The organism is Alteromonas abrolhosensis, from assembly GCF_001953635.1.
In the GTDB taxonomy this organism is placed as follows: domain Bacteria; phylum Pseudomonadota; class Gammaproteobacteria; order Enterobacterales; family Alteromonadaceae; genus Alteromonas; species Alteromonas abrolhosensis.
The window spans coordinates 980,413-1,095,755 of sequence record NZ_MEJH01000003.1 but is presented as its reverse complement, the minus strand read 5'-3'; the positions used below and the strand labels follow the sequence as shown (position 1 = coordinate 1,095,755).

Annotated in this window: 92 protein-coding genes and 2 pseudogenes (2 of these 94 only partly in view); 49 read left to right on the top strand and 45 right to left on the bottom strand. The window is 44.7% G+C overall.

Annotation, left to right across the window (positions count from 1 at the left end; genetic code table 11):
- Positions 1-1,099, bottom strand: the 5' portion of a protein-coding gene (gene glgB / locus BGK61_RS06865; RefSeq protein WP_014998711.1) for a 1,4-alpha-glucan branching protein GlgB. Its footprint begins 1,085 nt before the window's first position; 1,099 of the gene's 2,184 nt are visible here — the first part of the coding sequence; its start codon is at positions 1,097-1,099; its stop codon lies off the left edge, out of view.
- A gap of 158 nt (positions 1,100-1,257) precedes the next feature.
- Complete coding sequence (malQ, locus tag BGK61_RS06860; RefSeq protein ID WP_076011696.1) at positions 1,258-3,456, bottom strand: 4-alpha-glucanotransferase; 2,199 nt, start codon at positions 3,454-3,456, stop codon at positions 1,258-1,260.
- A 236-nt stretch (positions 3,457-3,692) separates the two neighbouring features.
- Here malQ and gap point away from each other — a divergent pair, with 236 nt between their 5' ends.
- From gap to BGK61_RS06845, 3 genes are all read left to right on the top strand, one after another.
- Positions 3,693-4,688 (top strand): type I glyceraldehyde-3-phosphate dehydrogenase, encoded by a 996-nt coding sequence (gap, locus tag BGK61_RS06855; protein ID WP_014998713.1) that lies wholly within the window; start codon positions 3,693-3,695, stop codon positions 4,686-4,688.
- Positions 4,689-4,875: 187 nt separating this feature from the next.
- Positions 4,876-5,727, top strand: a complete 852-nt coding sequence (locus tag BGK61_RS06850; RefSeq protein ID WP_014998714.1) for a D-hexose-6-phosphate mutarotase — start codon at positions 4,876-4,878, stop codon at positions 5,725-5,727.
- Positions 5,728-5,836: 109 nt separating this feature from the next.
- Positions 5,837-6,838, top strand: coding sequence for a hypothetical protein (locus BGK61_RS06845; protein WP_157888784.1), 1,002 nt, complete (start codon positions 5,837-5,839; stop codon positions 6,836-6,838).
- A 196-nt stretch (positions 6,839-7,034) separates the two neighbouring features.
- Here the strand turns inward: BGK61_RS06845 and BGK61_RS06840 are convergent, their stop codons facing one another.
- Genes BGK61_RS06840 through zwf form a run of 5 tightly spaced genes read right to left on the bottom strand, consistent with a single transcriptional unit; the run spans position 7,035 to position 12,659 of the window.
- Entirely contained in the window at positions 7,035-7,679 is a 645-nt protein-coding gene (locus BGK61_RS06840) for a bifunctional 4-hydroxy-2-oxoglutarate aldolase/2-dehydro-3-deoxy-phosphogluconate aldolase (RefSeq protein ID WP_076011694.1), read from the bottom strand.
- A gap of 3 nt (positions 7,680-7,682) precedes the next feature.
- Positions 7,683-8,636, bottom strand: a complete 954-nt coding sequence (locus BGK61_RS06835; RefSeq protein ID WP_076011693.1) for a glucokinase — start codon at positions 8,634-8,636, stop codon at positions 7,683-7,685.
- Positions 8,636-10,462 carry a phosphogluconate dehydratase gene (gene edd, locus BGK61_RS06830; protein WP_014998717.1) on the bottom strand — a complete coding sequence of 609 codons (1,827 nt, stop codon included), beginning with the start codon at positions 10,460-10,462 and terminating at the stop codon, positions 8,636-8,638. The genes BGK61_RS06835 and edd overlap by 1 nt, the downstream gene beginning before the upstream one ends.
- Before the next feature lie 9 nt (positions 10,463-10,471).
- Positions 10,472-11,164, bottom strand: coding sequence for a 6-phosphogluconolactonase (gene pgl / locus BGK61_RS06825; protein WP_014949852.1), 693 nt, complete (start codon positions 11,162-11,164; stop codon positions 10,472-10,474).
- A 1-nt stretch (position 11,165) separates the two neighbouring features.
- Positions 11,166-12,659, bottom strand: coding sequence for a glucose-6-phosphate dehydrogenase (zwf, locus tag BGK61_RS06820; protein WP_014998718.1), 1,494 nt, complete (start codon positions 12,657-12,659; stop codon positions 11,166-11,168).
- Positions 12,660-12,943: 284 nt separating this feature from the next.
- Here zwf and BGK61_RS06815 point away from each other — a divergent pair, with 284 nt between their 5' ends.
- The 3 genes from BGK61_RS06815 to BGK61_RS06805 all read left to right on the top strand — a co-directional run bounded on the left by BGK61_RS06815 (position 12,944) and on the right by BGK61_RS06805 (position 16,573).
- The gene (locus BGK61_RS06815; protein ID WP_014949854.1) at positions 12,944-13,795 is read left to right on the top strand and encodes a MurR/RpiR family transcriptional regulator; all 852 of its coding nucleotides are present in this window, start codon (positions 12,944-12,946) and stop codon (positions 13,793-13,795) included.
- A gap of 238 nt (positions 13,796-14,033) precedes the next feature.
- Complete coding sequence (gene pyk / locus BGK61_RS06810; protein ID WP_014998720.1) at positions 14,034-15,470, top strand: pyruvate kinase; 1,437 nt, start codon at positions 14,034-14,036, stop codon at positions 15,468-15,470.
- 197 nt (positions 15,471-15,667) lie between these two features.
- Positions 15,668-16,573 carry a 5'-methylthioadenosine/S-adenosylhomocysteine nucleosidase gene (locus BGK61_RS06805; protein WP_076011692.1) on the top strand — a complete coding sequence of 302 codons (906 nt, stop codon included), beginning with the start codon at positions 15,668-15,670 and terminating at the stop codon, positions 16,571-16,573.
- Positions 16,574-16,641: 68 nt separating this feature from the next.
- Here the strand turns inward: BGK61_RS06805 and BGK61_RS06800 are convergent, their stop codons facing one another.
- Positions 16,642-17,019 (bottom strand): hypothetical protein, encoded by a 378-nt coding sequence (locus tag BGK61_RS06800; RefSeq protein ID WP_014998722.1) that lies wholly within the window; start codon positions 17,017-17,019, stop codon positions 16,642-16,644.
- A gap of 462 nt (positions 17,020-17,481) precedes the next feature.
- On the opposite strand from BGK61_RS06800, the gene BGK61_RS06795 reads away from it, so the two are divergent.
- Positions 17,482-18,723, top strand: a complete 1,242-nt coding sequence (locus BGK61_RS06795; RefSeq protein WP_076011691.1) for a putative DNA modification/repair radical SAM protein — start codon at positions 17,482-17,484, stop codon at positions 18,721-18,723.
- A gap of 16 nt (positions 18,724-18,739) precedes the next feature.
- On the top strand, positions 18,740-19,546 hold the full coding sequence (locus tag BGK61_RS06790; RefSeq protein WP_076011690.1) for a TIGR03915 family putative DNA repair protein: 807 nt from the start codon (positions 18,740-18,742) through the stop codon (positions 19,544-19,546).
- A gap of 128 nt (positions 19,547-19,674) precedes the next feature.
- On the opposite strand, the gene BGK61_RS06785 is transcribed toward BGK61_RS06790, so the two are convergent.
- Entirely contained in the window at positions 19,675-20,274 is a 600-nt protein-coding gene (locus BGK61_RS06785) for a BON domain-containing protein (protein ID WP_076011689.1), read from the bottom strand.
- Between the two features lie 414 nt (positions 20,275-20,688).
- Between BGK61_RS06785 and BGK61_RS06780 the strand changes: the two genes are divergently transcribed.
- Positions 20,689-21,672, top strand: a complete 984-nt coding sequence (locus BGK61_RS06780) for an endonuclease/exonuclease/phosphatase family protein (RefSeq protein WP_014998726.1) — start codon at positions 20,689-20,691, stop codon at positions 21,670-21,672.
- A 32-nt stretch (positions 21,673-21,704) separates the two neighbouring features.
- Here the strand turns inward: BGK61_RS06780 and BGK61_RS06775 are convergent, their stop codons facing one another.
- Positions 21,705-22,247, bottom strand: a complete 543-nt coding sequence (locus BGK61_RS06775; RefSeq protein WP_076011688.1) for a hypothetical protein — start codon at positions 22,245-22,247, stop codon at positions 21,705-21,707.
- Positions 22,248-22,870: 623 nt separating this feature from the next.
- Between BGK61_RS06775 and BGK61_RS06770 the strand changes: the two genes are divergently transcribed.
- Genes BGK61_RS06770 through BGK61_RS06760 form a run of 3 tightly spaced genes read left to right on the top strand, consistent with a single transcriptional unit; the run spans position 22,871 to position 25,165 of the window.
- The gene (locus BGK61_RS06770) at positions 22,871-23,854 is read left to right on the top strand and encodes a glycosyltransferase family 2 protein (protein ID WP_076011687.1); all 984 of its coding nucleotides are present in this window, start codon (positions 22,871-22,873) and stop codon (positions 23,852-23,854) included.
- A 22-nt stretch (positions 23,855-23,876) separates the two neighbouring features.
- A complete protein-coding gene (gntA, locus tag BGK61_RS06765; RefSeq protein WP_076011686.1) occupies positions 23,877-24,542 on the top strand; it encodes a guanitoxin biosynthesis heme-dependent pre-guanitoxin N-hydroxylase GntA in 666 nt (221 codons plus the stop codon).
- A 29-nt stretch (positions 24,543-24,571) separates the two neighbouring features.
- Positions 24,572-25,165, top strand: coding sequence for a DUF1989 domain-containing protein (locus tag BGK61_RS06760; protein ID WP_014998730.1), 594 nt, complete (start codon positions 24,572-24,574; stop codon positions 25,163-25,165).
- Positions 25,166-25,196: 31 nt separating this feature from the next.
- Here BGK61_RS06760 and BGK61_RS06755 read toward each other — a convergent pair whose 3' ends face one another.
- The 3 genes from BGK61_RS06755 to BGK61_RS06745 form a co-directional block, all read right to left on the bottom strand.
- Complete coding sequence (locus BGK61_RS06755) at positions 25,197-26,939, bottom strand: hypothetical protein (RefSeq protein ID WP_076011685.1); 1,743 nt, start codon at positions 26,937-26,939, stop codon at positions 25,197-25,199.
- 64 nt (positions 26,940-27,003) lie between these two features.
- Positions 27,004-28,860 (bottom strand): alkaline phosphatase PhoX, encoded by a 1,857-nt coding sequence (locus BGK61_RS06750; RefSeq protein ID WP_076011684.1) that lies wholly within the window; start codon positions 28,858-28,860, stop codon positions 27,004-27,006.
- A gap of 437 nt (positions 28,861-29,297) precedes the next feature.
- Positions 29,298-30,527, bottom strand: coding sequence for a DUF4861 family protein (locus BGK61_RS06745; RefSeq protein ID WP_076011683.1), 1,230 nt, complete (start codon positions 30,525-30,527; stop codon positions 29,298-29,300).
- 178 nt (positions 30,528-30,705) lie between these two features.
- Between BGK61_RS06745 and kduD the strand changes: the two genes are divergently transcribed.
- The 11 genes from kduD (at position 30,706) to BGK61_RS06690 (ending at position 42,559) form a co-directional block, all read left to right on the top strand.
- Entirely contained in the window at positions 30,706-31,464 is a 759-nt protein-coding gene (gene kduD / locus BGK61_RS06740) for a 2-dehydro-3-deoxy-D-gluconate 5-dehydrogenase KduD (RefSeq protein ID WP_014998734.1), read from the top strand.
- Positions 31,465-31,540: 76 nt separating this feature from the next.
- Complete coding sequence (gene kduI / locus BGK61_RS06735; protein ID WP_014998735.1) at positions 31,541-32,386, top strand: 5-dehydro-4-deoxy-D-glucuronate isomerase; 846 nt, start codon at positions 31,541-31,543, stop codon at positions 32,384-32,386.
- Positions 32,387-32,416: 30 nt separating this feature from the next.
- A complete protein-coding gene (locus BGK61_RS06730) occupies positions 32,417-33,400 on the top strand; it encodes a TRAP transporter substrate-binding protein (RefSeq protein ID WP_039216576.1) in 984 nt (327 codons plus the stop codon).
- Between the two features lie 2 nt (positions 33,401-33,402).
- Positions 33,403-33,888 carry a TRAP transporter small permease gene (locus tag BGK61_RS06725; RefSeq protein WP_014998737.1) on the top strand — a complete coding sequence of 162 codons (486 nt, stop codon included), beginning with the start codon at positions 33,403-33,405 and terminating at the stop codon, positions 33,886-33,888.
- The gene (locus BGK61_RS06720; RefSeq protein ID WP_076011779.1) at positions 33,888-35,183 is read left to right on the top strand and encodes a TRAP transporter large permease; all 1,296 of its coding nucleotides are present in this window, start codon (positions 33,888-33,890) and stop codon (positions 35,181-35,183) included. The genes BGK61_RS06725 and BGK61_RS06720 overlap by 1 nt, the downstream gene beginning before the upstream one ends.
- A gap of 145 nt (positions 35,184-35,328) precedes the next feature.
- The gene (locus tag BGK61_RS06715; protein ID WP_014949874.1) at positions 35,329-36,345 is read left to right on the top strand and encodes a LacI family DNA-binding transcriptional regulator; all 1,017 of its coding nucleotides are present in this window, start codon (positions 35,329-35,331) and stop codon (positions 36,343-36,345) included.
- A 209-nt stretch (positions 36,346-36,554) separates the two neighbouring features.
- Positions 36,555-38,045: a UxaA family hydrolase gene (locus tag BGK61_RS06710; protein ID WP_076011778.1), complete on the top strand. Its 1,491-nt coding sequence runs from the start codon at positions 36,555-36,557 to the stop codon at positions 38,043-38,045.
- A gap of 11 nt (positions 38,046-38,056) precedes the next feature.
- A complete protein-coding gene (uxaC, locus tag BGK61_RS06705) occupies positions 38,057-39,472 on the top strand; it encodes a glucuronate isomerase (protein WP_076011777.1) in 1,416 nt (471 codons plus the stop codon).
- A 2-nt stretch (positions 39,473-39,474) separates the two neighbouring features.
- On the top strand, positions 39,475-41,016 hold the full coding sequence (locus BGK61_RS06700; protein ID WP_076011776.1) for a mannitol dehydrogenase family protein: 1,542 nt from the start codon (positions 39,475-39,477) through the stop codon (positions 41,014-41,016).
- Complete coding sequence (locus tag BGK61_RS06695; protein ID WP_076011775.1) at positions 41,016-41,591, top strand: beta/alpha barrel domain-containing protein; 576 nt, start codon at positions 41,016-41,018, stop codon at positions 41,589-41,591. The genes BGK61_RS06700 and BGK61_RS06695 overlap by 1 nt, the downstream gene beginning before the upstream one ends.
- Positions 41,588-42,559, top strand: coding sequence for a sugar kinase (locus tag BGK61_RS06690; protein WP_039225319.1), 972 nt, complete (start codon positions 41,588-41,590; stop codon positions 42,557-42,559). Before BGK61_RS06695 ends, BGK61_RS06690 begins: the two co-directional genes overlap by 4 nt.
- A 167-nt stretch (positions 42,560-42,726) precedes the next feature.
- Here the strand turns inward: BGK61_RS06690 and BGK61_RS06685 are convergent, their stop codons facing one another.
- Both BGK61_RS06685 and BGK61_RS06680 read right to left on the bottom strand, forming a co-directional pair.
- Entirely contained in the window at positions 42,727-43,662 is a 936-nt protein-coding gene (locus BGK61_RS06685; protein ID WP_076011774.1) for a rhamnogalacturonan acetylesterase, read from the bottom strand.
- Positions 43,663-43,865: 203 nt separating this feature from the next.
- Positions 43,866-46,565 (bottom strand): TonB-dependent receptor, encoded by a 2,700-nt coding sequence (locus BGK61_RS06680; protein WP_076011773.1) that lies wholly within the window; start codon positions 46,563-46,565, stop codon positions 43,866-43,868.
- Between the two features lie 680 nt (positions 46,566-47,245).
- Between BGK61_RS06680 and BGK61_RS06670 the strand changes: the two genes are divergently transcribed.
- From BGK61_RS06670 to BGK61_RS06655, 4 genes are all read left to right on the top strand, one after another.
- Positions 47,246-48,451, top strand: a complete 1,206-nt coding sequence (locus tag BGK61_RS06670; protein ID WP_014998747.1) for a glycoside hydrolase family 88/105 protein — start codon at positions 47,246-47,248, stop codon at positions 48,449-48,451.
- 34 nt (positions 48,452-48,485) lie between these two features.
- A complete protein-coding gene (locus tag BGK61_RS06665; protein ID WP_014998748.1) occupies positions 48,486-49,952 on the top strand; it encodes a glycoside hydrolase family 28 protein in 1,467 nt (488 codons plus the stop codon).
- Positions 49,953-49,961: 9 nt separating this feature from the next.
- Entirely contained in the window at positions 49,962-51,164 is a 1,203-nt protein-coding gene (locus tag BGK61_RS06660) for a pectinesterase family protein (RefSeq protein WP_076011771.1), read from the top strand.
- Positions 51,165-51,255: 91 nt separating this feature from the next.
- A complete protein-coding gene (locus BGK61_RS06655) occupies positions 51,256-53,379 on the top strand; it encodes a response regulator (RefSeq protein WP_076011770.1) in 2,124 nt (707 codons plus the stop codon).
- A 55-nt stretch (positions 53,380-53,434) separates the two neighbouring features.
- Here the strand turns inward: BGK61_RS06655 and BGK61_RS06650 are convergent, their stop codons facing one another.
- The 6 genes from BGK61_RS06650 to BGK61_RS19720 form a co-directional block, all read right to left on the bottom strand.
- Positions 53,435-54,322, bottom strand: coding sequence for a WYL domain-containing protein (locus tag BGK61_RS06650; RefSeq protein WP_076011769.1), 888 nt, complete (start codon positions 54,320-54,322; stop codon positions 53,435-53,437).
- Between the two features lie 114 nt (positions 54,323-54,436).
- Positions 54,437-55,048: a PEP-CTERM sorting domain-containing protein gene (locus tag BGK61_RS06645; RefSeq protein ID WP_076011768.1), complete on the bottom strand. Its 612-nt coding sequence runs from the start codon at positions 55,046-55,048 to the stop codon at positions 54,437-54,439.
- Between the two features lie 11 nt (positions 55,049-55,059).
- Entirely contained in the window at positions 55,060-59,043 is a 3,984-nt protein-coding gene (locus BGK61_RS06640; RefSeq protein ID WP_076011767.1) for an ExeM/NucH family extracellular endonuclease, read from the bottom strand.
- Positions 59,044-59,382: 339 nt separating this feature from the next.
- A complete protein-coding gene (locus BGK61_RS06635; protein WP_076011766.1) occupies positions 59,383-62,028 on the bottom strand; it encodes a M1 family metallopeptidase in 2,646 nt (881 codons plus the stop codon).
- Between the two features lie 244 nt (positions 62,029-62,272).
- Positions 62,273-64,192, bottom strand: a complete 1,920-nt coding sequence (locus tag BGK61_RS06630) for a methyl-accepting chemotaxis protein (protein ID WP_076011765.1) — start codon at positions 64,190-64,192, stop codon at positions 62,273-62,275.
- Between the two features lie 202 nt (positions 64,193-64,394).
- On the bottom strand, positions 64,395-64,646 hold the full coding sequence (locus tag BGK61_RS19720) for a hypothetical protein (RefSeq protein ID WP_014998756.1): 252 nt from the start codon (positions 64,644-64,646) through the stop codon (positions 64,395-64,397).
- Between the two features lie 161 nt (positions 64,647-64,807).
- Between BGK61_RS19720 and BGK61_RS06620 the strand changes: the two genes are divergently transcribed.
- Complete coding sequence (locus BGK61_RS06620; protein ID WP_014998757.1) at positions 64,808-65,212, top strand: type 2 periplasmic-binding domain-containing protein; 405 nt, start codon at positions 64,808-64,810, stop codon at positions 65,210-65,212.
- Positions 65,213-65,287: 75 nt separating this feature from the next.
- Here BGK61_RS06620 and BGK61_RS06615 read toward each other — a convergent pair whose 3' ends face one another.
- Positions 65,288-66,196 (bottom strand): LysR family transcriptional regulator, encoded by a 909-nt coding sequence (locus BGK61_RS06615; protein WP_076011780.1) that lies wholly within the window; start codon positions 66,194-66,196, stop codon positions 65,288-65,290.
- 110 nt (positions 66,197-66,306) lie between these two features.
- Here BGK61_RS06615 and BGK61_RS06610 point away from each other — a divergent pair, with 110 nt between their 5' ends.
- From BGK61_RS06610 to BGK61_RS06600, 3 genes are all read left to right on the top strand, one after another.
- On the top strand, positions 66,307-67,173 hold the full coding sequence (locus BGK61_RS06610; RefSeq protein WP_083648685.1) for a type 1 glutamine amidotransferase domain-containing protein: 867 nt from the start codon (positions 66,307-66,309) through the stop codon (positions 67,171-67,173).
- A gap of 15 nt (positions 67,174-67,188) precedes the next feature.
- Positions 67,189-68,343 carry an iron-containing alcohol dehydrogenase gene (locus tag BGK61_RS06605; protein WP_076011763.1) on the top strand — a complete coding sequence of 385 codons (1,155 nt, stop codon included), beginning with the start codon at positions 67,189-67,191 and terminating at the stop codon, positions 68,341-68,343.
- A 101-nt stretch (positions 68,344-68,444) separates the two neighbouring features.
- The gene (locus BGK61_RS06600; RefSeq protein ID WP_076026035.1) at positions 68,445-69,551 is read left to right on the top strand and encodes an NADH:flavin oxidoreductase/NADH oxidase; all 1,107 of its coding nucleotides are present in this window, start codon (positions 68,445-68,447) and stop codon (positions 69,549-69,551) included.
- Between the two features lie 108 nt (positions 69,552-69,659).
- Here BGK61_RS06600 and BGK61_RS06595 read toward each other — a convergent pair whose 3' ends face one another.
- Positions 69,660-70,331, bottom strand: a complete 672-nt coding sequence (locus BGK61_RS06595; protein ID WP_076010859.1) for a nitroreductase — start codon at positions 70,329-70,331, stop codon at positions 69,660-69,662.
- 275 nt (positions 70,332-70,606) lie between these two features.
- On the opposite strand from BGK61_RS06595, the gene BGK61_RS06590 reads away from it, so the two are divergent.
- The 8 genes and pseudogenes from BGK61_RS06590 to BGK61_RS06555 all read left to right on the top strand — a co-directional run.
- On the top strand, positions 70,607-72,136 hold the full coding sequence (locus BGK61_RS06590) for a DUF3369 domain-containing protein (protein ID WP_076010860.1): 1,530 nt from the start codon (positions 70,607-70,609) through the stop codon (positions 72,134-72,136).
- Positions 72,133-73,485: a sensor histidine kinase gene (locus tag BGK61_RS06585; protein ID WP_076010861.1), complete on the top strand. Its 1,353-nt coding sequence runs from the start codon at positions 72,133-72,135 to the stop codon at positions 73,483-73,485. The genes BGK61_RS06590 and BGK61_RS06585 overlap by 4 nt, the downstream gene beginning before the upstream one ends.
- Positions 73,486-73,634: 149 nt before the next feature.
- A complete protein-coding gene (locus BGK61_RS06580) occupies positions 73,635-74,516 on the top strand; it encodes an alpha/beta fold hydrolase (RefSeq protein ID WP_076010862.1) in 882 nt (293 codons plus the stop codon).
- 65 nt (positions 74,517-74,581) lie between these two features.
- Entirely contained in the window at positions 74,582-75,394 is an 813-nt protein-coding gene (locus BGK61_RS06575; RefSeq protein WP_076010863.1) for a helix-turn-helix domain-containing protein, read from the top strand.
- Between the two features lie 48 nt (positions 75,395-75,442).
- Entirely contained in the window at positions 75,443-75,898 is a 456-nt protein-coding gene (locus tag BGK61_RS06570) for a carboxymuconolactone decarboxylase family protein (protein WP_076010864.1), read from the top strand.
- Between the two features lie 13 nt (positions 75,899-75,911).
- Positions 75,912-76,091, top strand: a complete 180-nt coding sequence (locus BGK61_RS06565; protein WP_076010865.1) for a YrhK family protein — start codon at positions 75,912-75,914, stop codon at positions 76,089-76,091.
- A 457-nt stretch (positions 76,092-76,548) separates the two neighbouring features.
- Positions 76,549-77,073 (top strand): annotated as a pseudogene (locus tag BGK61_RS06560) (transposase); the annotation flags it as partial.
- A gap of 13 nt (positions 77,074-77,086) precedes the next feature.
- Positions 77,087-77,992 (top strand): annotated as a pseudogene (locus tag BGK61_RS06555) (ISL3 family transposase); the annotation flags it as partial.
- Between the two features lie 85 nt (positions 77,993-78,077).
- On the opposite strand, the gene BGK61_RS06550 reads toward BGK61_RS06555, so the two are convergent.
- From BGK61_RS06550 to BGK61_RS06520, 7 genes are all read right to left on the bottom strand, one after another.
- Entirely contained in the window at positions 78,078-79,211 is a 1,134-nt protein-coding gene (locus tag BGK61_RS06550; RefSeq protein WP_076012662.1) for a HupE/UreJ family protein, read from the bottom strand.
- Positions 79,204-80,274, bottom strand: coding sequence for a tetratricopeptide repeat protein (locus tag BGK61_RS06545; protein WP_076012661.1), 1,071 nt, complete (start codon positions 80,272-80,274; stop codon positions 79,204-79,206). The genes BGK61_RS06550 and BGK61_RS06545 overlap by 8 nt, the downstream gene beginning before the upstream one ends.
- Positions 80,275-80,336: 62 nt before the next feature.
- Positions 80,337-80,915, bottom strand: coding sequence for an Ig-like domain-containing protein (locus tag BGK61_RS06540; RefSeq protein WP_076012660.1), 579 nt, complete (start codon positions 80,913-80,915; stop codon positions 80,337-80,339).
- Positions 80,916-80,926: 11 nt separating this feature from the next.
- A complete protein-coding gene (locus tag BGK61_RS06535; protein ID WP_076012659.1) occupies positions 80,927-82,519 on the bottom strand; it encodes a DUF4331 domain-containing protein in 1,593 nt (530 codons plus the stop codon).
- A 217-nt stretch (positions 82,520-82,736) separates the two neighbouring features.
- Positions 82,737-83,474: an anti-sigma factor gene (locus BGK61_RS06530; protein ID WP_076012658.1), complete on the bottom strand. Its 738-nt coding sequence runs from the start codon at positions 83,472-83,474 to the stop codon at positions 82,737-82,739.
- The gene (locus BGK61_RS06525; RefSeq protein ID WP_014977297.1) at positions 83,471-84,004 is read right to left on the bottom strand and encodes a sigma-70 family RNA polymerase sigma factor; all 534 of its coding nucleotides are present in this window, start codon (positions 84,002-84,004) and stop codon (positions 83,471-83,473) included. Before BGK61_RS06525 ends, BGK61_RS06530 begins: the two co-directional genes overlap by 4 nt.
- 151 nt (positions 84,005-84,155) lie before the next feature.
- Positions 84,156-86,231: a TonB-dependent receptor gene (locus BGK61_RS06520; RefSeq protein WP_076012657.1), complete on the bottom strand. Its 2,076-nt coding sequence runs from the start codon at positions 86,229-86,231 to the stop codon at positions 84,156-84,158.
- A 175-nt stretch (positions 86,232-86,406) separates the two neighbouring features.
- Here BGK61_RS06520 and BGK61_RS06515 point away from each other — a divergent pair, with 175 nt between their 5' ends.
- On the top strand, positions 86,407-86,991 hold the full coding sequence (locus tag BGK61_RS06515; protein WP_076012656.1) for an RDD family protein: 585 nt from the start codon (positions 86,407-86,409) through the stop codon (positions 86,989-86,991).
- A gap of 100 nt (positions 86,992-87,091) precedes the next feature.
- On the opposite strand, the gene lptG is transcribed toward BGK61_RS06515, so the two are convergent.
- Both lptG and lptF read right to left on the bottom strand, forming a co-directional pair.
- On the bottom strand, positions 87,092-88,153 hold the full coding sequence (gene lptG, locus BGK61_RS06510; protein ID WP_076012655.1) for an LPS export ABC transporter permease LptG: 1,062 nt from the start codon (positions 88,151-88,153) through the stop codon (positions 87,092-87,094).
- Positions 88,154-89,254, bottom strand: a complete 1,101-nt coding sequence (gene lptF / locus BGK61_RS06505) for an LPS export ABC transporter permease LptF (protein ID WP_076012654.1) — start codon at positions 89,252-89,254, stop codon at positions 88,154-88,156. It lies immediately after the preceding gene.
- 263 nt (positions 89,255-89,517) lie between these two features.
- Between lptF and pepA the strand changes: the two genes are divergently transcribed.
- From pepA to BGK61_RS06490, 3 genes are read left to right on the top strand one after another with little or no spacing between them, the layout of a single operon-like run.
- Entirely contained in the window at positions 89,518-91,023 is a 1,506-nt protein-coding gene (gene pepA / locus BGK61_RS06500) for a leucyl aminopeptidase (RefSeq protein ID WP_076026042.1), read from the top strand.
- Positions 91,024-91,029: 6 nt separating this feature from the next.
- The gene (locus BGK61_RS06495) at positions 91,030-91,452 is read left to right on the top strand and encodes a DNA polymerase III subunit chi (RefSeq protein ID WP_076026034.1); all 423 of its coding nucleotides are present in this window, start codon (positions 91,030-91,032) and stop codon (positions 91,450-91,452) included.
- A gap of 35 nt (positions 91,453-91,487) precedes the next feature.
- Entirely contained in the window at positions 91,488-94,262 is a 2,775-nt protein-coding gene (locus BGK61_RS06490; protein WP_076026033.1) for a valine--tRNA ligase, read from the top strand.
- 174 nt (positions 94,263-94,436) lie between these two features.
- Here BGK61_RS06490 and BGK61_RS06485 read toward each other — a convergent pair whose 3' ends face one another.
- The gene (locus BGK61_RS06485) at positions 94,437-97,103 is read right to left on the bottom strand and encodes a response regulator (RefSeq protein ID WP_076012630.1); all 2,667 of its coding nucleotides are present in this window, start codon (positions 97,101-97,103) and stop codon (positions 94,437-94,439) included.
- Between the two features lie 54 nt (positions 97,104-97,157).
- Positions 97,158-98,441: an ABC transporter substrate-binding protein gene (locus BGK61_RS06480; protein WP_076012629.1), complete on the bottom strand. Its 1,284-nt coding sequence runs from the start codon at positions 98,439-98,441 to the stop codon at positions 97,158-97,160.
- A gap of 187 nt (positions 98,442-98,628) precedes the next feature.
- On the opposite strand from BGK61_RS06480, the gene BGK61_RS06475 reads away from it, so the two are divergent.
- Both BGK61_RS06475 and BGK61_RS06470 read left to right on the top strand, forming a co-directional pair.
- On the top strand, positions 98,629-99,477 hold the full coding sequence (locus BGK61_RS06475) for an SPFH domain-containing protein (protein ID WP_076012631.1): 849 nt from the start codon (positions 98,629-98,631) through the stop codon (positions 99,475-99,477).
- Positions 99,478-99,546: 69 nt separating this feature from the next.
- On the top strand, positions 99,547-99,756 hold the full coding sequence (locus tag BGK61_RS06470) for a type II toxin-antitoxin system antitoxin (RefSeq protein WP_014999431.1): 210 nt from the start codon (positions 99,547-99,549) through the stop codon (positions 99,754-99,756).
- A gap of 138 nt (positions 99,757-99,894) precedes the next feature.
- Here the strand turns inward: BGK61_RS06470 and BGK61_RS19800 are convergent, their stop codons facing one another.
- From BGK61_RS19800 to BGK61_RS06450, 6 genes are all read right to left on the bottom strand, one after another.
- Positions 99,895-100,245 carry a diguanylate cyclase gene (locus BGK61_RS19800; protein WP_267889397.1) on the bottom strand — a complete coding sequence of 117 codons (351 nt, stop codon included), beginning with the start codon at positions 100,243-100,245 and terminating at the stop codon, positions 99,895-99,897.
- Complete coding sequence (locus BGK61_RS19795; protein WP_267889396.1) at positions 100,145-101,191, bottom strand: sensor domain-containing diguanylate cyclase; 1,047 nt, start codon at positions 101,189-101,191, stop codon at positions 100,145-100,147. Before BGK61_RS19795 ends, BGK61_RS19800 begins: the two co-directional genes overlap by 101 nt.
- 27 nt (positions 101,192-101,218) lie before the next feature.
- Complete coding sequence (locus tag BGK61_RS19715) at positions 101,219-101,371, bottom strand: PAS domain-containing protein (RefSeq protein ID WP_234349528.1); 153 nt, start codon at positions 101,369-101,371, stop codon at positions 101,219-101,221.
- A 167-nt stretch (positions 101,372-101,538) separates the two neighbouring features.
- Positions 101,539-102,354: a choice-of-anchor H family protein gene (locus BGK61_RS06460; RefSeq protein WP_014999428.1), complete on the bottom strand. Its 816-nt coding sequence runs from the start codon at positions 102,352-102,354 to the stop codon at positions 101,539-101,541.
- 116 nt (positions 102,355-102,470) lie between these two features.
- The gene (gene rraB, locus BGK61_RS06455; protein ID WP_076012628.1) at positions 102,471-102,869 is read right to left on the bottom strand and encodes a ribonuclease E inhibitor RraB; all 399 of its coding nucleotides are present in this window, start codon (positions 102,867-102,869) and stop codon (positions 102,471-102,473) included.
- Positions 102,870-102,901: 32 nt separating this feature from the next.
- Positions 102,902-103,627 (bottom strand): 1-acylglycerol-3-phosphate O-acyltransferase, encoded by a 726-nt coding sequence (locus tag BGK61_RS06450; RefSeq protein ID WP_076012627.1) that lies wholly within the window; start codon positions 103,625-103,627, stop codon positions 102,902-102,904.
- A 205-nt stretch (positions 103,628-103,832) separates the two neighbouring features.
- Between BGK61_RS06450 and BGK61_RS06445 the strand changes: the two genes are divergently transcribed.
- Complete coding sequence (locus BGK61_RS06445) at positions 103,833-104,972, top strand: HD-GYP domain-containing protein (RefSeq protein WP_014999425.1); 1,140 nt, start codon at positions 103,833-103,835, stop codon at positions 104,970-104,972.
- A 60-nt stretch (positions 104,973-105,032) separates the two neighbouring features.
- On the opposite strand, the gene glnG is transcribed toward BGK61_RS06445, so the two are convergent.
- The 4 genes from glnG to glnA all read right to left on the bottom strand — a co-directional run bounded on the left by glnG (position 105,033) and on the right by glnA (position 109,923).
- On the bottom strand, positions 105,033-106,442 hold the full coding sequence (gene glnG / locus BGK61_RS06440; protein WP_014999424.1) for a nitrogen regulation protein NR(I): 1,410 nt from the start codon (positions 106,440-106,442) through the stop codon (positions 105,033-105,035).
- Entirely contained in the window at positions 106,432-107,517 is a 1,086-nt protein-coding gene (gene glnL / locus BGK61_RS06435; RefSeq protein WP_014999423.1) for a nitrogen regulation protein NR(II), read from the bottom strand. Before glnL ends, glnG begins: the two co-directional genes overlap by 11 nt.
- 130 nt (positions 107,518-107,647) lie before the next feature.
- Entirely contained in the window at positions 107,648-108,274 is a 627-nt protein-coding gene (locus tag BGK61_RS06430) for a hypothetical protein (protein ID WP_014999422.1), read from the bottom strand.
- Positions 108,275-108,513: 239 nt separating this feature from the next.
- Positions 108,514-109,923, bottom strand: a complete 1,410-nt coding sequence (glnA, locus tag BGK61_RS06425; RefSeq protein ID WP_014999421.1) for a glutamate--ammonia ligase — start codon at positions 109,921-109,923, stop codon at positions 108,514-108,516.
- A 457-nt stretch (positions 109,924-110,380) separates the two neighbouring features.
- Between glnA and typA the strand changes: the two genes are divergently transcribed.
- From typA to BGK61_RS06410, 3 genes are all read left to right on the top strand, one after another.
- Positions 110,381-112,213, top strand: coding sequence for a translational GTPase TypA (gene typA, locus BGK61_RS06420; protein WP_014999419.1), 1,833 nt, complete (start codon positions 110,381-110,383; stop codon positions 112,211-112,213).
- A 583-nt stretch (positions 112,214-112,796) separates the two neighbouring features.
- Positions 112,797-113,174: a response regulator gene (locus BGK61_RS06415; protein ID WP_014999418.1), complete on the top strand. Its 378-nt coding sequence runs from the start codon at positions 112,797-112,799 to the stop codon at positions 113,172-113,174.
- A gap of 257 nt (positions 113,175-113,431) precedes the next feature.
- Positions 113,432-114,607: a MalY/PatB family protein gene (locus BGK61_RS06410; protein WP_076012502.1), complete on the top strand. Its 1,176-nt coding sequence runs from the start codon at positions 113,432-113,434 to the stop codon at positions 114,605-114,607.
- A 205-nt stretch (positions 114,608-114,812) separates the two neighbouring features.
- On the opposite strand, the gene BGK61_RS06405 is transcribed toward BGK61_RS06410, so the two are convergent.
- A protein-coding gene (locus BGK61_RS06405; RefSeq protein ID WP_076012503.1) for an Nramp family divalent metal transporter crosses the window boundary here: on the bottom strand, positions 114,813-115,343 show its 3' portion. Its footprint extends 666 nt past the window's final position; only the last 531 of its 1,197 coding nucleotides appear in the window; the start codon falls outside the window, past its right edge; its stop codon occupies positions 114,813-114,815.

The following is a 115,343-nucleotide window of genomic DNA, read 5'->3' as shown; positions in this document are numbered from 1 at the left end:
GCCAGCCCTTTCTCGGGTCTTCATATTCATAAACACATGAACCATCAAACCTAGCTAGCCCATGTCCATCTTCAGGGAAATGCGCAGGTACCCAGTCGATAATTACGCCTATACCGGCTTGGTGAGCTTTATCAACAAAGTATTTAAATTCATCTGGGTTTCCAAATCTGCTGGTTGGTGCGAACATTCCCACGGGCTGATAGCCCCATGAACCGTCGAAAGGAAACTCGGAAATAGGCAGCAATTCAACGTGAGTGTAACCCATTTCGCTGACGTAGCTTATTAAGTCATCGGCCAGCGCTTTATAAGTAAGATAGCGCGCATCAGTTTCAATGCCTGGGCGCTTCCAAGAGCCAAGGTGCACTTCATAAATGCTCATTGGGCTGTTGTATTTGTTACCCTTTCGCTTTTCCATCCATGCACTATCATTCCACTCATAGTTATTGTGGTTGTAAATTTTAGATGCATGAGAAGGATACTGCTCGGCACTGAAGCCCAGCGGGTCAGCCTTGTGTGGTAAGTCGTGACCGTGTGCATCTTTAATGTGATACTTGTAGCGCTCACCTTCGCCTAATTCTGGTACAAACAGTACCCAGTAACCCATGGAAGTTTTTTCCATGGGATGCATACGCCCATCCCACTGATTGAAATCGCCAATGAGCGAGACTGTACTTGCATTAGGCGCGAAAACACAAAATCTCACACCGTTTACCGATTCACCTTGGGAAGAGGTAAGTGTTAATAGTTGAGCACCTGCCTGCTGATACAAATTTTCTGGCTTGCTATCAATATAATGAACAGCGTGGTAGGCCTGCTCTGTGAATTGATAAGGGTCAATTGCACCTTTATCGTCGTTGCCCCCTTTAACGGCAACGCGATAAATTTCGCCCTGATAGTTTTTAGGCAATGGCGTTTCGAAAAGACCATTTTTGGAGGTAACGGTTAAATTTTTTAGCGCTGCACTCTCCCATTTAATCGTTATTTCACTGGCATCAGGGCGCCACACGCGAAGTATCGACCTTTGTTTATTGGTAACTAAACCTAAATGGGAAAACGGCTGAGAACATAGTACCTGTTCAAACTGCTGCGCTAATTGCATTCGCTACTCCTAGTAAAAACCCGCATGGCAGCGGGTTGAATTGAGAGCTTAAATGCGTTGTTCACACTTAAGCTCTATCAAGTACCGTCTTGGTACTTTATCTTACTCGTTTAAGTTACCCAGGCAACCGCCTATTATCATTTCTTTGATAATGGCAATTAACCCTGACTTGCTTGCTTTCTGGCATGAGTAAGTTTAGACGCTAACTCATTTATATCATGTCTATCGAACATCGACTCGATATTCTCGGTGAGTTTTCTTCGCCAGTTCGGATACTCGTCAAATGTGCCCGGAATATTTACCGGCTTATCCATTTCTAACCAATCTTCTAACTGAAGGCTTAACAGAGCACTTGAACCACCAGCCATGTGTACCTGCATACCGTTATTCAGTTCGCGGTTCATGCCTGTGTAGTTCACATCGTGACCCACGTTGTCGCCAATTGAGCCGTGGCCGTGCAAAGTATCTAAAATCGCCTGTTTGTTTTCGTGACGATCCGCATAAAGCGTTTGTAGAATTTCTTCTGTTGGATATAGCCCTATCTCTTTGCCTAACTCTAAATCTAGACAGTGCCAGTAACCAATTAGCGTCGGCATATCGTGAGTAGTCAATGTTGACATAGACTGAACAGGATAATGGCTAGGTGAGAAGAAACCACCGTCTTCGGCTTGTTCGAAGAAAAATACGCGGTATGAGTACACGCCATTATCGGCAAGCTTACTGCGAATTTCTTCTGGTACAGTACCCAAGTCTTCACCAATAACCAGGCTTTGATTACGGTGACTTTCTAGCGCTAAAATACCAAGCAAATCATCTACTGGGTAATAAACGTAACCACCATCTTTAGCATTATCACCTTTCACTACCCACCATAAACGCAGCAACGCCATAACGTGATCGATGCGCAGTGAACCAGACGACGCCATGTTAGACGCAAACAAGTCAATAATAGGTTGATAACCCTGTTCATACAGCTTACGAGGGTCCATAGGCGGCAACCCCCAGTTCTGGCCTAGTGGGCCTAAGATATCCGGTGGAGCACCTACGCTTGCGCCTGTGCAATATAGGTCTTTGTTACCCCAAATTTCCGCACTGCCTTCGCTCACCCCTACCGCCAAGTCGCGATAAAGCCCAATAGTCATACCCGCATCTGTAGCTTTACTACTTGCAAGTTCAAGCTGCTGTGCAGCAATCCACTGAAGGAAAAGGTAGAATTTGACATCTTGCTCGTTAGCGCTCTTAAACTTAGCTACAGCAGGGTTGTGATAATCTTTGTATTCTTGTGGAAATACCGGCCAGCCCCAGCTGTCTTTGCCTTCAGCTTTCAAGTGCGATTGCAATGCATCGTACACCGCTAACATATCTAAGCTTTCACCGCCCGCTTCTACGAAGGCTTTAAACGCTTTATTCTGCTTTGTGCTTTTACGAAGGTATTTGGCATCGTAAACATCAAATACTGCTTTAAGCGCAGCCAACTTCAAATGAGCTACCGCTTCATAGTCTACATGTTCGACATTACGCGCATGGTCAAGTGTAGCTTTAAATTCATCACTATTAACTACGGCTTGTACTGATGCGTCGTCGTAACCGTCAATGGCAGTCACATCGATATACAAATAATTAAGCCAACGACGCGAGCTTGGTCCATAAGGCGAGCACGCATTAGGGTTTGCAGGGTAAAGCGCGTGAATAGGATTAAGCCCGATAAAGTCTGCGCCAACACCAGCGGCTTTTTCAATAAGCAGAGCTAAATCAGAAAAGTCACCAATTCCCCAGTTCTTTTCACTGCGTACACAGTAAAGTTGAACGCTTAAACCCCAAATCTTTTTCCCTTCTTTAATCTCGTTTGGCGTGTAGCAGGCTTCAGGTGCCACAATTAAACGAGAACGCGCAAACTCATCGTTATCTGCACTTAAGGCAACGTCGTGATACCCAAGGGGCAAATCCAAAGGCAGCGTCACAACATATTCATGGAACTCCACATCATCGATATGCGCCATAGTTGTCATTTCTTGGTCAACTGGCGTAAATTGATGAGTAAGAACATCACCATTTTCACAAGTGATGGTAAGCACGTGGTCATCGTTCACCAATTCAATAGGCAAACGAACCGCTACGTTAATTTCTTGAGTGTTACGCACCACTTGAACAGGATTTAATGGCGACAACCATACCGACTTAATATCTTGTGTAATTTGTGACTGAATTTTTTCGTCACTACTGGTGTCATAGCCAAGTGTGTTAAGCAGTTTTGCTTTACTTGATTCTGCGATGGTTGCTGGCTTTCCCCATGCGTCGACGTATTGGGTTTCTATTCCCCGCATTTCAACCAGTTGTTGCAGAAGTTGTTGTGTCATGGTGTGTCATTCCTGTTATTCGGTGAAAGACGCAAAGCCAAAATAAGCAAAGTGCGTCTACAAACAAATTTTTAACATTATTCTAGAAACAAGGGCTTGGCGATATCTGAATACGATTGCAATAGCACTTATTCGTAATTTTGCAACACTTTGGCTTTTTATTTTGCTAATTATGGCATTTTGATCCATACTTTACGTAATTTATTTTCATTTTATTTAAATAATCGGGGTACGTTATGACAATTCGCATCGGTATCAATGGTTTTGGCCGTATTGGACGTCTAGTAATGCGCGCTGCTGCAGAGCGCAACGACATCGAAGTTGTTGCAATAAACGACTTGCTAGACACGGACTACATTGCTTATCTATTGAAATACGACTCGACTCACGGTTTGTTCGACGGTGAAGTTACAGTAGATAACAATAGCCTAGTTGTAAACGGCAAAACTATCCGTATTACTTCTGAAAGAGATCCAGCAGCACTTAAGTGGGATGAAGTAGGCGTTGACGTAGTAGTTGAATCAACAGGCCTATTCCTTACTAAAGAGACGGCGGCTAAGCATATCGAAGCAGGTGCGAAAAAAGTTGTGATGTCTGCGCCTTCTAAAGATGACACACCAATGTTTGTAATGGGTGTTAACCAGGACAGTTACGCTGGTGAAAACATTGTTTCAAACGCATCTTGTACAACTAACTGTCTTGCTCCACTTGCAAAAGTTCTTAACGACAAGTTCGGTATTGTAGATGGACTAATGACGACTGTTCACGCGACGACTGCTACTCAGAAAACAGTTGACGGCCCTTCTATGAAAGATTGGCGTGGTGGTCGCGGTGCTGGTCAGAACATCATTCCATCATCAACAGGTGCAGCTAAAGCGGTAGGTAAAGTTATTCCTGAGCTTAACGGCAAACTTACCGGTATGGCTTTCCGTGTACCTACGCCAAACGTTTCGGTAGTAGACCTTACTGTAAACCTAGCGAAGCCTGCTAGCTACGCAGAAATCTGTGCAGCAATGAAAGAAGCGTCAGAAGGCGAACTTAAAGGTATCATGGGTTATACAGAAGACGCTGTTGTGTCTAACGACTTTGTAGGCGACGCTCGCACGTCAGTATTTGATGCAACTGCTGGTATCGCACTTACAGATACATTCGTTAAGCTAGTATCTTGGTACGACAATGAATGGGGTTACTCAAACAAGGTTCTTGACCTTGTGGCTCACATTTCTAAATAATTAACCCTATCAGGCAAAAATAGTTAAACTATTCACGCTAAAGTTGAGTTAATCTCAAGGTGTAAACGCTGCGTTTGCACCTTTTTTGTTTTATATGGTCTTATATCCATAATGACGATACTCCAGCGACACACGTTTTCCCGTCGCTTACCCAAAGTTTGTTTTCATATTAGTCCAAGGAGGGCTTATGCCACCTGTTAGTTCAGTAACCGTTAGCGAGTCTAATGGACTTACCTTTTTAGACGTAGATAACGCATTTGCCTCTGCGCGTATTAGCTTATTTGGCGGTCATATCTTGTCATATGTGCCTAAAAGCGATGGTAGAGAGCGTCTTTGGGTAAGCCCCCATGCTTACTTAAATGGAGAGCGACCAATTCGCGGTGGTATTCCGGTATGCTGGCCTTGGTTTAGCGACGATCACGGTCGAGAAAAAGGCGCCCTACCCGCACATGGTTTTTTAAGAACACAGGTATGGAAGCTGGTCAATTCAGAAGATACAGACACCGGAACAACAATTACCCTTTCGCCAAGCTTTACTCGAGCGGAAGGCTTTGAGAATGATTGTAATGTGACCATGGTAATCTCTGTTGGTAAAACAATGGACGTGTCTTTAATCACTGAAAATATCGGCGTTGCCCCCTTTGAATTTAATTGTGCGCTTCATACGTACTTTCATGTTGATCACATTCAACATACACAAATAAATGGCATAGAAGGTCAGTATAAAGACAAACTTGACGACTGGGGATTAAAGACAACACCAAGTCCATACACGATTACAGGTGAAACAGACCGCATTCACATTGCGCCGATTAAAACTGCTGAGATTGAAGTTGAAGGCAGCGTGTTTACAGAAGTAATATCTGACGGTAATGACTCTTTGGTTGTATGGAACCCATGGTTAGGCGCAGCGTCTATTTCAGACATGGACCCGTTTGGCTATAAGCACATGTTGTGCGTAGAAACATCGCTAACTCAGGGAAAGACACTGTCCCCCGGTGCTAGCCACACGCTTAAACAAACTATCGCTCCGCGATAAGTCACCTTTACCAATTTTTGCAGTGGGGCTAATGGAGCCTCACTACAAATGCAAATTTAATCAAATATTCGCATCGAATAACTTAATCGAAAATATGGTGTTCAACGGAATGAAGCCTAAAATAGCTAAACTCTTTTTTCTCACTTTGCTGGCGTTTTCCTTAACGGGCTGTGCCCACTTTATCGCCTATCAAATCGCCTCTCAGCATCAGATTCCCGTCAGCGGAAACATCTCTGAAACGTTCAAAACATCACGTTTATGCGCAACAAGTACCCACTGCATTAATGTACAAAGGACATCTGATATAGAAATAAGCCAGTTAGAATTTTCTCTCTCCATTAACAATGAAACTAAGGTGTGGAGTTTTGAAGACAATGGAAGTACTGCTATTAAGAATAAGCGCCATTTGATATTTATATTTCCGGGTTTCGGCACACCCACCTCTATCGTCTCTATACACCAACAGTGGCTGAGTACGATGACAGGCGCGGACGTAATAGTTATTGAAAGCGCAGATAGCGCCACCCATTTTTCTTTTGGACTCAACGCCGTTGACCCAGTTATTTCAGAAATTGAGAGAAAGGCCCCTCTTAAGGTTGATTTAGTGGGCATTTCAATGGGAGCAGTCGCTGCACACCAAGTTGCAACCAAGGTTAAAGCAGTACAACTGCACCTCGTTGCCCCAATGACAAATTTTCGCCACTCAACCATGGCACTGTGGAATATTTTGCACAGAGATAATATCTACTCATCATTCATATCTACACATGACATCGAGGACGCCATAGCTATCGTTTATCAAAACGCAAAAACAAGAGCCAGCGACATAGACATTATAAAGAATATCAAGGAAAAGCCTCTCCGAACTTATGTTTACACATCACCACAGGACAGAGTAGTGCTAGAGAGCGATTGGGATGAAGTGGATAGTACTGATATAGCGCGGTACTCATTTTCAGACCTCAATCACTTGGAAATGTCTTCGTTAATGGATGAAAGGTTGTTGGCACGCTTTCTCTCTAATTTACTGGATACAGACGTTGAGACAAACCTGCATACAACGGGCTTGATATGCCGCTCACATCAAGGAGAGTGTGAAAAAGAATTATGAGCTTATCAAAAGCCACTTGCTGTTTTGCTCCATCGTTAAGTACCCATCGAGAACAGGCTGGCTTTTTCCTTATAAATACAAAGATGTTTAAAAAAACCAAAGAAAAAGGAGACGCTTGGAGCGTCTCCTTTTTTCTATTCTATTTCCGTTTCTCAATGACTATTTATTTTGTCAAAAGAAACGAGAGCATCGCATTTTACTGCTTAGCACCCGCAACAGCTTCTTTTGCTAGCTGCGTAATACGCGCCCAGTCACCTGATTCGATTGCGTCGTCTGGGGCAAGCCACGAACCACCCACACATTTAACGTTGTTAAGCGCTAAATATTCGTTGTAGTTGTTTGGACCAATGCCACCCGTTGGGCAAAACGTCACATCTGGAAAAGGACCACTGATAGACTTAATAGCTTTAACGCCACCTGAAGCCTCTGCTGGGAAGAATTTCATGTGGGTATAACCCGCATCTTTACCCTTCATCAAATCAGAAGTTGAAGAGATACCAGGGATAAGTGGAATTTCTGAATCCATACCCGCTTTTAACAAATCAGCCGTCATACCTGGGCTAATTGCGAACTTAGCGCCAGCTTCAACTACCGCTTTAAGCTGCTGAGCGTTAGTCACTGTTCCAGCACCAATTAGAGAATCAGGCACTTCTTGTGCAATTCGCTTAATCACGTCAATAGCCGCTGGGGTACGTAGCGTTACTTCTAGTACTTTAATACCACCTTCCATCAGCGCTTTTGCCAGAGGAACCGCTTTTTCTACGTCATTGATTACCAAAACAGGTACAACTGGACCGGCCGCAAAAATTTCCTCTGGAGAGTATTTCCATTTCGTTGTCATAATTTAGCTCGCTGTATTTTGATTCAGATATGCAGCCGCACCCAATAGACCATGATCAGGTTCTGCAATTAAATAGGTGGGAATGTCTTTCACGTAGTGCTTCATTTGCCCTTTCGCTTCAAAACGCGCTCTAAAATCGCTGTTTTGAATAAATTCAGGGAAACGGTTAGCAATGCCACCACCAATGAAGATGCCGCCCGTGGTTGCCATGTTAAGTGCTAAATTACCCGCAAAACTTCCCATAATTCGACAGAATTGGGTAAGCGTTGCTTCAGCAATTTTGCAGGTACCGTTTAGCGCAGCGTCAGTGATTTGAGCGGGCTCGGTAAATACGACTGGCGCTGAAGCCTGATTGGCTAGCGCAGTATAGATATTGTGTAGACCGCGACCAGACATCACTTCTTCTGCAGAAGCACGCCCTAAGGTAGATTGAAGGTGACGCCATACGACAACATCGGTTTCATCTACCGGTGCAAAGTCTACGTGACCACCTTCTCCGTCTAGCGTCTGCCAACCGGATGAGGTCATCGTGATATGTTCAACACCTAATCCCGTACCTGGCCCAAAAACAGCGATATTGCCATTTTCTTTCGCTGTGCCTTCACCAATTTGCACCACTTGCTCTTCGCCTAATACAGGCAATGAGTGCGCTACGGCAGTGAAGTCGTTAATAACGAACAACGCATCTAGTTTAAGCTGCGAGCGAAGCGCATTTTGCGAAAATGCCCAGCTGTGATTCGTCATCTCGACTTGATCGCCCAATACTGGACATGCAATAGCAATACAGCCCTGCGAAAAGCTGTATTCCGGCATGTCGCTAAAGTATTGTGCAATAGCAAGGTCAATGCTGGCAAAATCATTACACATGTATTTCTTGATGTCGGCCACACCTGATTCGGTTACTCTTGCAACGCGAATATTCGTACCGCCAACATCAGCCACAAACTTCTGGCTCATTATGCTTGCTCCTGCGTGTAAAACAGTGAACATGCACCCTCTTCTGCACCTGTCAGAATAGCGCGCATACCCGCAAACATTTCACGTCCCATTCCAACGTGATGCTTAGCTAAGTTCGCTGGCGCTGCTTCTCGTGCAGCCAGTGTTTCATCATCCACATGCAGTGTTAGTGCACCAGTTTGTGTGTTTAGCTCGATAATGTCGCCCTCTTGCACTTTAGCAAGTAGACCGCCTTTATAAGCTTCTGGAGTCACGTGGATAGCTGCAGGAACTTTACCTGATGCACCAGACATACGACCGTCAGTAACTAGCGCCACTTTAAAGCCGCGATCTTGAAGCACACCAAGAGGTGGCGTTAAGCGGTGAAGTTCTGGCATACCAATCGCAGAAGGACCTTGGAAGCGAACAACTACAATGCAGTCTTTGTCTAGCTTGCCAGACTTAAACGCGTCATCCAGTTCAAACTGGTCTTCAAACACAACCGCTGGAGCTTTGATATTACAGTGAGGCGTGCGAAGCGCTGAGGTTTTGATAACGCCACGACCAAGGTTGCCGTCAAGTACACTCAAACCACCATCTGGCTTAAACGGTGCATCAACAGTTGCTAACACTTCTTTATCAAGAGATTCAGTTGGGCCGTCTCGCCATTCTAATTCGCCGTCTTTAAGCACAGGCTCTTTAGTGTAGAAGTCTAAGCCTTCACCGCAAATGGTCTTAACGTCGTTATGTAATAGACCCGCATCAAGCAACTGTCTAATTAGCAATGACATACCACCTGCTGCAACAAAGTGGTTAATGTCAGCTGAGCCATTCGGGTAAATGCGAGTAAGAAGAGGCACAGCATTAGAGATATCTGAGAAGTCGTCCCAGTTTACGATGTAACCTGCAGCGCGAGCTACCGCAATAAGGTGCATGGTGTGGTTAGTAGAACCACCCGTAGCAAGAAGACCTACAAGGCCGTTCACGATGGCTTTTGCATCTACAATGTGACCAATTGGCGTATAGTTGTCGCCAAGGTCAGTTAGGCGTGTCGCTTGAACCGCAGCCGCTTTAGTTAACGCGTCGCGCAAAGGTGTGCCTGGATTAACAAACGACGAACCAGGAAGGTGCAAGCCCATCATTTCAACCACTAACTGATTCGAGTTTGCCGTTCCATAGAACGTACAGGTACCCGCAGAGTGGTAAGATTGAGATTCAGCTTCAAGCAACGCGTCACGCCCTACTTTACCTTCGGCAAACTCTTGACGAACGCGGGCTTTTTCTTTGTTTGGAAGACCCGATGGCATTGGACCTGCTGGTACAAAAACGGTTGGCAAATGACCGAACGTTAGTGCGCCCATTAGTAGCCCAGGTACGATTTTGTCGCAGATACCTAGCATCAGTGCGCTATCGAACATATTGTGAGAAAGCGCAATGGCAGCCCCCTGAGCAATGTTATCACGGCTCATTAGGCTTAAGTCCATGCCAGACTGGCCTTGTGTAACACCATCACACATAGCAGGTACGCCACCTGCGAACTGGGCTACACTGCCTACTTCTTTCACTGCTTCTTTAATTAGCGCAGGATAAGTCTCGTAAGGCTGATGCGCTGAAAGCATATCGTTATACGCAGACACAATAGCCACGTTGGCTTTAGTCATTGAACGAAGGTCAGATTTTTCGCTTGTTCCACATGCTGCAAAGCCGTGAGCAAGGTTACCGCATGACAACACACCACGGTGTGGTCCTTGACGTCGTGCACTCTCAATTTTTTCTAGATACGCCTTACGCGTTTCTTTACTACGCTCGATAATTCGTTGCGTAACTTCAGCAATTTTTGGATTCATGTTTGTCTCCTATGGCGCCCACATCAAAGTAACCGGCGCACGGTTAACTACGGCGGTGATGGGCTTTTGCGCTTCGGTGGCATTTTCAATAGCGTCAAGTAAGACTTGTTTTTTCTTCTCGCCTGTTAAATGCAAAAAGATATTACGGCTATTGAGTAACGCAGGTAGCGTTAATGAAATACGTTGATGAGGTGCTGTTGTAGGTTGAACAGCGATACAGGTTCTGCCGCTGCTCATATCTAAGCCGTCAAGTACTTGCTCAGAGCAAGGGAAAAGCGATGCAGTGTGACCGTCTTCCCCCATGCCAAGAATCAATGCATCAAAAGGTTGCGACATGCTAGCCAAATTTGACTCTGCAGCATTTACGCCTTCGTTTGCATCATCAGCATCGCTTTTCAATTCGATAAAACGAGCTGCTGCGGCTTTATTTTGAATTAGATTATTTTTGACTAGGCTGGTGTTGCTGGCCTCGTGGCCCTCTTCAACCCAGCGCTCGTCAGCAAGGGTGATATCAACCTTATCCCACTCAAGATCGGTTTCGCTTAGCTGTTTGAAAAGCGCCAGAGGCGTGCGACCACCACTCACTACAAGCGATGCGCGACCACGAGTTTTAATACCTGTTTTTAAGATACTGACTAAGTCTTGCGCAAATGCGTCAGTCAATGCATCAGGTGTTTCGAATGATAGAGTTGTTAACGCCATATTACTTTTTCTTCCCTGTTTTGCTTTCGTACCAGCTGCGATTTTCGCGAGCAAGAAGACCTATAGAGTCTACCGGCCCCCACGTACCTGCTTGATACGGTTCTGGTGGCTCACTCGATTGCTTCCACGCTTCAAGAATTGAGTCTACCCATGTCCAGGCTTGTTCAATTTCGTCACGACGAACGAATAGCGCCTGATTACCCAGCATAACTTCAAGGAGTAGCTTTTCGTATGCATCAGGAATACGCTCGTCGGCAAACGCTTCAGAGAAACTTAAGTTAAGCTTCGATTTTTGTAGATCCATAGAACCAGAGCTAGTTAAGCCAGGCACTTTGTTCATTACAGTGATTTCTACACCTTCGTCTGGCTGCAGACGAATAACCAGCTTGTTAGGCGGAAGATTCTTGAAGCTGTCACCGAATAAGTTGTGCGGCTGACGCTTGAAGTAGATAACAACTTCACTCACCTTAGTTGGCATGCGCTTACCTGTGCGTAGGTAGAACGGCACACCAGCCCAACGCCAGTTATCAATTTCCGCTTTAATCGCAACAAAGGTTTCAGTTTTACTTTGCGTATTGGCACCTTCTTCTTCAAGGTATCCAGGCACTTCCTCGCCCTTTACAAAGCCAGACGTATACTGACCGCGAACTGTGCTTTCGTTAATATTAAACGAGTTGATAGGACGAAGCGCTTTAAGCACTTTGAGCTTTTCATCTCGAATGCTGTCGGCATCAAGTGTTGTTGGAGGCTCCATCGCCACCAAGCTCAGAATTTGTAGCAAGTGGTTTTGCACCATGTCTCGCATTTGACCTGCGTCGTCAAAGTAACCCCAACGCCCTTCTATACCCACTGACTCCGCAACTGAAATTTGAACATGGTCAATGCAGTTGTGATCCCAGTTAGTGGCGAAAATCGAGTTGGCAAAACGCAGTGATACAAGGTTAAGAACGGTTTCTTTACCTAAGTAATGGTCAATACGGTAAATTTGCTTTTCGTCAAAGTACTCAGCAACCTGTTCGTTAATAACCTTAGACGATGCCAGGTCGTGACCGATTGGCTTTTCAAGCACAACGCGAACACTTGAGTCGATAATTTTGCAGCTGTGCAGACCGCGACAAATGTCACCGTATATAGCTGGCGGAGTTGCTAGGTAACAAACCATGGTACGACTTGGGTCAACGTGATCATCAAGTACGCAGTAGCTTTCAACGTCCTTCATGTCTACGCATGCATAGTGCAAACGCGCTTTCATTTTTTCCCAAGTGGCTTCACACAAGTTCTTTTCACCAAACTTGATAAGATTGGCGTGAACTTCTTCAATATAGGCATCCAGCTCCATTTCTTGACGCGCAACACCTACAATAGTGGTGTCTGGGTGCATCAAGTTTGCTTTTTCAAGCTGATATAAAGAAGGCAACAACTTGCGTCGTGAAAGATCTCCCAGTGTACCGAAAAGTACAAAATCACAGGGTTCGTAGGAATTATCCAATACCATATTCGTCGACCTTTTAAATGTATGTGTCCGCGGCGTATTGTACAGTTATTTACAACACTAACGACTATTTTTACCGTATAGTTAACACCAAATGTAGTAAAATTACAACTTGTACCAACTATAGGATCTGAATCTTTACTGTTTCCCTCAGTTTACCCTCATTTAACCCGATTGAAATAACAAAAATTGTCAAAAAATTACATTTTTCTTGTCACAGACGTCACATTGGGTACTATTACAGGTGTACCTTACAATAAATTGTGCTAACTAATTGCTATATCTGTATGAACATTTTAGAAAAAATCACACAAAACCAAGCGGCATTCAGTAAATCTGAGAAAAAGGTAGCTGAAGTCATTCTAGCTAACCCACAAACGGCCATTCATTCGAGTATAGCAACGCTGGCTAAGATGTCGGATGTTAGTGAGCCTACCGTAAACCGTTTCTGCCGAAGACTTGATACTAAAGGCTTCCCAGACTTTAAACTGCATTTAGCGCAGAGCCTGGCTAACGGCACGCCCTATGTAAACCGTCACGTAGATGAAAATGATAGTCCGGACGAATACACAAATAAAATATTCGAATCGACTATGGCGTCACTTGAAGTTGCGCGCCAGTCAGTAGATGTGAACGTGGTAAATCGCGTTGTTGACTTACTTACGCAGGCACAGAAAATTTCATTTTTCGGACTAGGCGCATCGGCTTCGGTAGCACACGATGCATTAAACAAATTCTTCCGTTTCAATGTACCGGTGGTGTACTTTGAAGATATTCTGATGCAACGCATGAGCTGCATGAACTGTTCAGATGGTGATGTAGTTGTACTAATTAGCCACACAGGCCGAACTAAAAGCTTAGTAGAAATAGCACAAATTGCCCGTATGAATGATGCAACCGTAGTAGGAATTACCTCAGCAGATAGCCCGCTGGCACAGGAATGCAGTTACGTGTTATCGCTGGAAGTGCCGGAAGACACTGACATGTATATGCCTATGGCTTCTCGCATAGCGCAGCTGACACTGATTGATGTACTTGCCACTGGCTTTACCCTACGCCGTGGAAATAAGTTTAGAGAGAACTTGAAACGAGTGAAAGATACCCTGCGCGGCTCGCGCTACGAAAAGCGTGGTGAGTAATTTTCTTCCCACATGATCATTTAGCCAACATTAGTCGTATTTATATTGGCTTAATAAATCAGCAAAAACGCCCAACTGGTCGAGCCAGTTGGGCGTTTTTGTTTATTTCATTCACATTTTTGTCAAATTCAACTATTATTCTGTAATAAAATTACGTAAAGCGATTACAGGTATACCGTTCAAACGCGTAGCCAATCACTCTTTGTCTTTTCTAACTTAGAAACAGCGACGGAATCACATGACCAGAAGAACGAAAATTCTTGCCACCCTAGGACCTGCAACCGACTCTCTTGAAAAAATTCAGGCACTCATAGCCGCAGGCGCAAACACTGTGCGCATGAACTTTTCACACGGACAAGCTGAAGATCATATTGAACGTGCGAAGCGCGTTCGTCAGGCAGCAAAGAACTTGGGTAAATATGTAGCCATTTTAGGCGACCTTCAGGGTCCTAAAATTCGTGTTGCTCGTTTTGCCGAAGGCGCAGTTCGTTTAGAGGTTGGTGCAACATTCGTTCTGGATGCTGAACTAGGCCGTGACGAAGGTGATGTTAATCAAGTAGGTATTGATTACAAAGCGCTTCCTGACGATGTATCAGCAGGCGATATTCTACTTCTTGATGATGGTCGAATTCAGCTAAGAGTAACTGGCGTTGAAGGCCGCAAAGTGATCACTGAAGTAACAGTAGGTGGCAAGCTCTCAAACAACAAGGGCATTAACCGTCAAGGCGGTGGTCTTTCTGCAGATGCGCTTACCGAAAAAGACAAAGAAGATATTAAAACAGCGGCAAAAATTGGTGTTGATTACCTTGCTGTGTCGTTTCCTCGCAGTGGCGCAGACTTGAACTATGCACGAGAACTTGCCGAAGCAGCAGGCTGCTACGCTAAAATTTGTGCCAAAGTAGAGCGTGCTGAAACCGTTGCGTCTGACGAAGCGATGACTGACATTATCAGCGCATCTGACGCGGTAATGGTTGCTCGTGGTGACCTAGGTGTTGAAATAGGCGACGCAGAATTAGTTGGTGTTCAGAAGAAGTTAATTGCCCGTTCTCGCCAGCTAAACAAAGTTGTAATCACAGCCACTCAAATGATGGAGTCGATGATTGACAGCCCTATGCCAACGCGCGCAGAAGTTATGGACGTGGCAAACGCCGTGCTAGACGGCACTGACGCGGTAATGCTTTCTGCTGAAACAGCTGCGGGTAACTATCCAATTGAAACGGTTGCAGCTATGGCTCGTGTTTGTGAAGGCGCAGAAACACACCCTAGTGTTAAAATTTCAAAGCACCGTATGGACCAGCAATTCTCGTCAACTAGCGAATCTATTGCACTATCTGCAGTATACGCCGCGAACCACTTGCCAAGTGTCAAAGCAATTGTAGGTTTAACTGAAAGCGGAACAACGCCAACCTTGATGTCTCGCATCACAACCTCATTGCCAATTATTGCGATGTCTCGTCACGAATCAACGCTTAACACCATGGCACTTTGCCGCGGCGTCAAGCCGGTATTTTTTGACTCATCAAAAAGTGAGCCAGGCAAATTGAAGTATGATGTTATTGCATCGCTTAAAGAAAAAGGCTTAGTGAAAAGTGGTGACAGTATCATCCTGACTTACGGCGATGAAATGGAAAAAGTGGGCGCAACCAACACGTTAAAAATTGTAGAAGTTGAATAACCACAACATTTATCAAAAGGCGAAGCTAATGCTTCGCTTTTTTTTGCCTGTCATTTACTCAGGTAATGATAAGCTAACACTTATGATAAGAATGCCTTATCGACGTCGGTAACAGATATACTCAAAACTATAATTTCCAAATCAGCGATAATTCTTCTAAACGCCTCAGGACAATAACGATAAAATTAAGGATAGATATGCAGCTTAGTTCCAAGCGCTCAATACTTTTTTCCACCACTATAGCTTTGTTCGCGTTTTTCACTTTTAGTGTATGGGCAACTACCCAACACGCTCCTCCTATGAAACATGTAGAAGTAGCGCCTCACAACGCCCCCTTGCAACCAATAATGATTCAAGGGCCCATGCCCATCGAAGCAGAGTATTTTGCTTCTTTGTTGGATAACGTTACAACAGAAAACTCAGGGAATGCCATATTCTATAAAGGGACACTAGACGGGTATCCCATTGTGGTCGCTAAAACTGGCAAAGGTTTAGAGAACACCGCTGCCGCAACAGCAATTGGCATAGAGAGATACCGTCCTCGCCTTATCATCAATCAAGGAACATCAGGTGGACACGATCCATCCTTGAAAGTTGGTGATATCGTTCTGGGCGAACGCAGTGTTAGTGCATCCAATTTTAAGACACCTAAATTAGCTGAGGGACAAGGCTCGCATCCGCTCAATTGGCTGCCGATGGACCTCATGGCATCAGAAGGCAGTGCGGGCGAAGGAAGTAGCGCAAAGGACGCAGAAAAATTGCGATTTTATCAAGGCGACAAGCAACTTATCGCTCTCGCCTTATCGCTATCCAAACAATACAAACGCGGAAGTGTTGTTACAGGAACCATTGGCAGCGGTAACTTCTGGAACAACGAGTTAGACAGAATAGCTTGGCTTCATAAAAATATGGGAACGAGCGTGGAAGAAATGGAAACCGCTTCTGCTGCGCAAATTGCGCATGCCTACCACGTACCCTTTTTAGGTATTCGCGTATTATCGAACAACATTACTAACCATGGCGAATATGACCCAACCACTGCCACAGATTGCCAGGCATTCGTTGCAACCGTAGTGAGAGCCTACATATCATCATTAAATTAATTGAATACTATCTCACCAGATAAAGAAAAAGGCCCCTTAAATAAGGGGCCTTTCTTCTATCAATTCACTTAAATTGCCTGAGCGGTATAGGTTTCCGCGTCTTGAGTTACTTCATGCGCGTATTGAGTGAGGTGGTGACTTAAAATATTCTCAGCGCGCTCAACAAACTCGTCGCGCTTAAATTTCCAGCCTCTCAAATCGGCTTGTTTAGCCTGCGCAATATAATGCTCTAAACGCGTTTTTCTCAACAGGTGCGCCTTTTTCGATAAATCGAACTCTACTAGTGAAAAGGTTCTTTCAACTTTTTGAATATCCATATGTACAGGGCGCTGCGCATCATCAGCAGACGCTTGGCTGACAGAGAGCTTTCCTTGACCTATCACACCCACAATAACAATGATTGCTGATACCACTATGCCTGAATAAACCCACTTTAAAAAGTTCATGCCCCACTCCTTGAACGATTTCGGACGCTTGCGTGTTTGTATCGACAATATCGATGCAACTCACTTAATTAAATCTTGTATTACCTGTGTATAGAGCGCGTAGGCTAAGACGTTTCTTGCTCTCATTGAGCAAAGATAATTTCACCTATTTTCTCTACATCAAGCTGTTACCCTATCTTTAATTTAATGTTTGCACCTTTCGTACCAAATAGTTAATCGTTATTTTTCATAAACTTATATAAATCGACATCTTATACTAAAGTTGTAAATAGAACTTTCTACACACTGCATGATAAAAATTTCCTTCCAAGTTTAATAAATCCCCTATAACTTTTGCTGTACACTTACCGCTGTATATTAATACAGCTAAACTGTACTACAACGATCTGTACACGGGTGTTCTGTCTAAATTTTACAGAACGGATTACTTCGTGTATTTGCCATGAAAAGTGACAATTTGTGATGCAAGACAAACTAATTCAAAAACTCGAAATTCTCTCAGATGCAGCTAAGTATGATGCTTCATGTGCTAGTGGGTCAGCAGGCAAGCGTAAGGCAGGTAAAACAGACTCAAAAGGAATAGGTTCTCTTACGGGAGGGTCTGGGATATGTCACAGTTTTACCCCTGATGGCCGATGCGTCTCGTTGCTCAAGATTTTGATGACCAACTATTGTATTTACGATTGCCATTACTGTATTAACAGAGTGTCTAGTAACGTTCGACGTGCGCGATTCTCAGTTAAAGAAACGGTTGATTTGACGCTTAACTTTTATAAGCGTAACTACATTGAAGGCTTGTTTCTGAGCTCAGGGATTGTTGGCTCCCCTGATCTGACCATGGAAAGCATGGTGCGTATTGCTAAGTCCCTCCGTATTGACCACGGATTCAAGGGCTATATTCACCTTAAAACCATTCCAAACGCTTCACCAGAACTACAGGCAGAAGCAGGCCTATACGCCGACAGGCTAAGTATAAATATCGAAATGCCGACGCAAGTTTCGTTGAACAAATACGCGCCTGAAAAAGATCTCGGCGCCATTCATGGTTCAATGAATACACTGAAAGACAAAATAAACGAGCACAAAGTAGATAAAACGTACTCTGGTAAACGCCCTCCTCGCTTTGCTCCTGGCGGACAGTCCACTCAGATGATTATAGGGGCCGATGATTCAAACGACAAAGTTATTCTTGGTACGAGTGTTAAGCTCTATGGTCAACAAAAACTGCGCCGCGTTTACTATTCCGCATTTTCTCCCATTCCTGATGCATCTGAAGTATTGCCTCTTAAGCCTGCCCCACTCATCCGTGAGCACCGCCTTTATCAGGCCGATTGGCTCTTACGTTTTTACGGGTTTGGTTTAGATGAAATCGTTCACAATGACATGTTAGACATGGAGCATGATCCCAAGCTTGCTTGGGCATTACGTAACCGTCATATATTTCCAATTGACTTAAACAAAGCCGATAAAATGCTATTGCTCAGAGTACCTGGCTTGGGGGCACGCACAGTACAAAAAATTCTGGCTATTCGACGTTATACAAAGCTAAGTTGGTTCGATCTTACAAAAATGCGTTTGCCCTTACAAAAGTTAAAGCCGTTCATTACGGTAAGTGATTATTCTCCCTCCATTCATTTGCTAGACAGCAATAGCTTTGAGCAGCAGTTCAAGCAACCAAAGCAGTTTGAATTGTTCAGCGCCTAATTGAATTAGTGGAATTATGAAAAAAGTAATTATTTCTTCGGTGCCAGGTTATGAGGAGTGGCGTCTAGCCTCTAGAGAATGTTTGGCCCACTCTATCCCTCCCGAAAACGTGGTTTGGCAAAATGCTCAGTGGAATCAAACTGACCTGTTTGGCGAAACGGAAAAAGCCAGTATATTCGGTAACCCGCGAGCGAATTACACAATTCCTAAGTCTGTCCTGGTGCTGATGAAGTATGCATTGTGCCATCAAGACCCCAACCGTTTTGCATTGTGCTACCGTGTTTTATGGCGAGTAGTTTTCGAAAATAGAAACCTTATTCACTTAAAAACTGATGAAGATATATTGCGTATAAATGCGCTGGCGAAAGCTGTGAAACGCGATGCATATAAGATGAGTGCTTTTTTGAGGTTTAGAGAAATTGATTTTGACGGACAAGAACACTTTATTGCGTGGTACGAGCCAGAGCACTTCAGCTTGGAAATAAAGCTCGATTTTTTTCAAACCCGATTTAAGAATATGCGATGGTCCATTCTTACACCTTATCGGGCAGCCCATTGGGACACTAAAACACTCACTTTAGAAGATAACCCTGACCCAAGTGTCATTCCAGACGATGATCGAGTTGAGAAATATTGGCTTACCTATTACGCAAATATATATAACCCGGCCCGAATTAAAACTAAGGCGATGTTAAGTTCCATGCCTAAGAAGTATTGGAAAAATATGCCGGAAACGTCGTTGATTGGCGATATGATACGCCATTCTGATTCCAGAGCGCGCAAAATGATAAGTGATGGAAATAAACAAGGAAATGGGGAATGAGCTTCACGGTTTACGCCATCAGTGCAAACCGATAGATTCTCAGACAGCCGATGCGCATGTGTTCCCTGATAGGAAAAGTCACCAAAAAAGGGGCCGAAGCCCCTTTTTTAACCACTCACAAATATCGCTTAGTTCATTACTGTTTCTGTAACCACGCGAAGATTGTTCTCAACATCTTTTACATCTGATGCGTTTTTAGCAATTTCTACTGCTAGATCACGCTCGGCGTCTGAATCCACTTCACCTGTAAGGGTTACGACACCATTTTCTACGTCAACGTCGATATCAAAACCTGAGATGTCCGTGTCCATTAGAAGGCGCGTTTTGATTACTGTCGCAATCTTGGCGTCGGTAAGTTCGCTTGTACCTTCATCGACCGCATCTTCTGCGTCATCTGACAAATCTGAGTCCATATCATCGTCGGCAACGATAGTCAGTTTATTATCAACAGATACAACGCCGTCAATGTTAGCTACCAATTCTTCTGCTAGCTTCTTATCAACAGAGTTCTCAACTTTACCCGTCAATACAACATTGCCGTCTTTTACGTCTGTGTTAATGTCGAATGAATCAAGGTTGCCATTGAACAACAGTGTCGCTTCTGCTTTACCGTCTATCCATGCGTCTTTGGCACCTTTTTCCCACTTGTTGTCTGTGTCCATGTCACCTGCATAAGCAGCGGTAGTCAAAGTTGTAGCAACAATCATAGAAATTAGTGAACGTTTCATAACATTTCTCCTTTGTCGAAACTCGAATATACAGATGCCAAAACCTTGCCAAAAATTTAACCACTTGAATAAAAAGAATTTTTACAGATAAAAGGCGACATCGGTGAACTTGGACTTTGCAAAGTTTGCCTTTGTTCGAGAATTTTTTACCTTGTGATTTCCACGTTACCTATTGCTGGTTTTACACCTATTTGAATGCTTACAAGGGTGTTGCCAATCGTAGGAAAAAGAAAATCAGGGAATTGCTTCGTCAGACAAAAGCGCTCAGTTTTTAAAGGTTAAACTAATTTTAGGTAGCTTCCGTAATTATAACCATTCATCTCTACTTAAGAGCAGCCGACGTTGTTTTTGCGTAAGGCACTCTTGTAGGTGAAATCTGCTTTCTAGTTAATCAAATTCAAGGATCGTACAGACATGGACACTGCACTTATTGCCGTATCAGTCTTTTTTATTATTGTAAGCTGGGTTCCATTGCTTCCCTCCTCTCACTGGATAGTTCGAGTGTGGGAATTTCCGCGTCTGCAGATCGCGACCATCATTACCTTTCTTATTGCCTGCCACGGCTTTAAATGGGCGTATACTGGACAAATAGACGGTCTCTATTCACTTATCAATGCGGGTCTAGTAATAAGCCTAATCTACCAGCTTCTTTGGATAACGCCTTACACGCCCCTATATAAACGGGAAGTGAAGCGTGTAGATGATATTGAATCAGGTCGTAAACTGAGTGTCCTTTCTAGTAATGTTTACATGCCAAATAATGACTTTCGTAAGTTAATAGAGCATGTACGAAATAAACAGCCTGACTTTCTTGTAACCCTGGAATCAAACGAAAAATGGGAGAAAGGAATTAGCGAAATCGAATCGGAGTACCCTCACCGAAAATTTTGCCCACTCGAAAACCTTTACGGTATGCACCTTTATAGTAAGTTTCCCTTCAAAAGTGTTACGTTGCGATTTTTAATTGAGGATGATGTGCCTTCTATGAAAGTCACCATTAATCATCAAGGAAAGGACGTAACCCTTTACTTTCTTCATCCAAAACCTCCCAGTCCCACAGAAAATACGTATGCAAAGCCAAGAGATGTTGAGCTTACGTTAGTGGGAAGGGAAATAGCCAAAGCATCAGGCCCGGTCATTGTAGCAGGTGACCTCAATGACGTTGCTTGGTCTCCCACAACAAGAAAATTTAAGAAAATCAGTGGGCTTTTGGACCCAAGGGAAGGTAGAGGCTTTTTTAATACTTTCCACGCGAAATACCCTCTGGTGAAATGGCCTCTTGACCACGTTTTTCACTCTAGACATTTCGCGCTGGTGAACATTGAAAAACTTAAGAGCATAGGCTCGGATCATTACCCGCTGTATACCGAGCTTGCGTTGATCGACAGTGAGGACTAACCCGCTTTTAAGATTCAGTATTAATATTTGCGCTAGCTACGGTGTTTAACGCACCACATCAGGCTGTCGCAAGCGTCTTCACGCTTCTTAAAATGGGCCAAACCAATCAGCTTACTGTCTCTTGGCCAAACCGCTTGATTAAGCACATCTTGATCTTGCTCTGAAAGTTGCTCACTATCTAACACGATCTCGATGGCTTTTTTGTTGGGTTTTATCAGCGTAGGGTTCACCTCTTTAACCAAAGTAGAGGGAACACAAATATACTCACGTTTAACAGGGTCGCGCACCACACCAATATAATCATTGTCACAAATAATTGCCGGCCAACCTTCTGATATTCTGCTTTGACCGAACATAACAAGCGTAAAAGCAATCAAAACAAATAGGGTCAATCCAATAAACTGCGCGCTCAAATCTGGCGCTACAGCAACAATTACACCTACTATGGCTGCAAAAAATATCCAGCCCCCGAAAACTCTACGCATAGCATTCGGCGAAATACCAGAAATGACATCAACCAATTTAAGAGATTGCTTGTCATAGTGACGAATAATTACAGACGATTGTGATTCCACAGCCCTTGCCCACCAAAGAAAAATACGAAATACAGAAATTAATACGTTACAAGTAAGGCTGAAGATTTACCTACGCTTTGAGTCGACAGCACCCATTTCTAATCTGGGGCTTCGTTCAAAATAAAACGCGTTAAATAACAACTTTAGGTCTATTTAAACTATTGAATTGTAATGTGTAAACCTAGTATTTGAGCATAACAAAATTAAGGCTTCGGGCAAAGCAAATACGCGCCAAATCCCTCGTTTAATAAGGCTCAATGGCATTGCGACTCTTCTCACAAGAAAGTTGAGCGCATAATCGCCTTATCTAGACTTAACGCCCAATACCAGTACTTGCACCAAATGAACGCAGTGACTCGAAAAGTTCGTCCTTACTCGTCTTTCAGCTCAACCTTTTTAGCACCGTGATCCACCTTGTAAAATTTTCCGTTAGCGGTAACCAACTTCACGGTTTCACCTTTTCGGTGCTTTCTCCCCTTGCCAAATAACAAAAACAAAACATTTAAAAACAATAAGTTAGATTAATGGCTCACGACTTGCTATACGAAAGTATAACGTGCATATCGCACATGGCATTTCGGGTACGGTGGTACCGCTTAGTAAACAAGTAAGGGAGGAAGAGTATGCGTTCACCAATAAGTGCAGTCACTATTGTTAAAAATAGAACGGAGAAGCTCAGCAATTTGATTACTCAGCTTGAGCAATGCTCTCCAACCCCAGACGAGTTGGTAATAGTTTGGATGGCACCACCTTCCGACCTGTCACTCGTTCGTAGCGATAAGTTTGACATTGTTCACAAATTTGCGACGCAAGACGCGCTTCCCATTGCGAAAGCTCGCAATAAGGGAATGTTAGCGGCTAAGCACGCGAGTTTAGTTTATTTAAACGTAGATGCGGTTGTGGCTCCTTCGCTATTTAAGGACGGATTGTTAGCACTTCGTGACAATACTGTAGTGTTCACGTCAGTGGTGTTTTTACCCAACGAGCGATGCAGCAAGCCATATTTACAGATTTCAAAAGACGAAAAACAAATTGGTTATCTAGCAAGTAACGACGATACGTTACCTGACGATGACAATAATGAAATCCCTTCAAGAGAACAGGAAATTAATCATGGAAAGTTTAGTGACGATAGTATTTGTTCTACAGTGTTTTTTATTCGTAAGGCAGACTTTCAAAAAACCGGCGGCTTCGATGAAGGCTACGCGGGTTTCGGACTAAACGACGAAGATTTCTTTACAAACTGTAGAGCGTTAGGTTTTTCTTTAGAACAATTACCCACGCGCACATTTGCGCCTCACCGACCTAATTATCAGTGCCCGGTGCACCATCTTCTAGATTTTGTTCACAACGCTCAGCGTTTTCACTCGAAATGGGGCTTCTATCCATGTGTCAGCGTATTAAACGCTTATGCTAAGGAAGGCTTTATCAACGCTGATTTCAAGCTAAACGGCATCAAAATCAAGCAACTCCCTCAACAGGAAGATGAAGACAAGGCGGGGGCGCCTGTGGAACATTTAACGGTAACCAACGCCCAAGACAATGTTGAATTTACCTCTTTTCATTCGCCGGAGAAAGGCTCTGACCTTTTAAGCACGACGGCATAAAACGCTTTCAGGGAGATATGGAATGTCTTTAATGAAACCGAATTTAACCAAGCGCTTTTTGTCATTTGTAGGGGAAACTGATTTCCCCTGCGTCGGAGCAAAAACAGCCCTCAATAAAAGCCAAATTCACGTGAACCAATACGACGATATTCGCTGTCCTCACAATGAGACAGATATGTTGGCGTCAATCCACCAATTTGTAGAGTCGTTTGATCTCGAACGGGATATGTTCTCTTCTTTGGTCGCAACTTTTGAGCTTCCAGATACGATTAGCGAAACTGAATTTGATCAGGTTTTATGGGAAAAATTACAGCGTTTACACGAGATTGACGCTTGTTTAAAACCTTGGGATAGTAAGGTATCTAGCGACCCTCATAACGCTCAGTTTAGCTTGAGTTTAGGCGGAAAAGGTTTCTTTGTAGTTGGACTGCATCCAAATGCATCAAGAAAAAGCCGCCGATTTCCCTACCCTGCCATCGTTTTTAATTTACACGAGCAATTTGACATGTTGAGAAAGCAGAAGCGTTTTGAAGCATTCAGAGACCACATTCGTAAACGAGATACCGCGTACTGCGGAAGTAAAAACGAGTTACTCGCAAACCATGGTGATAGCTCAGAGGTATATCAATATAGTGGTGTAAAACATTCCGAAAACTGGGAGTGCCCGTTCAAGCGGGTTAAGCACTAAACTTTAAGAAAAATGGGACAAGTCATACAATGATACAAACTATACAGCCAAGAAGCGGCACTGCATTTACTATGAAAAAAGGGGAAAGACTTAAAGTTATTGACCCAGAAGGTGAACAAGTGGCCGATCTTTATGCGTTCAATGAACATGATAAAAAGGAGTTTATCTCTTCAGGACGAAGCTTAGATTACAATGAAAGCATCCAATTCAAAAAAGGCAGCTTGCTATACTCTAATCAAAGTAATGTGATGTTCGAAATTATTGAAGACACTGTAGAAGACCATGACTTTCTTTTAACGCCTTGCAGTGTTGACACGTTTAAACATTTTTACCCCAATGAAGAGCCAGTACCCGGGTGCCACGGTAATTTGGTCGCGGCTTTTTCAGAATTTGACATCCCAGAGCATCACGTTTGTACCACATTCAACACCTTTATGAATGTGGAGGTAGACGCCAAAGGTAAAATATCCGTTCTTCCTCCAAAGTCCAAAGCCGGTGATTACACAATCTTTGAAGCAAAAATGGATTTGATCGTCGGGTTAACTGCATGCTCAGCGGGCGAGTCAAATAACTTCCGTTACAAACCAATACAGTTTGAAATTTTACCCGCGGCCAACATCTAGCCGCGAGCATTATCTGCTAAATAAACAAGCGCTACCGAGCTTCTGCAATAGCGCTTGTTTTTTCTTGTTGCCAGTTCAGGCGCATATCCCACTTGAAACGATGTTCAGACTTAAGCGGTGGCTGTTTGGCATCAATAGTACTCAACACGTTAGTTGCTTCGGTTATCGTTGCATCACGTCCAAACAAATAGCTTTGCTCTTTCACTATCGTTAAATAGGCCTTATTCAACGCATAGGCACGCTCGGGAGAAGGGGTAATGATGTCGTATACTGAATTAGCACGCTGCACTTCTTCTGCCTTAACCATGCCTTTTTCATCAAACCACTTCGCCAGCATTTCACCGTTTTGACGAAACTCATCGCCACCGCCTACGCGCTCCATGTAAGTGAGAAACTCGCCTTTTTCCTCGTTGATATTTGGCACATCTTCTATTTCACGCAGGTTTATATAGCCCCACCCCGCTTCTCCAGGTACTTTCCGTGCAAATGAAAATGTTTGGTCAAAGGTTGACCCAACGGTTTTGTGACAGCCATTGCAAAAAGCAAGCTCTTGGTCGTGCTGCGCGCGAAGTTCGCCCTGCTCATTTTCAATGAAGCCATTAATTGTCCAGCCAAAGCCGTTGTCTATCCCTTTTTCACCTAAGTAGCGGGTTTGAGGCAGCTTTTCAAAATGCTTATCTTTTGCTTCCGCATAATAGGCAGACGCTAAACTTTCTCTGCTTCTAAACATATGTTTTTTCATGTAGCGCACTTCTTTCATACGCGGCGCGTTATAAATATTTCCGTTTTCATCCACGCCAATATAGCGCACGGTATGTAAGAATTCTGTACCTTCGGGGTAAAGCATGTGCGCTAGCGGAACATCGCTTGCGTCACCAACATAATGCGACAAACGAGCGATTTCAGTCACTGAATTAGTTAGTTTTCCGTCTTGGTTTACGTCAAGGTTCAACGCTAATTCGTTGACCGGCGCCACGGTTAACGTATCCAGCTCTTTAAGCGCCATTTCAACCAAGCTTAGGTTCAGTGTATAGATAGCCTTATTATACTCGCCTTTTAGCGTTTGAAAGCTTTCAGGAAGCCTGATCATCGCATCGCCGGTTGACCCGTTAGTTGGCCAGAAGGTACTTGGGAATGGCTTGTAATTATACGACACCCATCCACTGCCATCTTTAGCAAAACCGTCGCCGTCAAACGCTTCGGCAGCAGCGCTCAAATTTTCAATACGCATGTAATCTGGCATGGCGTCATTGTTAAGCGAATCGGTATAGTTGTCTTGCGCTATATATTTCTTAATCGTGGCATCATCAATGCCCGCAATTAGTGATGTACGGTCAATAAACAGGTTTTTCCAGCTGTTTGTTAACCCTACATCAGAAAATTCGTAGTTACCCTGTAGCGTGCCATCACCCATTTGATTAGGACGCTTTTCCATTGAATCGTAACTTTGATGGCATGCGTAACACGGGTTGTTAACGCCTTCCGTTTTTGTGTAACACTGGGGAGGAATAACCGATTCAGGGTTATACACTTCATTGTGTTCAATATATGCCAGAGCGGGAATAGCATCGCCTTCTTGATAAGGGTAAGTGTGCGCGCTGTCGGTCTTTTTCTGAGTAGATGAAGGCGCTTGTGCATCATCGGTGTAGCGAGATGAGCTTAGGTCGTAATTTGACTGATTGCTTACATCAGCCCCCGTGTCCTCGGTACATCCTGCACTGATAAGTAGTGAAAGCAGAATGCCTACACCTGAAGTTATTTTTAACATTTTCATAATCGTCACAACGGAAAAATCCGGGTGTATAAACACCCGGCAAATTTTAAATTAAAAAGAAAACTTACTTATCTGCTGGCTCATACATCCACAGCGTGTTGTTTTCTTGGAAACCGTCTTCACCGATAAGAATACGGCCGTCGTTCATCACCACTACGTTATCGGGTTGAGATAGCTGCTCAACGTCGCAACGCTCCGCGCCGGTTAGGCTTGAACGGTATGTCCCACCCATTACTACGGGTTCGATTCGAGAAATGTTGTAGCCTTCTTCAAGCTTGGCACGATAAACGCCACCACAGTCTTTAACACGAGTTGAAAGCTGCATATCGCCTTCACCGTCGATCATTGTGTTGTCGATATCTGCAATGCCGATGTAAAGGTAAGCATTCTGTACCACTTCACCTTCGATAGTATCTACACCTTCAACCGCTTCTTTTGCGCGTTTCTGGTTGATTGAGATACCTTCCAGTTTTCTCCACTCTGCGGTAGCCCCTTTGAGACGGGCCGCCGCACGGCTTTCTAAGAACGCAACGCGGTTATCCATAGGTTGACCTGCAGTTACGCTAGAGCCACCTTCCTCTACTGTTGGATAGGTCGCATCGCCATCAGCCCACGCCTGAACGTCGGCCATAGTGATGTAAGAGCTTTGGCCATCTACGTAATCGTCGGTACCAATTCCATTGTATTCATCAATCCATGCGCGAATAGTCAGGTTGTCACCGCTGGCTAATTCCACCCATTCAACCGCAAAGCCAGTAGTTGCTGGATCATTTTGACCTGCATCCTGAGTAAGCTTAGCGCCGTAGAGGGTACCTGCAGATAAGTCTTCAGCTGTGTCTGCGACAAACTTAAACAGTACGCCTCCCGTATCATCTTGAGAAAGGTAAACCGTTTTGCCGTCAGGCATGACCGTTGAGTTTTCGTGCTCATAACGGCCCATCGCAAAATGCTTAACAATAACCGGCTCATCAGCCAACGGTTCTGTTACTTCCGCAATGTAGCCATAGTTGTAAGGGTTTGGCGCATCTGGCGCCGTCATTTGCCACATACGACCTAAGCGCGCATCTGTAGCAACCGCCTCTGGGTTATTCCAGCTTGGTGATGTTGTCGTATCCACCGCCGAATCAACAACCCACTCCTCAGAAGTAAGCGGTGTACCCCACGGTGACATTGAACCAAAGCAGTTTGCCGCCGTTCCCCACACAGGCGAGAAATCCAGCATCATGGCTTCAGTTACTTCCCACATACCAAACTCGTCTTTTTCAACTTTCATGCGGCTCATACCGCCAGGCAGCTCTTCCCAGTTCGAGAAAAGGTAACCTTCGCCTTCGGCGGTTGAGATGAAGCCGTTAAAGTCAGGCATGTCATTTTCAAGAACCAACTCTTCGCCATCCAACGTGTAGATGTGACCTAAGCCTTCTGGTAGGTCAGTACCGAAAGTGTCGCCCGTTTGCCCGAGAACTTGATATTGACCAATAGCGGAAATAACCAGCTCTTTTTCTTCATCTGAGCTTGGAACAGGTGAATTTGGTAATGTAACAGGAAGATTATTGAAGTTAGCACCGGCAAGCACGCCCACTGTACCTGTGTTGATAGGCATTGCATTTACACTGGTTGTTGCTGCATTAGTGCCCGACGGGTGCTGAACATTAAAAAATAAATCACCTTCGTCGGTTAAGAATATGCCTGTTACTTCTGCGCCAAGTGGAACCGTAGCGATACGTGTTAGCGTACCTGCACTATCACCTTGAGGACCCTGCTCGCCTACTGGACCTTGCTCTCCTATTGGGCCTTGCTCTCCCACCGGGCCTTGAACGCCATCTTCGCCATCGTCACCTTCTAGTGAACAGGCAGTCATTCCTAGTGTTACAGCCAATGCTATCGCTGAATACTTTATTCCACGAAGAGTTTCGCTTTTCATTATGGTTCCTTGCTTATACTTGTTTTCGATGTTGAGTGGAGGCAAGCAGAAAGCTTACCTCAGTAAACGGTCTTAGCGGGCAAAAAGTCTGGAGGACATTTGTGACATTCCGGTGACAGCAAGTTGACACCAAAATGAAGCTTTGTTTACAAAGGAAGGTTGTACGAAGAAATAAAACGTAGGAGAACGTTCACCGAGTCGCTGTAATCATTGAGGTTATTGAATACATAATCAAGAAAACCTAAACCACTCAGTCAGTTTATGAATTTTTTGTTGCACCTAACTAATCTGGGCTTCAAGGGTTTCCAGCTGAGAATGTTATTGAGTGAAAAGGTAAACAATTGAAAACTTGGGGGGAAATAGACGATAAATGGATTGGAATAATCAACGGGCTGCGAATCTCGCCGCAACCCGTTAACACTATTAATCGATAAAGCTTAGTTCAACACGGTAAGCGGATGACTATACACTTTTAATTTATTAACCAGATAGTCTTCGAACTGCTCGGCTGTTTGTATATCGCTGCTACGCTTGGGCCAGACCGCGAGTATTTTGTAGTCTAAATTCGTTAAGGGTTTAAACGAAACAAGGTGGTCGTATTCACCTTCGAATACCTTTTCAACTTGGTCTAATCGATAAATAAGCGCCAGCCCTAAGCTATCATCATCTGCCAAAATGCTTTGGGCTCCCCAGGTGGCTACCACGCCCCACTCGCCTTGCTCGGCTTTAATCACTTGCATTCCATCATGCGCTACTAAACCTGCGACAATGTTATCCGAAGGCTCCGATACAGAGACACTGATGTGGGTCGTTGGGTCAAACGCATCAATACGGTAGTGAGTAGTAACATCAATACTGTCTGCTTTAGCTTCAGACGACGACCATCCCTCGTAGGCTACCTCGAATTCAGCCCGCAGTTGCGAGTTTGAAACTAACTGGTAGTGCGTATTCTCGACGTGTTGAAAATGCATGACTGACTGTGAAGAGAAGCCTTGAACTTCATTTTCTATAAGGCGCCCTAACGCACCAACTCCTAGCGATTTGCCGACTTTTAGCGCATCGCCGCCCCATGAAGATAAAGCGTGATAGCTGTCATAGCCGTCTTGCCCAACTTCGGGTAACACTACGCTGTCGTTGGTTTTTACAAAGACATCAATCGCATTGCGCCAGTCGAGATAAAGACGATAACCCATTTGATCGGATTCCCAACCTGGCCCTTCATAACGCAAAAAATAGGAGTGATCGGTTAATTGAGCTGGTGACGTGAACGAAGTGACTTCGTCAAAAGAAAAACCCTCAGCCTTATACGCCGCGTCTTCCCATTTTCCACCCGTTCTTACGGAAAGCTCAGCGTGCGCTCTGTCTTGAACATAGGCGCTAGACACTTGCTCAGGCGGTACAAGTTCGAGTGACGCAGTAGCGCCTGGTGCCACTGAAACAGCGCCTAGTAAAACAGATTTACCCTCACTGTTCTCTACCCACTCAGACGCGTTCTGTTTTAATTTCCAACCTGCGTATTGAGCAGGAAGTGAAATTTCGACGACTTGCTCTCCGCTGCCACCACCTGCTGAATTTTTAACCTCAACAGACAATGCCGAATTTATTTCACCCTGTGAGCAACTTGCCAGAAATGGCACTAAAACCAGGCCTATCTTACTAAATTTCATCACTTTTATGCTCTCCATCGGTTGGTAAAGTGTTTAACTAATTTACGATATTTATAAACAATATATTGACAAATGCCACCGGTGGCAATTATTTTAAATTTTGTTAACGAGATTTTTCAATTTAGTATGTCGATAAAATTCGGCACGCCAATGAACCATTTAGTGAAAGGTAAATTACATGGTCAACTTTAGCCTTGAAGGTAAAACTGCATTAGTGACCGGAGCAAGTCGGGGTATAGGACAAGCGCTTGCTTTAGCGCTCGCTACTTCTGGTGCCTTTGTTATCTGTGCCAGTTCTAGACCAGGTGGCTGTGATGAGACGCTACGTAAAATTCAAAGTGAAGGTGGACAAGCTATGGCGTTGGACGCCGACCTCGCCGAGCCTCACGCTGTACTTAAACTTGCCGAGGATGCATTAAGCATTAAGGGTCACATCGACATATTGCTGAATAACGGCGGAACTATTTTTCGAGCGCCAGCTACCGACTTCCCTTTCGAGGAATGGCGGAATGTGCTTGCTGTCAACATCGATTCAGCTTTCCTACTTAGCCAGACTATTGGTAAGACAATGGTAGAACGTGGTCAAGGTAAGATCATCAACATTGCATCAATGTTGAGTTACACAGGTGGCATTACTGTTCCTGCTTACACTGCAAGTAAACATGCCATTGCGGGTCTTACCAAAGCGCTTGCAAACGAATGGGGCCAATACAATGTGCAGGTGAACGCGATTGCGCCCGGTTACATTAAAACTGATAACACCCAAGCACTACAAGATGATGAAAAGCGCAGTGCTGAAATTTGTGCCCGCATTCCAGCTAATCGCTGGGGGGAAAGTGATGATTTAGCAGGTGCGGCGGTATTTCTTGCGAGCGCAGCCAGCAATTACGTTAACGGCCATATCCTTGCCGTCGACGGCGGCTTTCTGGCACGTTAATTAACGAATGGGGGATACAGTCATGAGCGACAAAAAAAGCATGAGCGATGAGAGAGCCATGAGCGATAGAAAAGACATGAGCAAGAAAATAGACACCCGATATGCAATAGGTCGTAAAGAGGCTAACGCTTACAACACGCAAGAACTGCGCGACGCGTTTTTAGTCGACACTCTAATGACAAAAGGCGAAGTCGTTTGGATATACACCCATTACGAGCGCTTTATGCTCGGAAGTGCCGTACCGACTACGTCAGCGCTAACGCTAGAAACCATTGAAGATCAGCTAAAGATGCCATTTTTTACCGCCCGCCGTGAGGTAGGTGTGATTAATATCGGCGGACCTGGCACCATTACAGTTTCAGGCACTAGTTACCATTTAGATAACGAAGAAGCCTTATACATCGGCCAAGGCAATGAAGAAGTAATATTTGAGTCAGACAACGCGTCTAATCCCGCCAAGTACTACTTAAATTCAGCGCCAGCTCATCATGCCTACCCATGCAAAAAAATAGGCAGCAAAGATGCAAATGTCCTTCATCTAGGAAGCCAGGAAACCTCCAACAAACGCGATATCAAACAGTTACTTATCAATACTGTTGTCGATACATGTCAGCTTCAGATGGGATTAACGCGTCTACATACGGGTTCCGTTTGGAACACCATGCCAGCTCATCAGCATGACCGACGCAATGAAGTGTACTTTTACTTTGATATGGACAGCGAAAGCCGAGTATGTCATTTCATGGGCGAACCTCATGAAACTCGTCACATTTTCGTTGCGAATGAAGAAGCCGTAGTATCGCCACCTTGGTCAATTCACTGTGGTGTGGGTACTGGAAGCTATGCATTTATCTGGGGAATGGCAGGTGAAAACCTTGATTACGATGATATGGACAAGTTTCCACCTTCACAGTTGCGCTAAGCAGCCCTGCTCTAAATAGGTGTAATGATTATGTTGCGGTATATAAAACTCACACTGTCTGCCACAGCGCTGTTGCTAACATCGGCGTGTTCTCAAAATGAATTGCAAGGTGAAGTCACCGTGTTGCGCTTGGGGCATACCTTAGACACTCAGCACTCTGTACACAAGGCGATGGAATATCTAGGAGAGCGTCTAGATTACTATTCTGACGGCACAATGAGTGTGGTGATTTATCCAAGTAGCCAGCTGGGTACTGAGCGAGAAATGGTAGAACTGTTGCAGATTGGTTCACTCGCTATGACTAAAGTATCTGCAAGCCCTCTGGAAGGGTTTGCACCGGAAATGAAGATATTTAGTATTCCCTATATTTTTCGCGATAACGAACACTTCTGGCGAGTATTAAACAGCGATCTGGGCAATGATTTGCTTTCTGGTGTTGAGGATTTCCGTCTTAAAGGCCTAGGCTATTACGATGCAGGTAGCCGCAGTTTTTACACTAACGATAAACCAATAAAAACGCCGAGCGATCTAAACGGGCTAAAAATTCGCGTGTTAAATAGTCCTACTGCGGTTGCAACAGTTCGTGCACTTGGAGGCGCAGCGACTCCCGTTGCCTGGGGAGAGCTTTACACAGCGCTTCAGCAAGGCGTGGTAGACGGTGCTGAGAATAACCCGCCAAGCTACTACCTTTCACGTCACTATGAAATTGCCCGCTACTACAGCCTTGATGAGCATACCAGTGTGCCAGATGTCATGCTGGCATCCCTCCCAGTTTGGGAAAGCTTGAATGAGCAGCAGAAAATCTGGTTAACCAAAGCTATGGAAGACTCCGTTGAATACCAACGTGAACTTTGGAAAACATCCACACAAGCCTCGTTAGAAAAGGTAAAAGCCGAAGGTGTCACGGTTATTACACCTGACAAAGCGCCTTTCGTTGAAGCAGTTAAGCCTTTTCATAAGAGCTTCGAAGGTACGCCGATTGGCGACTTAATAACGCAAATTAAAGCGATGTAACAATGACAATAATACGCCTCATCGACAAAGCCTTAGCAGGTACCCTTATTGCAGCCATGGTGAGTATTTTACTTACTGTAATTTGGCAAGTGGTCTCGCGTTATGTACTTAAAGACCCAGCATCAATCACTGAAGAATTATCTAGATTCATATTAATTTGGATTGGCATATTAGGTGCTGCCTATGCGTATCGTCAAAATGCGCATTTAGGCTTCAACTTAATTGTTGAGCGCCAGTCGCGTAAAGTAAAAAGATTATTACTCACCTGCGTTGAGATTATCGTCATTATTTTCTGTGTATTAGTGATGGTGTACGGTGGTTCCGAGCTTGTGTCTCTCACCCTAGAATTAGAACAAATCTCGGCGGCTCTGGGTGTAAAAATGGGCCTTATTTATAGTGTGCTGCCCCTGTCTGGTGGCCTTATCATTGCCTATGCACTGGTAAACATTACTACGCTGTGGCGAAACAACAATAAGGAGTCAGCGTAATGGAACTGACCGGTATTATCTTAGTCGTTGCCTTTTTCGTATTACTCCTATTAAACGTTCCTATTTCAATTAGCATAGGGGTAGCAACGTTACTCGCTATGGTAATGAGCATGGACATTGCACCCGCTACCATTACTATTGCCCAGCGTATGGCAGGTGGACTCAATAGTTTTGCGCTACTGGCCATCCCGTTCTTTGTTCTATCAGGGCTTATCATGGGGCGAGGAGGCATTGCCAAGCGATTAATAGAATGTGCAATGGCGCTTATTGGTGCCCTACCTGGCGGTCTTGCCTTAGTTAATGTTGTATCCTGTATGCTCTTCGGTGCAATTTCAGGGTCTGCAGTAGCGACCACTTCTGCAATAGGCAGCTTTATGCTGCCCGAAATGAAAAAGGCTGGCTACGAGCCTAATTTTAGTGCTGCTGTCACCGCAGCTGCATCGACCACGGGTATGTTAATCCCGCCAAGCAATATATTAATTGTTTATGCCATCGCCAGTGGCGGGGTATCTATCGCGGCCTTGTTTATGGCTGGCTATATACCGGGCATTATGGTTGGATTAGCGCTTATGCTAGTGTGCTTTATTTATGCCAAAATGAAAGGATTTCCGCTTTCACCACGACTTCCACTTAACGTTGTTTTTGAGAAAACTGTCGCTGCCCTTCCCTCTTTGTTCCTAATAATTCTGGTTATTGGTGGTATTGTGGGCGGTGTTTTTACCGCTACTGAAGCAGGCGCCATTGCAGTGGTTTACTCGTTACTATTAGCCGTGGTGTTTTACAAAGAAGTAGAAGCGAAAGCCTTACCTGACATTTTCTTAAAAGCGGCGGAAACGACAGCCATTGTTATGCTGCTTATTGCGGCGTCTACCGCCATGTCTTGGCTTTTATCGTTCGAGAACATTCCGCAAACCTTAAGTAATGCACTGTTGTCTGTGAGCGATAATCCTTTACTTATTCTGCTTCTAATTAACCTGTTACTCATTGTGGTTGGTGCGTTTTTAGATATGACACCAGCCGTACTAATTTTTACGCCCATCTTTTTACCAGTGGCGCTAGAGCTTGGCATGAGCGAGCTTCAGTTTGGCATTATGCTAGTACTCAACCTGTCTATTGGATTGTGCTCTCCGCCCGTTGGCGCAGTACTTTTCATAACCTGCGCCATTGCCAAAACCAAACTTGAGAACATCATTCGACCGCTTATTCCTTTGTATGTAGCTATGTTTGTTGTTCTTATGCTGGTCACTTATGTCGCTTGGTTCAGCGAAGCGCTACCTCGTGCATTAGGGTTTTAGTAAAAAAGAAATATAAAAGTGAATCATGTGGTCTGACGTAGTCTGATCACATGACCTTTCACTTTTGAGTAACAAAAACATATTGCCCTGATTTGTGTGGTAATATCGGAAGTAACGACATAATAGCGCGGAAAAACAGAGAATTATGAACAAGCGCCCGACTATCAATGATGTTGCAGCCCTAGCAGGGGTATCGAAACGTACCGTGTCACGTGTCATTAACGGTGCGACCAATGTGGGTAAGGCAACACGTGAGCGCATTGAAGCGGTCATTCAAGAAACGGGGTTTGCCCCTGACAAACAAGCGCGAGGCTTAAGTACTAGCCGCTCTTACTTGATAGGCTTGATTTATGACAACCCCGACGCCTTGTATATCGACCAGGTACAAAGAGGCGTGTTAAGCATATGTTCTCAAAAGGGTTATGAGTTAGTTGTCCACCCTTGCAGTTACAACGCTGAAGGGTTTGTAGAAGACTGCATCAACTTCGTACGTCGTTCAAACATAGATGGTGTCATCATATTGCCACCGGTATCCGAATCTAAGCTACTGGCAGACGCCCTGCAGCAAAAGAGCATTAACTATGTTCGGATGGCGTCAGTAGATTTGGACGACCATCAAAATATTGTCGTCAGTGACGACAGAGCGGCGCTAAGTGATTTAGCACGCTATATGGTGTCACTGGGTCATAAAGATATTGGTATTATTAGCGGTCCTCAACAGTACTATTCATCGAAAGAACGTTTAGAAGGCTTTGTTGAAACACTTAACGGTTTAGGTGTCGATGTTCCTAAAAACAGAGTAATTGAAGGTAAAAACAGCTTCGAAAGCGGTATCGAATGTGCGCGCCAATTACTCATTCAGTCGCCACGAGTTAAAGCTATCTTTGCGAACAACGACGAAATGGCGGCAGGTGTGTTAAAAGTAGCCCACGAAATGGGAATTACCGTGCCAGACGAACTTTCCGTTGCTGGGTTCGATGACAACTTACTTGCCGCTCGCGTCATTCCTGCTCTGACAACCGTTCAACGTCCCGTTGGGGACATGGCAGCTATCGCAGCACGTAAAATCATTGCTCATATCGAAGGCAGTGAAGTTAGTGAAACCGAAACGTATCTGGTCAAACCTCACCTAATTATTCGCGATTCAATCAAAAAAGTGTGATTTTTTACAATGAAGTGTTGCTAACACTTCTTTTTCGACCTATTATGCCACCGGTGGCACGACAATAAAAAAGAATGTTAAAAATAAACAATTTGTAAACAGGGCGTGAAAAGCAACGTTTTCTAATCTATCGCTCTTTTTAAATACACAGTGCTTATTTAACAACGCTTAGCAGTTAAATAAGCCGTAAAGATAAAGCAGGACTTGTAATGGACGTTAAAACACAACTAGTTAAAGTGCATAATAACGATAACGTTGCGGTTGCAACCTGCCCTATCGTGGCTGGCACTTACATCGCTGAATATGACATTACAGTTAGCCAAGACATTCCTGCTGGCCATAAAGTTGCCTTAGTTACCCTGTCAGACGGTTGCGACATCGTAAAATATGGTTTCAGCATTGGTGCTGCAATAAGTCAAATTAACCCCGGCGAACATGTTCACAGCCATAACGCAAAGACTAAGTTAAAAGGCACTGAACAATACGTTTACGCGCCGTCAAATACCGCTTCAAAACAAAACCATCTTACTTCTGGGTTACAGTTCATGGGCTACAGAAGAGAAAATGGAAAAGTGGGTATTCGCAATGAAGTATGGATCATCAATACCGTAGGCTGCGTAAATCGAACAGCAGACCGTATTGCCAACGAATGTAATCGCCGTTTCGCTAGCGAGTGCGACGGGTTCCGCGCATTTACCCACCCTTTTGGCTGTTCTCAGCTGGGCGATGATTTAGATGACACGCGCACTATCTTAGCCTCTCTCGCATCTCACCCGAACGCTGGTGCGGTGTTAATTGTAGGCTTGGGTTGCGAAAACAATCAGCTTAAGAGTTTACTGCCTCACGTTGATAAACCGGCAAATCGGGTTCGCTTCTACAACGCACAAGAAGTGGTAGATGAATTAGAAGAAGGCGTAAACGCAGTTTACGACTTGCTAAAAGTCATGGCTAATGACAAACGCGAGCCCATAGACGCTAGCGAATTAACGTTGGGCATGAAGTGCGGTGGTAGCGACGCTTTTAGCGGTATTACTGCCAACCCAACAGTAGGGCGCGTTACTGATTTAATGTGTAATCTAGGTGGCTCGGTCATTTTAACCGAAACGCCAGAAATGTTTGGTGCCGAACAGCTCTTAATGAATCGCGCAAAAAACAAAGACGTATTCGAGGCGTTTAACTCGCTGATTGATGAGTTTAAGAACTACTTTATCGCCCACAATCAACCTATTTACGAAAACCCGTCTCCAGGCAATAAGGCAGGCGGTTTAACCACGCTAGAGGAAAAGTCTCTCGGCGCGGTTCAAAAAGGTGGAACGTCTACTATTCAGTCTATCTTGCAGTATGGCGAGCCCAAGCAAGATAAAGGCTTAAGTTTATTACAAGCACCTGGTAACGATGCCGTTAGTTCAACGGCGTTGGCAGCATCGGGTGCACATATCGTTTTATTCACCACAGGTCGAGGCACGCCCCTTGGTTTTCCTGTACCCACAGTCAAGATATCGTCAAATTCAGATATCGCTAATAAGAAGCCACATTGGATAGATTTTAACGCTGGACAAGTTCTGGAAGGCGTATCTATTGATAAGTGTGCCGAAGCGCTACTCCAACATTGTTTGGCAGTGGCATCTGGTCAACAAACCTGCAACGAGAAAAATGGCAGCCATGAGATTGCTATTTGGAAACGTGGCGTCACCCTCTAAAAGAGAGCGTTATGGAATCGATATTATTACATGAAGATAGACTTTTTCCTGCCGATGAAGCAACCCGAAGTGTTGCAAAGGCGCTGTATAAGGAAATTCGAGATCTCCCTATCATAAGTCCGCATGGCCATACTGACCCACGTTGGTTTGCACAAAACAACAATTTCACCAATGCAACCGAGTTGTTTATCACCCCTGATCACTATGTGTTCAGAATGCTGTATAGCCAAGGTATTAAATTAACCGATATTGGTGTGCCACGTTGGGACGGCGGCGAAACGGAAAAGGATCCACGTAAAATTTGGAAACTTCTGGCAGATAACTATCATCTATTTGCTGCCACACCATCGCGTTTGTGGTTAGACACTGTATTTCACGATGTATTTGGTTTGCGAGAGATGTTGTGTAGCGACAACGCAACGCATTATTACGACCACATCACTGCGCAGCTTCAAGGGGATGACTTTAAACCCCGTGCACTGATGGACCGCTTCAATATTGAAGTGATTGCTACCACCGAAGGCGCGCTTGATGCCCTTCCCCATCACGCAGCGATTAAAGATACACCGTGGGCAAAGCGGGTTATCACCACCTTTAGACCTGATGATGTAGTCGATGCTTCACGCGAAGATATTGTTTCAAACATTGAGAAACTTGGTGAACTCACCGGTGAAGACACTGCAACCTGGCAGGGCTACCTGAACGCAATTCGTGCACGACGTGCCGTCTTTAGAGAGCACGGTGCAACAGCAACGGATCACGGACACCCAACGGCGAACACAGCTGATTTAAGTGAAGCTGAGTGTATTGCTTTATTCGATAAAGTAAGAAGTGGAAACAGTAACGCTGAAGAGCAAGAGCTATTTAGAGCGCAAATGCTTACCGAATTAGCGGGAATGAGTGTAGAAGACGGCATGGTGATGCAAATTCACCCTGGTTCGTTTAGAAACCACAACAGTCAGCTCTTTATACAGTTTGGTCGCGATAAAGGCCACGACATTCCAATGCAAACAGATTTTGTTAAAGCGCTTCGCCCGTTACTCGGTAAATACGGTAACGAGCCTAACCTCGACATTATTCTATTTACATTAGATGAAACCACGTACAGCCGTGAATTAGCACCACTTGCAGGCCACTACCCTTGCCTGAAACTTGGTCCTTCTTGGTGGTTCCACGATAGCCCTGAAGGCATGTTGCGCTTTAGACATCAAGTGACAGAAACCGCAGGTTTCTTCAATACCGTTGGTTTTAATGACGATACGCGCGCGTTCTTGTCTATTCCTGCACGTCATGATGTTGCCAGACGCATTGATTGTCGCTTCCTTGCACAGCTAGTTGTGGAGCACCGCATCAGTGAAACAGAAGCGGCCAGCATTGCAAGAAAACTAACTTATGATTTTGCTAAACAAGCGTACAAACTGGGGTAATCATGACAAAGCCGTTATCAATTTCAACGCTACCTCTTTTAAGTGACAGCGTAAGTAAACCAAATTACGATCTGGAAGCAACCGGTTGTGGCATTGTGCATATTGGTCCAGGCGCCTTTCACCGTGCGCACCAAGCGTATTATACCGAAAAGGCGCTGGCTTATGGCGGTGACTGGCGCATTCACGGTGTGTCAATGCGCAGCGCATCTCTTAAAGAAGCGTTGAGTACACAAGACAATCTCTATGCGTTGTGTATTGTTGATAACGAGCCTGAAACCCACATTATCGGCGCAATTAAAACCCTTTCTACATTAGCAAATGATCGTGAAGACATTGTTGCTGCACTGGTAAACAAGCAAACTAAAATTGTGACGCTTACCGTGACAGAAAAGGGCTATTGCCTTAATGCGCAAGGTCATCTAGATACTGATCATCCGGATATTAAAGCTGATTTAGTCACGCCAGAAACACCGGTAAGTGCAGTTGGCCTAATTGTGCAAGCGCTAGCACAACGTAAGCAGGCAGGCTATGCAGATATTACCATTATCAGCTGTGACAACGTGTCAGACAACGGTAAAAAGCTGCAAAAAGCGGTGACCGAGTTCGCCAATAAAACGGACGAATCACTCGGCCAATGGATCAGCGAGAACATCGCCTTCCCCTGCACTATGGTTGACAGTATTACGCCAGCAACTGAAGACAGCTTTAAAGCCAACGTTGCCGCTGAGCTGGGTTTAACTGATAACTGGCCTATTCAGCGAGAGGCATTTACTCAATGGGTGGTTGAAGATAATTTTTCTGGCCCACGACCCGCTTGGGATAAAGTTGGCGTTACTTTTACTCATGATGTGAGCTTCTTTGAAAAAGCTAAGCTTCGCATTCTAAACGGCACACATTCAACACTGGCCTACATAGGGTTATTGCTTGGCAAGGAAACCGTATTCGACGCAATGCGTACCCCAGCCATAAAGCAACTGATTCAAACCATGTTGAAAGAAGAAATTGTTCCGTCTCTATCCAGTGATAACGAGAATGCCGATAGCGGAACACAAGACTTTGATCTGAACGCTTACGCACAAGACATTGTTAAGCGCTATGAGAATAAGCATATTCGCCACCTGTTGTCGCAAATTGCTTGGGATGGGTCACAGAAAATCCCATTTCGAATTCTCGACACAGTACGCGATAACCTAAAAGCAAAACGAAATATTGATTTGCTCTGCAGTGCCGTTGCGGCCTGGTGCCTATTTGTAAACAACAAGGCACGTCTAAACGAAACTATCACTGACCCGCTAGATAGTATGTTAAGGGCCACAGCAAAATCGGTAGACTTTCAGGCAATAGAACTTGCTAAAAAATTGCTATCTCTTGAAACCATGTTCGCTGAACTGTCGGTAAACACTACGTTCAAAGAAAAAGTGCTCGAAAAAGTTAATCAGCTGCGCAACATTTTATCGCACGAAAACAGCAACGAAGGTCAGCAAGGTTCTGCTCCCACTACGTTAACAGAAAGTTCGCTAGATTCACTAAAAGGAACCGCGTGATGAAAAGTACCTTTTCCATGCTTAAAGGCGCCCCATTACTCCCTATTATTCAGCCTAAATCTGTTGACGAGGGGCTTCACCTAGCAGAAGCAATTGCAAATAGCGGCCTGTGCAACATAGAAGTAGTGAAACGCAGCGACGCAGCATTTGAAGCCCTGTCAGCGATTAGAAAACAGTTTCCTGAACTCGTTGTGGGCATGGGCACATTGTTAAATCGCAACCACGTATTTGAAGCGTTGGATGCAGGCGCGCAATTTTTGATAACGCCCACAAGCTCAGAGACATTGCTCGATACACTGATTGCTTCAAATGCACCCTTTTTGCCGGGCGTCGCTACGCCTGCCGATATTCTTTTGGCGCACCAAAAAGGCATTCGCGAAATGAAGTTCTTTCCTGCGAGTCTTAGCGGCGGCATTAATGGCGACAACGCGAATGAGTATCTCTCGCTTGGCAATGTAAGAGCAGTAGGCGGTACATGGATGATGCCGAAGGCAGCCATTGAAGCAAAAAATTGGCAAGCTATAACTTTGGCATGTCAACAAAGCCTAACATTGTTTGATGAGGCTGCGGCATGAGCATAGTTGATACCAACCAAAGAATGGTTATTTTTGGCGAGTGCATGGTAGAGCTTCGAAGCACTCAGCGTGAGTCATCAGTTAGTACGCGCGATGAAAACACAGATAATAATCTGATGGCGAAAAGCTTTGCTGGCGACACGTACAACACTGCGGTTTATTTAAAACGCTGCTTGCCTTCATCTTCCATTAGTTACTTAACGGCGATCGGCGCAGACTTTTTAAGCGATGAGCTGCTGTTTAAAATGGGTGAGCACGAAATTAACACTGATTTAGTGTTTCGCTCGTCGTCGCGTAACCTTGGCCTGTATATGATCCGCAACGACAACGAAGGTGAAAGAACCTTTGCATATTGGCGTAACCAATCTGCAGCAACACAGACGCTCAACATTATGAACGGCGCTGAATTTGCTTGTGATTGGTTTTATTTGAGCGGTATCTCTATTGCCATTTTAGATGACGAACAGCGCGCTACACTTTTCGAACTAATTTCGTCCCTCAAGGCCAAAGGCAGTAAGATTGCCTTTGATCCTAATTATCGAGCTCGCCTTTGGTCATCTCAAGAAGATGCCAAATACTGGACGGGTAAGGCATATGCTGAAGCAGACTTGGCGTTCCCAGGTGCAGACGACCATTTAATGCTGTTTGGCCACACTAATGCTGATGAAATATTTAGCTATTTAGCCGACAAACAGATTGAAGAAATCGTGATGAAAAACGGGGCGGTTGGCGTTCATATACTCCGTCAACAAGAACAATGTATTGTGCCTGTTGAGCGTGTTGAACAGGTGGTTGATACAACGGCTGCTGGCGATGCATTTAATGGCGGTTATATGGCCGCTCGACTTGCAGGTAGAAAGCCTGTCGAGAGCGCGAGCTATGGGGCAAAAGTGGCAGCGACTGTGATTACCTACCCCGGTGCCATTATATCAGGCGATGCCTTCACTAATCACATACCGTCGCTATAGTCGGTATGTGACCTTCCCTCTTCCCTCTTCCCTCTTCCTCAATAATCATTCGCTACATACACAATTGGTAAAGATGCCTTAGCAAGTTAGCTAAGATAGGTTGCAGTGCGTTAGTTTAAATAGGCGCGGCACACCATATATTGGCGCACCACTTTGGTTAATTTGATTTATAGAGTGTCTCGATAAACGTATTTTGCCAGCGGATGCGCTGTTGCTTTTAGCTCTCGCACGAATATCTGCGCCATTTTTGCAGCACCGACTACATTCAAGTGAGTGTCGTCGTTCTTACCTTCAGGGTAGCGCGTATATAAGTCGGCAGGCACCTTAATGAAGTAATGGTTACTTTTAGGTTCGCCAATCTGAGCAAGAAAGTCACAGGTTAGTGTATTCATAGGAATAAATGGCACGTTAGCTTGCAATGCTACTTTCTTCGCAGCATCGGCATATGCCAACAACGTGCGTTTCAACACGCCTTCCTCGGTGAAATGACGCCTGCAAATACTACTTGCAATAATAACTGATGCGCCTCTCGCTTCAACGTCTTGCACAAACTGTTTCAAATAAGCAGGATAGGCATTTTCCGGGTCGGCATAGCGAGCGGGGTCCGACTGTTTTTGATCGTTGTGTCCAAACTGAATTACCACAAAGTCACCTTCAGAAAGATCAGATAACAGCACTTGCCAACGCCCTTCGTCCACAAATCGCTTTGTGCTTCTGCCGTTAGCTGCGTGGTTTTTAATGTTTATATTTGGAAGCATGAATTCAGGAAGTAATTGCCCCCAACCACGTTCTGGATATGACAACATTGGCTTGTCTGACATGGTTGAATCGCCAACCAAATGTAGGGTAACCGGCTTTTTGTAGGGTGGAGCTTTTCCACTCCCTTCGTTCTCTGCAATTCCAGCACTTTGTTCCTTAGCAATGTGAGCATTTGAGCTAGCGAGAACAAAAGTGCTTGAATGAGACACGTAGCTTCTTTGAAGAACCGACGTACTTTCTTGGCCTGCCAATGCAAGAGTACTCGATACAGCAATGACGCTTGCAAAACTGTAGCGAAGCGCGTTGAATATTTTCCCTGTAGCGGGTTTACGTGAATTTCTCACACCTTTTCTCCTTCTCGACATTAGTAGAGTTGCGCTCCAATTAAGTGATAAAGCAGATAGACGCATTCAGGAACAGTCTGCAATGTCGCCTTGTCGCACATAAAAAAGGCCATCATTACGATGGCCAAACACACCCGTCTTCACGGAACACAACATTTAATTATTATCTCAGGTGGACCAAGCTAATTGGTCAACCTGTTTTCTTACATAGTATAACGAGCACCTAGGAAGAACTGACGTCCCGTGTGGTTATACTCACGAACTAAGTTCAATGAACCATCACCGGTAGTGAACAAACGCTCATACTCGTCGGTAAGGTTAATCACTTCAAAGGTCAGTGTTAGCTCGTCATTCACGTTGTAAAATGACGAGAAATCCACCTGCGTTGGGCCAGTCGTGCCGTGTGAAACGTTACCATTGCTGCCAGAAAAGTCTGTTAGGTAATCATCACGTTTGTTGATTGACACACGCGCACCGTACTGGTCTGTTTCGTAATACACGGTAAAGTTATACGATGTTTCGCTCATACCTTCGATGTCGTCAGCGTTAACGTGCGTATAGTTCGACACGATACCCATGTTTTCAAACAGGCCTGGTAAGAAACTTAACGGCTGCTGATAAATCAACTCATAACCACTTACACTTCTGTCCTCAGCATTGATTGGGCTGCTGTGCTCGTAAGGAATAGTGCGAGGGTCTAGCGCAATCACAGGGTCAAACTGTGCATCATTGTCAATAAAGTTGTAGTAAGCGCTATCGACTAAACGTTCTTCTGATGCGCGAACAATCCAGTTATCAATGTCTTTGTAGAACACGGTTGCTGCTAATAGCGCTTCGTCATCGAAGTACCATTCAACGCCAAAATCAACGTTGTTTGACGTAAACGGGTCAAGGAACGGGTTACCTACACTCACTGAGCCGTTAATATAGTCGAAGCTAGGATTACCAGGGTTCAACGAGTTCAGACTCGGGCGAGTCATTGACTGCGTTAAGCCAAGGCGAACAACAACGTCATCGGTTGCTTCAAGCGCTAAGTTAACTGCTGGTAAAAAGTTATTGTACTCGTTTTCGATTTGTACCGTTTCACCTTGAATAAAGCCTTCAGAGGTTGTGGTTGTTTTCACATAACGCACACCGTAATTAGCACGAAGTAACATATCGGCAATTTCATAGCTCGTATCAAGCTCAAGGTACATGGCCGATGTTTCTTCGCCTACTTGCCAGCTTTGTGCAGAACGCGGTGTCCAAACAACATCTAACAGTTGGCTATTAATGGCGTCAAAGTCAGCAACAAGGAAGGGGTCAAGAGGGCCATCAAAGCCACTACCGAAATCGTCTACCGGCATCATTTCAGCAAAACCTACCGCCGAATCTTGATCTGGGAAGCCATTTATTTGCTCTTCACTATAGGTGACGACACGGTCGTTGTAGGCAAAGCCCGCCTTAATCGTGACTTCATCACCTAAGTATGTCGCATCAAATTTGACTGTGTCGTTTTCACGCAATACATCAGTGGCACGTAAACGACCATCGCTAAGGTTGTAATTACTTGCGTCATTAACGTCATAACCGTAGGTCACTTCAGGCGCGTTGCTGTTGTTGCTAAAGTCAAAGCCGTAGCTTGTTTCTTCCAACAGCGTCATATTGTAGCGATATTGCTCTGAACGTGCGTCAGACTCTGCAGTGCCAGCCATCATGTCAAGTTTCAGGTTTTCACCAATAAACCACTCGCCAGAAATAACAAATTGGCTAAAGTCAGTGGTAGATTCCTGTAAACGGCTCTCGATACGCGATTTGATACCGTCGTAAGTACCAGCCAATACCTGTTGACCATTAGGATGAACAGTAATAGAGGTTGGCGTAATTTCTTCAAATGTACTTCTGAACATATGGAAGAAGTTATACATGGTACGGGTGTTATCAAGCTTGGACACTAAACCGTCTAACGTTAGTGTGAAGTTGTCTGTTGCAGCCCACTGAATTGAACCGGTGAAACCCACACGCTCTTGATCATTACCGAAGTAGTCAGGTCTAGGCAGACGAGGGGTCCACAAACAGTTGATAGGATCTACCGATTCACCCTCATACTGACAATCGTCTACATCAGGCGTGCCGGAAACAACAGTGTTAGATGTATCGCCGTAAATGCCACCGCCATCGCGAACCGGTGTAGTCCAACGAACGGTACCAAAGCCTTCCTGTCTTACTGTGCGCTCAGAGAACGCAGCCGAGAAAAGTACACCAACTTTGTCGTCAGCAAAGCGATTGCTGATCATGAAGGCTGCACGAGGGTCAGTCTCTTCAGTGATACTGTTATAGCCGCCTTGAAGAGATGAAACGAATTTGAAACCGTCGTAATCGAAGGGCTTTGCTGAGTACAGATCAACTGTACCTGCAATGCCGCCTTCTTCCATAGAGGCGGTAGGAGACTTTTGAATATCGACACGATTAAATAATTCAGAAGCAAAAATATTAAAGTCGAAGCCGCGGCCGCCGTTTACGCCGCCACCTGAATCTGTCCCGTCTGTACTAGCTGGTACTTCCATGCCGTTAAGTGTTGTGCGGGTAAACGAAGGGCTTAAACCACGTAAGGTAATTTGACGCCCTTCCCCACCTTCACGAGAAATCGCTACACCGGGTACACGTTGAATAGACTCTGCAATGTTTAAGTCCGGGAATTTACCAATATCTTGCGCAACAATTGATTCTTTGCTGTTTACTGACGTTCGCTTTTCCATCAGTGATTTATTAAGTGAGCCACGAAAGCCTGATACTTCGATGACTTCCATATTTTGCGCTTCGGTTTCACTGGTTTGTTCGTCTGTGGCTTCTTGCGCATGAATGTGTGCGCCTGACAACGCTAGCGTAACAAGAACAGCGAGTTGCTTTTTCTTTGGTAACATTGTTGTTTCTCCGGTTTTTATATTTATAAGAGACGCGCATACTGACTAACGATAAAAATGCCTGTGAAGCGTGTATAAACTCTTTGAGTTTACACAATTTAAACATTTTTCGTATTTAATCATCTCACTTCCTTTTATGCCACCGGATAACATTTCGGTATGAAATACCGCCTATGTTTTACATTTATCCAATAGCACGTCTTGGCTGTTAAGGAAGCGAAAACGCGTCAAATCTAATTCATTCTCTACAGTGATCTCGTCAATCACCGAAACCTTGAATAAGAAGAGTTGCAGGGTACAGCTGTATATTTTAATTAGAGCAAAACTTCTCTTCGGCAATAATGTAAACCCCGAAAACAACACTCAAGCTTTACATTTGGTTTACATCCTAAACAGTTATGCTACCGGTGGCAACAATTTTGTTGAAAAAATTTACATTATGCTGAAATGTAAGGCGATGGATTATAAAAGCCACGATTAAATAGAAAGTATGAACTGATGGAGGTTGAAGTAAATAACCTATATTTTACATAAACTTATATCAAATAACACATAAAAACATCGCGTAAACCAAAAGTTAACGAATGTGAATAATTTCGTTGACATCTGAGCAAATAAAAACCATTATGCTACCGGTAGCACAGAGTGTATTTACAATGTTATAAAAATAAGGGTTTGTTATGCTAAAAGGTATTCTACGCGCAGCTTCCATTGTGGCTTGCACGGCATTTGTTTCTTCGACAGCGAATGCAAATGATTGGGTGCAAATGCCTCTCGACAACACGCAATCATGGTCTATCAGAATGATAGAATCTGAAATGGTGCGCTTCCCAGAAGCTTGGCAAATCGATTGGGATGAGAAGCCGCAGTGGGACTACGTTCATGGTCTCAACCTTCTTGCGATAACAGAAGTTTATCAAGATACCAAAGATCCTCGCCTCTTGTCGTATGTAAAGGGGTATTACGACATGCTGGTTCAGGAAGATGGCAGTATTAAAACTTACGATATCAATAAATTTAATATTGATATGATCAACCCGGGTAAAGTGCTGTTTTTCCTTTACGAGGAAACAGGCAATCCTAAATACAAAAAAGCAGCAGACCTTTTGAGAACGCAGCTTACTACCCACCCACGTACCGAGCAAGGTGGCTTCTGGCATAAGAAACGTTACCCTGACCAGATGTGGCTTGATGGCCTATATATGGGCGCGCCATTTTATGCAGAATACATTGTAAAGTACGGGGATATGAAAGAACTCGACGATGTGTTTTTGCAATTTGAATTAATTGAAGAGCATCTATACGACGAGAAAACAGGTCTTCCTTTACATGGCTGGGATGCCTCTAAGAAACAGAAGTGGGCAGACAAAGAAACAGGCCTTTCTCAACACCACTGGTCACGTTCACTGGGCTGGTATGCAATGGCAATGGTAGACGTGCTTGAAATTGTTCCCGCTGAACATCCAAAAACGCCTTGGTTGAAAGCGCGCTTCAAAAAATTCATTGATGCTGCCCTTGCCTATCAACACAACTCAGGCACCTGGTATCAAGTGACGGATTTGGGCAGCCGTAAAGGTAACTACCTTGAGGCCTCTGGAACGGCAATGCTGACTTACGCGATAGCTAAAGGCGCAAGTCTTAAGTTACTTCCCACTGAGTATAAAGCGCACGCAGAAAAAGGGTTTGCTGGCCTTCTTGATCAAATGATTTCAGTTAACCCAGACACTAATGTGATTAGCCTTGAACAAGTTTGCGCTGTGGCCGGTCTTGGCGGTAATCCATATAGAGATGGTTCATTTGACTACTACATGAGTGAGCCAATTAGAGCCAACGATGCGAAAGGTGTGGGCCCATTTATTCTCGCCGCACACTATCTTAACAAGTAAAAAATCGCTAAATCGTAATTCAAAGGGGTATATGATGGTCCAACCTAATTCTACGAACGCTAGACGGCAATTTTTAAAGTCTGGTCTCGCCACCACAGTTGCAGCTTCTGGCATGGCTGTAGGAGTGCCGACATTCTTATCTGGATGTGCAAATGTGGTCGAAACAGGAAGGACTCAACGCCAATGGGACGCAGAAGCAAACCTTATTAAAGGCATGGTAACGCGTCCCTCCTTTGCAAAACGTCAGGCTAACGTTGTTGATTTCTTAGCAATACACAACAATGATTTTAAGCAAGCGTTGCATGACGCTATCTCTCAAATAGCAAGCCAAGGCGGCGGCAAAGTAGTAGTTCCAAAAGGTAATTGGCTATGCAAGGGCCCTATCCACTTACAATCGAATATAAACCTACATGTTGAACTAGGCGCAACGATACAATTCTCTACTAATCCTGATGATTACAAACCCTATGTGTTTACTCGTTGGGAAGGTATGGAATTGATGGGTTACTCACCACTTATTTATGCGTATGAGCAAACCAACATTGCTATTACCGGCAAAGGTACGTTAGACGGCTGTGCCGCTAAAGACAACTGGTGGCCGTGGAAAGGTAAGTGGAAAGCTTCAACATGGGGTGACGACCCGGTTGAGAACCAAAAATATACCCGAGATACACTGCAAGAAATGGTAGAAAGGGGCACGCCTGTCAGTGAACGGGTCTTTGAAAAAAACTACCTGCGCCCTCCTTTTATCCAACCTTATCGGTGTGAGAATGTACTTATTGAGGGTGTTACCATTCTGCGCTCGCCATTCTGGCTAGTTAACCCAGTCCTTTGCAAAAACGTTACCGTTAACGACGTTTACTGCAAAAGCTTCGGACCCAATTCAGACGGTTGCGATCCGGAAAGCTGCACGAATGTAATTATCTCAAACTGCACGTTTGATACCGGCGACGATTGTATTGCCATTAAATCTGGACGAAACGCAGACGGCCGTCGAGTTAATGTTCCCTGCAGCAATATCATCATTGAACACTGCGAAATGAAGGCCGGACATGGCGGCGTTGTCATTGGCAGTGAAATATCTGGTGGTGTAGAGAATCTTTATGCTCAGTATTGCACCATGAGTAGCCCTGATCTAGACCGAGGTATAAGGATTAAAACCAACAGTATTCGCGGTGGTCACCTCAAGAACTTAAACTATCGCAATATTGATATCGGTACAGTGAAAGACGCTGTTGTCGTGAATTTCTTTTATGAAGAAGGTGACGCAGGCAACTTCCCACCTCTGTTAGAAGATATAACCATTGAAAATTTGAACGTTGTATCTGCTAACCGAGCCTTTGTGCTTCGCGGGTATGACCATACGCCTATTTCCGGTTTGACGTTAAACAACGTGACGATAAAACACGCGCAAAAAGACCCAGTAATAGAAAACGTTTCACATCTTTCTATCAACAATGTGGTTATTAATAGCCAACCCTTTAATAAAGACAAACTGTAGATCTACGCTATGAACATTATCAAAGCGCGTAACGATGTTTATAAAGCCTTTGCGCTAATGGCAGGTATTCTATTCACTGGTTGTTGTCTAGCAATGCCTGCTGGTACCGATATTGTAGTTATGAAATCACGTACCAATGAAGCTGTTGATACGTCAGTGAATGCATCCCCCCATCAGTTTCAAACGGTTAACCAGGCAGTGGCGTATGTTGAATCTCAAGCGCAACAGCAGGGCAAAATTTGGACTATTTTCGTAAAAGAAGGCACCTACCGAGAACGGGTTGTGATCGCCGTAGATAATCTTCGTATCGTTGGTGAATCGCGAGATGCAACAACTATCGTGTTTAACCGATACGCGGGGCAAAAGGTCTCAGACGGTTCTGAAGAAAAATGGGGAACCCGTCGCACCGCCACGGTGGAAATATTAGGAAATAATGTCACCATAGAGAACATCACTATCACCAACGATTTTGATTATCCCGGTAACGAGGTTAAAGCAAAAGATGACCCGACTCGCCTCTCAGGTACACAAGCGGTAGCACTTAAAACAGACGTTAATTCAGATCGCACTTATCTTAACAACGTCGCGCTATGGGGTTACCAAGACACCCTTTATTTGAAAGGTGACCGCGCTCTGATAGAAGGCGGAATAATAGCAGGACATATAGATTTTATTTTTGGGGAAGGCACAGCATTTTTTGATGGCGTCACAATTCTTTCAAGAGCCCGTTATTCCAACGGCGATGCCGAAGGACTTACTGGTTACATTACTGCACCAAGTACGCACTTACAGCGGCCATATGGACTCACGTTCCATAACTGCAAGCTAGAAAGAGAAGATGGTGTGCCAGATATGAGCGTTGCACTAGGAAGACCTTGGCATCCAACGACCAGCTTTTCTGATGGCCGCTATGCCAATCCTTATGCGGTAGGCAAAACCACATTTGTAAACACCTACATGTCAGGACATATTACGCAAGCTCGTTGGACTACCATGGGTGGCACTACCCCATCGGGAGAAAAAAGGCCATTTAGTCCTCACACCGAAGCCAGGTTTTCTGAATACCAATCTCATGGTGAAGGTGCCTACGACAGAGCTACTACACCAGCAATGGAGTCTCATTTTCTAGATGCCAACGCTGCAGCTTTTTACACCAAAGAGGCGGTATTGCGAGGCTGGAAGCCGGATACCACAATCTACAATATTAAATAGTGCAACATAAAAATAAGTTATTTACTCGGCACATTGCGTAACCACTTGGTATCTATTATCTTTTAGTTACCACTGTGCCACTAATACCCTTATGTCTATACGTGTTCGCTATATCGTTGCGTTACTGTTGACCGCCACGCTAATCACTCTTTCGTTTGTCGTTTTGTATGAATTAATTAGCGATCAAAAACAAGACGCTGAAATAATCAATGTCGCAGGTCAACAGCGCATGCTTTCTCAGCGTATTGCATTACTTACGTCTTCCCCCAGCATTTGTGATAACAGCGACGATAGAGAGTATTTAGGGCGCTCACTTGAGCGGTTCAACCAGAATCACCAACAACTTATTTCGTTAAGTAGCCTGCCCTCCTCTATTTACAACACATACTTTGGCGAAGGCCAGCTTGATATCAGAGTGAAAACGTATATCAATAGAGCCGAACAAGTATTAGTCGGCGCAGAGTGCCAACCGGTTTCACTTTTAGATATTCGAGAACTGACATTCCTTTTGCAACAGCTCGACTTTGTTGTGGCGCAATTCGAGCAGGACGCGACAGCTAGGGTTGATGTTGTTCTTTCTATTGAAGTTTACTTGTGGCTAGCTACGCTGGCACTGCTATGTATAGAGGCTGCATTCATCTTTTTGCCTATGGAGCGAACCGTTAAACGCTCATTTGCAAAACTCACTAGTTTGAAAGAACAAGCTGAAAGTTCCGCTGAAGAAGCCCGTAGGGCAAGCAAAGCAAAGTCAGAATTCCTATCAAGCATGAGCCATGAACTTCGTACACCAATGAATGGGCTCTTCGGTATGATTGAGTTGGCCATTGATAACCCAGAAAAAAGTAATATCTACCTAAAGAAAGCTAAAACAGCCGGCCGACAATTACTAGTATTGATCAATGACATTCTCGATATATCAAAGATTGAGGCAGGCAAAATTAAAATTGAACAGGCCCCTGTAGACCTACTTCAAGTTCTAGACGATGTCGTGTCGTTGCAACGGGTTTACTGCCAACGCAAAGGCCTTGAATTTCACTACTTGAAAGACCCAGATTTACCTCATGTAATTAAAGGTGACATAACACGTATGTCGCAAATTCTTCATAACTTGCTAAGTAATGCGATTAAGTTCACCGAGCAAGGTTCTGTCACGTTAAAGGTCACCTATACCAAACGCCCAAACGGAAACTATTTAAGCTTCGATGTTATCGACACAGGCATTGGTATCGAATCATCGAAACTTGACAATATCTTCAAGAAATTTGAGCAAGCCGATCAATCCACCACCCGCGAATACGGTGGCACTGGGCTTGGTTTAAGTATTGCTAAGCAACTAGCAAAACTCATGCATGGCGATATCAACGTTACGTCGTTTATAGGCCAAGGCAGTACATTCAGCTTTACTATGGCGGCAGAAGAGTCTCAACTCCCCGACATTTCTGTTGAGCCCAGTGCAAATCTACGTTGTGCGATAGTGGATGATTTGCAAACCAGTCGCGAATATTTTGAACACGTTGTTACATCTATGTCCATTGCGCCCAAAAGCTATGAGAGTGCAAAAGCTTACCTTGAAGATAGCCCTCTGGCCTTTGACGTTATAATACTTGATTTATCCATGCCGGAAATGAGTGGTGTAGACTTGCTTGAACAATTAAAGGCGATGAACCCACAGAAATTTCCTAAGATCATTTTGATATCTGCGGAACTCGAACGTTTAGAGGATGAAAATGATGTTTCTGAACTAATTTGGCGTACTCATGCCAAGCCGATTAACCGTAGAGAACTCGAACACGATTTAGGCAAGTTAATCGAGACTAAACCTATTTCTCGTACTGATATTCAAGAAGGTAACAACAAGAAACGGATACTTCTTGCTGAAGACAACGAGATTAATGCAGAAATTGTAAAGACCATATTGCAGTCGGAAGGCTATAAGTTCCTGCATGTCAAAAACGGAAAAGACGCTGTCGAAGTGGCAAAGCGTCACCGCTTCGACCTTATTTTAATGGACTGCAATATGCCTGTAATGGGCGGTATCGAAGCTTCAATGATGTTGCGGACAACATTAGAAGTCGACACACCAATTGTAGCGCTTACTGCAAATGCCTTCGCAGAAGACAAAGAAGAATGTTTGGCTGCTGGCATGACTGACTTCCTAGCCAAACCTTTAGATAAAGACACGCTGCTCGTTTGCATTAAAAAGTACATTGGATAGCAGCGATTACTGTCATTTACTTGCGTGTTGGTCGACAGACCACACGCACACAATATTAAACCATGTAGGGCTCTTGTTCTGAGATATACCCGGGTGCAATTGCCAGATTATCGGTATTAGCTAGGCTCTGCTGGTTTCTAAGCCAAAGTTGATATTCGCCAGTGCGTAAGCTTGCATGCTTAGTACAATCAACATTCCAGCGCCTTAATAGATATCCTGCCATGGCCGCACGCACTTCAAGTTTTAGCACGCCTTCTTCCATTGCGTAATCCAGCTCTATTGCGGTGGGATATTTAATGTTTTTAGGGTGAGGTACAATTTCAAGCGGGATTAGTCTGCCCCATTCTTCATCGTGTTCAACACATTCGTGAGCATCCGGCTCCGCTTTAACCGTTACTTTACTAATTCTTGTCAGTACAAAATCTCTAAAGCTTTGTGACTTTCTATCGAATGCACGAACATGCCAGCGCTGACCGTTATCAACAATACTATGAGGTACTAGCTCCCGTGCGCCGCTGCCGCTGGATAGCGACGTGTAGATTACGCTCATTGCCTTTTTGTTCACTATGGCCTGTACCACTTTTGCTACCACAAAAATATCAGGAACATTTAGTGACGATGCACTTTCCACAGGGAAATGGACATCGCCGATGGCATCAAACCCGTCTGAAATGTCATTAGCCAGCTTTACAAGGGTTCGTTTTGCATCGTGTTCAAAAACCGGAAAAAAGTTTTCTGTTTGAAAGTAACGCTTTTCCCTTGGATCGTAGATTAAGTTATCAGGAGCGAGCTCTTTGTATAATGTAAAATCACGAGAGCCAGCCGACAACCCCACTTCAAAGCGATTTATTAAGTCCTGGCGATGGATAGCCCCTTTAAATAATAAGCAAAAATCGATATACGCCAGACGCTGACGTTGAGAAAAAGAAATAGAATCTAACATGGTGCGCACTTATTGTGTTTTTATTCAGTGTGGTTTATTTGAAGCCGCATGTAAATAGTAAACAAATAAAAAAGCCCAGCACTAGGCTGGGCTTAAACTTTTAGCAATTAAGGTTTATGACTTCACACGTTTGCGAGCGAAAACCATGCCGCCTAAAGCCAAAAGCGATAAAACAAGTGTTCCTGGCGCTGGTACTTGTGCAATGGTGAAAGTTGCGCTGGTTACTTGTATAGGTGTCAGTACGCCGCCTCTGGTGCCTTGAAAAATATACGAACCAGACAACCCATTGATTGCTGTGTCTCCAGCAGACTGTGCAAGAAATTGCACGGTGTATAAACCAATCACTGGTAGCTGTAACTGATAAAACAAGTCAATTTCCTCTAAGAACGCCAGTGAGCCTATCTCTAAAAGTCCCCCCACTGGAAAAAGAGGTAGAAACATCTCGAACACGGGAGTACTCAAGCTACTTGTCACGCCAAAAGGACTCAACGTAGAAGCGCCAATGAAGCTCAATAGCGACTCATTAAACCCAATAGTCGTGTTGTATACATCGAAAGACTGGGGATACGATGTCATTCCTAAGAACGCATCTTCGTTAGAAAAGCTTACCGTTGCCGTGATAGTTTCCCCTACTTGATAAATGGTTTTATCCGTAGAGATTTCAATTATTGCGGCGTTTGCACTAAAGCTAGCAATAGCCATTACCATTAAAATAAATTTTTTCATTTTCATTCCACTTACTGAACTGCACATGCTGTACGTGTACACATAGACATTAACGCATACAAATCATAGATATTTAGTCTGCTATCCCCGTTGAAGTCATGTTCTTCAACCGTTGCTTGATTTCGTAGAAGCAACGTATAGAACGCCACGACATCGTAGTTATCAACGTCACTATCGCCGTCAAAATCACCAACGATGGGCTCAGGCTCACTTGTTTCAGGGAAGTCCATTACTACAACTACTGGGTCGTGGTCAGATGAACGATAAGCATCAGCGCCGTAATAGCTTGATAGCTGTGTTTCAGTCTTATATTCAACGTTGTAGTCGAAGACACGAGGTTCGTCAGCGTTGATATGCCAAACCGTAGCGTCTACCACATACTCTGTAAGCGACGGGCTTGATAACGCGTGATCTAAGTAACCCATTTCGCCACCGAAGCTGTACGAGTAAGCACTGTCGCCTTCGAAAACGTTTACCAAGTTACTGTAGCCTGCGCTTTCCAAAGCAAGAATGGGATCTTCCTTCGCATAAGCATTTAAGTCGCCCATTACAATGACGCGGTCAGACAATACTTCGCTATTTTGTTGAACAAGGGCTATAAGTCCTTCTGCAGCTTGGGTACGCAGTTCGTTCCAGCAGCCTTGTCCATCACCCGAGTCAGCGTCGTTACCTGTTGCACTGCCACAGCTCCCTTTAGATTTAAAGTGATTTACCGCAAGTGTGAAGGCTTCGTCGTTACTATTTACGCTAAAGCTTTGCAGCAACGGCTGACGGTTACCGTAGTCAAAAGGCGTGTCAGAGGAAGTAACAGCTGCTCCTTGCGGCGTAACCGTCGCAGGCTTATAAATAATACCTACAGCAATTTCATCACCGCCTAGTAATGATTCAAGTTCGACGTAGCTGTACACGTCACTACCAATTTCAGCATTTACGCTATCCACAAGTGAAGCGATAGCAGAATCACTACCATATCCGTCGTTTTCAATTTCCACTAAACCAACGACGTCCGCATCCATTGCCACGATGGCTGCTACGGTCTTCGCCTGCTGACGGGCAAATTCAGTTTCTGAGTCTGCGCCACGAGATGTAGGGAAATTCGGACCGTTGAAGTAGTTAAGTACGTTAAAGCTTGCCACTTTAACATCGCCTTGCGCGTCCAGCTGTGGTGCATTAGTTCTCGGATTTGTGCGAACGGTTTGAAGATCGCCCACCGGAATTAAGTTGTAAGCGCCAAATGCATAGTGCATTACACCTTCAAGGCCTTCAACGCTGTCGCCTAAGCGTAACGGATTATCATGTGATAAACCGCCAACAGGGAATGGAATACCGTCAGCGTTTTGAGCATTTGAACCGTCATCAATCAACAATGTGTTACGGCCGTTAGATTCTGCCAATGCAATCGCTTCGCTCGAGCCTGCTGCATATTGGTTTGTAGGAATCATCAATCGACCTGATGAAACGTTAAACTGTCCATAGCGCCCTAGGTTATATATGTCGGTTACACTAAGGGTTTGCTGGAAGCTAACCTGCATACCTTCAAATGATTCAAGGTTTACACTCTCATCAAATGGCATCTCGAGGTTCGTCGATAAAATATTATCGCCTGATCCCAGAACTTCAGCATTAGCGCTAAGTACAATTTCTGTAATGCCGTTGTATTCGGCTACTGCACCGCTTACACGCACAGCGTCACCCACACTAGGGAACTCAGTGAAAGTCGTTGAGTAAACGAACACGCCTTCAGAAGTAGAAGCATTACCGTCTGAGTCACTGGCTTCTTCTTGAATGAAAAATCCGTTCATCTCTGACACAACTTTGGTCACTACTGCCTCAACAACAACATCGCTCCCCGCAAGTGGTGATGCATCTCCATCCCCTTGAATCGTGCTGATGAGTACGACATCAGCTACCGGATCTGTTGGGTCGGTTGGGTCAGTAGGATCTGTAGGCTCGCTTACCGAACCATTATGCGTACCAAAATTGCTAAAGGTATCCTTTGGCAGACTGTCCCACTCTTCTAGGGTGAAAGCTGGGTTGCGGTTAGGGTTACCTGCGGTCACTGAACTCTTGCGCACTAAGGTAACGTCCTTACCCCAGTTTGTTTTAACACCGAATGTACCAAGCGCGTCGATAACTTGGCCGTTATTGACAAGCTCTATGTAGTCATCTCCATTGAAATTTATTACGAAGCTACTAAGAGTGGCTCCAGTGGTAAGCGAAGGAGCCGCACTAGCATGCGCAAACGTGACTACGCCACCCGCAGGGATCGTACCTTCTAATGCAAGAACCTTGCGATCCGCATCAGCGGTAGCACCATTAGAAAGAAGAACCAGCTCATAACCTGCTAGGCTGACTGGCTGTGTAGAACTATTAAAAAGCTCGATGCCTTTATTAAAGTCTCCACCTTCAATATATTCTGAGATGTAAATACTGCTAGTTGCAGGAGTTTCGCCGCCTCCTGTGTCACCACCAGTATCCCCGCCAGTATCACCACCAGTATCGCCACCTGTACCGTCACAACTTTCGTTGAAGATAAGTGAAGCAAGTTCAGGCTTATCGATAAACGGGTTTCGGTTGCCTTGGAACTCATAAACGCGCTCGTTACGACGGCGCTCAAAGTCATCTACCGGATCACTTTCATGCCACTGAAGCAGCACGCAAAGTTTACCAAATGCCGCTTCACTCGTAGATGTGAGGCGATTTACTAATACTAAATCGTCTTCTGTATCACCAGCCGTATTACCGTCATAACGAACATCCATGTAAAGCATAGAACGTGCAACGTCACCTTTAACCGCATCGCGTGGCTCAAAGGAGTCACTGTCGACACGATTTAACGGTGCTTCAGAAAGTTCGCTGTCACTAAAATCAAAGTCCAAGTTGCCCCGTGAACTATTCACCGAAATATCGGTAGGACGTAGATGTAGAATATCGCTGTATGCAGTCAGGCTTGAACTAGGGAACCCGTGGCTTTTCGCCCATACGTGTTCGCGGTTCCAGTTGTCTTGATTAGTGCTTTGGCTACCGCTACCGTTGGTGAATTTATCCTGAGAGATACCTTTGTAAAACAAGATAATATTATTTGAATTAGCAGGGTCTTCATCTGTATAGGTTAACGCCGTCCAGACCTCTGAATATGACAACGTGCGGTGACCATTTTCAATAATGTTGTGTGCTGTTTCTTTTAAAGTTTGCGCACTTTCACCGTTTGCAATCGCAGCGTCAAGCGCCGCATAGTAATCAGACGCAACATAATCACTGGCTAAATTAACTGCTTCTAAATCAGGGCAGTTAAAGCAAGCTCCGCTTATGAATAGAAGTTCGCTTGAAGGCTCTCCGCCCTCGTCAGGTGTGTCACCGCCGTCTGTGGCACCAGACCCGGTAACTGTAATACTCTCAAGATTAAGATATTCAGTTCCTGCGTTGTTAGACATAACAACTTTAAGAACAAGGCTACTACCGCTGCCAATAGCAGCCGAAACGTTGCCGCTCTCAAAATCGTCTTGTACTGTGTGAGCACTACCAGCGATAGGTGTAATAAGTTCAAACGTTCCACCGTCGACGGAGTAGAAAACGTCTATATAATCACTCTCTTCCATCGTGCCGCTTTTAGATAACAAAGCGTCGATAGTAATGTCACCCTGACCGGTTATGTCTATAGACTCACTTTGCCATACCACTTCACCATCAACATCACGGGCCTGCATCGCGCCGTTTTGAACGCGAAACCAATCTGAAGTTGCGCTTAATTCGCCTGTAGAAACATCAATTGACCAACGATCGACACCCTCGATAGTCACGTTAGTGCCAATTTCAATGGGGCCAGTCGCCCCCTTACCTTGGAGTTCACTTGCTTCGAAGTCTTCTTGCCAAACCGTTTCTGCTGCAACATTGATTGAAACAGCCCCTAAAGACAACGCGCTTGCCAACAATGCATTTACTACCTTTGCTGACCTGCGTAGCCTGTACTTTTGTGTGTTACCCTCATGAATCATTTTGCTTTCCGCTTTATTGTATAAGGAAGGTATAAATTCTTATACATACGTATACACAGCAAGCACTTAATAAAAATAATAATATAAACGTCACACACGTTAAGAATCATAAACTTAGACGTTTAAAATAAGTTTACTTATTGATTAACTCCACTGAACTTTGGTACAGGAAAAGTTAACTTGTCACAATGCCAAAATGTTTCAGTCTCGACACATTTTAATGACTACTCATGGTGCAATTTACAATGACTTGCACAAAAAAAGAGCGCCACTGGGGCGCTCTTTCAATTCCAATTTTAAGGCAACAGGCGGTGTGCACGCCTACTGCAATATTGCGGACTACTGCTCGTTTAAGAAGCTGTCGAAATCTGCCTGGAATGCAGATTTCAGTCGCATACATTGTTTAGATTCATCCTGCATGATTTCAACACCGCGAGCCATCCCCTGATAAGTTTCACTTATTGGCGCGTAGAACGCATTAGCCAAATCTAGGTTTTCAGCTGAGCATGTTGTTGAAACAAACTCTGGCATTCTGCTTACATGATAGTCAGGCATTTTTGCTAACAGCGCATCTTTGTTTTTGTTAAGCCACTCGTATAACAACGTGTGGTCTTCTAAGTTACGCGCTACACGCACTACCATATACATGGTATTTGCAGGTGTAATGTCGTCAGTAAGTGCCAAATCTAGCATTTTAAAAACGGTTTCTTTGTCTTCAAAGTGCATTGAATAAACTAACGTACTTTTTACATTAGGCAGCTGTGCTTTTTTGAACGCCTCAACAATAGCGTTAAACCATGTTGCATGCTCGCTCTCTGGACTATTTCGCGTCGCGATCTCTATAGCAGTTCCGGCTATACCTGAAGGCACGCTGCTAGTATCGGCAAGATACTGCTTTGCTATCTTAATGCTTTGCTCAACAAGTTTCTCATTATTCGCATGTGTACCTAACAGGCCATACAGTTGGTTGCGCAAACGAATAACATCGGCACTATCCTGTTCACCTTGCTCAAGAGTAAGCTCGTTAAGTAACGGCATGTAATTTTGATTTAAAAGCGCGGCGTAAGCAGCTTTATTATTGTCATTCACTAAGTAATCAAATTCTGCCAACACGCCAACAGCAGCGCGAATAACCGCTGGGTCATCGTCTTTTGCTAAGCTATTAAGCACTTTCATGACACTATCAACACCAACTTCATCTGCATTTAGCAGTGCCTGATAGTTATATAACACGTTCTTTTTTTCACGTTTGTTTAGTGCATCTATGTTGTCTAGAAGTGCGTTGAGCTGAGCAGGTTCAATAGACCAACGGAAGTATCCTGTCGCATTGTCATTTGGATAAACCCAGTCCGCTTCAGCCAGTTGCGGTAAAACAGTGGTTTTCTTATCTATGAAAACGACTTCGTTTAAAATTTTACCATTTGATTGGTAAGTCAGTTTTAACGGAATTGCCCAGGTTTTATCTTCTACAGTCGCGCCCGCAAGATGGAAACGGGACTGGGTTAATTTGCCGTCCTTAGAAATATGAATAAGCGGGTAACCCGGCTGTTCCAAGTAGGCTTTCATCATGGCGCTTAAGTTAAAATCTGACACATTGTCTAAAGCACGCCATAAATCGTCTGCTACTGTATTGCCCCATGCATGTGTGTTCATATAGTTCTGAACACCTTCACGAAACTTTTCTGTGCCGATGAGAGACTCAATCATTTGCAGAATTGACTCGCCTTTTGAATAGTTTAAGCCCAGACCATCCATTACGTCAGGCTGGCTTTTCACTACCTTTTTAACAGGCTTAACCGTAGGGCTCGCGTCTGCCGCAAATGCACCTTCCTGTACAATGCGATCGGCGTAGTTAAGTTCAGGATAGAGGGTCTTCATCGTGTGACTGGCAGCCCATGATGCAAATGCTTCGTTTAACCACAAGTCATCCCACCACGCCATAGTTACAAGATTGCCAAACCACTGGTGAGCCAATTCGTGAGCTATGACATTCAGTGGTCGCGAGCGCTCTGTTACGCTTGGGTTATCTTCAAGAAGTAGCAGACTGTCTCGATAGGTAATTAAACCTACATTTTCCATCGCGCCATGAGTAAAGTTTGGAACGGCAACAAAATCCATTTTCTTGTAGGGGTATTTGATACCAAAAAACTCTTCCAAAAAGGCCAGTATTTCCGGTGTGTGTTTGATGACAAATTTAGTTTTGTCGGCATAACCTTTTGGCACGTAAATCTTTCCAGGTACGGAAAGCCCGGTAATTTCAGCGCTATCGAAAGGCCCAACCGTGTAAGCAATTAGATATGTGGGCATCGGCTTAGTTTTCTCAAACTCCACCGTTTTTACTCCGTTTTCCACGGTTACTTTTTCAACGGGTGTATTGCCAACAATTTCCTGGTGTGCGGGCGCGCTAATTGTCATTTGATAAGGGATTTTGAAATTAGGCTCGTCGAAGCTTGGAAACGCTTTACGTGCATGCATATCTTCAAATTGAGTGAAGATATAATTAGTCTCTTCGAAGCGTGACAAATACATACCATCAGATGATGTATTCACTTTTCCTTCAAATGTAACCTCAAGCGTATATTTGCCCGGCGCTATCTCACTTTGTGATTCCCCCCAATTAATATCGTATTCACCAATGGTAACATCTAAGGGAATAGTTGAACTTGAAGAAACCAGACGCGCAGATTTAACAGTGAGATCTTGCTGATAAAAGCCTACCTTCTTCGTCGGGGCTTTAACCGTTATATCAATATTCGTTGTACCAGAATAAGCAGGCTTGTCTGGGTCGATGTTTAGGTGAATGCGTTGAAAAGTAGGGGCGACCGTTGATGGTAATCGATACTCAACATCGGCCATTGTCTTTTTAACAGGTGATACCACTGCGGCTGCAGTTTGTGCTTCTTGCGCTAGTACTGCCGTTGTCGAGAGCGATGTAATTGCTAAAACACTCGCGACCACACCAGCCAGTGTAGATAGTTGTTTCATTATGGTTTATCCATGTTGTGGGAAAATCCCTATATTCATCCACGGGTAAGAATAAATATGAAAAAGGGCCTTAGCAATCTAAAGCCCTTTTGGTACTGGTTCAAATTGTTACTATTCGTGTCAACCGCAAGAATTTAGCATTTCAGCGTAAGTATAAGCACTACTTTGCTGCCACTCGCTCATGTTTTCGGCATGTCGAATCTAACCAGCCAACAGTCGCAAACTGGGTACTCCATACAGTTACTTAAAAATGATATCTGCGCAGCTGCATTTGCATCTGCTTAACTTGTTGGACCAAGGCTTCGCAGTTATCTACAACTTCTTTCGCATAGCTAGTATTGGCATTACCCACCTGTTGAATGCTACTCACTCCTTTGTTTACATCATTCGCCACCGCTGTTTGCCCTTCAGCCATCGTTGCCGCATCTTGGTTTAGTGTAGTAATGCGAGCAACGGCATCCAGCGCTTGTTTCAACGAATCGCCAGCGTGCTTAGTGGTCTCCACAGTTTTGTAAGCAGTGTCTTTATTTTGTTGCATTTTTTCAGAGGCCACACGGCTACCTTGCTGGAGTCGCTCAATCATATTGCGAATTTCTTCTGTAGATGACTGTGTTCTGCTCGCAAGCGAACGTACTTCATCTGCAACAACCGCGAAGCCCCGCCCCTGCTCTCCGGCACGAGCTGCTTCAATTGCAGCATTCAGTGCCAACAAGTTCGTTTGCTCCGCGATATTTCTAATGACTTCCATAACGCCACTTATCTCTTCACTCGCCTGAGCAAGCTCTGTGATAACCTGTACAGACGCATCCACGTCATTAGCTTGTGACTGGATATCTTTGATCGTCTGAGCCAATACATTTACGCTATTTCGTGTGTCTTGGTCTGCCGCATGTGCCGCTTCACTTGAGCTTCGAATGGTTGAAGACACCGTTTGAGCATTTTGTTGCATCAGAGAAATAGCATTATCAATAGACTCGGTTTCTCGACTGAGTCGAGAGACGGTATCTTTAGAGCGCAGTGCTGTCGTATTCAGCGCCTCAGATTTTGCTAGCATGTGTTCAGTGGCTTCATCAACGCTCTGCAATGTTTCCTGCAATTGGCTAAGTAGACCGTTAAATGCTCTTGCCATTGTTCCAAACTCATCGCTTCTTGAGGCTTGAAAACGGAACGTTAAATCACCCTCACCAGAAGATAAGTTATTTACTACACCAATAAATTCTTCTAGTGGTTTACCAACGATATGCTTAACTAAAAACCAAATGGTGATTAAGATACCCACACTGGCCAGTACAATTTTAAGTACAACGACCAATACTGAACTTCTGACCATCGCAGATTTTTCAGACGAAGACGCAGCTAATATAATGTCGTAGCCCCAGGCTGAAAACGGGACAATTTCTACAACCCAGTCATCGTTGGGTTTCAGTGCTTCGGCTACCTGCTCATCATTTACGTGAGCAGAATGCATGCGAATATTTCCTTTCCCATCACGAAGTGCGACAAAACCTTCTTTTAAAACATGGCTTTGCTTGATGGCCTGTTCCAGAACATTGAGGTCGGCTGAATATCCCACATACCAGATACCAACTACTTCACCACTGCTGTTAAACATAGGCTCATACCCAGTAAGGTAAGGACTGCCTAAAATATCGACGGCACCGTAGTACGCTTGCTGTTGATTTATCTTTTTAATGGCTTTGCCGTCAGGCGCCAGTTTAGTACCTATAGCTCGCTCACCATTCTTAATAACATTGGTACTGACTCGAATATAATCATCGCCAGTTTTACTAAACAGCGTGGCAGTACCGCCCATAACGTTTGTCAAACTATCCACTAAATCAAACGTGTTCGCCTGATCAATATTGCCCAATCTAAGTTGCCGAGCCTGCGTATTTTTAACAGTGACAAAGTCGGTTTGATTGGGCTCACCCAACGCCTCCCCTCTTTGCTTAAGCAGCGCCATACTGCTTTTTACCCGCTCAAGCATAATAGAGTCGGTTACAGTGAGTATGTTTACTAACCGATCAGCCGTACTCTTTTTTTGCTCTTCAACAAGGGTTGAAACATTCGACGAGGTGGTAATAACCGTTACAACAGCAACAATTAATGCAAAAAGAACGATAACAGCAGATATAGAAAACAGAAACTTTCTTTGAATGGACATTTATCATCTCAATATTTAGTCGTTCAACACAAAGCCACTCCTTTTAGCATTCAACCTAGCCCATGACATTTACCACACAGTACAACGGCTTAAGGTCTTAAATCCCTCTATAGTAATTTAGGCAAAAATTACATAAGAGCAAATTATCCAAACGTTTATTTTTTTGAAAGTTGACCAATTAACAACCTATTGAGGATGAGCTTTACTTCATCGTTACTTTTCCTCCTACGATTTTAAGAGCAGGAGCGCCTCGAATTAACGCATCCCTAGCGAATTGCTTTTGACAAGACGGGCAAATGCCTTCTTCAAGGGTATAGTCTTCAACTATTCTTTCTTTGAAACATTTTACCAACGCTCCCTTCCCACCCTTGCGATATTTAAAAAGTTGGAATTTGCATTTAGCGCAATAAATTTGCACTGTCCTGACCGGTCCCTTTGCATTCGGTTTTGCCATAGAATTCTTAATGCCTTTTTAAAACTTTAAATTTCGTCTTTTGTCGAAATGCGACAAATTGCAAATCTTGGTTATACTCTAGCGAGGGCGTTTTGCCCCTGATTACATACAACATGCATGCTTATTTCTATGCTAGCGAGTTAAGAATGAAGGTAATATCAATGAAGATAGTTGCAGCCCTATGTTTTTTGCTGTCTGCTCCGATTTATGCCGGTACAGCAGTAATAATCAATGCCAATAACAATTCTGGGATCGACATCGATACCGTAAAAAAAATATATTTAGGGAAAGTAAAAGCGTTTCCCGATGGAAGCCGTGCCATTCCACTTACTTTTGAGCAAGGAAATAATATCAGAGACGCCTTTAACAATAATGTGCTTGGAAAATCTGAATCGCAATATTCCGCGTTTTGGTCAAAACTCGTGTTCACAGGCAGGGGCACTCCCCCCGAAATGATAGCAACTGAAGAAGAGATGTTAAGCCTTGTCGCGACCAACCCTAATACCATAGGCTTTGTGGATGAAAGTAAGGTCGATGGCAGCGTGAAGGTCGTCGGTACATTTTAGGGGCTGTTGATCGTTAAACCAAGAAGGGTTGGCGACGACTGGTTTTATTGCGTCGCCCACCTTGTAAGTTTGACTTCAATCTGGATAAGTAGACAAATAGTTAATGTTGGCAAACGCCATGATTACGTCTTTGGCAAAGTCCACCCTGGGATGTCGTAGCGCTCCCTTTTTCCATACCAAATAAACATCATTTTCAGGCCCAGGTTTGCCTAGCGCGATCAATTCCCCTTTCGCTATTCCTTCTTTACACAGGTAATCAGGTAAGACTGAATAACCAATTCCTGCTTTTATAATACTGCTTATTGCCCGTATATCGGGGCAAACCGCTGCGACAGGCGATTCACACGCAGCGTTAAAGACTTCTGAAAAATAACGCCGGACAAGTGGCAATTGTTCGTCATAGGTTACTACTTTGTGTTGATTGAGCAACTCTGCCGACATTTCCCTCTCCCCTAAGAGTTTTCCTTGCACACGGTTCATTACCAGAATTAGACGTTCCTTATCTAACTTCTGGTATTCATACATCGCGTCAGTAGGCTCAGAAGCAGTAATGGCGAGTTCTGCAGTGTCGTTCTCAAGTAAGTGATAAATGCTATTTTTATTTCCCGTATGGATCACTAAGTTAACTTTGTCTGCCTGAAGCAAGTTAGCAAGCGCTGGGCCTGCTACCAAACTTAGATACTCTGCTGGCCCTGCAAGGTGTAACGTTCCGTGATCGGTTGAAGCGCGACTGCGAATAGACGCCACTTTTTGCTCTAAAGTATCGATGTGAGAAGCAACTTGCAGCGCCAAATCATCTGCAATAGCGGTAGGCTCTACGCCTCGCGCTTTCCTCACGAACAATTCTTTACCGACAATATTCTCCATGGCTTGTATGTGAGAAGTGACTGCAGGTTGAGACATATGAAGGCGAGCAGCAGCGCGCGTGATGTTACCGCTTCTATAAACTTCTACGAAGGTTTTCAACTGTGTTAAATATGACATGCAATTCTGACCCATCAGATTTTTGATGACTACCCACAATTTATCTGACTTCTCCATTCAATCCAACATCTCTAAGATGCACGCATCATCTAATGCGACAGGAGGTACATATGAAACTAGCATCATCAATTTTATCGCTCGCTATTACAGCGGGCTTATCACAGTCAGCCTATGCTGCTGACAATCGAACTGAAAACGCCAGTAAAGGCGAAGTACTTGTGCTTCTTTCAAGTGAAAGTGTTATGCAACTCACAGACGGAAAAACAGAGCCTACTGGTTACTACCTGAACGAGTTTGGTGTACCTGCAAAAGCGCTGGTAGATGCGGGTTACAGGTTAGTGTTGGCAACCCCAAAGGGCAACGCTCCATCAGTCGATAAAAAATCGGTAATACCGCAATACTTTGATGGTGACGAAACACAAATGCGAGAGATTCAAACGTTTGTAGCGTCATTAGACGGCATTAATGACACGCTGTCGTTAAACGAGGTGATTGCGCAAGGGCTTGATGAGTTTGAGGGAGTATTCATTCCAGGAGGCCACGCACCGCTCATCGATTTGGCGAATAACCCACAGGTGGGCGAAATTTTGTCGCACTTCCACAATGAAGGTAAACCCACCGCCGCGATCTGTCATGGTCCAATCGCCTTACTTTCTGGTCAATCCAACCCACAGGCATTTGAATTAGCATTGAAATCAGGTGAGCAGGCCACATCTGAAAATTGGATTTATGAAGGCTACAAAATGACTATTTTCTCTACACCAGAAGAAGCCTATTTTGAGAGCACCTTAGATGATGCAGCTTTATTGTACTACCCCGCAGATGCGATGGCACAAGCGGGTGGCAATATGGAATATAAAGAAATGTGGGCGCCAAATGTGGTAGTAGACCGAGAACTTATTACAGGCCAGAACCCATTTTCTGATGAGCTTTTAGCAGAAAAGCTTTTACAACAGTTGAACTCACAATCTAATTAAAGGACAGGCAACACGATGCTTAATTTTACGTTTAAAAATCAAACCGAAATTTTGTTCGGCAAAGGTCAGCTAAGTGCAGTGTCTTCACGCCTGCCGAACCAAGCTAAAGTCCTCTTCCTTTACGGTGGCGGCTCAATTAAGAAAAACGGGATTTACGACAAAGTAAATACTGCACTGGAAGGCGCTGAAGTTATTGAATTTCAGGGTGTTGAGCCAAATCCTGAATTCGAGACGCTGATGAAAGCGGTGCATGTGGCACGTGAGAATAACGTGAATTTCATCCTTGCTGTAGGCGGCGGAAGTGTTATCGACGGCGCCAAGTTCGTCGCTGCTGCTGTTAATTTCGAAGGTGATCCGTGGGACATTTTAGTGAAAGGCGCGGACTTTAAAAATCCGTTACCCATTGGCGCAGTACTTACACTACCTGCCACTGGCTCTGAAAGTAACGGCAACTCAGTAGTAAACAGAAAAGAAACGTCACAAAAACGTGCGTTTTCATCTGAAACAGTGCAGCCAGTATTTGCCGTGCTTGACCCAGAGTTCACGTATTCACTACCACCACGTCAAGTGTCGAATGGAGTGGTTGATGCCTTTGTACACGTAATTGAGCAGTACCTAACCTACCCTGTAAATGCGCCGCTTCAAGATCGCTTTGCAGAAGGTATTCTACAAACGTTAATCCAGGAAGGCCCTAAAGCGCTAGCAACACCTGAAGATTACGACGTGCGCGCAAACGTCATGTGGTCAGCAACAATGGCGCTTAATGGGTTAATCGGTAAAGGTGTACCACAAGACTGGGGCACCCACATGATTGGGCACGAACTTACTGCGTTACACGGTTTAGATCATGCCGTGACCCTAGCAATTGTTTTGCCTTCATTGATGTTTGTGCAGCGTGACAAAAAGCAGGAGAAAATCTTGCAGTTAGGCGAGCGCGTTTTTGGTATTCAAGAAGATGACAAAGAAAAGGCCATCGATTTGACCATAAAAGCAGTGCAGGACTTTTTCGAGACCATGCAGGTGAAAACTCGCTTGTCAGACTATGATATTGAAAAGTCAGCAATTGATGGGCTTATCAAAAACCTAGAGCGCAATGGTTTAACCGCGCTTGGCGAGCATGGTGACATTGACCTTGCTAAAGCCCGTGAAATATTAACCCTCGCGGCTTAATTTCAGCAGCATATGGCGATAAGTACATGTGCCTTTTAAATAGTTAAGTGCTCAGCGTTTTGCTGGGTACTTGTTATTCTCATTCAAAATAAAGAGCAAACATGACTGCACTATTTGAACAATTTTCATTAAAAGACGTGACGCTTCGCAATCGTATTGCAGTGCCTCCTATGTGCCAATATTCTGCAGAAGATGGATTTACTAATCAGTGGCATGAAGCAAACTACCAATCATTCGCACGCGGCGGCGCAGGGCTTGTAATTGTAGAAGCAACCGCCGTATCTCCAGAAGGACGTATCACTCCTAATTGCTTGGGCATTTGGAAAGATGAGCACGTTGAGGGCTTGAAAAATATTGCTGAACGCATAAAAAGCCAGGGCGCTGTAGCAGGCATTCAGATTGCCCATGCAGGTCGAAAAGCCAGTGCCAATCGCCCGTGGGAAGGCGACGACCACATTCAACCCACTGATGAAAAAGGTTGGCAGCCTATTGGGCCATCGGCACAGGCCTTTGGCGCACATTTGCCTGTTACGCCTACGGAAATGACCAAGGCCGACATTGAGCGTGTTAAGAGCGACTTTGTTAAAGGTGCCCAGCGCGCACTTGAAGCAGGGTTTGAGTGGCTTGAACTTCACTTCGCCCACGGCTATTTAGCACAGAGCTTTTTTTCAAAACACGCCAATAAGCGCACCGACGAATACGGTGGTGATGCACAAGGTCGGGGGAGATTTCTACTAGAAACACTGAGCGCCGTGCGTGCAGTGTGGCCCGAAAATCTTCCGCTTACCGTTCGCTTTGGTGTTATTGAATACGATGGCGATGATGAACAGACGCTAAGCGAGTCTATTGAGCTTATCAAACAGTTCAAAGAAATTGGAGCTGACTTCGTAAGTGTAAGCGTTGGCTTTAATATTCCTGACGCTAATATTCCTTGGGGCCCGGCTTTCCTTGCTCCAATTGCAAAAAGAGTGCGTGATGAAGCCGATATTCCGGTTGCAACCGCTTGGGGGGTAGATACGCCAGAACTTGCCAACGATACGGTTGAAAACCAACAACTAGACGTAGTTATGGTAGGCAGAATGCACCTTACCAACCCACATTGGACTTACTTTGCAGCTAAAAAGCTAGGCGTTGAAAAGCCGTCTTGGGTAATGCCTGCGCCTTACGCTCACTGGTTAGAGCGCTACGCACCCTCAGATGAAAGATAACTAGCCGCCAGAAGACAGCAAAGTTGTTAAGCTTTGCTGTCTTTCTATATCTGCTTGGTGGGCTAAGTCGTTATTTACCTTTCTACAAACTGGCTATAAGCCAGAATATTAGAAACCGTGGTAGGTCACGAATTCAGTATTATCGGCGCGGGTTGAACGAACTTCATTGGCAGGAAACTCCGGGTCGGGGTAGCCTAATGCAATGCAAATCATTATGGCTTCATCATCGGGAATATTGGCGTACTTATGTACCACATCAGACTGCATTATGCCTTGACCATTGATAACACACCCAAGACCAAGATCCCACGCTGCTAGCACAATCCCATACGCTAGCGACCCTAAGCCAAACTGCGTTATTCCGGCAGGCTCCAAAGACTTATCATAGGTTAGGACTAAAGAAACTGGTGCATCGAACTGTCTGAAGCCACGCATCATCCAATCCATTCTTTTCTCTTTATCTTCGCGCGCTATCCCCATTACGTCGAACAACTGAATAGCCACATCAATTTGACGTTGTCGATGAATACCTTCGTAATCCTCTTTATAAGGAAAATCTCGCACATGCGGTTTGCCTTCCAGTGTATTTTTGGTGTTGCCCTCACGAATCTTATCTAGCACATCGCCTGTTACAGCATGAATTTTCCAAGTCTGCGTGTTGTATGACGAGGGCGCCCACTTCGCCGCGTTGATAATGGCGTCTACCGTTTCCTTTGTAACAGGCTGTTTAGTAAACCCGCGCACACTCTTTCTTGATGCTGCAAATTCCGCAAAACTCATACACTTCCTTACAGGCGGTTATTGAACTAGTTAATTTAGAGTAAACATGAGGAAGAGGGTCTTCAATAGGCATGAAACGTAATTCAGATTGTTTGTTTTTATAGTTATGTATATGCAACGACGATCCATAACGACCTATAAAGTAACTTGAGTTTCATGCTTATTCTTTAGTATTAACGCAAGGTTGAACTTTAGATTAAATCTTAGAGAGTTCATTTGCGAGAATGAAGTTTGTGGCTTACGTTTAATGTATCTTAACGTTTATAGCGCTACGTATGTCGTTATTTAAGAAGTCAAAAACAGAACAATCTACCTCTCGCCTAGCTCCATGGAAAATAGCCATTATTGACGATGAAGAAGGCGTGCATGATGTCACTAAACTTACCCTTCGAAAATTCAGTTTTGAGTCACGTGGTGTTGAATTTCTATCTGCACACAGCGGCGCTGAAGGCTTAGCTCTTTTTAAAACCCACCCTGATATTGCCCTGGCTTTTGTTGATGTGGTGATGGAAACCGACGACGCGGGGCTGAATTTAGTTGATGCTATTCGCAACGAACTAAACAACCATACAGCGCGCCTAATCCTGCGTACAGGTCAGCCAGGTCAAGCGCCTGAAGAAGACGTGATCAGGCGTTACGATATTAATGATTACAAGGCGAAAACAGAGTTATCGTCGTTAAAGCTCAAATCCTGTGTGTACACAGCGATCAGATCATATCGCGATATACAAACGATAGAGCAAGGCAAACGCGGTATGGAAGACGTGCTTAAATCGTCGTCGTCCGTATTGGCCAGCCAATCTTTGGCTCAATTCGGCACCGCGGTATTGAAGCAAACACTAACTTTACTAAACCTAAATAATTCTGTGCTGTATTTGACCACGCAACATACCGATTTGTATGGTGACACAACCATGACTGTGCTTGGTGCTAGTGGCGATTTAGTGGGTCTGTGTGAGCCTGGGATTTCTAGTCGAATTCCTGAAACTATCGAAGAAGAAATTAAACAAGTTCTAGAAAGCAAATGCCACTACCAGTCTAACGATCTATTCATCGGCTACTATCCAACGGGTGAAGATAGCCACAATATTTTGTATGTAAAACTTGAGCATCCACTAGACGCCCTGCAACGAAAAACCTTAGAAATGTTTGCGTCTAATGTAGCGGTTATTTTCCAGAACCTAACGCAAAAAGAAGATATTCAAAAAACCCAGAAAGAGCTCATTATGGTGCTGAGCGACGCTATCGAAATGCGCAGCAAAGAAACCGGCGGCCATGTAAGACGGGTAATTCTAATGACTGAATTCCTGTCGGAAAAGCTCCATATGAGCAAGGAATTTATAGAGACAATACGTTATTCTGCGGCACTTCACGATGTAGGGAAAATCAGTATTCCTGAAACGATCTTACACAAGCCAGGTAAGCTTACTCCTGAAGAGTGGGAAATAATGAAGACCCACGCCCAAAAAGGCTACGAGCTCCTTGCGGGCTCAGACCGTATTGTTGCCAAAATGGGCGCCATTATTGCCAAAACCCACCACGAGCGCTGGGATGGACAAGGTTACCCGGAAGGACTAGCCGGTGACGATATTCCTGTTGAAGGTCGCATTATGGCGATTGTCGACGTGGTAGACGCCCTACTCTCTAAGCGTTGTTATAAGCCTGCCTGGAGCCCAGAAGAAGTAAAAGCCTACCTTCACGAAAATGCGGGTAAACAGTTTGACCCGTTAATCACCCATATCATGATAGAGCACTTCGACAAAATCCTTGAAATTCGTGCCACAGAACCGGACGAAGATGAATGAAAGAGACGTTAGAGTTAATTTTACTACGTGTTAGCCAAAGCGCAGATATTGATAAAGGTGAATTGGACGTAGCTTCCAGACTTATTATCAACTCTGTATGTGAAGGCTTGGAAATTACTCGTGCTGGTATCTGGCTGTATGATGAAAAGCAAACGTTGGTTCAATGCACATTGCTTATCGACAAGGGTAACGACCTTGACCATGAAAGCTTAGTACTTACGCGCAAAGACTTTCCTCACTATTTCGAGGCGTTAGACTCAGAACGCACCATCGCCGCTCACGACGCTTTAACCGATGTAGCAACCTTTGAATTTGCTGAAGTATATTTAACACCATTGGGCATCAGTTCCATGCTGGACGTCCCTATTCGCCACCGTGGAAAAATGATTGGAATAATTTGCTGTGAACATCAAGGCGAAGCCCGAGAATGGCATGCCGATGAAGTGGTGTTTGCCGCTTCATTAGCCGACCTCTATGGGCGAGCAGTGAGTGCCAACGAGCGTGCAGATTACGAACAAAAACTCATTGAAGCCAATCAAACCCTTGAGCAAAAGGTGAAAGACCGTACGGCTGAGCTCGAAGCTGCCCAAGAAAAACTTGTTGAGTCAGAAAAAATGGCGGCGTTAGGTAACCTAGTGGCTGGAATAGCACATGAGGTTAACACGCCGCTTGGCATTGCATTAACTTCGGTGAGTAACTGTAAGGAAGAGTTGAGCAATATTTATCGCGACTTCGAAAATGAAGAGCTAACCGAGCAAGGCTTTAAAGACTTTGAAGCCATATGCTCTGAGGGATTAAATTTAGCCGAAACAAGCCTCATGCGAGCAGCAAATCTGGTTCAGGATTTTAAACGGACTTCCGCAGATCAAACGTCGCTGGAAATCGAAGAAATTGCACTGGACGAATACATTCCTCGTGTCTGTAACCCTTTAAAACCTATGCTTCGCAAAGAACAAATAGAGCTGAGCATAGATGTAACACCCAATTTGGTTATTACCACATGCCCTGGAATCATCGCCCAATTGCTGACCAATCTAATCTCTAACGCACAGCGCCATGCCTTTGGGCCATCCGTAAATAACGACGTAAATAGAGTATCAGTGAGCTGTAGTAGAACAGATAAAGGCATTGTTATCAGCGTTCAAGATAACGGTAAAGGCATTCCTGAAAACTTACACAAAAAGGTGTTCGAGCCTTTTTACACTACAGCCCGAGACAAGGGAGGCACAGGGCTAGGTTTGAATATTTTATACAATTTGGTTAGGCAAAAATTTAAAGGTGAAATTGGGCTCAAATCTTCTCCAGGTGAAGGGACAACAGTGACGGTCTGCATTCCAGTTGAAAGCTAACGCTCTACTTCTTTTCCTTCTTCACTACCTACCCCAGCGTTATCAATTCCTTGCGTAGAGTGCGGCATTATTAAAATGTCGCACTCACGACAGACCTAAATCCAAAGGCTGGGCAAGCTAAATACAAAAGAATAACAAGGCGTGTAGAAATGCAACTTTCACAATGGCGAAGTTCCGGCCACTTTTTAACCGTCGACGGTCAGCAAGTTTTTTACAAGGCAGAAGGTACTGGACCAGTACTATTACTCATTCACGGATACCCCACTGCAAGTTTTGATTGGGCTAGAATGTGGCCAGCGCTTACAAATCTGTTTCACTGCGTGACGCTCGATATGCCGGGGTTTGGTTTTAGCGATAAGGCCCCAAAAAAATACTTAATTAAAGAGCAAGCCGCCACGATAAGTGAAGTAATAAGGCATTTAGGCATTACAAGTGCCCATGTGCTATCTCACGATTACGGTGATACGGTTGCCCAAGAAATGATGGCGCAGCAACTGGAAAACAATCTTGCCTTTCGCATCGAATCGCTGCACTTACTTAACGGTGGCCTTTTTCCTGAGACACATCGTGCACTACTCATTCAAAAGCTGCTGCTCTCTCCAATTGGTGGCCTACTTATTCGCTTTTTAAACAAGAATGCAATTCGAAAAAGCATGCACAATATATTTGGCCCAAACACACCACCTTCAGATCAAGACATCGATGATTTTTGGACACTTATCAGTACAAATAATGGTCACAAATACATGCACTTGCTTTTGGACTATATGAAGCAGCGTAAACAATATCGAGAGCGCTGGGTAAGTGCTCTGCAAAATGCCAATGTCCCTCTTCGACTAACCGCAGGCATGGCTGACCCAATCTCTGGCGCGCATATGGTGGCGCGGTACAAAGAACTTATTTCCAACACAGACGTGATTGAGCTCAATAAAATCGGGCACTATCCGCAAATTGAATGTGCTGAAGCCGTGGTGAACTCAATAACAAATTTTTGCGTGGCTACGCTAACTAAACGTAAAACTTTATCTTGATGCAGTCCGCGACAAAGGTAATATAAAGCTATATCGACTTAACTCTAGATTCGCAACTAACGTTTATGGACGATTCAGCCAACAACGAAATTATTCCTGCTGCTAGCTTTAAGCAGATTGATATTGGTTTCGTGACCCCTGCCACTTCCATAAAACGGTTTGTACAATGTATATGGGTTATTGATAACGTAGAAGGTTCGGCTACTACGCTAAACGAAAAGTTTTATCCCGATGCTGGGGCAAGTTTGACTTTCTACATCTCTCAAACAAATTGTGAAGCCAAATTATTTTACCATACGCAAGTCTGCGCCATGCCGTGGGAACTTGCCTGTAGGCAAATTAGCATAAGGTTTAGACCTGGCGCGTTGAAATGTTTATTTGGTCTAACATTCGACGACAGTAAAAACCAACAAATCGACATCGCATTGGCTATGGTAAAGCAGCGTGACTCCTATCAACGACTGCAAGCCTATCTTATTGGAAAAACTATTAGCCGGCAGTGCTTAGCAATACAGCGTTGGCTGATTGAGCTAGCAGAAAATAGTGATGGTGCATTTCAGAAATGGGAGCGCATGCTTTATCAGTCGATGAGCTTACTGGTACCTCCGCAACGTCTTGCAGATCAATTTGGCGTGAGCAGAAGAACGCTTGAACGCCAATTCCGCGCAAATTTTGGCTTCTCACCTAATAAGCTGTATCAATTTGCACAGATACGCCAAGCACGAGCGCTGCTTGCCACAGATACTGTGGAGCTCAGCCACGTTGCCCTAGCCTGCGGTTACTTCGACCAAGCGCACTTTACGCATTCGTTTAGCACTTTTGCACTAGAAACGCCCCTTCAGTATAGAAAACGAAAGTTGTCGCAAATTTACAATTAAGCAAGACACCTAGCCCTTATAGTTCTCCTTAATTTAAAGGAGATCACTATGAATAAACGCATTACACAATCTGAACTGTACTCTGAATATCCCCATATTCTTGAACACCTCACTGGCTTAGCGAAGCCTTTACACGGAAGCACACTCAGCCATAAACTCATACATCTGGTAACCCTTCGCGCGTCACAAATCAATCAATGTGGCTTTTGCCAGCATATGCACGCTGAAGAAGCGCGAGAAGCTGGAGAAAATCAGGAGAGACTTGATGTTTTGTCTGCATGGAGGGAGCTGCATTGCTTTACCCCTGAAGAACGAGCGGCGCTTGAATGGACCGAAGCGCTAACGCTCATTCACACTTCCACGATTACTGACGAAATGTACAGCAGATTAGAAGGTGTGATTGGGAAGCAAGGCTTGATAGAACTCACTTCTATCATACTTCAAATTAACAGTTGGAATCGCATCTCGGTGAGCCTTCAGTTTCAACCTCCAATAAGATACTGAGGAAAACGTAAAAATGACTATCGTGGAACGAGTACAAAAAAATAAGTTAAGCGTAGCGGCTTGTTTATGCTTTTTTTGGGGAAGTACGCTATTTTTGCCAGCCTTCAGCTTGTATGCAACAGTTGGAGTATGGTTATTTATGGCAGGTTCGTTATTAATGCTTTTCGATACCTTGAGCTTTAAAACCAACTAGTCCTTGCGCTAAGAATATTTAAGAGTCTATATACAACTATGCACTCTTTTATTAAGCGAAATTTACTGCTGTATAAGGGTACGGAAAGGGTACGCAGAAAAACAAACCAAATATCAAAAGTAACGTAAGTTGGCTCTTCATCATTAACGGGGGACATCCGCATTCATTAAACTGATTTTGCGAAGAATCATTTAATGGAGAGTACAGATGTCCCACGCAGGTACTATTTTAGGCATAAGTGAGTTAGAAATAGAACGTGTTCATCGACATGATTTTATTGAAGTGTGGGCAAAGCCCACTAAAAAGCCGCAATGCATGCATTGTGAGAGTCGACATTTACGCATAAAAGCGACACATAAGCGTACCGTGAAGCACACGNTTGGCTCTTCATCATTAACGGGGGACATCCGCATTCATTAAACTGATTTTGCGAAGAATCATTTAATGGAGAGTACAGATGTCCCACGCAGGTACTATTTTAGGCATAAGTGAGTTAGAAATAGAACGTGTTCATCGACATGATTTTATTGAAGTGTGGGCAAAGCCCACTAAAAAGCCGCAATGCATGCATTGTGAGAGTCGACATTTACGCATAAAAGCGACACATAAGCGTACCGTGAAGCACACGCGCCAAGGTAATCAGGTGCTAACGCTACATTTAAAGGTGCCTAAGTATCATTGTCGATGCTGTGGGCGTTATTTCAGGCATCCTTTTGTTGGAATTCGGCCACGCTATCGGGCGTCCGAGTGCTTTCGCTTGGAAGTCTTTGAGGCGCATCACGGTGGTGTGACGCAGCGTGGTATCTCACGCACACATCGCATTAGTCCGACTACGGTAGAGCGATGGTACCAATCTCACATCAGTCAAAAATATAAAGAGATTATCAGCCGTCCCTGCCCTGAGATGCTAGGCATAGACGAACACTTTTTCACGCGCAAAAAGGGTTACGCCACTACGTTAGTGGATTTACGTAACCGCAGCGTCTTTGATGTGNGAGTGCTTTCGCTTGGAAGTCTTTGAGGCGCATCACGGTGGTGTGACGCAGCGTGGTATCTCACGCACACATCGCATTAGTCCGACTACGGTAGAGCGATGGTACCAATCTCACATCAGTCAAAAATATAAAGAGATTATCAGCCGTCCCTGCCCTGAGATGCTAGGCATAGACGAACACTTTTTCACGCGCAAAAAGGGTTACGCCACTACGTTAGTGGATTTACGTAACCGCAGCGTCTTTGATGTGAAGTTGGGCCGTTCTGAGTTGAGCTTACGTAGCTATCTACGTCACTTACCTGGCAAAGAAAACGTGCGGCTCATCGCTATGGATTTGTCCGAAACGTATCGCAGCATTGCCAAGAAGTACTTCCCTAACGCGACAATCGTCGCTGACCGCTTTCATGTCGTGCGATTGATAAACCATCATTTTTTGAAAGCATGGCAAATACAGCACCCAGAGGGGCGAAAAAACCGAGGTTTACTCAGTTTAATGCGACGGCACCAATGGCGATTAAACAAAGATAACCGCGCTAACTTAGACCGTTACTTGGCGAACTACCCCGTCCTACGCGCATTGTATATAACGAAACAGAAGCTTATTCGTTTCGTGCTGATGAAAACAATGAATCAAAATCGGATGGAAAAAAAGCTACCTCAATTCTTAGAGTTACTCGCACAGCTGCATCAGAGCCCACTCAACGCCTTAGGGAAGACCTTGGCATCCTGGCTACAACCGATAGTGGCAATGTGGCGCTTTACACGCAACAACGGCATCACCGAAGGCTTCCACAACAAAATGGAAATGATATCGAGAAGAGCGTATGGTTTTAGAAACTTTGAGAATTACAGACTAAGAGTGATGACCCATTGTGGATGGGATGGTGTTATCAATCGTGTAAGGTGAATGCTGATCCCCCGTTTATGGGGTAGAGCCTTCAAAAGCGTATTTTGCTTTATCTATTTCTTATTAATCAACAGAACGCACACTTTTACCAACGCTGAAGCGTCCAATTAAGCGCTATTACAGCAATTATTGACGACGCAATTGGCATAATGGCTTTTGAATATAACTTTACGTTTCTAAGTAGAATTAATAAGGGTAGTAGCAGAGCAACTATAGCAAGTTGTCCCAACTCAACCCCTAAATTAAAGGCGAGTACATTCATTACCAAGCTGCCCGACTGGGCATTAAGGTCGCCAAACACGCTCGCGAACCCCATCCCATGAAGCAGACCGAACCCAAAGGTGATAAACCCTAAACGCATAATGATAGGGTACACATTGTTAAGTGCGGTTATAACCACTGAAATAGCAATACCTAGTTCAACAATTCGGCTATCTAGCGTTACAAAATCTAACGCCGTAGCTGTTAACGTAATGGAGTGTGCCAACGTAAACGTGCTTACTAAAATAACCGTACTCTTTAAAATATGCTGTTTGCTTTGTTCTTTCACCCAGCTTTTATTCTCTCTGTAAAGGTTTACAGTAAGCAGGGTAGCTATCAAGAACAGTATATGGTCTAAACCGATGAAGATGTGCCAAATTCCCTGATAAACCATCTCACTAAACTGAGAACGCCAGTTGCTGCTTTTAGCTGATACGGTAATAAACGAACGTTCATTGTCCAAGACGTATACATTTGTGTGATCGTCTAAAGTTATCGTTGCGAGTAGTTTGTGGGTTGGAAAGTCTATAGCTAAGCCAGTGTATTGTACCGACACTTCGTTCAAATTCGCGCAATTTACCGATAACGGATATACCAGCAAAGACTCTGCAGATATATTCTTAAAGGAGGGGGGAGCAACAGAAACAGAGCATCGTGTTTCGCTACCCCGAATCACTAAGTGGTTTTGGATATAATATTTCGCCATATTATGGTTTCTGTTAACTTCACCCCAGGTCAATTTACCGTCGTTATTACTATCCAGTCCTGCTGCTTGCCCTATGTCTTTGGGCTTTAGCAAAAGCTCTCCTGAAAGTAATTCGCTCGAATCGTTTTTAAGCGTTAAGTAGCCGTTGCTCAATTCGTGTGAATGTGTGGAAACGCTGAAGGCGGCGAAAATGAAAAACGCGATAAATCTAATCATGGTTAATTCACTAAAGTAATTGAAAGCATTAAGCATTGGGTGATACATCATTCGCTCGGCGAGCACGCTCTAAGAGATTTTTGTCATCCAATGACTGCGCGTACCGCCAATTAATTTCTGCAAATTTAAGCGCCAGTGGATAATCAGGAGCTATCTCTAAAAAGTAAGTGGCAACTTGTGCGGCGTGAGAGCTGTCTTCGCGCCATACTCGAATTTCCATGTTCTTAGCAAGTTGAGTTTGTACTTCGGAGCGCACAATACCTTGAGCTCGCTCGGCAACGGCCCATTTAAGAAGTAAGCCATCGTCGGCTGTCGATATATCGGGTACGTTGGCGGTAAATCCAGAGCTAACCGCTTTATAGTTTTTCAACATAAAATGAGCGTCTGCCCAAACTAACATCGCGCTTATGGGCAGCTTTTCGAATGCTGTTTGAGATAGATGATCGAGCGCGGCTTCAGCGTTGCCGAGTTGAAGCGACATATCTGCTAGTACTTCATAGAACCACTGGCGTTCGGCAGGCCTTGCTTTACTAGTGTAGGTTTCAAAAGCGCTAAGTTTTTTTAGGAATTTTACATCTCTATTTTGTGAAAAATCTGCATTTACCATGCACGTGAAAGCAATTAAAAAGCTTGTTTGCCCTACCAGCTTTTCGCAGTTTTCTTTTGCTTTTTTTGCGTTACCCTGCTGAATATTTATATCTGCCAACAGTAATTGTGCAGCTGGGGAGCGTAAGTGCGCTATTTGTTTAAGATGTTGCTTGGCTTGTTCAAACTGATGAATGCCTTGTAGTAGTCGAGCCTCTAGAATAACTAAACGCTCTTTTTGGCCAGCATTCAACGAATCGAGTTTTTGTCGCATTATGTTAGTGAATCTTACAATACGCTCGCGCTCATCGCCTTTTGCTTGAAGGTATCTACTTGAAGACAAAATTTCTTCCGCTTCATTGAAACTTGCTATAGAAAGCTGTTGGGGCTGCCAAGTTGCGATGACGGTATCAAAGTTAAGCGTTTCGGGCTGGGCATAAACCGAACAGGTTGCTATGGCCGAAAAAACGCTCGCTACAGCGAATTTAAGACTCCAGCACTTTATAATCTTCATCAGAACTTCCTTTATAAAAGCCGTCCCTGGCTTTACGGTTGACACTGTGTGCTCACCGTTCGTTATTGACCAATCAGTAAATCATCGAACGTGGTGTCGTCAGCATCTTGGGTGAACTCGCGGCCGTTAATTGGCAGAGGTTCATCGGTCGGTGCTTGATTAAAGGCATCACGGGTATAGCTAGAGAACGATACCTGCTGCGCCTCAATCGTAACGCTAACGGTGGCCGTAACCTCTGGGTTAACACCGTCAGAAACGGTAAATGTGAAGCTATCGCTACCCGTTACCTGAGCGTTAGGTGTGTAGGTAAAGCTGCCATCAGTATTAACTTCTGCATTACCTAACGTACCATTTTCACCAAGCCCGAATGTAAGTGGATCACCATCAGCATCGGTTGCTGTCAACGTGCCATCAATCGCAATATCTGCTTGCGTCGTCAGCATTTCATCAACGGCAACCGGCGCTGCATTTTCTTCTGGCGCTTGATAGTCGTTATCGTCATCACTATCGAAACAACCAGATAGCGCTAGCACCAATCCAGAAATGATCCACACTCTATGTTTCTGCAAAGGTGCTTGAGCCGACTTCGCGAATGAGGATGCATTCAGATTCTTGTTAAATAACCTAATCTTCTTAGACATGATGGATCTCCTTATTCAGAGCCAGCAAGTGGTGTTTTTAGGTACGGAAATGATGAATCAATCATGCTTGCATCTACAGGCGCACCATCTGTGAAAGGTACATTACCCACGCTGGCGTCCTCTGGTGTACAAAGGCCAAGATCTGTATCTTCACCTGCTACGGGGATGGGATAGCACAAGCGGCCCATAACTACGCGAAGGGCAATATCAACCACGTCATCACCCGGGCGACGACCGTTCGGGAATCCTGCTAAGTCATCGCCAGCCACACCAAATGCTGACTGAGATTCGGCTGGCGTTGCTGGGATCCCTGTGTTTAGGCGCAGCATTTCTGATGCTGTTACTGTTGCTTGCTGGTTAACGCCTGGGAAACCTGTAAGGAACGCTGTCACTAAGTCCATACGCGGGAAGTTAGTCGGCGCAAGGGTCTCAATATCCGTACCCAGCGTAGTATTCACAGCATCTTTAAACAGAATGTTCAGTAGTTCTGGCAAAGAAGGGTGAGTTACATAATCAGCGAATTGACCGTCTGCACTTGGGTGAGAAGTAGAGAATTTGTCTTTATCGCCAATACCAATAACAAGCTCATTCACTAGTGGGCTACCTAAACGAGACACCTGGGTCATTGCACCGCCGTTGGTTTCAGGTTTCGCAAAAGTGGCATCTGGATTTAGGATACGCGCCTGCGGTAAACTTGCCGTCGTCCAGCTACCAATTACGCCATTACCTTCACCGGTAATACACGCTTTGGGTACTTCGATTGATAACGCTGTCACGTTTTTATCGGCTAAGTCATCATTCATGGCGCTTTGCGTAATACCGCCAGGAAAACCTTCACCATCGCCTGCGCCCGGTGCGCTGTCGCCCTCTACAGGCACGTAATTTACCAGGTCGAATGTTTTGCCTAAGTTAACAACAAAGGGGTCTTTGCGCTGACCAACAAACACTTTTGCCATATCATCGCATCCAGGGATACTGAACGAATAAATAAAGCTTTCAGCATAGCGCGCGTATTCCGCTTCACTGGTAAAGGTTTTATTGCCGATGTAATCAAGCGGCTTTTTAAACATATCGCCCATGGCAGGAGTAAGCGTAGTGCGCGTGCCTGTCTGCATGTCGCCACTCACCATAGTAAGGCTGTACATCTCTGAGAAGTTTGCTGCGCTTGAATCATCTGCGCTGATACCGCCTACATTTTTAAGCGGCACTTTCACCATTTTTTGCTCGCCTTCAGGGCCTATTGGTAGGGCAATACCTTCGTTATCGGCGGCAAGCATATTGTTAAACTTAAAAACAAAGCTTAAGTCTTCAACCGCGTCGCCATCGCTATCAATATGTATGGCATAGTGCGCATTCGGGTCCATTGCAAAGTAGTTAGGGCCACCGTATGCATCTTGCAGTGGTATGTAGTTTGCGATGAAGGTCACATAGTCTTCACGTCCTTGTTCATAGCTATTGAAAGCATAAAAGTCGGTGCTATCTAACGCTGGGTGACGAGTGATGTTAGGTGCTTCTCGGTGACTTGATGCTATTGCGCCCGCAGTTACAGCTGCGCATGTCACAGCGATAGCCAGTGATAAAGTTTTACGTTTGAATTGGATCATGTTGGGTCTCTCTGTTTTTATGAGTTCAAGAGACCAAACGACTGAGGTTTCATCTTGGATGCAAAAATGTTTAAAAAATTAAAATAAAATTTTTATAGAATGTAAAAGTCAGGTTTTCGAGGGAAGAGAACGGTAAGGACGGAGAGGGTGAAGAGAAACAAAGGTAAGTAAAAGGCCACGAGTTGTGGCCTTTGGTTGTGCAGGTTGGTACGTAAAATTACACGGAAACAATTGGCGCTATATATAGCACTTCCGTTGGTGCACCTGTCACCGAGCCGCCAGGTGCTTCTAAGCTCACTGCTAACGCCGCAATACTTTGATCTAGCAAAATATCTGGTGTCGCGCGTGTGTCGCCATTAACTTCGGGCATCAATCCGAGGGAAATTGGCGCTTCGCCATTTGCCGGCACCATCCAAAGCTCATAGTCTTTGTTTGCTAACGCCACAAATGCATCGGTGACCTTAACATTCATGGTCGTGTCAGAAACTTCTATCACCCACAATGGCGTGTTATCAGCATTATTGACTACGGCAATATGAGAAACCTCTGGGGTAGGTACAGGTTGCATGACGAAAAGCAATACTGCCAACACCATTGCAGCTGCGGTGGATATAAACGATAAGTTCTTCCAGCGTTTCTGTTTCTCTTTTTCAAGATCAACTACATTGTCGCTACTTGGTTTAGCGTTATTCGTTTGATCGACAAACTCTGTATCATTGGCCGCCTTGTGGCCAAGCTTCACTTGTATGCTCTCCCACACGCTGTCAGGTGGTGTCACCGGAGGCAAGGTTTCAGCAAATCCAGTAAGGTATTGCTCCCATTGTGCGGTTGCATCGCTAACAGCCTGATACTGCATCATTAACTTTTGATAGCGCGTACGCGCTTTGCCGCGCAGCGTTCCAACTACATATTCAGCGGCGAGGGCGTTTAATCGCTCTTCTTTTAAATAATTCATAGTGATAGGCACCTCTGCAAGCTTTGCAAGCCTCGTCTTATCCAGCTTTTAATGGTTCCAAGTGGTGACGCCAAGTGAGTTACCACCTCTTGATGCGACATACCATTCACATAGGCTAAATGGATAGCCTGACGCTGCGGTCCATCAAGTTCATCTAGACAAGAGGCCAATTTTGCTTGTTCTGCCTCTAACTTTATTGATTGCGTGGTTTCCATACCTGACGGTGCGTCATCATTTAATTCGACTTCATTTCTTACGTTGTGATAGCGGATTAAATCGAGCGCACGATAGCGAGCTATGCTGACCATCCACGTAAGCACAGTGCCTTTACCCCGCTGATAATTCCCCGCGTTATGCCAAATTTTGATGTAGGCATCTTGGGTTGCTTCATCAGCAAGCTCTGGGCGTTTCAAAAGCCTTAAAGCAACAGCGTAGAGCTGTGGACTTGTTATCTTATAAAGCTCTGCGAACGCTTTTTTGTCGCCGTCTGCGGTTTTACACAGCAGAGGAAACAGTGTTTCGTGTTCCATTGTTGCTCCTATTTTTATCGTTATGGCGCGGCCATGTGTTTATTGTTTTAACGGTTTGGCGGCTACTTCTAAAAGTAGCATGCTTTATAAACATCTGCTCAAAAGGGGCTCAAATACTAGAAAGGCCTTTAAGCAGTAAAGTGTCTAAAAATTAGTACTTTATTGAAAACGTAAGACGAATATTTCTCGGCTCTACAGGGTGATAATGCAAATCCTCAACCCCTTCCTCTGGCTCTCCGGGCAGCCTAGATGCATAAAAATAATCAATATCGTGATCGTCACTGTCCAGGGCATTGAGTACTTCTAGCGTTACGTCCCATGCTGACTGGCGATAGGCAATTTGTGCGTTGACCAAAAAGGTTGATGGCGGTGAAATTTCATCGAAACTTTCTACGGTACGAGAGCTTAAATAGCGGCCTCGTAGGGTATAGTTGAACCCTAGTTGATTACTTCTTTGATAGTAGGTTAGCCCTGCGCTTACAACACCTGGCACGGTGCCATCGATGTGCCGACCTTCGCCTTCAATGCTGTTGCTAAATCGCGCTTTGGTCCACGCTGCTTCAATGTCTGTTGTTAGGTGATGGCTTATCCAGTAGTAGGCACTCACTTCAATGCCGTGTCTTTCGGACGGGCGGCTGGCTTCAGTAAAGCCTGCATCGCCAACGTACACCAGCTCGCTATCAAGTTCTAAGCGCCACAGGGCAGCAGATAGGTTATAGGTTTTATTATCGGTATAGTTAACGCCCGCTTCATAGCCAAGGCTCTTTACCAATAAGGGAGCTGCTTCGGTAGCGTCACCACTTACCGGGTCTATGCTAATTGTTGCTCCCCGAGCATCGTTAGAGTGAAAGCCCTGCCCAATGTTGGCAAATGCGGTGAGTTGGTCTGATACACTGTACTTCAAGCCTGCTTTGAGTGTAAATAAACCGTCACTTTCGCTTCCTGAATTAGCACCAAGACTGCTGGTAACGTCCACATCTAAGTAATCGTATCGACCACCTAATGACAGGCTTAATGCGTCGCTTAATACAATGTTTGACTGAGCAAAAAGGGCATAGCTGTTGCTGTTTATTTCGTCTTCTCGGATAGTGCCAAAGCGGGTTAAGTTTTGGGTGCGATACAAACCCACGTTTTCAATATCGTCGAAACGCCACTGGCCGCCTAGAGTAATACTGCTTCCATCCGTGAGCGCTAAGGGTAGGGTAGTGAAAATTTCGCCACCGTAAATTTTTCGGTCGTCGGCCTGTTCGAATTGATCGCCTGTCTCTGGGTTATCAAGGAAGTAAGTGAAATTAGAAAAAAGGCTAAGCGTTGTATCTATGGCATACAGTGAAGCATTCCATGTATCACTGGTATAGTTTGCGGAGAGACTATAGCGAGACGAATCGCCGCCAACTTGGGTGTCGATAGAGCCAAGACGGTCTATTAAGCCGCTTTCAATAGCGCGCTCAGGTACTTGGTCAGCACCGTTCCAGCTATTATCGTAGGCCATTCCTGTAATGGCGAGTTGGCCGTCTAACAAGGGCGTAATATAACGAATATGGGCGTTTTTCTTTTTTACATTTTCGTCAACGTCAGTCCACGGACCTTCATAAGTTTGATATTCCAGCGCTGTAATAACGCGGCTCTCTCCTGCTTCAAAGTGGTTTAATGCAACAGCGCGCTTGAACCCATATTCTCCTAAACCTAAGAACAACTTGTTTTGCTCAAGTGAATCTCTTAAGTTGAAGAACGCCCCGCCAGCGCTAGAAAAATCGCCGATATTGGCATAATAGGTGCCTTTGAAGTAGCTTAGATTGTCGATAAATTCGGGAATAATAAAGTTAAGGTCACTGTAGCCTTGGCCATGTCCATGACTTCGCATATTCACTGGCATACCGTCTACACTCACCGTAAAATCCGTGCCATGGTCGAGGTTAAATCCACGCAAAAAGTACTGGTTGGCTTTACCCGAACCGCTGTGTTGGGTCACCATCATGCCTGGGATAAATTCAAGTATTTCGCCTGCTCGTAACATAGGGCGCTCAATCAAGGTGTCACCAGATACCCATCCCTGCGAAGCCGAGATAAACTCTCCGTCTTTTACAGATGAGTCACCACGTACTCGAATATGCTCAATATCACCTTCGGGGTCGTCTAAGGCCATTGCAGCGCCCATACCAAGCGAAAATGAGCTAGCGATAAGTGTTGTTACCAGAATTTTTGCTGTCACCGTATTTACGTCCATTATCCGTTTGTAATACCAATAACGATTAATGATGGTTAATGGATGCAAAAAGGTGGAAATCATTTTTCTTTGCTTATTGCAATATTAAATGCCGTTAACTAAGGCTTATGTTGTTTAAGCGATGTGGCGCTTGTGTCAAAATAAACGTTGTTGTTAATGAAGCGAAGAGAAGCCCGTGGCGAGACACGACAAAAAAGCCAAGAAGAAGTCCCCATCATCAAATCCTCTAAAAACGAAGGATGATAAAAACACGCCCAACTCAGAATCAGGCAGTTCATCACTTGAGCGAGCGGGGTTTGTACGACGTTTATTGGCCATGATTTACGATACGTTAGTGGCTACTGCCGTTGGGATGTGCGCGGCCATGGTGATGATAGTAACGCTGGTGGTTATGCTGAAACATGGCGCGCTTGACCTACAAGGTTATGCTGAACCTGCCGATCTTATCCAGGCTTCTTTTGGTTATAAACTGCTTATTCAAACTTGGGTAGGCTTGTGGATAGCTGGGTTTTTCTTGTGGTTCTGGCGCAGGGGCGGGCAAACCCTAGGCATGCGTGCATGGCGTTTGCGAATATATAGCACGGTTGAAGAACCAATGACCTGGCCGCGCTTGTTCATTCGCCTAATAGCATCGTTGGGTGGTCTAGGCACCTTACTTGTTTTGTTTGATTTTAAGAATAAACAATCATTGCAAGACCGATTGGCAAAGACCGAAGTGTTGAAGTTGACCAAAGAAGCGAACGACCACAAGAGCTGGTAAACGTGCTTTGTAAGGCGCTAAAAAATCGCAAATAAAAAGAGGCTGCAAGGCCTCTTTTTATTAGTTTTGACTGTTGAATTAGACGAATGTGTTAGCTTGATCAGCGCCTCAACATTACCCCTGCAATGGCCGCAAACAGTAAGCTAGGTAGCAAGGCGCCAAGGAATGGTGGCAGCTGATAGACTAAACTCACTGGCCCAAATACTTCGTTAAGAATAAAGAAACCGAAGCCTGTCAGTACGCCCATGATCACGCGTGCGCCCATGGTAACGCTACGTAGTGGGCCAAAGATGAATGACAATGCCATTAACAGCATTACCCCTACCGAAATAGGTTGGAATACTTTGCGCCACAAGGCGAGTTGGTAACGAGATGGGTCTTGGTCGTTATTTTCTAGGTAGTTCACGTAATCCAGCAGCCCAGTAATAGATAAAGCTTCCGGCTTAACTGCCACAATTCCTAATTTGTCAGGCGTCAGCGTTGAGTTCCAGCGCATGCGATTGTTTTCTTCCACTGTAACTTTTGTTTCGGTAAATTCAGTTACTTCAACATCGCTTAACCACCAACCGTCTCCGTCGAACGCTCCATTTTTCGCGTGGGTGATACTTTCTAGCGAAAGATCGGGTTTGAAGCTAAATATGCTCACGTCTTTAAGTGAGTCTTGGCTTAACACCTGACCAATGCTAACAAACCGATCACCATCTTTAGCCCACACCAGTTTGTCAGAGGAAAATAAACTACCGCCTGAAATCGCTTCGGTTCTTATCTGCTTTGCCTTGGTTTCACTGTAAGGAGTTACCCACTCGCCAACGGCCATTACTAATAGGATCATCACAAGGGTCGACTTCATGGCAGAGTTTATGATGTTCCAACGGCTCATACCTGCGGCTTGCATTACTACCAGTTCACTATTGCTAGCCAGAACACCCATACCGATAAGACCACCTAAAAGCGTCGCCATAGGGAAGAACTGCTCTAAGTCGCGAGGCAAGCTTAGTAATACGTAGATAAAAGCGACCAGCATGTCATAGTCGCCTTCGCCAATTTTTCGCAGCTGTTCTACAAATTTAATAAGCGCGCTTAAGCCAATAAGTACACTAAGCGTAACGGTAATAGTGCCTAACAGCGTACGGGCGATATATAAATCGAGGATCTTAAACATCTACTTTTTCCCCAATATCCAGGCGCGCAGCTCTGTGCCGGTTTTTCTGTCTCGCACAATCAACATGACACCAATAATCAGCATGATGGTATGCACCCACCATAAGCCAAGCTGAGGTGGCATTTTGCCGTCTTCTAACACCCGTCTACTGGCGAGTAGCAGCAAGAAGTACCCCAAGTAAAGCAGGATGGCAGGGAACATTTTACCAAAGCGCCCCTGACGCGGGTCGACTGCGCTTAGCGGCACAGCAATTAGTACTAAAAACGGAATGGAAAGCGGTATGGCAATACGCCACTGAAGCTCGGCTCTGGCTTCAATACTGTCGTCTTCCCACAGTTCGTTAGTAGGCAGTACGCTTACCTTACGACGAGTTTCGTCGGCAGGTTTATCGGCAATCTGAATTTGGTATTCGTCAAATTCTACTTTGCGGAAAGCCTTTTCAGATTGCTTTCCTTCGTACTGTACCCCTTCTTTCAGTACAAGGTTTCGCGTGCCGTCAGGGTTATTTGCCACTTCACCAGTTTGCGCATACACAACGCGCACGTCGCCTTCGCTATCGTCTGTTTGATTTTGTGACAAAAATACACGTTGTAGTTTATCGTTATTGTCTACATCGTGAACAAAAATAACGGCTTTTTCATTGCCCGTTTGCTGGAATCTGCCTGGCATTAGAGCAGAAAGCCCAGCTTCGTTGCGGGCTTTTTCCCGCAACTGGTATTCGTTTTCAGCAGCCAATGGCGCGAAGTAAAGGGTAATTGCGCCTGTGACTATCATGATAAGTACAGACAAAAACAGCATTACCCGCGTTACATACCATTCACTGATACCACAGGCTCGCATTACGGTCATTTCGCTGTCTACATACAGCCTGCCGTGCGCCAGCATAATACCCAGATAAGCACTGATGGGTAGCACCAATGAAGAGAGAATAGGGGCATATAAACCTAAGAAGCCAAGCACCAGCCCAGCGGGAATATCACCATCGGATGCATCGCCTAAAACGCGCACAAATCGCAAGGTGACAAAAATTGCCATTAGGATAAAGAAAATCGCCAACTGAGATTTCAGCGTTTCCTTAAGTAAATAGCGGAATATCAGCATCTCAGCCCTTCCGGAAAATTAGGAATTTTAGTGAAAGAAAGCACAATTTTGTTTAAACTTACCGTTTTTACAAGTTTTGCCTGCAATCATAAACCGTTTGCATGGTGTTTTGACGCAAATTTAACCTATATTCAATAGGTCTGTAAGCGAGAATTGCAGCGAACTAAAAAGTTATGCTGCGTATTAAAACATAAAGCAGCGCGAAACGTTACGTGATTTTAGTCATCGTGCAAACCATAAACGACGAAAAGCGAGGTGATATCGTGGAGTTTAGTGTAAAAAGTGGCAGTCCTGAAAAACAACGCAGTGCATGTATTGTTGTGGGCGTCTTCGAGCCGCGTCGCCTAACGGCGGTGGCTGAACAACTAGACGAAATCAGTGAAGGTTATATCAGCAACTTGTTACGCCGTGGCGACCTTGAAGGTAAAGCCGGCCAAATGTTGTTGCTACACAACGTGCCAAATGTACTAAGCGAGCGCGTGCTTCTAGTCGGTTGTGGTAAAGAACGCGAACTTGATGAGCGTCAGTACAAAAACATTATCGCCAAGACCATTCAAACATTGAATGAAACAGGCTCAATGGAAGCGGTATGTTTCCTTACCGAACTTCACGTTAAAGGTCGTGACACGTATTGGAAAGTACGTCAGGCAGTAGAAGCAACTGAAGACACGCTTTACACCTTTATGCAGCTTAAAACCAAGAAAGGCGAGCCTCGTCGTCCGCTGCGTAAAATTGTATTTAACGTACCTACACGCCGTGAACTTACGGTGGGTGAGCGTGCAGTTGAGCACGGTTTAGCGGTTGCTCGCGGCGCGAAAGTGACCAAAGACGTGGCTAACATGCCGCCAAACATCTGTAACCCAGCATATCTGTGGCAGCAGGCGCAAGAGCTTGCCAGCCAGTACGACAGCGTAACGGCTGAAGTCGTTGATGAAACCCAAATGGCTGAGCTTGGTATGCAAGCTTATTTGGCTGTTGGCCGTGGTTCAGACAACGAAAGCATGATGAGTATTATGCATCACCGCGGTGGTCCAGCTGATCAAGCGCCAATTGTGCTTGTAGGTAAAGGTCTTACTTTCGATTCAGGCGGTATTTCAATTAAGCCAGGCGAAGCCATGGATGAGATGAAGTACGACATGGGTGGTGCTGCAGGCGTACTGGGTACTATGCACACTATAGCAGCGCTGAATCTGCCAATTAACGTTATTGGTGTATTGGCAGGCTGTGAAAACATGCCAGATGGCAAAGCGTATCGTCCGGGTGACATTCTAACTACCATGTCAGGTCAAACCGTTGGAGTGCTAAATACTGATGCGGAAGGCCGTTTGGTATTGTGTGACGCGCTAACTTACGTAGAGCGTTTTGAGCCAGAGCTAGTGATTGACGTAGCCACGTTAACTGGCGCAGCGATTATCGCACTTGGTCACCATGCAACCGCTGTGATGAGTACGCATAATCCGCTTGCACACGAACTACTGAATGCGTCAGAGCAAAGCTCAGATCGCGCATGGCGCTTACCGCTATGGGACGATTACCAAGAGCAGCTTGAAAGCCCGTTTGCCGACATGACGAACCTAGGTGGTCGCCCAGCAGGCTCAATCACCGCAGGTTGTTTCTTGTCGCGCTTCACTAAGAAGTACAACTGGGCTCACCTTGATATTGCCGGTACGGCATGGCGCAGTGGTAAGAACAAAGGTGCAACAGGCCGTCCAGTGCCTATGCTGTCTCAGTTCTTAATGAACCGCGCTGATATCAAGTTAGAGGACTAATCATTCATGCCGCAAGTGATATTTTATCAACTTACCAGCAGTGACAATGGCGTGGCAGGTCGCGCCAGTGAAGTCATTGCTTCAGCGTTTGCTAATAAGCAGAAAATTAGCGTTCTGTGTGACACACAGTCGCAAGCTGAAGAAGTTGATGAATTGTTATGGCAGCTGCCGGCCGACCGCTTTGTGCCTCATAACCTTTATGGTGAAGGGCCACAATCGGGAACGCCGGTGGAAATTTGCTGGCGGCCAGAGCAGGTAGCCAGACGACAAATGGTGGTTAATGTGGGTTCCGGTATGGTGCCTTCACCCAACCAGCATCGTCAAATCATCGATTTTGTACCCGTGGACGAGAACGCCAAACAGGCCGCGCGGGTAAGATACAAAAACTATCAGCAAGCTGGATGCAACATGCAGTTCAAATCTGCATAAGTCATTCGCGTTTAGCTTCAATTTGAGAGTGTGTAATGGATAAAACCTTCGAACCGCAGTCCATCGAGCAGCAATGCTACAAGTCATGGGAAGAGGCGGGTTTATTTAAAGCTTCAGGTAGCGGCGACCCTTATTGTATTTTGCTTCCGCCACCAAACGTTACCGGTAGCCTTCACATGGGCCATGGTTTCCAGCAAACCATTATGGACGCCTTAACCCGTTATCACCGCATGAAGGGCGACAATACGCTATGGCAAGTGGGTACAGACCACGCAGGTATTGCTACCCAAATGGTGGTAGAGCGCCAACTTAATGCACAAGGCAAGACGCGCCACGATTTAGGTCGCGAAGACTTCATCAAAAAAGTGTGGGAATGGAAAGAGCACAGTGGCGGTACGATCACCGGTCAAATGCGCCGTTTAGGTACGTCACCTGACTGGTCTCGCGAAGTGTTCACCATGGACGAAGACCTGTCTAAAGCCGTAACGGAAGTGTTCGTTAAACTACACGAAGAAGGCCTTATTTACCGTGGTAAGCGTTTGGTTAACTGGGATCCAGTGCTTCACACTGCAGTATCTGATCTTGAAGTACTGAACGAAGAAGAAGACGGCCACATGTGGCACATGCGCTACCCACTTGCAGATGGTAGCGGTGAGCTCGTGGTTGCGACAACGCGCCCTGAAACCATGCTAGGTGATACCGCCGTTGCGGTACACCCAGATGACGAGCGTTACCAAGGCTTTATCGGCAAAGAAATTAAGTTGCCAATTACTGGCCGTTTAATTCCAGTTATCGCCGATGACTATGTAGATCAAGAATTCGGTACAGGCTGCGTTAAAATTACGCCTGCTCACGACTTCAACGACTACGATATGGGTAAGCGTCATAACTTGCCTATGATCAACATTCTTACCGACGATGCGAAAATTAATGATGATGCGCCAGAAGCGTATCGCGGTTTAGATCGCTTCGACGCCCGTAAGCAAATTGTTGCTGATTTAGACGCACAAGGCGCATTGGTTAAGATTGAGCCGCACAAGCTTAAAGTGCCACGTGGCGACAGAACTGGCGCAGTTATCGAACCATACCTAACTGACCAGTGGTATGTAGCCGTTGAGTCTCTTGCTAAACCTGCGATTGAAGCGGTTGAAAGCGGCGAAATTCGCTTTGTGCCAGAGAACTGGAACAAGACTTACTACCAGTGGATGCACAACATTCAAGACTGGTGTATTTCGCGTCAGCTGTGGTGGGGACACCGCATTCCGGCGTGGTACGACGAAAACGGCAACGTTTTTGTTGGCCGCACCGAAGAAGAAGTGCGTGAAAAACACGGCCTTGGCAGTGACGTAACGCTTTCACAGGACGACGATGTACTAGATACCTGGTTCTCAAGTGCACTATGGCCGTTCGCCACCATGGGTTGGCCAGAAGAAACGGCAGATCTAGAAACCTTTGTGCCGTCTTCAGTGCTAGTAACCGGCTTTGACATCATCTTTTTCTGGGTTGCCAGAATGATCATGATGACCAAGAAATTCACGGGCAAAATTCCGTTTAAAGATATCTACATTACTGGTCTTATCCGTGATGAGAATGGCGATAAAATGTCAAAGTCGAAGGGCAACGTGCTTGACCCAATCGACTTGATTGACGGTATTGATATTGAGTCGCTAGTCACTAAACGCACTGCGGGCATGATGCAGCCTCAGCTTGCTGAAAAGATTGCCAAGCGTACCCGTAAACAGTTCCCTGATGGTATTCAGGCCTACGGTACAGACGCATTGCGCTTTACCTTTGCAGCTATGGCGTCAACCAGCCGCGATATCAACTTTGATATGGCCCGCGTTGAAGGCTACCGCAACTTCTGTAACAAAATTTGGAATGCATCGCGTTTCGTATTGATGAACACAGAAGAACACGATACAGGTCGTGACGGCGGCGAAATGGTACTTAGCATGGCCGATCGCTGGATTTGGGCTAAGTTCCAACAAACGCTGGTTGAATTTGAAAAAGCGCTTGAAGACTACCGTTTCGACATTGCTGCGCAAACCGTTTACGAGTTCACCTGGAACCAGTTCTGCGACTGGTATCTAGAGCTTACTAAGCCTGTGCTTAACAATGACGCCAGCACCGAAGCTGAAAAGCGCGGTACGCGTCATACGCTTATTAACGTACTTGAAAGCCTGCTTCGCTTGTTGCACCCGCTTATGCCATTTATTACCGACACTATTTGGCAGCGCGTTGTGCCACTAAGTGCACTTAAAGTGGAAGAGGGCGCAAGCATTATGGTTCAGGCATTCCCTGAAGTTGATGCAGCGAAGCAAGACGACAAAGTGCTTGCTGATATCGAGTGGGTGAAGAAGTTTATCGTGGGTATTCGTAATATCCGTGGTGAAATGGATATCTCGCCAAACAAACCACTTAATGCGCTACTTAAAAACGTAAGCGACGAAGACGCGCGTCGTCTTGATGCGGCTAAGGCATTCCTTGATAAGCTTTCTAAGCTTGAAACCGTAACTATTTTGAAAGACGGTGAAGAAGCGCCAGCCAGCGCGACAGCGCTTGTGGGCGAGATGGAAATTCTTATCCCAATGGCAGGGCTTATCGACAAAGACGCCGAGCTTGCTCGTATTACTAAAGCCATGGAGAAAATCGAGAAAGATGTATCTCGTACTCGCGGCAAATTGGGTAACGAGAAGTTCGTAAGCAATGCGCCAGACGCGGTAATTGAAAAGGAACGCGCTAAGTTAGACGAGGGTGAAAAGGCCCTAGCAAAACTTAAAGAGCAGTTCGAGACCATTAAAGCGCTGTAAGGCTCAATGTAATTGCTCATTGATTGCCCGTACAACGAGCAGTCAAGCGAGCGAATAGTAAAAGGGTTACCAATAGGTAACCCTTTTTTGTTGGCAGTTTAAATATAAGATAAAAGCAGGCTCGGCTATCACGTATCCAAAAACTATGTGCTCTAGAATACAGGCTGGTTAATATTACTTGCCTAAATACTCTCTGAGCATACTTATCAGCGACTTTTGCTTAATAGGTTTGGTCAAATAATCATTCATACCAGCGTCTATCGCGCTTTGTTTATCTTCTTTCATGGCATTGGCTGATAGTCCAATAATTGGCACGCCGGTAAAGCCTTTCTCGCGAAGTTGTTTGGTAGCTTCATATCCGTCCATAACCGGCATTTGCACGTCCATTAAAATTAAATCGTACTGAGGGGCGTTCTCTACTTTTTGTACGGCTTGCTTGCCGTCTTCTGCGATATCAAAAGTAAGCCCCAGGTTAGTAAGCATTTCACCGGTGACCAGCTGATTAATGTTGTTGTCTTCTACTAACAGTACGTGGCCTTCTAGCGAAGTTTCTTCTAAGTCGTCACTAAAATGGTGGCCTTCATAGTTGGCGTCTTTTGAAATAACCTGATGAACAAAACGCTCGAATTGCGCCGGTGTAAAAGGATGCATTATTAGCGGGCCTTTCCACAGTGAATCGTACTTAGCCTGCAGTGCACTTCCTGCACTTTCTATCACTAACCCCACTGACTTCCCATTTTCCAATAAGGTATTTAACCAGCTTATGTTTTGTCTAAATTCACTGAATTCGTGTATATCTACAATAATATGTTCAGGTAAGGCACTTGCAGCTTTCGCATCTTCGATGGATAGCGTTGACTTAGTGGACAGTTGGATTTGATTGCAATACGCTTCAGGGAGCAACGCCGTTTCAGTAACATACAGGCTATCAACAGGTAGCTGAGGCGTTTGTTCAAGCACGCCTGGTTGATTTTTAAATGCCTTAAGCGGTAGCTCAACTTCAAACGTACTACCTTTACCCATGGTAGACGTGGCATTAAGACGACCCTTCATAAGCTCAGTTAGCTGGCTCACAATAGCAAGGCCTAAGCCGGTGCCGCCGTACTTTCTATTGGTAGAACCATCCGCTTGGGTAAAGGGTTTAAATATTTTGTCTAGCTGTGCCGCGCTCATACCTATACCAGAATCGGTAATTCGCATGGTGAGGTTTAACACATTACCTTTTTCATTCAAGGTGCCATCAAACTCTATCTCTATGCGGCCTTGTTCGGTGAATTTAACTGCGTTGTTACCTATGTTCATAATGATTTGGGCAATGCGCAACGGGTCGCCAATAACTTGTGGAGGTATGGCAGGGTTAACCGTAAAGTGAACCGATAAGTTCTTTTCTTTTGCACGTAATGCAATCACAGCAATAAGGTTGTCGAACAGCGAGTGCAGAGAAAAGCTCACCTCTTCAATTTTCAGTTTTCCCGCTTCGATTTTAGAAAAGTCGAGGATATCGTTGATAACACTAAGTAATATTTGTCCTGAATACGCAGCTTTGTCTAGATAGCCCCTAACAGTAGTGGATAGTTCTCGCTGCTGAGCCAATTCTATTAGCCCGATAATGCCATTCATTGGCGTGCGGATTTCGTGACTCATATTGGCTAAAAACATACTCTTTGAAGCAGTTGCCTGCTCCGCTTTGATTTTCGCTTCAGTAATCGCTTTGTTTAAACTCTCAAGTTGAGAGTTCATGGTTCTTGCTTCCTCAAGCAGTTTTTCTGTTTCGCGGTTTTTGTCACTAAAAACAAGGGCGGCTTTTGCCAGCTTGCCTATCTCATCTTTGCGACTGCTGCCCGGAATATTAGAAATTTGCACACCTTGAGCAAGCTTATTGAACACTTCTGTAATGGAGCGAATAGGCCCTAAAATACGAAACATGGTAAATAAGGCTGCTGAAAGCGCGAGCAATATGGCAACTAAGGAAAATAGTTCACCGTTACGTTGGGTGCTTTCTGCAAGAGTATAAGTACGTTGAGTTGCTATCTCAGAGTCTGTGGTTACCTTTTTAGCTAACTCTCCGCTTAAATACAGAAACTCGTTAGCGGAGCCTGCCATTACGACGTTGACCAAGAATAGATTGCCTTGAATTATCTGCGTCAGTTTAACGAAATCGGCTTTAATCTTTTCCGACAATCGCTCGATTTTCTCTTGCAGAGCCGTGTTTCGCGTCAACGTTAAATTTCTTAATGAGTCAGCGGCTTCATTAAATGTCCGTATAAAACTCATGTCGGGTTTCATCAGGTATTTCAACATGGCATTTTCGGCGCGGATAAGAAGTGTTTTTGCTTGTTCTTCAGATTCGCTTGATATGTCTCCGCTAGCTTTTGCGTCACTCAGTATTTTTTCCAGTAAAGTAATTTCAGATAGAGTGCCTCTTGCAAGAAGGTTGTCTCTTTGAGCACGCGCATCGACTACCTGGGTGAAATTTTCCTGATAAGCGTTGAGATGCTCCTTCATTCTGGTAAGGATATAGCTGTCGTCTTGTTCCTTGCTACCTTCATCAACTAAAGCCAACTTGTCGAGTTTGGTATTAATGGTCACCATGAGCCGACTAAAGCGTGTAATGGCTGACTTACTGGCATTTTCTTTAAAGATGAGCACGTTGCGCTGTAAGTCTACAACATCTCGTTCAAGCTCTTTTACTAGCGCAACATCCACCACGGCTTTTGAGGCCGACGAGATCCCCTTATTTAATACTTCTTGGTTTTCTCTGGCAATAAACCCCTGCGCCAGTATGAGCGCAATGAGCGCGAGTAGCACAGTGATCAGCTGAATTCGAATTGACGATAACATGTTAACTTAAAAAGCCTTATTCCATTAACGTGATGGGGTTTTACCTAACGAAAATCATGCGGTAATGAATTCGTACCACTTTTGCAAACTGTACTCATAGGTTGGCATAACAGTATTCCATACAGCAACATTACTAAAACGCTCTTCGTAACTGCCACCGGTTCGCTGGGCTCCTTTCCTTACACTTATATTTCCATCGGGGCCTTTAAGCGGCTCTGATGCTACTTGCCCTTTGTACCAGTAATTCCATTCGGCGTCTGAGAGATACTGAGCTGAACGTTTAGGGTTAGAAATATAATAGCCTTGTCTGGCAATAAATGCGCCAGGCCATCCTGACAGCCACCAATTCATATATTCATAAGCCACGTCTTTCATTCTGCCCTGTGATGCTGATGAAAGGCACATAACGCCGTGCCAGCCACGATAGCCTTCTTTAGGGGCTGCAAAAGTAACCGGAATGTCTTGACCGTTTAACGAAGAGACTGCTGGTGAGAACATACTTTCAATAGCAACTCGACCGCTTTTCATAAACTCGACTGATTCGGGAACTGAGTTCCAAAACCCATTAAAATGATTGAGTTGAGTCAACTCGATGAGCAAGCTAAACAGATCATCAAGTTCATACTCTGTCATGGCCCCAATGTCTTGAAATTGAATGAAACCTTTGGCTTGGGCGGCAAGTGCTAGGTCGAATAGGCCGATTGTGGGGTCGTTGACTATACCCACTTGTCCTGAATAGCGACTGTCCAAAAGCCAGCCCCAGCTTTCTTCTTGTCCTTTCAACTCTTGGGGAAGTTTTGTCTTGTCATAGCCGAAAGAGTCGACATTATGCACGTAGGGTAAAAAACTAATGGTGTCGGTATGGTTAGCACCGAGTGTACCATCGTCTTGCACATTAATGATTTTATGAGGCGCATCGCCAGCGCCCATTCGTGCATTCTTGGTCAGCTTTCCAGTTTTACTTAAATCGTTTATTTCTTCCCAATACAGAAGTCGCTTTTTTTCAATGGGCTGAATTGCATGCGCTCGCCACAGTACGTTTATGCTATTGGACCACTGTTCGTATAGATCAAAAGATGCGGGGTTCATCGATGCTTTTTGAAGAACGGTTGCGCTGCCACCTGCTTCGAATTCTATATTAATGCCTAAGTCTTCCATGGCTCGCTGCCGAATGGCTTCTTGTAGCGTTACATGGGTACCCAAAACGCGCAGTGTTGGCTTCTCTTTTCCTATTGAAAAAGGGGTAACGCCTGCGGTTAGGCCAAAAGCGAGGCCACCTTTCAATAAGGTGCGGCGCAGCTTAGATGAAGCAACTTTTTTATCAGTGTTTGAAGGCATTAACGTACGTCCGTAATAAACGATGACCTTCCTTCATTCTGGCATCTATTTCATAGAGTTACCAAAAAATGTTACCCACGAGTTAAAAATAGTAAAGCTGCCTGACATATTTGGTAACACATCAAAATTCGCTAACGGCTACTTTTTGTATTATAAAGATATCAAAATGATATCAAAGGTGAGTGGTATGAAAGAAAAGAAAGGGTTTTCGGTAAACGGCTATTTGATGATTTGTGTTTTGTTAGTCGCACAGGTTGCAACGTTCTTCTTTGCAGTCTCAGGCAATCCCGAAGTGGGAGTCATCCTAAGTGCATTAGTGGGAAGTTTATGGTTGGGCTATTTCATAGTGCAACCCAACCAAGCCAAGGTCATGACGTTTTTTGGAAGCTATGTAGGTACGGTTTCTGACGTAGGCTTGCGCTGGACAATTCCGTTATTCCGTAGAGCGAATATTTCTTTGCGTATTAGAAATTTCGAAAGCGCCAGAATCAAGGTAAACGACAATCAAGGGAACCCCATCGAAATCGCTTCTATCGTAGTTTGGAAAGTTACCGATACTGCCGAAGCAATGTTTGACGTAGACGACTATGAAAGCTTTGTTCGCATACAAAGTGAATCTGCTATTCGTAATATGGCAAGTAGCTTTCCATACGACCCGAGAGACGACGAGCAAGCGGAAGTGGCGCTTCGCAGCCACCCGGTAGAAATTTCTCAACGCTTACAAGAAGAGATACAGGAGCGCCTAGCGAAAGCGGGGATCACAATTTTGGAATCTCGTATTAGTCACCTTGCGTATGCGCAAGAAATAGCAAGTGCGATGTTACAACGCCAACAAGCATCGGCCATTGTTGCTGCGCGCAAACAAATCGTCGACGGTGCGGTGGGTACTGTGGAAATGGCGCTTCATCGTTTAAACGAAAAAGGTGTGGTGGAATTGGACGAGGAGCGCAAAGCCGCCATGATAAGTAACCTTTTGGTTGTGCTTTGTGGCGATAAGTCGACGCAGCCCGTTATTAATGCAGGTACAATCTATTAGTTCGGTTTTTAACATAAGTTTGAAAATGTGGTGCCGCGTGATGTACTGCGGCACATAAGGTTTGTTATTTTGGCAAAGAAAAAAGCGTATCCACTCAGGATAAATGAAAATGTACTTGCCGCCATGGAACGATGGGCTGCCGATGACTTGCGCAGCGTTAACGCGCAGATTGAGTATGTATTACGACAAGCGCTAGTGAAGCAAGGAAGAGTGAAGCTGGTAGAAAAAGTGATTGTAGAGGTTGAAGATATTGAGCCGCCCGATGGGGAAGAAAACTGAGCAGTGTGGCTGACCAGCCAAATCGATGCTGTCCAACTAAATCGATTTTGAGCTGGTAAGTTTATGATTTATGTTATTAATAGTGAGCCGATGCGAACCAAATGCTCATGTAGCGTTACCATGAATCAATATTCGCTTTTACGTAACATGATGAGGTTCAGAATGAGACTCTGGGCCAGCTCCACCATCTTCACAGGGGTCTAACACTTCGTTATCGATATCGTCATAACATTCGCACTCTATCGTATTACGACCTTTATTTTTGGCTCTATAAAGGGCTTCATCTGCATCGCAAAGTAGTTGCTTGATGCTTGCCTCTCTTAAATCGCTTACATAAACCGCACCTAAACTAAGGGTAACTTGCCTTCCTTTCAACGGAGGGTGGGTTTCATGGAGAATACTGACCTTCTCGCGAAATCTGTCTAGTAGTTGGCGAGGAGAGACTGGACTTGTTAGTACCATGCAGAACGCAAACTCTTCGCCACCTATGCGGCCAATGGCATCTTCTTGACGAAAAAAATTGCTGCATTGTCTGAGCAACGATGGTTAATATGTCATCGCCAAATCCGTGGCCAAAGCTATCATTAATAGCTTTAAAGTGATCAACATCGGCGATGCCAATCAACATTGCATGTCCATTGCGTTTCGCAAAGTTCAAAGACTTTGCAAAGGCATCTAAAAATGCACGCCTATTTGGAATGTTCGTGAGCGCGTCATAATATGCCAGTTTCTCTAGTTTATGGTTAGCAGCACGAAGTTCGCTGGTTCGATTGTTGACCAGGCTTTCTAAGTTCTGCTTTATTTTCTTAAGTTCTGAATTGCGCTTGTCTAGCTGTTCAGATTGGAACTTCATTTCGCTAACGTTGCGTTGAACAGCGGCAAAATGGGTAACTTCACCGAATTCGTTGGTAAGCGGGAATATGTTCATTTGAACCCAGAAAGGCGTGCCAGACTTCGTATAATTTAACAGTGTTTCGGTACATGGGCGTTGCTCAATAAGCGCCTTCCGAATACGCAGCGTAGAGGCTTTGTCGGTTAGGACACCTTGAAAAATACGAGGGGTCTCACCCAATAGCTCCTCAAGGCTATATTCAGTATGTTTACACAATGCTTCATTGGCATAGATAATTTTAGGTAAAAGCGGGGCATCGATATTTTGAGCTTCCGTTACCAAAATCATATCTTGTGAGTGTTGAACAATATCTTTATAAGAAAAATCACTAATCTTAGCTGTGATATCAGTGAAATAAACCACTACAAAACATGGCGAATTACCATTCACCTTGTACTTTTCGGGATATGCATTGACGTTAAACCACGTTATTTTATCGGTACTCTTATTTATCGTTCCCAATATCCGGTTATTTACAGCGGTGCCAGTGGCAAGCACTTGGGCAATGGGAAGTTTGTGGTAGGGGACTTTTCTGTTTTGCATGTCAATGAACTCCCAGGAGTCCACGTCTTAGCTTTTCTCTTTAAGTCTATTTATGCTTAATCGAAGCAGCGTTAACGCCGTGGGATTGGCATACTCTACAGCGCCAGTAGCATTGTGAATGACTACGCCAATTTGCGTATTTTCTAATAGGTTGAACAAGTTAACATTGTCGATGCTCATTGCACTACACCAATTGAAAGCGTCAGTATGTACTGTTTTCCTTGGTACATTGGCGAATCAACGTTAATTGGAAAAGAAGGTTTATATAATATAATAGACTTTAGTATAAAAAATAGCCAAAAGCTGCGCATGAATGCAGCTTTTGGCCGACTAGTTTTCCAAAATAGTTAGCCGTGTTGGCGCCTAACACTTCGTCTAACAAGTACAATGCCACCTAATAGGCACAGTGGAAGTAAAGACCAGGCCCCGCCATGCTCTTCTACTATGACTACCGTATCTTCAACCACGTACTCATGGTTTTCACTTTCAAGTGGAAGATAGGCCAGCGCACCATCGTCATAGGCATCAGTATACGCCACAAGCATTTCGGTATCGGCATCGTAAAGTTCTAAAAGAATGTCGTACTCACCGGGTGGATAACCAGACACTAGTGTACTTTCGATGGTGAAAGTGTCTGTTGAATCTTCCGAGTAAATATAAAACTCTGATGAAACGTGGATGGATTCGTAAACCCCGTCTTTACCTAAATACAACACAGCGTATACCGGTGCACGAGTAAAAATGGTGTCGGCATCAAACTCAATCGAAAACGTAGAGTGGTAACCATCGTAATCGATATCATGCGCTAGCGTGACCCAGCTCTCGTATATCCAGAATTCGTTAACACTACTAACCACGATATCGCTAGAGGACTTACTCACGGCCAAATGCTGTTGATGCTTACCCGCCTTGGTAAGGGGGGGTTGATCAGACTGATCTTCATCAGCAGATTGAGAGTTTGTTTCTTCGTTTGTTAAAGCGCCGGAGGTCTTAGGCAACAGCGATTCGGCGGCTACAAAAGGCTTATCGTAGCGGTATTCGTTCGAGGTCACGGTTTTGTCGTGAGAGTTACTATCGGTACTGGCATGCACAGGTGACATAAGCGCAAGCTGTAACGTTGCAATAGCAGAATATGTGGTAAGTGAGAAAAGTAACTTTTTCATCTGTCCATCCTTTTCCAATCGATTATGACAGTGTCATTGTTGACGGAAAAAGATGAACAAAAGCTGAAGGCTAACTTAACGCCTGCTCAGTTAAATAGGTGAGGGAGTCTTAGCGATCAGTCGTCGAAATAGTGATCTTCTTCTTCGTATTCACCTTCTTCACGAGATTCGAAGTAAGTCCCCCAACCATCGTAGGTAACATCGTGCTTGTCGGCAATTTTTAGCAGAGTGTCAGAATCAGCGTTAAGCTTTTCGATATCTAGCTTTCGTTCTGCAATAGCGTCGAAGCAGAAAATGGTTTCGCCATCATCAAGCATTAGCTCTTCTGCGTCAGTGACTTCAAAACCCGCTTTAAACGCATCCACCGCCGCCTTTTCCAGCACGTCAAAGTCAGTGCTGGCGAAGTGGTGCTCAATGGTATAGTCGGCATCGGCTTGGCTGCCATCTTCTAGAAGGGCATCAATAGTTTCTTGGTTAAACTCGTACCATTCTTCTCTTTCATCGAACTGGGTCATAATAAACACTCATTAGCAATTTTGACGCAAGTTTACCTGCTTTTTTCCAGTTCATCGACCTGTCTATTAAGCGCATCAAATTTTTGTTTCATTTCGTCGTTAAAATGAACCATCCATTCTTTAATTGATTTGTCTTCACTGAGCGCTTGAGGAGCAGCAATATCAATAAGCACGATGCCGTTATTCCAACGGTTCCACTTTACTTTCTCATGCAAATTGCTGGCGGTTACCATGACGACAGGCTCGTTGGTGGTTTTAGCTAAACGAAACGCACCTTGCTTGAAAGGCAATATGCCTCTGCCATAGCTTCGGGTGCCTTCTGGAAACAGCCAGACCGAGGTTTTCTTTTTCGCAATTCGTTTCGCTGCAATATCCAATGTATTACGAGCTTTGCCTGAATTTTTTCTATCAATCATGATATTCCCCGACAGCCAATAGATCTGGCCGAAAATGGGGATCCACTTCAAACTTTTTTTACCAATAGTCACCACACCTGGCAGTGCGGCTTTGCAGATGGTGATCACGTCGAAACTATTTTGGTGATTGGCAATGAAAACGTAGGGTTCGTTTATTTTTACCGCAGGATCTTTTTTTATAATAATTTTAAGACCTACGATCCTAGCCATCATCGAATACATACTACCCGCAATATGCACATTATCTTTGTGAAAAGGCCGTACGATACAAACAATCAGCAAAACAATGTTGATGAGTAGAAAAGCGATGAAAAGTGCGGGAATGCGGAATAAAGCGATCAAAACAACTCCTAGATACAATTGACGCGCGCAGTATAGATGAAGTTTCAGCGTACACTTGTCCGATGAGTTTTTACAGGCTAAACGGTATAGTTGGAAAATAAGTTGTAAAAGTCGCTATGTTTCTCACCTTTAGTATGAGGAAATTTTGCCGATACCCAATTACAATAATAAAAAGCGCAATCGAACCTAACTCGGTAACCATTATATGCAGACATTTACTCCAGACGACCTAGAAGAAGATATTCTTGCTGACCTTATGGAGGAAATAAACGAACTCTATGAATCAAGTGAACAAACCTTGATTGAACTAGAGCTTCGTCCGGAAGATAACGAATTACAGCGTGCTTTGTTCCGCTCTATCCACACTATAAAAGGCGACTTGGGTTTAGTTAATTTCTCACCCATGATCCCGCTTTTGCAGCACGTAGAAGACTTGCTAGATTATCTGCGCAAAGGGCAGGTGGCATACACCAGCACCATGAGTGATTTGGTACTGCTCACCATGGATAGAGTAAAAGCCTTTGTTGAAAGTGTAATGGCAAATGGCAAAGCTGAGTATGACGATAACCTGCATAATCAGTTGGTTTTGGCTATTGGCCGCGTAACGCCAGAGAATACTTCCGAGCATGAGAAGCGCCTCACCGAGGCGGTGCTATTACTTAACCCCGCGTTAGACATTGTTACTGATGAAGACGACCCGCAAAACGTTCAGATAAAGCCTCCTACGTTAGCGGCTACGGGTATTCCGAAGGATATCAGTAGTGAAAAGAAGCAAGATATTTTGTTTTTCCGCGACTTGATGCAAACCATTGAGCGCCGCTCTAACTATTGGTCTGGTCGTGGCGACCGCATCGCTAAGCTGGCTATGTACATCAACGATGTGGCTGAAAACCCTATTGACGAAGACCAGCTTGCAGTGGCTAGCTACGTACATGACTTCGGAATGGCTTTCATGCCGTTAAAGCTTTTGCATAAAGGGGATTCGTTAAGCGATATTGAATTCAACTTAATGCGCTCTCACGTGTATAAAAGTGCTCGCTTATTAGAGCATCTAGATCAGTGGGATATGGCGCGCAAAATAGTAATGCAGCATCACGAACGCACCGACGGAACTGGCTATCCACTGGGAATCAAGGAAGACGACATTTGTGAAGGCGCCAAGCTGCTCGCTATTGTTGATACTTACGATGCAATGACACATCCAAGAGCACACAATGAAGATAATGTGCTTTCCAAAAAAGAAGCAGTAATTGAGATAAACCGCAGTGCCAAAGGGCAGTTTAGTATGAAGTGGGTAAGGTATTTCAATCAAGGAATGACAGCACTTCTAACTAGAGGGCAGTAGGCCTTAAGCGGCATAGGCTAGCAGAGAGACCAAAGCTAGCTTATGCTGTATTCGTTTAGATTAGCTCACACCCAATTCTTTCAATTTTCTTGTCAGGGTATTCCGTCCCCAACCTAAACGCTTAGCCGCATCTTGTTTATGGCCGTGCGTGTGCTGAAGCGCACGCTCAAGCATAATGCGTTCAAAGGTAAGCATAGCGTCGTTAAGAATGTTGTGATGGCCGTCGCGAAGCTGTTTGTCAGTCCAGCTCGCCAGCAAGTCAGGCCAATCGCCTGATTCAGCGGTAGGCTTTTCAATACTGTTGTCACTGTGAATTTCAGGTGGTAGGTCGCTAGGAAGCACCTCTTGACCACTTGCCATTACCGTTAGCCAGCGGCACACGTTTTCTAGTTGTCTAACGTTGCCAGGCCAAGGAAGCTGCGACATCACACGCTCAGCGTCTTTCGATATACTCTTGGCTTCCACATCAAGTTCTTTGGCTGCTCGGCGCAAGAAATGACGAGTCAGTAATGGGATGTCTTCGCGGCGTTCGTTGAGCGATGGAAGGTGTACGCGGATGACATTTAAGCGGTGAAACAAATCTTCCCTAAACTTACCTTCTGCAACCCTTTGTTCTAAGTTTTGGTGTGTTGCGGCAATGATGCGCACGTCCACACTTACTGACTGGTGACCACCCACACGATAAAACTGGCCATCGGCTAGCACGCGTAAAAGACGGGTTTGCACATCTAACGGCATATCACCGATTTCGTCTAAGAATAGTGTACCGCCATCGGCTTGCTCAAAGCGGCCCTGACGAGCAGCTTGGGCGCCAGTAAATGCGCCTTTCTCATGTCCGAATAGTTCAGACTCTACCAGATCGGCGGGAATAGCGGCCATGTTCAGCGCAATAAAGGGTTTACTTGCCCTTGGGCTATGCCTATGAAGGGCGTGCGCAACAAGCTCTTTACCCGTACCCGATTGACCGTTAATAAGCACGCTGATAGAAGAGCGAGACAGGCGACCTATGGCACGAAACACTTCCTGCATGGCAGGGGCTTCACCAATTATTTCCGTTACCACGTCTTCTACTTGCGCTTTGGAAACCGTTGATTGCTCTCTGGAATGTGCAAGCGCGCGCTGGGTTAACGTTACCGCCTCGTCTATATCAAATGGCTTAGGCAGATATTCAAACGCGCCTTTTTGATATGCGTTAACCGCGCTGTCTAAATCCGAATGCGCCGTCATAATAATAACCGGAAGCATGGGGTGTGAAGCGTGCACTTCGTTCAGTAACGTCATGCCGTCCATTTGTGGCATTCTAATATCTGAAATGATGACTTCAGGGGCTTGGCCGCTTTGTAGCTGAAGCAATAAATCTTCAGGGTTTTCAAAACTTAAGCAGCTGATATCAGCCGCTTGTAAGGCCTTTTGCAGCACCCAACGAATAGAACTGTCATCATCGACAATCCACACTGACTCATTCGTCATCGTCTGTCTCCTTACGGTCTATTGGTATGTAAATTACGAACTCGGTGTGACCAGGGTAGCTGTCTACGTCAATTTTGCCGCCGTGGTGGTTTATTAGGGTTTGTGAGATCGACAAACCCAGCCCAGAGCCATTTTGTTTGCTTGTGACCATGGGGTAGAAAAGAGTGTCTTTAACTTCAGCAGGAATGCCTGGGCCGTTATCTATAATTTTTATTTTTGCTACCAGCGCATGACGCTTCGTTTGAATTGTCATTTGGCGTTCAATTCGCGTTATTAACCTGATTTCTGGGTTAGGCGTTTGGCTTTCTGTTAATGCCTGAACGCTATTTCGCACAATATTAAGTACCGCTTGCTGAATCATGTCGGGATCTAGCATAAGCGGTGGAATACTGGGGTCATAATCACGGATTATGGTGATAGGATTATCTGAGTCAAAGCGCATTAAGCTGCGGATTTTTTCAAGAGCTTGGTGCACATTGCTTTCTTCAAACCGAGGCAGTGAATTTGGCCCAAGTAAGCGATCTACCAAGTTCCGTAGCCGATCAGATTGCTCGATGATCATGCTAGTGAATTCTTTGTGCTCATCAATGAGCTCTTTCTCTAACAACTGTGCCGCGCCGCGAATACCACCAAGCGGATTTTTAATCTCGTGAGCCAGACCGCGTACTAATTCTCGGGCTGCATAATGTTGTGCATTTTGTAAGGTTTCTCGAGAAATTCGCTTTTGCTGATCAATTTTTTTAACTTCAAACAGAAGCCTTGGGCCATCTTCAAAATGCAAATTGGTAACAGTTAAATCAGCAGAAACGTAGCGGTTATCTCTAAATGCCAATTTGATTTCGTTCTCGGTGAAATCTTCACCTTTTCTGATGGCGGCTTTAAGGCGGGTCGTTTCTATTGTGCCCGGCAAGAAAAAGTCTTGAAGTGGGTGTCCGATAAGTTGCTTTAACCCAGTTTCAAACAAAGCTTCACCAGCATGGTTGGCATAAACAATCGTAAGTTTGTTATCTACCATAACCAATGCAGTATTCAGGCTATTGATTAGCTGTTGTGTTTCTAACTCGGTGGAATGCATCCGAGCTCGTCTCCTTTGCACCATAATTGTGCATTGTAGCTTGCAATGATGCCAAGCGCGAATAAAGAACTCAGTAAGAAATGGTCACTGAACGTCTGTGGTGCGCTTGCATACCAATGGTTGCACGCTATTAGTTATTAATTAACGCCGATGCCTGATGAAGGTAAAGGGTTTGTAATGGAGACGATGCAAGAGTCTTGCCCGTATTGTTAGTTAGTTCAACTTTATAAGTGTGTGCCCCACGGTGGATACCGCTCAGCTTAAAAACACCCGAAGTATTGCTAGCTAATGGGGCGTCATCAAAGATTAACCGATAGATTGGTGCCTTAGGTGCACCAGTTTGTGCCGCAGAAATAGTAAGTTCACCGAGATTATTGCGGATCGTCGCTTCTGGTGCAGGGGACTTTATTTCTACGCGGTAATTTGGTTTCGGCGCCACAGGCTTCGGTGGTGGGGGAGGAGTAGCTTTTGCCGCAGTTACCACGTTCTGCGTTTTGACATCGAAAGCTAGCGCTTCAGCGTTTTGCTGCGGCTTATCGGTGTAAGTAACAGAGCCGTCTTTACCTACCACCTTGTATATGGTCATTGGAGAGGTAGCTGTAGCTGTTGTTGCATTGCCGCTTTGTTCAGTATCGCTTTCTTGTGCTTCTTGCTGGGTACTTTCTTGGCTCAGCATTTCCGCTTGCACAGGTAGTAAGCCATTGCCGCTACTTAGTAATAGCGAAATTAAGCAAATGTGTCGCGTCATGTAGTGCACGTGTCGTTACCTAATCAATGTGGTTTTGGCTAGCTGGCTAATTCATATAGTTTGCTATGTTTGGCTTATTGATAACCTTTCTAGTTGTATGCAGATGCAAGCGGGCAAAGCCCTGTGCGGAGTTGATACAGCATGAAAGAGTATTCATTAGCATAGCTATAAAAACATAGTAGATAAATCGCACGCATAAAAAAAGCCCGCAGAGCGGGCTTTAGTATAAATTGCTATACAGTGCGAAATTACACGCTGTAGTACATGTCGAACTCAACTGGGTGAGTAGTCATGTTAAGTTTCGTTACTTCTTCAGACTTAAGATCGATGTATGCATCAATCATGTCGTCAGTCATAACGCCACCAGCTTTAAGGAAGTCACGGTCGTTATCTAGAGCTTCAAGCGCCATTTCTAGCGAGCTTGCAACTGTTGGGATTTCAGCAGCTTCTTCTGGCGGTAGGTCGTACAAGTCTTTATCCATTGAATCACCAGGGTGGATCTTGTTCTTAATACCGTCGATACCCGCCATAAGCATAGCGGTGAACGCTAGGTATGGGTTAGCTGTCGGGTCAGGGAAACGTACTTCGATACGACGTGCTTTATCGCTAGTTACGTGAGGAATACGAATAGATGCAGAACGGTTACGCGCAGAGTATGCAAGCATTACCGGTGCCTCGAATCCTGGAACTAGACGCTTGTATGAGTTAGTAGAAGCGTTAGCAAAGGCGTTAATTGCACGCGCGTGCTTGATGATACCGCCGATGTAGTATAGTGCTTCTTCAGAAAGACCCGCGTACTTGTCACCCGCGAAGATGTTTACGCCATCTTTAGAGATAGACTGGTGGCAGTGCATACCAGAACCGTTGTCACCAACTAGAGGCTTAGGCATAAAGGTAGCAGTTTGACCGTATGCGTGTGCAACGTTGTGAACTACATACTTGTAAATTTGGATTTCGTCAGCTTTCTTAACTAGCGTGTTGAATTGGCAAGCAATTTCGTTTTGGCCAGCAGTTGCTACTTCGTGGTGGTGCGCTTCAATTACAAGGCCCATTTCTTCCATAACTAAGCACATTGCAGCACGGATATCGTGTGCAGAATCTACTGGAGGTACTGGGAAGTAACCGCCTTTAACGCCAGGACGGTGCGCCATGTTACCGCCTTCAAATTCTTCACCTGAGTTCCACTTGGCTTCAGAAGAATCGATCTTGTAGAAAGAACCCGCCATGTCAGTATGGAATTTAACGTCGTCGAATAGGAAGAACTCTGGCTCTGGACCAAAGAATACAGTGTCACCGATGCCAGTTGATTTTAGGAATTCTTCTGCGCGGCGAGCAACTGAACGTGGGTCACGCTCATAACCTTCCATTGTTGAAGGCTCAACGATGTCACAACGAATATTTACTTGTGTCTCTTCTGCGAAAGGGTCAACAACACAGCTGTCAGCATCTGGAAGAAGAACCATGTCTGATTCGTTAATACCTTTCCAGCCAGCGATTGAAGAACCGTCGAACATTTTACCTTCTTCGAAAAACTCTTCATCAACTAGGCCCGCAGGGATAGATACGTGTTGTTCTTTACCTTTTGTATCGGTAAAACGTAAATCTACAAACTTCGCTTCACTTTCTTTAATCAGCTCTAATGCCTTTTCTACTGACATCGTGTCCTCCAGGTTTAATGTAAAAATGCGGAATGATCAGCTTCACTCCAACAGTGGCAAAAGTGAAAGCGATTATCATGCCATCTATATGTGTGCCGATTTCTGCGGCATAGACAGGCATTCATCACTTCCTTTTGAATCAAAATGCACCATGATGGTGCATGGATGCACCATCATGGTGTTTCATGCTCATTTGTACGTCAATGAGCCTAGTTTACTTTGTAACGGATGACCACCAATTATGATCAATTCGGTGCAATATAACTGGTTATTTGTTGAACAAGTGTTTGAAAAGCAATAAAACACCAATCCATCAAAAAAAAGATGCGCAAACGTCGAGGTTTTTCTGTACAATCCGCGCAAATTTTTCTATCTGCATTTTTTTGCAACAAATCTAACGCATACTCCTTTCCACTGAATTGAAGTAGACGTTGATTTACACAGGCTCTATATAAGCATGAATACCACTGATATTAATAAATTGCGTAACATCGCAATCATCGCCCACGTTGACCACGGTAAAACCACCCTGGTAGACAAACTGTTACAGCAGTCTGGCACCCTTGAATCTCGAGGCGAGCAAGAAGAGCGCGTAATGGACTCGAACGACATCGAGAAAGAACGTGGCATTACCATCCTAGCTAAGAACACAGCGATTAACTGGAACGACTACCGTATCAACATCGTAGATACTCCAGGACACGCTGACTTCGGTGGTGAAGTAGAGCGTGTAATGTCGATGGCTGACTCTGTACTTCTACTTGTAGATGCGCAGGAAGGCCCAATGCCACAAACGCGTTTTGTTACGCAAAAGGCATTTGCTCAAGGTCTTAAGCCAATCGTTGTTATCAACAAAATCGACAAGCCTGGCGCGCGTCCTGATTGGGTTATGGACCAAGTTTTCGACCTATTCGACAACCTAGGTGCAACTGACGAACAGCTAGATTTCCAAGTTGTTTACGCTTCAGCACTAAACGGTTGGGCATCACTAGATGCAGATACTAAAGAAGACGATATGACGGCGTTGTTCCAAACTATCGTTGATCAGGTTTCTCCTCCTGATGCAGATATCGACGGCGCATTCCAAATGCAGATCTCTCAGCTAGATTACAACTCTTATGTTGGTGTAATCGGTGTAGGTCGTGTTAAGCGTGGTTCTGTGAAGCCTAACCAGCAAGTAACGGTTGTTACTGCTGATGGCAAAAAGCGCAACGGTAAAGTTGGCTTGGTATATGGCTACCTTGGTCTTGCTCGTCACGAAGTTGAATCTGCTCACGCGGGTGACATCATTGCAATTACAGGTCTTGGCGAACTTAAGATCTCTGACACTATTTGTGACGTGAACACAGTAGAAGCGCTTCCTCCACTAACGGTTGATGAGCCTACAGTAACCATGACGTTCCAGGTAAACACGTCGCCGTTCGCAGGTAAAGAAGGTAAGTATGTAACGTCACGTAACATTCTAGAGCGTCTTAAAGACGAACTAGTACACAACGTTGCACTTCGCGTTGAAGAAATGCCTGATCCGGACAAGTTCCGCGTATCTGGCCGTGGTGAACTTCACCTAGGTATTCTAATCGAAAACATGCGTCGTGAAGGTTACGAGCTTGCTGTGTCACGTCCAGAAGTAATTCTGAAAGAAGTTGACGGTGCAACGCAAGAACCATACGAAACCTTGACCATTGACTGTGAAGAACAGCACCAAGGTTCGATCATGGAACAGCTTGGCCTGCGTAAAGCAGAAATGACTGACATGTCACCAGATGGTAAAGGCCGTGTACGTATCGACTTTATTATTCCAAGCCGTGGTCTAATTGGTTTCCAAACAGAGTTCATGACAATGACGTCGGGTTCTGGTTTGCTATACCACACGTTCGATCACTATGGTCCGTACAAAGGCGGCATCATCGGTAAGCGTAAGAATGGTGTTCTTATTGCTAACGCAAACGGTAAAGCACTAACCAACGCTCTATTTAACCTTCAAGAGCGTGGTCGCCTATTTATCGGTCACGGTGTTGAGGTTTACGAAGGTATGGTTATCGGTATTCACAGCCGTGACAACGACCTTACTGTAAACGCCCTTAAAGGTAAGCAGCTTACTAACGTTCGTGCATCAGGTACTGACGAAGCGCAAACACTAGTTCCACCAATCAGAATGTCACTTGAGCAAGCGCTTGAGTTCATCGATGACGACGAACTAGTAGAAGTTACGCCTGAGTCTATCCGTATTCGTAAGAAGCTTCTTACAGAAAACGAGCGTAAGCGTGCATCGCGCGCACCTAAGTCTTAATCGTTTCTAAGACTTAATTCGATTTTAAAAATGCCAGCTTCTGCTGGCATTTTTTATTGGTGCTACAAAATTAAAGTTTCCTCTACCGGTATCAACCATTAAGCCACTCTCATTTATTTCTAAAGCTCATCCTGTCGCTAGAGTCGCTCTCATCTATCAGCAATCGTTAAATACTAAAAAAGTTCAAATATCGACCAAAGGTTAGTGGTCAAACAGGCTCAGAGATTCTATTCTTGAAGATACCAATCCGCATAGATTATTACCCACTCAGCGAGGGTTAAAATGTTCGTAATCGCGGCGTGTTACCGCAGGTATAGTGGTTTAACATCAAGGTGACACAACAAAGAGTACGGACATTTTAAACTCGCCCTTCGGGAAGGTCTGGCAAGCTTCCTAGCTTCATTCTGGGAATTTGAAAGGGAACACCATTCCTACATTCCCACGCTTCGCTATGAAGCTTGCCAGCGCCCTCTGAGTGGGCAATTATCTATGCGGATTGGTATAAACGTAGGCAGATGCCTTAACACGTAAGCTAAGTCGTTGTAATATTTACGGCTAATGACCTATCAAAAAGGGGAAAGTAGTGTTTTCTGTAGCAGTTGTTGAAGATGATCCGATCACACTTGACCTTATTACCGACGCATTGGAAACGCAGTTAGATGCTACCGTATATCCATTTACTCGTAGCAAGTTTGCAAGGGACTTCTTACTGCAACAAACCTCTGAATCTATCAGCTTGATTATTAGCGATCAGGTAATGCCAGATTATGATGGTTTAAGTCTTTTAAAAACCTGCCAATCTTATGGTTTGAATGTGCCATTTTTACTTATCACTGCTGACCCGAATAAAGAGTTAGTGATGGAGGCGCGCAAGCTACAAGTTACTGGGTTTTTGGCTAAGCCTCTTAATATGGAAGAGCTGGTTCAAAAGTCGAGAGAAGCTATTACGCAAGCTGAGTAGACCGGCGGAATAGTCTCGCGCTTAACACGATGCTATTGAGATTACAGTCTATGGGCTAAAACGTGGCTGGTGCTTCATTGGGTTACGATAGAGAGCGCAGCGTTCAATCAGCCATTTGTTATTTTAAGGCGTTAATTTTTCTCTAATAAAGTACATTTCGATATAGCAAATCTAGGTAAATTCATCGTACGCCCCTAGTTAATGAGGCGCTAAAATTCTACACTGTTGATATAAGTTTTTATGCAACAGGATGTAATGTGAGCGCTTTATTCGATAATACCCCTCCTAGAAAAAATACCTTTTCGTTTAAATGGCAAAAGTACAAGGGGAAAGACATTATTCCTGCGTGGGTTGCCGATACTGAGTTTCGTTGCGCGCAGCCAATTTTAGACGCCATATCTGCTCAGGTTGAGCATGGCAATATGGGTTACATACTGCCTGCGCATCACGAAGGTGCTATTCAGGCTGTGGTGAGATGGCTTAAAGAAAAGCATAACTGGGATATACAGCCAGAGTGGCTAGTATGGACGCCAGGCGTTGTGCCAGCGTTTAACGTAGCGTGCAAAGCCTATTGTGAACCCGGTGATAAAGTACTTATTCAAACACCTAATTATCCTCCGCTGCTAGCTGCACCCAAGCTCAATGGTTTAGAGCGAGTAGATATTGGTACGGTAGTACAAAATGCCGATGGCACTAGTTCTGACGCTATTTCAGGAGTTGAAGGGGCGCGCTACACCCTAGATTTTGACGCGTTAGAAAAAGAAGCCGCCGATCCAAAATGTAAGCTGTTTATTCTTTGTAACCCGATGAATCCCGTAGGCTCGGTACTTACTAAAGCAGAATTGGATCGCATTGCCGATATCTGTAATGCGAACAACGTTAAGCTTTGCTCTGATGAAATCCACTGCGACCTTATTTTAGAAGAAGGCAAACAGCACATCCCTGCGGGTCGAGAGCCAAATCTCGCTGAAAACAGTGTAACGTTAATGGCCGCCAGTAAAACATTCAACATTGCAGGTTTGGGTACGTCTTTTGCGATTATCCCTAATCGCCAATTACGCCAGGCATTTACCAATGCTGCTGCGGGTATAGTACCTTGGGTGACAGTATTAGGTTTAGCGGCGACAGAAGCGGCATTCACTCAATGCGATGATTGGCACCAGCAACAGCTTACCTACTTGCGTGAAAACAGAGAGATGGTATTTAACACCATTAACAGCATTGACGGTCTCAAAATGCTCAAAGCTGACGCGACGTTTCTTGCGTGGGTAGACGCCAGTGGACTGGGTGTAGAAAACGTACAGCAGTGGGCAGAAGAAAAAGGCGTAGGACCATCGCCAGGCATCGATTTTCACAAGGCCGATCATTTCAGAATTAACTTTGGCTGCAGCAAAGCCATGCTCCAAGACATTCTCCAACGCCTCGCCAGCTAAAAATTGGGGTCAGAGTACTTTTTCAGCCCCAAATTGGGGTCAGAGTACTTTTTTAACCACGCGTTCTACAAAGAAGGGCCAAAGTATTACTTTGGCCCTTCTTATATGCAGTTATTTTGTTAGTCACGTAATTTCACTGTTACCTGCGAGTGCACACTATAATGACATACAAAGGGAGAAAATTACTCTGACCCCATTTTTGCAGCTAGCTAAACACACCGATTAGTTTATACAAACCTAATCCAATCACTGTACCTACAACAAGAAATCCTGCCAGGTTACTTTTCCACGTGTTTCTAAATTCACCCAGCGCAGAGCTTTTATTCATAACTACAAGCAAAAATATAGCAATGATAGGCAGCAGAAGGGCATTAGTCGCTTGTGCAAACAAGATTGCAGGTAAGGGTTTAAATCCAAGAGCAGCAACGCTGACACCCACTACGATGATGATAAACCATACGGTTTTAAAGCTTTTACTCTGCATATCGTCAGATAACCCTAGTGCCCCCGTTACGGCGTAAGCGGCAGCTAAAGGAGCGGTAATGGCACTGGTTAAGCCAGCTGCGAATAATCCGAGTGCAAAGAACCACTGAGCCTTATCACCTAGAACCGGTTTAAGCTGCTCACCCATGTTTGAAGCATCCATAGTGGCTGCTTGATTGAAAAACGCCATCATAGCAGTCGCCATAACAATAAGCGTAATAAGGCCACCCATACTTATCGCTTTGGCTGACTG

What these genes read in the sequence shown, in the direction of transcription:
- malQ (WP_076011696.1), bottom strand. Translation starts at nt 3,456, where the DNA reads ATGACACAACAACTTCTGCAACAACTGGTTGAAATGCGGGGAATAGAA.
- gap (WP_014998713.1), top strand. Translation starts at nt 3,693, where the DNA reads ATGACAATTCGCATCGGTATCAATGGTTTTGGCCGTATTGGACGTCTA.
- BGK61_RS06850 (WP_014998714.1), top strand. Translation starts at nt 4,876, where the DNA reads ATGCCACCTGTTAGTTCAGTAACCGTTAGCGAGTCTAATGGACTTACC.
- BGK61_RS06845 (WP_157888784.1), top strand. Translation starts at nt 5,837, where the DNA reads ATGAAGCCTAAAATAGCTAAACTCTTTTTTCTCACTTTGCTGGCGTTT.
- BGK61_RS06840 (WP_076011694.1), bottom strand. Translation starts at nt 7,679, where the DNA reads ATGACAACGAAATGGAAATACTCTCCAGAGGAAATTTTTGCGGCCGGT.
- BGK61_RS06835 (WP_076011693.1), bottom strand. Translation starts at nt 8,636, where the DNA reads ATGAGCCAGAAGTTTGTGGCTGATGTTGGCGGTACGAATATTCGCGTT.
- edd (WP_014998717.1), bottom strand. Translation starts at nt 10,462, where the DNA reads ATGAATCCAAAAATTGCTGAAGTTACGCAACGAATTATCGAGCGTAGT.
- pgl (WP_014949852.1), bottom strand. Translation starts at nt 11,164, where the DNA reads ATGGCGTTAACAACTCTATCATTCGAAACACCTGATGCATTGACTGAC.
- zwf (WP_014998718.1), bottom strand. Translation starts at nt 12,659, where the DNA reads ATGGTATTGGATAATTCCTACGAACCCTGTGATTTTGTACTTTTCGGT.
- BGK61_RS06815 (WP_014949854.1), top strand. Translation starts at nt 12,944, where the DNA reads ATGAACATTTTAGAAAAAATCACACAAAACCAAGCGGCATTCAGTAAA.
- pyk (WP_014998720.1), top strand. Translation starts at nt 14,034, where the DNA reads ATGACCAGAAGAACGAAAATTCTTGCCACCCTAGGACCTGCAACCGAC.
- BGK61_RS06805 (WP_076011692.1), top strand. Translation starts at nt 15,668, where the DNA reads ATGCAGCTTAGTTCCAAGCGCTCAATACTTTTTTCCACCACTATAGCT.
- BGK61_RS06800 (WP_014998722.1), bottom strand. Translation starts at nt 17,019, where the DNA reads ATGAACTTTTTAAAGTGGGTTTATTCAGGCATAGTGGTATCAGCAATC.
- BGK61_RS06795 (WP_076011691.1), top strand. Translation starts at nt 17,482, where the DNA reads ATGCAAGACAAACTAATTCAAAAACTCGAAATTCTCTCAGATGCAGCT.
- BGK61_RS06790 (WP_076011690.1), top strand. Translation starts at nt 18,740, where the DNA reads ATGAAAAAAGTAATTATTTCTTCGGTGCCAGGTTATGAGGAGTGGCGT.
- BGK61_RS06785 (WP_076011689.1), bottom strand. Translation starts at nt 20,274, where the DNA reads ATGAAACGTTCACTAATTTCTATGATTGTTGCTACAACTTTGACTACC.
- BGK61_RS06780 (WP_014998726.1), top strand. Translation starts at nt 20,689, where the DNA reads ATGGACACTGCACTTATTGCCGTATCAGTCTTTTTTATTATTGTAAGC.
- BGK61_RS06770 (WP_076011687.1), top strand. Translation starts at nt 22,871, where the DNA reads ATGCGTTCACCAATAAGTGCAGTCACTATTGTTAAAAATAGAACGGAG.
- gntA (WP_076011686.1), top strand. Translation starts at nt 23,877, where the DNA reads ATGTCTTTAATGAAACCGAATTTAACCAAGCGCTTTTTGTCATTTGTA.
- BGK61_RS06760 (WP_014998730.1), top strand. Translation starts at nt 24,572, where the DNA reads ATGATACAAACTATACAGCCAAGAAGCGGCACTGCATTTACTATGAAA.
- BGK61_RS06755 (WP_076011685.1), bottom strand. Translation starts at nt 26,939, where the DNA reads ATGAAAATGTTAAAAATAACTTCAGGTGTAGGCATTCTGCTTTCACTA.
- BGK61_RS06750 (WP_076011684.1), bottom strand. Translation starts at nt 28,860, where the DNA reads ATGAAAAGCGAAACTCTTCGTGGAATAAAGTATTCAGCGATAGCATTG.
- BGK61_RS06745 (WP_076011683.1), bottom strand. Translation starts at nt 30,527, where the DNA reads ATGAAATTTAGTAAGATAGGCCTGGTTTTAGTGCCATTTCTGGCAAGT.
- kduD (WP_014998734.1), top strand. Translation starts at nt 30,706, where the DNA reads ATGGTCAACTTTAGCCTTGAAGGTAAAACTGCATTAGTGACCGGAGCA.
- kduI (WP_014998735.1), top strand. Translation starts at nt 31,541, where the DNA reads ATGAGCAAGAAAATAGACACCCGATATGCAATAGGTCGTAAAGAGGCT.
- BGK61_RS06730 (WP_039216576.1), top strand. Translation starts at nt 32,417, where the DNA reads ATGTTGCGGTATATAAAACTCACACTGTCTGCCACAGCGCTGTTGCTA.
- BGK61_RS06725 (WP_014998737.1), top strand. Translation starts at nt 33,403, where the DNA reads ATGACAATAATACGCCTCATCGACAAAGCCTTAGCAGGTACCCTTATT.
- BGK61_RS06720 (WP_076011779.1), top strand. Translation starts at nt 33,888, where the DNA reads ATGGAACTGACCGGTATTATCTTAGTCGTTGCCTTTTTCGTATTACTC.
- BGK61_RS06715 (WP_014949874.1), top strand. Translation starts at nt 35,329, where the DNA reads ATGAACAAGCGCCCGACTATCAATGATGTTGCAGCCCTAGCAGGGGTA.
- BGK61_RS06710 (WP_076011778.1), top strand. Translation starts at nt 36,555, where the DNA reads ATGGACGTTAAAACACAACTAGTTAAAGTGCATAATAACGATAACGTT.
- uxaC (WP_076011777.1), top strand. Translation starts at nt 38,057, where the DNA reads ATGGAATCGATATTATTACATGAAGATAGACTTTTTCCTGCCGATGAA.
- BGK61_RS06700 (WP_076011776.1), top strand. Translation starts at nt 39,475, where the DNA reads ATGACAAAGCCGTTATCAATTTCAACGCTACCTCTTTTAAGTGACAGC.
- BGK61_RS06695 (WP_076011775.1), top strand. Translation starts at nt 41,016, where the DNA reads ATGAAAAGTACCTTTTCCATGCTTAAAGGCGCCCCATTACTCCCTATT.
- BGK61_RS06690 (WP_039225319.1), top strand. Translation starts at nt 41,588, where the DNA reads ATGAGCATAGTTGATACCAACCAAAGAATGGTTATTTTTGGCGAGTGC.
- BGK61_RS06680 (WP_076011773.1), bottom strand. Translation starts at nt 46,565, where the DNA reads ATGTTACCAAAGAAAAAGCAACTCGCTGTTCTTGTTACGCTAGCGTTG.
- BGK61_RS06670 (WP_014998747.1), top strand. Translation starts at nt 47,246, where the DNA reads ATGCTAAAAGGTATTCTACGCGCAGCTTCCATTGTGGCTTGCACGGCA.
- BGK61_RS06665 (WP_014998748.1), top strand. Translation starts at nt 48,486, where the DNA reads ATGGTCCAACCTAATTCTACGAACGCTAGACGGCAATTTTTAAAGTCT.
- BGK61_RS06660 (WP_076011771.1), top strand. Translation starts at nt 49,962, where the DNA reads ATGAACATTATCAAAGCGCGTAACGATGTTTATAAAGCCTTTGCGCTA.
- BGK61_RS06655 (WP_076011770.1), top strand. Translation starts at nt 51,256, where the DNA reads ATGTCTATACGTGTTCGCTATATCGTTGCGTTACTGTTGACCGCCACG.
- BGK61_RS06650 (WP_076011769.1), bottom strand. Translation starts at nt 54,322, where the DNA reads ATGTTAGATTCTATTTCTTTTTCTCAACGTCAGCGTCTGGCGTATATC.
- BGK61_RS06645 (WP_076011768.1), bottom strand. Translation starts at nt 55,048, where the DNA reads ATGAAAAAATTTATTTTAATGGTAATGGCTATTGCTAGCTTTAGTGCA.
- BGK61_RS06640 (WP_076011767.1), bottom strand. Translation starts at nt 59,043, where the DNA reads ATGATTCATGAGGGTAACACACAAAAGTACAGGCTACGCAGGTCAGCA.
- BGK61_RS06635 (WP_076011766.1), bottom strand. Translation starts at nt 62,028, where the DNA reads ATGAAACAACTATCTACACTGGCTGGTGTGGTCGCGAGTGTTTTAGCA.
- BGK61_RS06630 (WP_076011765.1), bottom strand. Translation starts at nt 64,192, where the DNA reads ATGTCCATTCAAAGAAAGTTTCTGTTTTCTATATCTGCTGTTATCGTT.
- BGK61_RS19720 (WP_014998756.1), bottom strand. Translation starts at nt 64,646, where the DNA reads ATGGCAAAACCGAATGCAAAGGGACCGGTCAGGACAGTGCAAATTTAT.
- BGK61_RS06620 (WP_014998757.1), top strand. Translation starts at nt 64,808, where the DNA reads ATGAAGATAGTTGCAGCCCTATGTTTTTTGCTGTCTGCTCCGATTTAT.
- BGK61_RS06615 (WP_076011780.1), bottom strand. Translation starts at nt 66,196, where the DNA reads ATGTCATATTTAACACAGTTGAAAACCTTCGTAGAAGTTTATAGAAGC.
- BGK61_RS06610 (WP_083648685.1), top strand. Translation starts at nt 66,307, where the DNA reads ATGAAACTAGCATCATCAATTTTATCGCTCGCTATTACAGCGGGCTTA.
- BGK61_RS06605 (WP_076011763.1), top strand. Translation starts at nt 67,189, where the DNA reads ATGCTTAATTTTACGTTTAAAAATCAAACCGAAATTTTGTTCGGCAAA.
- BGK61_RS06600 (WP_076026035.1), top strand. Translation starts at nt 68,445, where the DNA reads ATGACTGCACTATTTGAACAATTTTCATTAAAAGACGTGACGCTTCGC.
- BGK61_RS06595 (WP_076010859.1), bottom strand. Translation starts at nt 70,331, where the DNA reads ATGAGTTTTGCGGAATTTGCAGCATCAAGAAAGAGTGTGCGCGGGTTT.
- BGK61_RS06590 (WP_076010860.1), top strand. Translation starts at nt 70,607, where the DNA reads ATGTCGTTATTTAAGAAGTCAAAAACAGAACAATCTACCTCTCGCCTA.
- BGK61_RS06585 (WP_076010861.1), top strand. Translation starts at nt 72,133, where the DNA reads ATGAAAGAGACGTTAGAGTTAATTTTACTACGTGTTAGCCAAAGCGCA.
- BGK61_RS06580 (WP_076010862.1), top strand. Translation starts at nt 73,635, where the DNA reads ATGCAACTTTCACAATGGCGAAGTTCCGGCCACTTTTTAACCGTCGAC.
- BGK61_RS06575 (WP_076010863.1), top strand. Translation starts at nt 74,582, where the DNA reads ATGGACGATTCAGCCAACAACGAAATTATTCCTGCTGCTAGCTTTAAG.
- BGK61_RS06570 (WP_076010864.1), top strand. Translation starts at nt 75,443, where the DNA reads ATGAATAAACGCATTACACAATCTGAACTGTACTCTGAATATCCCCAT.
- BGK61_RS06565 (WP_076010865.1), top strand. Translation starts at nt 75,912, where the DNA reads ATGACTATCGTGGAACGAGTACAAAAAAATAAGTTAAGCGTAGCGGCT.
- BGK61_RS06550 (WP_076012662.1), bottom strand. Translation starts at nt 79,211, where the DNA reads ATGCTTAATGCTTTCAATTACTTTAGTGAATTAACCATGATTAGATTT.
- BGK61_RS06545 (WP_076012661.1), bottom strand. Translation starts at nt 80,274, where the DNA reads ATGAAGATTATAAAGTGCTGGAGTCTTAAATTCGCTGTAGCGAGCGTT.
- BGK61_RS06540 (WP_076012660.1), bottom strand. Translation starts at nt 80,915, where the DNA reads ATGTCTAAGAAGATTAGGTTATTTAACAAGAATCTGAATGCATCCTCA.
- BGK61_RS06535 (WP_076012659.1), bottom strand. Translation starts at nt 82,519, where the DNA reads ATGATCCAATTCAAACGTAAAACTTTATCACTGGCTATCGCTGTGACA.
- BGK61_RS06530 (WP_076012658.1), bottom strand. Translation starts at nt 83,474, where the DNA reads ATGAATTATTTAAAAGAAGAGCGATTAAACGCCCTCGCCGCTGAATAT.
- BGK61_RS06525 (WP_014977297.1), bottom strand. Translation starts at nt 84,004, where the DNA reads ATGGAACACGAAACACTGTTTCCTCTGCTGTGTAAAACCGCAGACGGC.
- BGK61_RS06520 (WP_076012657.1), bottom strand. Translation starts at nt 86,231, where the DNA reads ATGGACGTAAATACGGTGACAGCAAAAATTCTGGTAACAACACTTATC.
- lptG (WP_076012655.1), bottom strand. Translation starts at nt 88,153, where the DNA reads ATGTTTAAGATCCTCGATTTATATATCGCCCGTACGCTGTTAGGCACT.
- lptF (WP_076012654.1), bottom strand. Translation starts at nt 89,254, where the DNA reads ATGCTGATATTCCGCTATTTACTTAAGGAAACGCTGAAATCTCAGTTG.
- BGK61_RS06495 (WP_076026034.1), top strand. Translation starts at nt 91,030, where the DNA reads ATGCCGCAAGTGATATTTTATCAACTTACCAGCAGTGACAATGGCGTG.
- BGK61_RS06490 (WP_076026033.1), top strand. Translation starts at nt 91,488, where the DNA reads ATGGATAAAACCTTCGAACCGCAGTCCATCGAGCAGCAATGCTACAAG.
- BGK61_RS06485 (WP_076012630.1), bottom strand. Translation starts at nt 97,103, where the DNA reads ATGTTATCGTCAATTCGAATTCAGCTGATCACTGTGCTACTCGCGCTC.
- BGK61_RS06480 (WP_076012629.1), bottom strand. Translation starts at nt 98,441, where the DNA reads ATGCCTTCAAACACTGATAAAAAAGTTGCTTCATCTAAGCTGCGCCGC.
- BGK61_RS06475 (WP_076012631.1), top strand. Translation starts at nt 98,629, where the DNA reads ATGAAAGAAAAGAAAGGGTTTTCGGTAAACGGCTATTTGATGATTTGT.
- BGK61_RS19795 (WP_267889396.1), bottom strand. Translation starts at nt 101,191, where the DNA reads ATGCAAAACAGAAAAGTCCCCTACCACAAACTTCCCATTGCCCAAGTG.
- BGK61_RS19715 (WP_234349528.1), bottom strand. Translation starts at nt 101,371, where the DNA reads ATGAGCATCGACAATGTTAACTTGTTCAACCTATTAGAAAATACGCAA.
- BGK61_RS06460 (WP_014999428.1), bottom strand. Translation starts at nt 102,354, where the DNA reads ATGAAAAAGTTACTTTTCTCACTTACCACATATTCTGCTATTGCAACG.
- rraB (WP_076012628.1), bottom strand. Translation starts at nt 102,869, where the DNA reads ATGACCCAGTTCGATGAAAGAGAAGAATGGTACGAGTTTAACCAAGAA.
- BGK61_RS06445 (WP_014999425.1), top strand. Translation starts at nt 103,833, where the DNA reads ATGCAGACATTTACTCCAGACGACCTAGAAGAAGATATTCTTGCTGAC.
- glnG (WP_014999424.1), bottom strand. Translation starts at nt 106,442, where the DNA reads ATGACGAATGAGTCAGTGTGGATTGTCGATGATGACAGTTCTATTCGT.
- glnL (WP_014999423.1), bottom strand. Translation starts at nt 107,517, where the DNA reads ATGCATTCCACCGAGTTAGAAACACAACAGCTAATCAATAGCCTGAAT.
- glnA (WP_014999421.1), bottom strand. Translation starts at nt 109,923, where the DNA reads ATGTCAGTAGAAAAGGCATTAGAGCTGATTAAAGAAAGTGAAGCGAAG.
- typA (WP_014999419.1), top strand. Translation starts at nt 110,381, where the DNA reads ATGAATACCACTGATATTAATAAATTGCGTAACATCGCAATCATCGCC.